The sequence below is a fragment of the Commensalibacter sp. M0355 genome (assembly GCF_016101365.1).
Classification (GTDB): Bacteria; Pseudomonadota; Alphaproteobacteria; order Acetobacterales; family Acetobacteraceae; genus Commensalibacter; species Commensalibacter melissae.
Genome location: NZ_JACFQQ010000002.1, coordinates 63,891 through 179,233, shown reverse-complemented (window position 1 = coordinate 179,233; position 115,343 = coordinate 63,891). Strand labels below are relative to the sequence as shown.

At 36.9% G+C, this 115,343-nt stretch carries 98 protein-coding genes and 6 tRNA genes (2 of these 104 cut by a window edge); 84 read left to right on the top strand and 20 right to left on the bottom strand.

Going from position 1 to position 115,343, the window contains the following annotated elements; translation table 11 throughout:
• Positions 1-45 carry the end of a glucan biosynthesis protein G gene (locus H3T44_RS04590; RefSeq protein ID WP_198196326.1) on the top strand. The gene continues 1,512 nt to the left of window position 1, outside the view, so only the last 45 of its 1,557 coding nucleotides appear in the window; the start codon falls outside the window, past its left edge; the stop codon is at positions 43-45.
• A 220-nt stretch (positions 46-265) separates the two neighbouring features.
• The gene (mdoH, locus tag H3T44_RS04585; RefSeq protein ID WP_198196324.1) at positions 266-2,470 is read left to right on the top strand and encodes a glucans biosynthesis glucosyltransferase MdoH; all 2,205 of its coding nucleotides are present in this window, start codon (positions 266-268) and stop codon (positions 2,468-2,470) included.
• A 188-nt stretch (positions 2,471-2,658) separates the two neighbouring features.
• Here mdoH and H3T44_RS04580 read toward each other — a convergent pair whose 3' ends face one another.
• Both H3T44_RS04580 and serB read right to left on the bottom strand, forming a co-directional pair.
• Entirely contained in the window at positions 2,659-3,924 is a 1,266-nt protein-coding gene (locus tag H3T44_RS04580) for a DNA adenine methylase (RefSeq protein WP_155569111.1), read from the bottom strand.
• Positions 3,925-4,038: 114 nt separating this feature from the next.
• A complete protein-coding gene (serB, locus tag H3T44_RS04575) occupies positions 4,039-4,932 on the bottom strand; it encodes a phosphoserine phosphatase SerB (RefSeq protein ID WP_155571816.1) in 894 nt (297 codons plus the stop codon).
• 195 nt (positions 4,933-5,127) lie between these two features.
• On the opposite strand from serB, the gene miaA reads away from it, so the two are divergent.
• From miaA to ilvC, 4 genes are all read left to right on the top strand, one after another.
• The gene (gene miaA, locus H3T44_RS04570) at positions 5,128-6,144 is read left to right on the top strand and encodes a tRNA (adenosine(37)-N6)-dimethylallyltransferase MiaA (protein WP_198196322.1); all 1,017 of its coding nucleotides are present in this window, start codon (positions 5,128-5,130) and stop codon (positions 6,142-6,144) included.
• Positions 6,145-6,256: 112 nt separating this feature from the next.
• On the top strand, positions 6,257-8,035 hold the full coding sequence (gene ilvB / locus H3T44_RS04565; protein ID WP_198196320.1) for a biosynthetic-type acetolactate synthase large subunit: 1,779 nt from the start codon (positions 6,257-6,259) through the stop codon (positions 8,033-8,035).
• 41 nt (positions 8,036-8,076) lie between these two features.
• Positions 8,077-8,631, top strand: a complete 555-nt coding sequence (gene ilvN / locus H3T44_RS04560; RefSeq protein WP_110439014.1) for an acetolactate synthase small subunit — start codon at positions 8,077-8,079, stop codon at positions 8,629-8,631.
• Between the two features lie 26 nt (positions 8,632-8,657).
• Positions 8,658-9,677, top strand: a complete 1,020-nt coding sequence (ilvC, locus tag H3T44_RS04555; protein ID WP_198196318.1) for a ketol-acid reductoisomerase — start codon at positions 8,658-8,660, stop codon at positions 9,675-9,677.
• 78 nt (positions 9,678-9,755) lie between these two features.
• On the opposite strand, the gene H3T44_RS04550 is transcribed toward ilvC, so the two are convergent.
• On the bottom strand, positions 9,756-11,504 hold the full coding sequence (locus tag H3T44_RS04550; protein ID WP_198196316.1) for a tetratricopeptide repeat protein: 1,749 nt from the start codon (positions 11,502-11,504) through the stop codon (positions 9,756-9,758).
• 199 nt (positions 11,505-11,703) lie between these two features.
• Between H3T44_RS04550 and H3T44_RS04545 the strand changes: the two genes are divergently transcribed.
• Positions 11,704-12,153: an aldo/keto reductase gene (locus H3T44_RS04545; RefSeq protein ID WP_370552725.1), complete on the top strand. Its 450-nt coding sequence runs from the start codon at positions 11,704-11,706 to the stop codon at positions 12,151-12,153.
• An 83-nt stretch (positions 12,154-12,236) separates the two neighbouring features.
• On the top strand, positions 12,237-12,428 hold the full coding sequence (locus H3T44_RS09090; RefSeq protein WP_196424228.1) for a hypothetical protein: 192 nt from the start codon (positions 12,237-12,239) through the stop codon (positions 12,426-12,428).
• On the opposite strand, the gene H3T44_RS04540 is transcribed toward H3T44_RS09090, so the two are convergent.
• Positions 12,425-13,357 (bottom strand): DMT family transporter, encoded by a 933-nt coding sequence (locus tag H3T44_RS04540; RefSeq protein ID WP_110438864.1) that lies wholly within the window; start codon positions 13,355-13,357, stop codon positions 12,425-12,427. The genes H3T44_RS09090 and H3T44_RS04540 overlap by 4 nt on opposite strands.
• A 274-nt stretch (positions 13,358-13,631) precedes the next feature.
• On the opposite strand from H3T44_RS04540, the gene rpmI reads away from it, so the two are divergent.
• The 9 genes from rpmI to H3T44_RS04495 all read left to right on the top strand — a co-directional run bounded on the left by rpmI (position 13,632) and on the right by H3T44_RS04495 (position 23,096).
• Positions 13,632-13,838 carry a 50S ribosomal protein L35 gene (gene rpmI, locus H3T44_RS04535; RefSeq protein WP_110438865.1) on the top strand — a complete coding sequence of 69 codons (207 nt, stop codon included), beginning with the start codon at positions 13,632-13,634 and terminating at the stop codon, positions 13,836-13,838.
• A gap of 15 nt (positions 13,839-13,853) precedes the next feature.
• Positions 13,854-14,210, top strand: coding sequence for a 50S ribosomal protein L20 (gene rplT / locus H3T44_RS04530; RefSeq protein ID WP_110438866.1), 357 nt, complete (start codon positions 13,854-13,856; stop codon positions 14,208-14,210).
• A gap of 88 nt (positions 14,211-14,298) precedes the next feature.
• The gene (gene pheS / locus H3T44_RS04525) at positions 14,299-15,366 is read left to right on the top strand and encodes a phenylalanine--tRNA ligase subunit alpha (RefSeq protein WP_198196313.1); all 1,068 of its coding nucleotides are present in this window, start codon (positions 14,299-14,301) and stop codon (positions 15,364-15,366) included.
• A gap of 3 nt (positions 15,367-15,369) precedes the next feature.
• A complete protein-coding gene (pheT, locus tag H3T44_RS04520; protein ID WP_198196312.1) occupies positions 15,370-17,829 on the top strand; it encodes a phenylalanine--tRNA ligase subunit beta in 2,460 nt (819 codons plus the stop codon).
• Positions 17,830-17,944: 115 nt separating this feature from the next.
• Positions 17,945-18,844 (top strand): DMT family transporter, encoded by a 900-nt coding sequence (locus H3T44_RS04515; protein WP_198196311.1) that lies wholly within the window; start codon positions 17,945-17,947, stop codon positions 18,842-18,844.
• A gap of 81 nt (positions 18,845-18,925) precedes the next feature.
• A complete protein-coding gene (gene lepA, locus H3T44_RS04510; protein ID WP_198196310.1) occupies positions 18,926-20,731 on the top strand; it encodes a translation elongation factor 4 in 1,806 nt (601 codons plus the stop codon).
• 87 nt (positions 20,732-20,818) lie between these two features.
• Entirely contained in the window at positions 20,819-21,463 is a 645-nt protein-coding gene (locus H3T44_RS09230) for a DUF2726 domain-containing protein (protein WP_408869242.1), read from the top strand.
• 249 nt (positions 21,464-21,712) lie between these two features.
• Positions 21,713-21,803 (top strand) — tRNA-Ser (locus H3T44_RS04500).
• Positions 21,804-22,484: 681 nt separating this feature from the next.
• Positions 22,485-23,096, top strand: coding sequence for a hypothetical protein (locus H3T44_RS04495; RefSeq protein WP_198196309.1), 612 nt, complete (start codon positions 22,485-22,487; stop codon positions 23,094-23,096).
• 613 nt (positions 23,097-23,709) lie between these two features.
• Here H3T44_RS04495 and H3T44_RS04490 read toward each other — a convergent pair.
• The gene (locus H3T44_RS04490) at positions 23,710-24,138 is read right to left on the bottom strand and encodes a hypothetical protein (RefSeq protein ID WP_198196308.1); all 429 of its coding nucleotides are present in this window, start codon (positions 24,136-24,138) and stop codon (positions 23,710-23,712) included.
• Positions 24,139-24,591: 453 nt separating this feature from the next.
• Between H3T44_RS04490 and H3T44_RS04485 the strand changes: the two genes are divergently transcribed.
• From H3T44_RS04485 to H3T44_RS04455, 7 genes are all read left to right on the top strand, one after another.
• Positions 24,592-25,959 carry a glycerophosphodiester phosphodiesterase family protein gene (locus tag H3T44_RS04485; RefSeq protein WP_198196307.1) on the top strand — a complete coding sequence of 456 codons (1,368 nt, stop codon included), beginning with the start codon at positions 24,592-24,594 and terminating at the stop codon, positions 25,957-25,959.
• Positions 25,960-25,973: 14 nt separating this feature from the next.
• A complete protein-coding gene (locus H3T44_RS04480) occupies positions 25,974-26,804 on the top strand; it encodes a hypothetical protein (protein ID WP_198196305.1) in 831 nt (276 codons plus the stop codon).
• Positions 26,805-28,100: 1,296 nt separating this feature from the next.
• Positions 28,101-28,619, top strand: coding sequence for a hypothetical protein (locus H3T44_RS04475; protein WP_198196303.1), 519 nt, complete (start codon positions 28,101-28,103; stop codon positions 28,617-28,619).
• A gap of 561 nt (positions 28,620-29,180) precedes the next feature.
• Positions 29,181-30,383 carry a DNA (cytosine-5-)-methyltransferase gene (gene dcm, locus H3T44_RS04470; RefSeq protein WP_198196300.1) on the top strand — a complete coding sequence of 401 codons (1,203 nt, stop codon included), beginning with the start codon at positions 29,181-29,183 and terminating at the stop codon, positions 30,381-30,383.
• 58 nt (positions 30,384-30,441) lie between these two features.
• Positions 30,442-30,855 (top strand): very short patch repair endonuclease, encoded by a 414-nt coding sequence (locus H3T44_RS04465; RefSeq protein WP_232347513.1) that lies wholly within the window; start codon positions 30,442-30,444, stop codon positions 30,853-30,855.
• A complete protein-coding gene (locus H3T44_RS09140) occupies positions 30,856-31,095 on the top strand; it encodes an EcoRII N-terminal effector-binding domain-containing protein (RefSeq protein WP_198196296.1) in 240 nt (79 codons plus the stop codon).
• The gene (locus H3T44_RS04455) at positions 31,059-32,075 is read left to right on the top strand and encodes a type II restriction endonuclease (RefSeq protein WP_255552114.1); all 1,017 of its coding nucleotides are present in this window, start codon (positions 31,059-31,061) and stop codon (positions 32,073-32,075) included. Before H3T44_RS09140 ends, H3T44_RS04455 begins: the two co-directional genes overlap by 37 nt.
• Positions 32,076-32,249: 174 nt before the next feature.
• Here the strand turns inward: H3T44_RS04455 and H3T44_RS04450 are convergent, their stop codons facing one another.
• The 4 genes from H3T44_RS04450 to H3T44_RS04435 all read right to left on the bottom strand — a co-directional run bounded on the left by H3T44_RS04450 (position 32,250) and on the right by H3T44_RS04435 (position 36,902).
• Positions 32,250-33,515, bottom strand: a complete 1,266-nt coding sequence (locus H3T44_RS04450) for a Y-family DNA polymerase (protein ID WP_198196292.1) — start codon at positions 33,513-33,515, stop codon at positions 32,250-32,252.
• Between the two features lie 28 nt (positions 33,516-33,543).
• Positions 33,544-33,993: a LexA family transcriptional regulator gene (locus tag H3T44_RS04445; RefSeq protein ID WP_198196290.1), complete on the bottom strand. Its 450-nt coding sequence runs from the start codon at positions 33,991-33,993 to the stop codon at positions 33,544-33,546.
• A 1,436-nt stretch (positions 33,994-35,429) separates the two neighbouring features.
• Positions 35,430-36,032: a restriction endonuclease gene (locus tag H3T44_RS04440; protein WP_198196288.1), complete on the bottom strand. Its 603-nt coding sequence runs from the start codon at positions 36,030-36,032 to the stop codon at positions 35,430-35,432.
• A gap of 783 nt (positions 36,033-36,815) precedes the next feature.
• Positions 36,816-36,902: transfer RNA gene (locus tag H3T44_RS04435), tRNA-Leu, on the bottom strand.
• A gap of 127 nt (positions 36,903-37,029) precedes the next feature.
• Here H3T44_RS04435 and H3T44_RS04430 point away from each other — a divergent pair.
• The 7 genes from H3T44_RS04430 to H3T44_RS04400 all read left to right on the top strand — a co-directional run bounded on the left by H3T44_RS04430 (position 37,030) and on the right by H3T44_RS04400 (position 50,965).
• On the top strand, positions 37,030-37,992 hold the full coding sequence (locus H3T44_RS04430; RefSeq protein ID WP_198196286.1) for a complex I NDUFA9 subunit family protein: 963 nt from the start codon (positions 37,030-37,032) through the stop codon (positions 37,990-37,992).
• 100 nt (positions 37,993-38,092) lie between these two features.
• Positions 38,093-39,526, top strand: a complete 1,434-nt coding sequence (locus H3T44_RS04425; protein ID WP_155565313.1) for an NAD(P)-dependent oxidoreductase — start codon at positions 38,093-38,095, stop codon at positions 39,524-39,526.
• A 47-nt stretch (positions 39,527-39,573) separates the two neighbouring features.
• Positions 39,574-44,094 (top strand): glutamate synthase large subunit, encoded by a 4,521-nt coding sequence (gene gltB / locus H3T44_RS04420; RefSeq protein WP_198196284.1) that lies wholly within the window; start codon positions 39,574-39,576, stop codon positions 44,092-44,094.
• A 265-nt stretch (positions 44,095-44,359) separates the two neighbouring features.
• Positions 44,360-46,999, top strand: coding sequence for a cation:proton antiporter (locus tag H3T44_RS04415; protein ID WP_198196282.1), 2,640 nt, complete (start codon positions 44,360-44,362; stop codon positions 46,997-46,999).
• Positions 47,000-47,047: 48 nt separating this feature from the next.
• Positions 47,048-47,512 carry a (2Fe-2S)-binding protein gene (locus H3T44_RS04410; protein ID WP_110438888.1) on the top strand — a complete coding sequence of 155 codons (465 nt, stop codon included), beginning with the start codon at positions 47,048-47,050 and terminating at the stop codon, positions 47,510-47,512.
• Positions 47,502-49,667, top strand: a complete 2,166-nt coding sequence (locus tag H3T44_RS04405; protein ID WP_198196280.1) for a xanthine dehydrogenase family protein molybdopterin-binding subunit — start codon at positions 47,502-47,504, stop codon at positions 49,665-49,667. The genes H3T44_RS04410 and H3T44_RS04405 overlap by 11 nt, the downstream gene beginning before the upstream one ends.
• A gap of 8 nt (positions 49,668-49,675) precedes the next feature.
• A complete protein-coding gene (locus H3T44_RS04400) occupies positions 49,676-50,965 on the top strand; it encodes a cytochrome c (RefSeq protein ID WP_198196278.1) in 1,290 nt (429 codons plus the stop codon).
• A gap of 18 nt (positions 50,966-50,983) precedes the next feature.
• Here H3T44_RS04400 and lpxB read toward each other — a convergent pair whose 3' ends face one another.
• Both lpxB and hisI read right to left on the bottom strand, forming a co-directional pair.
• Positions 50,984-52,153, bottom strand: coding sequence for a lipid-A-disaccharide synthase (lpxB, locus tag H3T44_RS04395; RefSeq protein ID WP_198196277.1), 1,170 nt, complete (start codon positions 52,151-52,153; stop codon positions 50,984-50,986).
• Positions 52,153-52,560 carry a phosphoribosyl-AMP cyclohydrolase gene (gene hisI, locus H3T44_RS04390; RefSeq protein ID WP_198193272.1) on the bottom strand — a complete coding sequence of 136 codons (408 nt, stop codon included), beginning with the start codon at positions 52,558-52,560 and terminating at the stop codon, positions 52,153-52,155. The genes lpxB and hisI overlap by 1 nt, the downstream gene beginning before the upstream one ends.
• A 171-nt stretch (positions 52,561-52,731) precedes the next feature.
• On the opposite strand from hisI, the gene H3T44_RS04385 reads away from it, so the two are divergent.
• The 17 genes from H3T44_RS04385 (at position 52,732) to leuB (ending at position 69,757) form a co-directional block, all read left to right on the top strand.
• Positions 52,732-53,670: a glycosyltransferase family 9 protein gene (locus tag H3T44_RS04385; protein ID WP_198196275.1), complete on the top strand. Its 939-nt coding sequence runs from the start codon at positions 52,732-52,734 to the stop codon at positions 53,668-53,670.
• Between the two features lie 29 nt (positions 53,671-53,699).
• On the top strand, positions 53,700-54,740 hold the full coding sequence (locus H3T44_RS04380) for a glycosyltransferase (protein WP_198196273.1): 1,041 nt from the start codon (positions 53,700-53,702) through the stop codon (positions 54,738-54,740).
• Complete coding sequence (gene asnB / locus H3T44_RS04375; protein ID WP_198196271.1) at positions 54,740-56,518, top strand: asparagine synthase (glutamine-hydrolyzing); 1,779 nt, start codon at positions 54,740-54,742, stop codon at positions 56,516-56,518. Before H3T44_RS04380 ends, asnB begins: the two co-directional genes overlap by 1 nt.
• A 15-nt stretch (positions 56,519-56,533) precedes the next feature.
• Positions 56,534-57,853 carry a dihydroorotase gene (locus H3T44_RS04370; RefSeq protein WP_198196269.1) on the top strand — a complete coding sequence of 440 codons (1,320 nt, stop codon included), beginning with the start codon at positions 56,534-56,536 and terminating at the stop codon, positions 57,851-57,853.
• A 42-nt stretch (positions 57,854-57,895) separates the two neighbouring features.
• Complete coding sequence (locus H3T44_RS04365; protein WP_155565324.1) at positions 57,896-58,273, top strand: hypothetical protein; 378 nt, start codon at positions 57,896-57,898, stop codon at positions 58,271-58,273.
• Between the two features lie 50 nt (positions 58,274-58,323).
• A complete protein-coding gene (locus H3T44_RS04360; protein WP_198196267.1) occupies positions 58,324-59,007 on the top strand; it encodes a tetratricopeptide repeat protein in 684 nt (227 codons plus the stop codon).
• Positions 59,008-59,009: 2 nt separating this feature from the next.
• Positions 59,010-60,386 (top strand): PQQ-binding-like beta-propeller repeat protein, encoded by a 1,377-nt coding sequence (locus H3T44_RS04355; RefSeq protein WP_198196265.1) that lies wholly within the window; start codon positions 59,010-59,012, stop codon positions 60,384-60,386.
• 18 nt (positions 60,387-60,404) lie between these two features.
• Positions 60,405-61,781, top strand: a complete 1,377-nt coding sequence (gene der / locus H3T44_RS04350; protein ID WP_232347532.1) for a ribosome biogenesis GTPase Der — start codon at positions 60,405-60,407, stop codon at positions 61,779-61,781.
• A gap of 145 nt (positions 61,782-61,926) precedes the next feature.
• The gene (locus tag H3T44_RS04345; protein ID WP_198196261.1) at positions 61,927-62,478 is read left to right on the top strand and encodes a Spy/CpxP family protein refolding chaperone; all 552 of its coding nucleotides are present in this window, start codon (positions 61,927-61,929) and stop codon (positions 62,476-62,478) included.
• 197 nt (positions 62,479-62,675) lie between these two features.
• Positions 62,676-64,064, top strand: a complete 1,389-nt coding sequence (gene ffh, locus H3T44_RS04340; RefSeq protein ID WP_198196259.1) for a signal recognition particle protein — start codon at positions 62,676-62,678, stop codon at positions 64,062-64,064.
• A gap of 40 nt (positions 64,065-64,104) precedes the next feature.
• The gene (gene rpsP, locus H3T44_RS04335; protein WP_198196257.1) at positions 64,105-64,464 is read left to right on the top strand and encodes a 30S ribosomal protein S16; all 360 of its coding nucleotides are present in this window, start codon (positions 64,105-64,107) and stop codon (positions 64,462-64,464) included.
• Positions 64,465-64,495: 31 nt separating this feature from the next.
• A complete protein-coding gene (gene rimM / locus H3T44_RS04330) occupies positions 64,496-65,053 on the top strand; it encodes a ribosome maturation factor RimM (protein WP_198196255.1) in 558 nt (185 codons plus the stop codon).
• Positions 65,037-65,750, top strand: coding sequence for a tRNA (guanosine(37)-N1)-methyltransferase TrmD (gene trmD, locus H3T44_RS04325; protein ID WP_198196535.1), 714 nt, complete (start codon positions 65,037-65,039; stop codon positions 65,748-65,750). Before rimM ends, trmD begins: the two co-directional genes overlap by 17 nt.
• Before the next feature lie 27 nt (positions 65,751-65,777).
• The gene (gene rplS / locus H3T44_RS04320; RefSeq protein WP_110438906.1) at positions 65,778-66,164 is read left to right on the top strand and encodes a 50S ribosomal protein L19; all 387 of its coding nucleotides are present in this window, start codon (positions 65,778-65,780) and stop codon (positions 66,162-66,164) included.
• A 127-nt stretch (positions 66,165-66,291) separates the two neighbouring features.
• Positions 66,292-67,695, top strand: coding sequence for a 3-isopropylmalate dehydratase large subunit (leuC, locus tag H3T44_RS04315; protein ID WP_198196253.1), 1,404 nt, complete (start codon positions 66,292-66,294; stop codon positions 67,693-67,695).
• Positions 67,695-68,330, top strand: coding sequence for a 3-isopropylmalate dehydratase small subunit (leuD, locus tag H3T44_RS04310; protein WP_155569147.1), 636 nt, complete (start codon positions 67,695-67,697; stop codon positions 68,328-68,330). The genes leuC and leuD overlap by 1 nt, the downstream gene beginning before the upstream one ends.
• Before the next feature lie 317 nt (positions 68,331-68,647).
• The gene (gene leuB / locus H3T44_RS04305; protein ID WP_198196252.1) at positions 68,648-69,757 is read left to right on the top strand and encodes a 3-isopropylmalate dehydrogenase; all 1,110 of its coding nucleotides are present in this window, start codon (positions 68,648-68,650) and stop codon (positions 69,755-69,757) included.
• 295 nt (positions 69,758-70,052) lie between these two features.
• Here leuB and rpsU read toward each other — a convergent pair whose 3' ends face one another.
• Positions 70,053-70,256: a 30S ribosomal protein S21 gene (rpsU, locus tag H3T44_RS04300; RefSeq protein WP_198196251.1), complete on the bottom strand. Its 204-nt coding sequence runs from the start codon at positions 70,254-70,256 to the stop codon at positions 70,053-70,055.
• A gap of 164 nt (positions 70,257-70,420) precedes the next feature.
• On the opposite strand from rpsU, the gene H3T44_RS04295 reads away from it, so the two are divergent.
• From H3T44_RS04295 to H3T44_RS09185, 3 genes are read left to right on the top strand one after another with little or no spacing between them, the layout of a single operon-like run.
• Positions 70,421-70,969 carry a MarR family winged helix-turn-helix transcriptional regulator gene (locus tag H3T44_RS04295; RefSeq protein WP_162988571.1) on the top strand — a complete coding sequence of 183 codons (549 nt, stop codon included), beginning with the start codon at positions 70,421-70,423 and terminating at the stop codon, positions 70,967-70,969.
• Positions 70,956-71,678, top strand: coding sequence for a response regulator transcription factor (locus H3T44_RS04290; RefSeq protein ID WP_110438910.1), 723 nt, complete (start codon positions 70,956-70,958; stop codon positions 71,676-71,678). The genes H3T44_RS04295 and H3T44_RS04290 overlap by 14 nt, the downstream gene beginning before the upstream one ends.
• A gap of 29 nt (positions 71,679-71,707) precedes the next feature.
• Entirely contained in the window at positions 71,708-73,108 is a 1,401-nt protein-coding gene (locus H3T44_RS09185) for an ATP-binding protein (protein WP_155568005.1), read from the top strand.
• 2 nt (positions 73,109-73,110) lie between these two features.
• Here H3T44_RS09185 and H3T44_RS04280 read toward each other — a convergent pair whose 3' ends face one another.
• Entirely contained in the window at positions 73,111-73,737 is a 627-nt protein-coding gene (locus H3T44_RS04280) for an outer membrane protein assembly factor BamE (RefSeq protein ID WP_155568006.1), read from the bottom strand.
• Between the two features lie 105 nt (positions 73,738-73,842).
• Between H3T44_RS04280 and H3T44_RS04275 the strand changes: the two genes are divergently transcribed.
• From H3T44_RS04275 to H3T44_RS04245, 7 genes are all read left to right on the top strand, one after another.
• Positions 73,843-74,373 carry a DUF177 domain-containing protein gene (locus tag H3T44_RS04275; protein WP_198196250.1) on the top strand — a complete coding sequence of 177 codons (531 nt, stop codon included), beginning with the start codon at positions 73,843-73,845 and terminating at the stop codon, positions 74,371-74,373.
• Between the two features lie 229 nt (positions 74,374-74,602).
• Positions 74,603-74,806, top strand: a complete 204-nt coding sequence (gene rpmF, locus H3T44_RS04270) for a 50S ribosomal protein L32 (RefSeq protein ID WP_155565337.1) — start codon at positions 74,603-74,605, stop codon at positions 74,804-74,806.
• Between the two features lie 80 nt (positions 74,807-74,886).
• The gene (gene plsX, locus H3T44_RS04265) at positions 74,887-75,927 is read left to right on the top strand and encodes a phosphate acyltransferase PlsX (RefSeq protein ID WP_198196249.1); all 1,041 of its coding nucleotides are present in this window, start codon (positions 74,887-74,889) and stop codon (positions 75,925-75,927) included.
• A gap of 35 nt (positions 75,928-75,962) precedes the next feature.
• Positions 75,963-76,928 (top strand): beta-ketoacyl-ACP synthase III, encoded by a 966-nt coding sequence (locus H3T44_RS04260; protein WP_198196248.1) that lies wholly within the window; start codon positions 75,963-75,965, stop codon positions 76,926-76,928.
• A gap of 112 nt (positions 76,929-77,040) precedes the next feature.
• The gene (locus tag H3T44_RS04255; protein WP_198196247.1) at positions 77,041-77,346 is read left to right on the top strand and encodes an integration host factor subunit alpha; all 306 of its coding nucleotides are present in this window, start codon (positions 77,041-77,043) and stop codon (positions 77,344-77,346) included.
• Between the two features lie 11 nt (positions 77,347-77,357).
• Entirely contained in the window at positions 77,358-77,912 is a 555-nt protein-coding gene (locus tag H3T44_RS04250) for a MerR family transcriptional regulator (RefSeq protein WP_198196245.1), read from the top strand.
• Positions 77,913-77,963: 51 nt separating this feature from the next.
• Positions 77,964-78,037: transfer RNA gene (locus H3T44_RS04245), tRNA-Pro, on the top strand.
• A gap of 6 nt (positions 78,038-78,043) precedes the next feature.
• Here H3T44_RS04245 and H3T44_RS04240 read toward each other — a convergent pair.
• Positions 78,044-79,150, bottom strand: a complete 1,107-nt coding sequence (locus H3T44_RS04240; protein WP_198184922.1) for an AI-2E family transporter — start codon at positions 79,148-79,150, stop codon at positions 78,044-78,046.
• Between the two features lie 22 nt (positions 79,151-79,172).
• Complete coding sequence (locus H3T44_RS04235) at positions 79,173-81,266, bottom strand: S9 family peptidase (protein WP_198196243.1); 2,094 nt, start codon at positions 81,264-81,266, stop codon at positions 79,173-79,175.
• 160 nt (positions 81,267-81,426) lie between these two features.
• On the opposite strand from H3T44_RS04235, the gene glf reads away from it, so the two are divergent.
• Positions 81,427-82,581, top strand: coding sequence for a UDP-galactopyranose mutase (gene glf / locus H3T44_RS04230; protein ID WP_198196241.1), 1,155 nt, complete (start codon positions 81,427-81,429; stop codon positions 82,579-82,581).
• A gap of 322 nt (positions 82,582-82,903) precedes the next feature.
• Entirely contained in the window at positions 82,904-83,782 is an 879-nt protein-coding gene (gene purU, locus H3T44_RS04225) for a formyltetrahydrofolate deformylase (protein WP_198196239.1), read from the top strand.
• On the opposite strand, the gene H3T44_RS04220 is transcribed toward purU, so the two are convergent.
• The gene (locus H3T44_RS04220; RefSeq protein ID WP_198196237.1) at positions 83,783-84,631 is read right to left on the bottom strand and encodes an NUDIX hydrolase family protein; all 849 of its coding nucleotides are present in this window, start codon (positions 84,629-84,631) and stop codon (positions 83,783-83,785) included.
• A 125-nt stretch (positions 84,632-84,756) separates the two neighbouring features.
• Between H3T44_RS04220 and H3T44_RS04215 the strand changes: the two genes are divergently transcribed.
• From H3T44_RS04215 to fusA, 3 genes are all read left to right on the top strand, one after another.
• A complete protein-coding gene (locus H3T44_RS04215; RefSeq protein ID WP_198196235.1) occupies positions 84,757-86,580 on the top strand; it encodes an ABC transporter ATP-binding protein/permease in 1,824 nt (607 codons plus the stop codon).
• A 149-nt stretch (positions 86,581-86,729) separates the two neighbouring features.
• On the top strand, positions 86,730-87,032 hold the full coding sequence (gene rpmB, locus H3T44_RS04210; protein WP_110438924.1) for a 50S ribosomal protein L28: 303 nt from the start codon (positions 86,730-86,732) through the stop codon (positions 87,030-87,032).
• A 156-nt stretch (positions 87,033-87,188) separates the two neighbouring features.
• Complete coding sequence (fusA, locus tag H3T44_RS04205; RefSeq protein WP_122124265.1) at positions 87,189-89,276, top strand: elongation factor G; 2,088 nt, start codon at positions 87,189-87,191, stop codon at positions 89,274-89,276.
• A gap of 876 nt (positions 89,277-90,152) precedes the next feature.
• On the opposite strand, the gene H3T44_RS04200 is transcribed toward fusA, so the two are convergent.
• Both H3T44_RS04200 and H3T44_RS04195 read right to left on the bottom strand, forming a co-directional pair.
• Complete coding sequence (locus H3T44_RS04200) at positions 90,153-90,419, bottom strand: GlsB/YeaQ/YmgE family stress response membrane protein (RefSeq protein WP_110438926.1); 267 nt, start codon at positions 90,417-90,419, stop codon at positions 90,153-90,155.
• Positions 90,420-90,503: 84 nt separating this feature from the next.
• Entirely contained in the window at positions 90,504-93,329 is a 2,826-nt protein-coding gene (locus H3T44_RS04195; protein WP_198196233.1) for a phosphoenolpyruvate carboxylase, read from the bottom strand.
• 126 nt (positions 93,330-93,455) lie between these two features.
• On the opposite strand from H3T44_RS04195, the gene H3T44_RS04190 reads away from it, so the two are divergent.
• The 7 genes from H3T44_RS04190 (at position 93,456) to H3T44_RS04160 (ending at position 100,572) form a co-directional block, all read left to right on the top strand.
• The gene (locus tag H3T44_RS04190) at positions 93,456-94,739 is read left to right on the top strand and encodes a DUF445 domain-containing protein (protein ID WP_198196231.1); all 1,284 of its coding nucleotides are present in this window, start codon (positions 93,456-93,458) and stop codon (positions 94,737-94,739) included.
• A gap of 100 nt (positions 94,740-94,839) precedes the next feature.
• A complete protein-coding gene (locus H3T44_RS04185) occupies positions 94,840-95,262 on the top strand; it encodes an Rrf2 family transcriptional regulator (RefSeq protein WP_122123485.1) in 423 nt (140 codons plus the stop codon).
• Between the two features lie 38 nt (positions 95,263-95,300).
• Positions 95,301-96,788: a Fe-S cluster assembly protein SufB gene (sufB, locus tag H3T44_RS04180; RefSeq protein WP_198196229.1), complete on the top strand. Its 1,488-nt coding sequence runs from the start codon at positions 95,301-95,303 to the stop codon at positions 96,786-96,788.
• An 8-nt stretch (positions 96,789-96,796) separates the two neighbouring features.
• A complete protein-coding gene (sufC, locus tag H3T44_RS04175) occupies positions 96,797-97,579 on the top strand; it encodes a Fe-S cluster assembly ATPase SufC (RefSeq protein WP_110438931.1) in 783 nt (260 codons plus the stop codon).
• On the top strand, positions 97,572-98,828 hold the full coding sequence (gene sufD, locus H3T44_RS04170; protein ID WP_198196228.1) for a Fe-S cluster assembly protein SufD: 1,257 nt from the start codon (positions 97,572-97,574) through the stop codon (positions 98,826-98,828). Before sufC ends, sufD begins: the two co-directional genes overlap by 8 nt.
• A gap of 12 nt (positions 98,829-98,840) precedes the next feature.
• A complete protein-coding gene (locus H3T44_RS04165) occupies positions 98,841-100,088 on the top strand; it encodes an aminotransferase class V-fold PLP-dependent enzyme (RefSeq protein ID WP_198196226.1) in 1,248 nt (415 codons plus the stop codon).
• Between the two features lie 43 nt (positions 100,089-100,131).
• Positions 100,132-100,572, top strand: a complete 441-nt coding sequence (locus tag H3T44_RS04160) for an SUF system Fe-S cluster assembly protein (protein WP_155565353.1) — start codon at positions 100,132-100,134, stop codon at positions 100,570-100,572.
• 66 nt (positions 100,573-100,638) lie between these two features.
• Here H3T44_RS04160 and H3T44_RS04155 read toward each other — a convergent pair whose 3' ends face one another.
• Together H3T44_RS04155 and H3T44_RS04150 are read right to left on the bottom strand one after the other, a co-directional pair.
• Complete coding sequence (locus tag H3T44_RS04155) at positions 100,639-102,054, bottom strand: DEAD/DEAH box helicase (RefSeq protein WP_232347511.1); 1,416 nt, start codon at positions 102,052-102,054, stop codon at positions 100,639-100,641.
• Positions 102,055-102,177: 123 nt separating this feature from the next.
• The gene (locus tag H3T44_RS04150; RefSeq protein WP_198196222.1) at positions 102,178-102,621 is read right to left on the bottom strand and encodes a hypothetical protein; all 444 of its coding nucleotides are present in this window, start codon (positions 102,619-102,621) and stop codon (positions 102,178-102,180) included.
• 191 nt (positions 102,622-102,812) lie between these two features.
• Here H3T44_RS04150 and H3T44_RS04145 point away from each other — a divergent pair, with 191 nt between their 5' ends.
• The 14 genes from H3T44_RS04145 to H3T44_RS04080 all read left to right on the top strand — a co-directional run.
• Positions 102,813-104,246 carry an NAD(P)H-hydrate dehydratase gene (locus tag H3T44_RS04145; protein WP_198196220.1) on the top strand — a complete coding sequence of 478 codons (1,434 nt, stop codon included), beginning with the start codon at positions 102,813-102,815 and terminating at the stop codon, positions 104,244-104,246.
• A gap of 86 nt (positions 104,247-104,332) precedes the next feature.
• Positions 104,333-104,417 (top strand) — tRNA-Leu (locus tag H3T44_RS04140).
• A 131-nt stretch (positions 104,418-104,548) separates the two neighbouring features.
• On the top strand, positions 104,549-105,880 hold the full coding sequence (tig, locus tag H3T44_RS04135) for a trigger factor (protein WP_198196219.1): 1,332 nt from the start codon (positions 104,549-104,551) through the stop codon (positions 105,878-105,880).
• 156 nt (positions 105,881-106,036) lie between these two features.
• Positions 106,037-106,681: an ATP-dependent Clp protease proteolytic subunit gene (locus H3T44_RS04130; RefSeq protein WP_198196218.1), complete on the top strand. Its 645-nt coding sequence runs from the start codon at positions 106,037-106,039 to the stop codon at positions 106,679-106,681.
• Between the two features lie 117 nt (positions 106,682-106,798).
• Positions 106,799-108,061: an ATP-dependent Clp protease ATP-binding subunit ClpX gene (gene clpX / locus H3T44_RS04125; RefSeq protein ID WP_198196217.1), complete on the top strand. Its 1,263-nt coding sequence runs from the start codon at positions 106,799-106,801 to the stop codon at positions 108,059-108,061.
• 382 nt (positions 108,062-108,443) lie between these two features.
• Positions 108,444-110,819, top strand: coding sequence for an endopeptidase La (gene lon, locus H3T44_RS04120; protein ID WP_232342149.1), 2,376 nt, complete (start codon positions 108,444-108,446; stop codon positions 110,817-110,819).
• A gap of 166 nt (positions 110,820-110,985) precedes the next feature.
• Positions 110,986-111,273: an HU family DNA-binding protein gene (locus H3T44_RS04115; RefSeq protein WP_110438938.1), complete on the top strand. Its 288-nt coding sequence runs from the start codon at positions 110,986-110,988 to the stop codon at positions 111,271-111,273.
• Positions 111,274-111,362: 89 nt separating this feature from the next.
• Positions 111,363-111,438: transfer RNA gene (locus H3T44_RS04110), tRNA-Val, on the top strand.
• Positions 111,439-111,510: 72 nt separating this feature from the next.
• Positions 111,511-111,588: transfer RNA gene (locus tag H3T44_RS04105), tRNA-Asp, on the top strand.
• Between the two features lie 207 nt (positions 111,589-111,795).
• The gene (gene ndhC / locus H3T44_RS04100; RefSeq protein ID WP_122123496.1) at positions 111,796-112,161 is read left to right on the top strand and encodes an NADH-quinone oxidoreductase subunit A; all 366 of its coding nucleotides are present in this window, start codon (positions 111,796-111,798) and stop codon (positions 112,159-112,161) included.
• 38 nt (positions 112,162-112,199) lie between these two features.
• On the top strand, positions 112,200-112,775 hold the full coding sequence (locus tag H3T44_RS04095) for an NADH-quinone oxidoreductase subunit B family protein (protein WP_155565358.1): 576 nt from the start codon (positions 112,200-112,202) through the stop codon (positions 112,773-112,775).
• On the top strand, positions 112,768-113,436 hold the full coding sequence (locus H3T44_RS04090; RefSeq protein ID WP_370552723.1) for an NADH-quinone oxidoreductase subunit C: 669 nt from the start codon (positions 112,768-112,770) through the stop codon (positions 113,434-113,436). Before H3T44_RS04095 ends, H3T44_RS04090 begins: the two co-directional genes overlap by 8 nt.
• 24 nt (positions 113,437-113,460) lie before the next feature.
• Positions 113,461-114,711 carry an NADH-quinone oxidoreductase subunit D gene (locus H3T44_RS04085; protein WP_198196216.1) on the top strand — a complete coding sequence of 417 codons (1,251 nt, stop codon included), beginning with the start codon at positions 113,461-113,463 and terminating at the stop codon, positions 114,709-114,711.
• A 6-nt stretch (positions 114,712-114,717) separates the two neighbouring features.
• Positions 114,718-115,343 carry the 5' portion of an NAD(P)H-dependent oxidoreductase subunit E gene (locus tag H3T44_RS04080; protein ID WP_198196215.1) on the top strand. It continues 10 nt past the right edge of the window, so only the first 626 of its 636 coding nucleotides appear in the window; the start codon lies at positions 114,718-114,720; the stop codon falls past the right edge of the window.

Sequence of the window (115,343 nt, the reverse complement as noted above, 5' to 3'; positions counted from 1 at the left end):
GATCAACCAATTTCCGAACAATGGACCTATCGTTGGACACCGTAATATATTTGTGAAATTTATTGTTTAATAACCCAAGCATGAAAAGCTTGGGATTTTTTTAGGTAGGTATAAGAAACGGTTATTATTTTCAAAAATCATTTATCCATGTATGAGTAAATTGATTTTATAATCAACTTCTTGGATGCATTTGTTTCCAGTCTATTGAAATATTTATATTTGTAAGTTAGGCTTCGGGTATTTTAAATGGGAGAAAAAAATACTTATGGTTGAATTAAAGGTCAATAATCATTGTCATCTGCAAAATGATTTGAATGAAATCAAATTCCAGGACTTAACAGCTGACAAATTTGAATTTGCTGCCCTTCCTCCAGAATCTCCTATTGAAATGCCTGTGCAAAATTTATTTTCAAGGCCAAATATTCATAATCGATCTAAAAGAATGAAAACTGAACCAAAGACAATTTTCTTTAGAAGATTGTTTGTTTTTTTATTATCTTTTTTATTAACGGCGTACGCCTCCTACGAAATGAATCTAGTGTTTAACAGCACAGGCATGAATTCCCTTGGCGTTATTATTCTGATTATTTTTACAGTATTGTTTTTATGGATTGCCTTTTCTTTTGTTTCATCACTTGGAGGATTTTTTGAGCAATTGAAACAAAAGGGAGGTCTTTCGCTAAATATCGATCCCAAAGCACAAATTCCTAATTTGCGTAATAAGACAGCAGTGCTAATGCCTACCTACAACGAGGATCCACATCGTGTTTTGGCTGGTTTGAAAGCAATCTTTAACAGTCTTCAAGCGACTGGTCAGGGTGATCACTTTGATTATTTCATTTTATCGGACACTACCGATCCGGATGTATGGGTTGAGGAAGAGGCAATTTATTTACGCCTGATTGAAGAAACAAAGGGTCTAAATAAGATTTTTTATCGACGTCGTTTTGAAAATACCGATCGTAAGGCTGGAAATTTGGGGGAATGGGTTCGACGTTTTGGTGGGGCCTATGAACATATGTTGACTCTTGATGCGGATAGCTTGATGGAAGGGGACACGATAGTAAGAATCTGTGCGGCCATGGAAGAAAACCCAGAAGTTGGATTGATTCAAACTTTACCGGTTATTGTCAATGGCACAACGTTGTTTGCGCGGTTGCAACAATTTGCCGGACGGGTTTATGGTCCTACTATCGCTTATGGTTTAGCATGGTGGCACGGGTCAGAAAGTAATTATTGGGGACATAATGCGATCATACGGATCAAGGCTTTTGCCGAGCAGGCTGGATTGCCCCATCTTCCGGCAGTGAGAAAACCTTTTGGTGGCATGATCATGAGTCATGATTTTGTTGAGGCGGCTTTGATGAGAAGGGGGAGATGGGCCATTCATATGGTTCCTGCATTACAGGGTTCCTATGAGGAAAGTCCGCCTTCCTTGACTGATATTGCTATCCGTGATCGTCGTTGGTGTCAGGGGAATTTGCAGCATGCCATGATAATTCCAACAAAAAAGTTGAGCTGGATAAGTCGTATACATATGATAACAGGTATTGGAGCGTATGTAATGTCACCATTGTGGCTGTTATTTTTGCTTGCGGGTATTCTGGTATCACTACAGGCTTTATTCATGAAACCGGAATATTTCAGTACAACGGATCGCGTATTATTTCCTCATTGGCCCCAGGTTGATCCAGTTCAGGCTGAATATGTTTTTATTTTAACTATGCTTGTTTTGTTGGCCCCTAAATTTTTAGCGTGGATTGCCCTTTTGGCCAATCCTTTTTTAAGAAAAGGATGCGGTGGAGAAATCAAGGCTTTGTTCTCCATTGTTATTGAAACGCTTGTTGGTGGATTGATTGCACCTGTTGCGATGTTGATTCAAACCGCGGCGGTAGCGTCAATATTGTTGGGATATGATTCAGGATGGAATGCCCAACGTAGAGATGTCGGTTATATTCCTTTAAAAGATGTTATTCGGGATTATTGGCCACATACAGTTATTGGTATTTTAATGGGTGCAGCTGCCTGGGCAGTTTCTTTTTCTTTATTTTTATGGATGACACCTGTATTGCTGGGATTATTATTGGCAATTCCTCTAGTATGGATGACTTCAAGTCAGAAAATCGGAATTTTATGTCGCAAATTGGGTTTGCTAATCATTCCTGAAGAAGTTAATCCGCCAAATATTTTGCGACTTGATAAAAAAGAAAAAGAAAAAATTGCGAATTTGGAAGTTAAAAATGCCTTTCACAATTTAGATAACAGTAAGCTAATTCAATTTCATTTGGCTCAGCTCCCTCAGGAACGGAATAAAGGGGAAGCTATTAATGCAAATGAATTGGTAAGTATTGTTAAAATTGAGGAGGCAGACAATCGTCAGCAACTTTTGGAGAATTTAACAAAAGCGGAAAAATCGGCTGTACTAGCTTGTAAAAAAGCTCTCATCAAATTTTTTAAAGTGCCATTATAAAACTATAAAAAATGAGATAAAATCTTTAGAGATTGTCTTACTTCTATGCTAGGAAGTAAGACTTAAAATAAATTATATAATTTTTTATAGTTTTTCATTTTTAAAAATTAATTCAGAATGTAATTTGTTGAACAATCAACGATTTAGTTAAATAGATTAGATAATGATTATTATTTAATATTCGTTTTTCAAAAACAATAAATGGTTTTGTTTTTATCTCTATTGTTCGATAAACGCATGTTTTTTTCCAATTCAAAAATTTTTTCTGTCAGAATTTCACTGGATTGATTTGTTTTTTTTCCTTTTTTGGTTAGAATTACAAACTCTACGTTATTGGCTTTATGAGAATAACGCTGGCTGCTGACACGATAACGTTTATAAATTTTTGCAAAAATTGATACACGGCCAATTGTACAGTTTTGGCGTATCATTTCCTCCAAAGGTATAAAACCATCTGTACTATAGCTAGTCATTATCCATTGTGTAGGTAGAGTCTGAAGAAGTGTATTATAAGCATCACTTGCCTGTTTGCGAATGGTATAAGCACTTTTTCGGTCTTTTCTCCAATCCTTACGAATTGCAGATTTATCCCGGCAGGAAATTTTGTTGGATATATTAGGCTTGTCCCACAAGGTAATACTGTTCAGGACATGATAATTGGATCCGTATGGATGCTGGTTATAGGGTGGATCTAAATAGGCAATTGAGTAATCGGGTAAATTCATATTTTGTAATTTTTCAGCAAGAAGTTGCGCATCCATTTGAAAAATTAAATTTTCCTGATGATTGTTAAAAAATTGTATAGGTTGTAGCTTTAAATCTCCCGCAATACGATAAAGGGCGGTTTTTGTTTGTCCGCCCCATCCCTTATGAAAGCCTTTGAAAACGCCACTTGTATTTGCATGATAACACGCACAATAAAGTAGTGGAGCAAGCAGGCAGGCAAATTGAATTTCGCTAAGTTTATCTTTTTGTTCCCATTCGAATATTTTTTCACGTATTGCATCAATTTTTAAACCGTTTTTTCGCATGTAAAAAAGCCGGTCTTTGGATAAATCATATTGGTCATCATTTTCAGGACATAAATGAGAGGTTACCCAATTCTGTATCGGTGGCAGATTATTTAGATACAGCAAAATATCTTCGTAGGATTGTTCATTGAAGAATTTGGGAGAAGATTGTATCTGTATTGAAGCAATATTGAGGATTCGGCTATAAGGTTCCCAATCATTGGAAAATACGCGATAGCCTATTTTTTTTGCAAGGCGGCTGACTACGCCGCTGCCTGAAAATAAATCTATAAACAATCCATTTTTTGGCGAACCTTTAGTTTTAGACATACCAAGATGAATTAAATCCAATAATTTTCGTTTATTCCCTATATAGGGTATAAGTTGATTAAATAAAAAGTTATCAGTTTGATAAGCTGAATGTTTTTCTTTATTCCACTGCATTTAGTATATTAAACTTGTATGGTTTACTTGTCACGATCATGAAGGAAGAGAAATACAAAATTATCATAGAGTAAATTTGATCAAAAATTTGTTTTGTATGGAAAATGTTACATTTTATAATGACGTAAATTCATTACGTTTGTAACCTTGAACGAATAAAGCGGATAGTAACGAGGTATGCTGAATTTTATTTATAATTTTTTCAGCAACAATCGGTTTGGGATAAAAACCGATACCTAATCCTGCAGAACTCAACATGGGCAGGTCGTTGGCACCATCGCCAATTGCCATTGTTTCATCATTGGACAAGGAAAGTTCTTTTGTAAGGCGTTGAAGATGATTCAATTTAGCTTCTTTTCCAAGAATTGGAGGAATAACCTTTCCATCAAGCATATTATTCTGAAAACTTAATTGATTTGCATGATTTTCATCAAATTGACAAATCTGGCTTACTTTTTCGGTAAAATAGGTGAATCCTCCGGAAATTAAAGCTGTATGCGCATAATGGTTTTTCATTGTAGCTACAAGAATTTTTGCCCCTTCATTGAGTTTTGTTTTATTCCAGGTTTTTTCCAAAAAATTTATAGAAACGTTTTTCAGCAGGGCGATTCTTTCTTTTAGGGCTGTTTCAAAATCAAGCTCACCATTCATGGCACGTTCGGTTATTGCAGAAATGCGATCGCCAATTCCTGCTTCGGCAGCTAGGTCATCAAGTGTTTCATTTTTCACGATAGTACTGTCCATATCAGCTATTAAAAGCCTTTTTTTTCTGTGCGTGGAACAGGTTATAAAAAAATCTGCCTCATCAATATCCAGCGATTTTTTTATATCTTGATAAAGTGCCAGAGCTCCGGTTAGATTATTAATGGAAGCTGGAGCGATAAAATCTATCGCTTCTTCATGAGAAAGCCATTGATAATTCAGATATGAGAATTTCTGTCTAACTCGATCTATAATTGATTGATTAAGCAATGAGGGTGGTGTTACCAAAGTAAAAATAAAGGACATAAAATTATCCGTGATAAGATTGGGGCTTTAACATAATGAATTCAGATCAATTTGATTTTGGTTAACTTTTAATGATATTTCTCATAAAAACAAGAACTTCTGAAATTTAATTATATAAAGCGGTTTTCAGGGAATTGTTTTATAACTAATTAGTGATTCAATTATTATGAATAAACCAAAACATGGATTATGCTTATGGAACAGGCGGTGCTTCAATCACGGTCTTTAAATAATGAATTGCGGCAGGGGAAAAAAAATTGGGCGGTTATTGTTGCCGGTCCAACATGTTCAGGTAAATCTTTCCTCGCTTTACAGCTTGCACAAAGTTTAAATGGATCAATTATCAATGCGGATGCAATGCAATGTTATGCTGATTTACGTATCATAACCGCTCGTCCCTCTTTTGAGGATGAAAAACGAGTTCCACATTATTTATATGGGGTGTTGCCTTGGTATGAAACGGGTAATGTTGGTTGGTGGCGACAACAGGCACTTAATCAGTTGCAGAAAATATGGGAAAATCACAAATTGCCTGTATTATGTGGTGGAACAGGCATGTATTTTCATTCCTTAATTCATGGTATTGCCACGATACCTGAACCGGATCCGTCAATAAGGAAACAGGCACGTCAGTTAGTCAATGATGGAAAACTAGCGGATTTATATAATGAATTGGCCAAAGAAGATCCTGAATCGGTCGAGGAATTAAAATCTAATGATTCTCAAAGAATTGCTCGAGCATGGGAAGTCTGGAAATCAAGTGGGAAAGGATTGAGATATTGGCAAAAACATGCGCATTTACCTGGTGCAGATTGTAATTTTATTGTTATTCGCCTTGCACCTGAGCGTTCTGTTTTACGTCAAGCCGTAGCTAATCGTTTTGGATTGATGATTGATGAAGGTGCACTGGAAGAGGTTAAACTTTATGCGGAAAAAAAACCGTCTTTGTCATGTCCTTTGTCCAGAGCTCATGGAGTTCCAGAGTTCATGGCTTATCTTAATAACAGGATTTCTATTAAAGAGGCCGTTGAACAGGCTGTAAAGAATACGCAACGATACATTAAGCGTCAGGAAACATGGTTTTCACATCGAATTTTGGCGCCAGTGCAGCAAACTTGTATTTTTAATTCAAGAATAGACAAAAATACGCAATATTTGCAAAGAATTATTAAAAAATCTGAACTTTTTATTAATAGTTTTATTGACGAATAATCATTTATTGATTAGGGTAATTTCAATAATAATTTATAAGATAAGATTAAACTGCAAATCATTTTATTTGGTTTAAATTTATAATTCTATTAATACCAAGGATTAATTGAAAATGACAGAGGCTATGCAAAAGAACGGTAATAATGCTCTTAAAGAAAAAAAAAATTATGATATGACTGGAGCAGAAGTTCTTTTACAGGTACTCGTTGATCAGGGTGTGGATATTATTTTTGGATATCCGGGTGGGGCTGTTCTGCCCATTTATGATGTTTTATTCAAGCAAAAGAAAATTCGCCATATTCTAACACGCCATGAACAGGCTGCCGTGCATGCCGCTGAAGCCTATGCCCGTTCAACGGGAAAGGTAGGTGTTGTTTTGGTTACCAGTGGACCGGGCGCAACTAATACCGTTACTGGGTTGGTGGATGCCTTAATGGACTCCGTTCCCATTGTTTGTATCAGTGGACAGGTCTTCAGAAGTTTGATTGGTAATGACGCTTTTCAAGAAGCGGACACGGTTGGGATTACTAGGGCCGCGACTAAATTTAATTATCTGGTTAAGGATACGGAAAAATTGGCTCAGAAATTGCATGAGGCATTTTATATAGCCAAAACAGGTAGGCCCGGACCTGTTCTTGTCGATATTCCAAAAGATGTCACTTTAGAAAAAGCACCCTATATTAAGAAAAACAAAGTCGAACCTTATCCATCTTATAGACCGGTTACTGAACCCGATGAAAATCAGGTTGTAAAAGCGGTAGATGCAATGAAAAAGGCAAAGCGTCCCTTATTCTATATAGGAGGTGGGGTTATTAATGCTGGAAAAAAGGCATGTGAATCGTTAAAGAGATTGGTTAATTTAACCGATTTTCCGTGTACTGCTACGTTAATGGGTCTTGGTGCATTTCCTGGTTCAGACAAGCATTTTCTCGGCATGTTAGGAATGCATGGAACTTATGAAGCAAATATGGCCACCCATGATTGTGATGTCTTGATTGCTTTGGGTGCGCGATTTGATGACCGTGTTACAGGCAGTGTAAAACATTTCTCACCGAATTCCATTAAAATACATGCTGATATTGACCCTTCTCAAATTAACAAGATTGTAATTGTTGACATACCTATTGTCGGGGACGTGGCCAAAACGATCGAGTTGATGATCAAGCTATGGGACAAAAGGGAAGATCAGAAAAAAGATTTGAAAAACTGGTGGAAACAAATTGAAGCATGGCAGTCAATAGAGTGCCTGAAATATGATCAGGATAAATCAAAGGGCAGTATTGTAAAGCCCCAGCATGCCATTCGTTCGCTTTACAAAGCAGTTAAAAAAAGAAAAAAAGAGGCATATGTAACAACAGAAGTCGGTCAGCACCAAATGTGGGCAGCTCAATATTATGTTTTTGATCAGCCTAATCATTTCATGACATCTGGTGGATTGGGAACCATGGGGTATGGATTACCGGCTTCTGTAGGAACACAAATTGCGCATCCCGAGGATCTTGTTATAGATATTGCAGGCGAGGCCTCTACCATGATGAACATTCAGGAACTGGCCACAATCAAACAATATCGTCTGCCAGTGAAGATTTTTATCTTGAATAACCATTATATGGGTATGGTGCGACAGTGGCAGGAATTGGTTCATGGTGGACGCTATTCTGAAAGTTACAGTGAAAGTCTGCCTGATTTCGTCAAATTGGCGGAAAGTTTTGGCATTAAGGGATTGAGAATAGAAACGATTGATGACTTGGATAATGTCATTGATGTAATGCTTGATGAGCCGGGACCAGTGTTGGTTGATGTTTGTGTTCAGCAAGAGGAAAATTGTTTTCCAATGATTCCAGCGGGTGCACCCCACAATCAGATGATATTGGGACCAAATAAAAAATAAGGCTTGGCATTTTTTATTTTATTTTAATGTTGGGAATAAAAATGGGCAATCAACGTAATAATGTATCGTTATCGGAAGTCATCGAAGATAAAGATAATTTTGTTAAAGCTGTTTTTTCTTTGATTGTTGAAAATGAAAGTGGTGTTCTGTCCCGTGTTATAGGTCTGTTGTCGGGACGCGGGTATAATATTGAAAGTCTTACTGTCGCGCCTGTAAATAAGGATGAAAAGAAATCCAGAATCAATATTCTGACTTCTGGTACTCCCATGGTGATTGATCAAATCAAAGAGCAGTTAAGTAGGCAGGTTCCTGTCTATCATGTTGTTAATTTATGTGAACAGAGTTCATATGTTGCACGCGAATTAGCATTAATTAAGGTTGTTTCCAAAGGAAATGAAAGAACAGAAGCGTTAAATTTGGCTGGTGCATTCCGGGCACAGGTTGTTGATGCAAGTATTGATTCCCTTGTGTTTGAACTGACTGGTAAAACTGAAAAAATAAATGCTTTTGTGGATTTATTACGTCCATTGGGTTTGGTAGAATTGTCCAGAACAGGTATTGCCGCCATTGGACGTGGTTGTCATACAATTTATTAAATTGAAAATTTGTAAGGATTATTAAGATGCGTGTTTATTATGATCGTGACGCAGATGTTAATTTGATCAAGAACAAAAAAGTTGCCGTATTGGGCTATGGCAGCCAGGGTCATGCCCATGCAAACAATATGAAAGATAGTGGGGTAAAAGATATTGTAATTGGTCTTCGTCCAGGATCCAAGAGTGCACAAAAAGCAGAAGCGGCTGGTTTAAAGGTTATGAGTGTGGCAAATGCTGCCGCCTGGGCTGATGTTGTTATGATTTTGACTCCAGATGAAGCGCAAGGGGATTTATATCGTGAAGAACTGGAAAAAAATCTTAAGCAAGGAGCCGCAATTGCCTTTGCACATGGTTTAGCCATTCATTTCAAGATTATTGAACCTCGTCCTGATCTGGATGTTTTCATGATTGCTCCAAAAGGTCCAGGCCACACTGTTCGTTCAGAATATCAGCGTGGTGGAGGGGTTCCATGTTTGGTTGCCGTTCACCAGAATCCTTCAGGCAATGCCCTAGAGATTGCGCTTTCTTATGCTGCCGCAATAGGTGGTGGCCGTTCTGGCGTTATTGAAACAACCTTTCGTGAGGAATGTGAAACAGATCTTTTTGGTGAACAAGCGGTATTATGTGGTGGATTGGTAGACTTGATCCGAAATGGGTTTGAAACGCTTGTTGAAGCAGGCTATGCACCTGAAATGGCATATTTTGAGTGTCTTCATGAGGTTAAGTTGATTGTTGACCTTATTTATGAAGGAGGGTTTGCCAATATGAACTATTCAATTTCAAATACAGCGGAATATGGAGAATATGTTTCAGGTCCTCGGGTTATTACAGAAGAATCTCGTAACGCCATGCGGAATATTTTAAAGGATATACAGGATGGAACCTTTGTTAATAAATTTATGACTGATAATAAGGTTGGACAAATAAGTTTAAAAGCACGTCGCCAGCAATTGAACAATCATCCAATTGAACAGGTTGGTGGAAAATTACGTGAAATGATGCCATGGATTACAAAAAACCGTTTGGTTGATAAAAGTAAAAACTAGTTTTTTAAATTTTTTCGTTTTAAAAAGGGCTATGACTTAATAAAAAATCATAGCTTTTTTTGTGCAAAAAATAGAAAATTACCAGCTTATTGAACGATCCAGCTGTTTGTTCAAGGCATTAGTTTTATCAAGGATATTAGCAATGAATTGATCTTTTTCACTCGCTTTGAAATAATTGAAAATATCCTGTATTGTATTGAGTGCTGTATATCCCCGGTTATTCTTAAACAACTTTTCAGCATGGTCATACATACCCTGCGCAATTAGTCGTTTGATATTGATATTTTGATCGTCAATATAAAAATTAATCAGTTGATCATATGTTTGTTTAATTTCAATACCTTTATGTAACATAATTTGAAGCTTTGCTTTTTTTAAAATTGCATCGGCACCATTATAGCGGGTTTTTGGATTATTTTTATGATGGGCAACAGCTATAAATTCTGTATAAGTTGTAAGAGCCTGATCATATTGCTGTAAGTTGATTTGAAGTTCAGCCTTGGTTAGATAGGCATTGCTGATTTCATAATATAATTTTTCGTCTTGAGTATCCTTATAAAGTTTTATTACGTCGGTTAAATATTGCAAGGCGAATTTGCTCTGTTTCTGTTTTTCCAAAATAATGCTTTTATTGATATATGCCTTGATAATTATGTCATTCAGGTCATTTTGTTCTGAATCATGAACTGATTTATATTTGTTCAAGATCTGGTCGTAGACAGAAGAGGCCTGGTTCAAGCGGTTAAGATCAGTGAGGATATTGGCTTTGGTAAGCAGTGCCATAGCGACGATCTTCCTGATTTTTGGGTTGGTGAATTGTGAAAAATCATCATGAATTTGGTTGCATAGAACCAACGCTGTATCTGTATCATGTTTACTGTTTAAAATCTGCGTTTTACCTAACAGGGCAATGGATTTGTAATATGGTAAATCTTCATCTTTGTTTGTAGAGGCATTGATTTTTGCCAGAATTTCATCATAGGTTTTTAATGCGGCGTTTTGTGGATCATTGCCAAATAAATCTTTTTGATTTTCAGGAATGTGAACTACGCGATGAAGTATTTCGGCTCGATATAACAAATTTTGCAAAAGAAATTTTTTGATCTGAGGATTGGGATCATCATGATATAACCGAATAAATGCATTGCTGTTATAAAGTGCTATTCCCCATTCTTTACGGTCAAGACGGTTTTTGGTTCTGGCCATAATGGATCGGGCAGTGATTAACCGAAGGGTTGGATCTTTGTCTTTGACAAATTTTTCTACAATTGATGAATGGATGTTGAGGGCTGTATCATGATGCCCAGTTTCGTTCAGAATTACAGTTTCATTATACATAACCTGAGCAATCATGCGCTTAATATCAATTTTCTGATCAGATCCATATGTGGAAACCAAATATGAAAAGGCTAGCATGGCTTCATCATATTGTTTTTGTTGAAGTAAGAGGTTACCTTGGTTAAACCGCGCTTTTGCTACATCATACCGTATTTTTTTATTGTTGCTGCCCATGTAGAGGTTGCTGAGTTGTTCATAGGTAATGATGGCTCCTTCAATATCATGAAGATTGGTAAGGATTTCGGCTTTTTTTAATAAACCCTTGGCTACAATTTTCTGAATTGTCTTATTGTGACGATTACCGTAATATTCTGACAGAAAACTAAAATCCCCCATAGCCTGTAATGGTTTGTTATTTTTCAGATATAAATATCCAGATTGCAAGGCTGCATCTGCGTGATTTTCGCTTTGCACTTCATAGCGATAATATATTCCAATACCAACACAGGTTAAGAAAATGAAAGCATATAAAATTATTTTTTTACGCATGAATATTACTTTACCCTTAATTTAGAATATTTGGGGATAATTCTGACTATTTTATCGTTTTTTTTGAATAATTACACTTTATTTAAAAATAAAATATTTTTCACTCGACAATGAAAATTCTATTTTTTGTTAGGATTAACAATTATACCATAATTGTAATCTATTTATAAGATGAATAGCTAGAAATTCATAACATATTGTGTTTAATTATATATTATTTAATTTTCAGGAAAGAACATATGAAAAAAAGAATTTGGGCAAAACAGGATTGCAAATTGATATTATAGATCTTTATCAATCGAATTGGATGGATGAAAATATAGCTTATAAAGAAACGCTTTTTGCCTATGAACAACTTTTGAAAGAAGGAAAGATCCGTGCCATAGGTGTATCAAATCCCAATTTGAAACAATTGTCAAATTTCGATACAGGTTGTTCACAAAGCAGTAATTATCAATATATCAAACATTACAATCTAAATCTTTACGACAATCCGCAATTTGATGATACATTACGTAATTTTGTGATCAGAAAAAATATTGGGGTAATTATTTATTATAGTCTTAATTCAGGATTTTTAATGGGGAAATATCGAAATTATGAAGATATGATCACAGTGCGAGAAATGACAAGATTGCCACATACATGAATGATCAGGGCATGCGGATTTTAAAAAACTTTAGATAAGATTTCAGTCAATCATCATGTTAATCAGGCATTTATAGCTTTGGCATGGTCGCACGCACAAAAAGAAGTTGCCGGCCTCTATTGCAAGTGCGACAAGTATCAAGTCAACTAAAGGATTTAATTAATTTTTTAATGTTAAATCTATTACTTGCTGAATTATCTGACCTGGATCAGGCAAGTATGAAACAGTGGCAATTAAATGGTTCAAGAGATTTTCAGACTTGGATTTTACCCTAAACCTTTTTAACTGCTAAAATAATAATCATGCTGATAATACAGGCAGTTCCTAGCCAGTCTATTAAGGTAAATTTCACATTTAAAAGGAAAACAGAGAAAAAAACAGCTGATAACGGTTCCACCGTTGCTAAAATGCTACCTTTTGTGCTGCCCAATAATTTTATTCCTATAAGATAGAAAAGAAAACCAAACATTCCTCCGCCAAAAATGACTATCATCAGTTCAATCCAGTTAACAACATTTAGATTTACTTCTAGATGCCAGAAAGGGTAGAAAAAATTGAGAATGATCCCGCCGATTAACATACCCCATCCCGCAATGGTTGAGGTATTATATTTTTGGAGAAGGGGGATTGGATATAATGTATAAATTACCGAACTAAGAATACTGATACCACCGTATAACAAAGCTTTTGGGGGAAGGGTGATTTCATAAATCGAACCGTTTGTAATGATACAGAATGTTCCTGTAATTGCTAAGATAATGGATAGGATAACATATAAAGAGGGAGGTTTTCTCAAATAGATAGTCAATATGACTGCAATGACGATTGGATATAAATATTGCAATATTGTTGCTGTTGCCGCATTGGAATATTTAACGGTTAAAAAGTAGCAGAGTTGTGAAACAAGAATGCCAAAAATTGAAAAATTCACCAGGTAGATAATGTCTTTTCTGTTTTTTAAGGGAAGAAAAATATTTTTCCCGTATTTGCGATAACAAAGTCCTAACAGGATTGTTCCAGGTAACCACATGCGTATCGCGATCATCCAGGCTGTATCAATATGAACGGTTTGCAAAAGATATTGTCCGATTACACCACTTAATCCCCATAGGCAGCCAGCAAGGATGGCAAAAAACATTCCTTTTGTTTGATCAGAGAATTTGAAACGGTATGGGGATTTATCCGGGGAAATTGTATTGTTCATGTTTGAATACTTCATGAAAATATTTAAGTGAATTAAATTCACTATTAAAAATATTTGGATGACTCAATAAATGGCTAAATGCTTATTTAATAAACTTTTTTGAAAAATAAAGTTTAATTTTGGTGAGATTGGTAGATTTTTCTTGAGCTTAACTTAAATAGTGTTTATATAACACACTACGTTTATGGGTTGGGCTTGGAAAATGGGCTGCCCTTCTTATGACGTAAGTTTCGATGTTAGCAATAACGTATCCAGAATTTTTAAGGAGTATGAAATGCCCAAGATCAAGACCAAGTCATCGGTCAAGAAAAGATTTAAGATCACGGCAACAGGTAAGGTGCTGGCTGGTCCAGGTAACAAACGTCACGGTTTGATTAATCGTACCCAAAAAGCAAAACGTAGCAATCGTGGGACACAGGTATTGGAACCACAGGATGGTCGTACAATTAAACAATGGGCCCCGTACGGTCTGCCACGCTAAGGAGTACAAAGAACTATGGCAAGAGTTAAAAGAGGTGTTACCACACACGCCCGTCATAAAAAGGTATTGGATCAATCCAAGGGTTTTCGCGGTCGTTCGTCAACCAATTATCGCATTGCGCTTGAACGTTTGGAAAAATCTTTACAATATGCATATCGTGATCGCCGCGTTAAAAAACGAGATTTCCGTTCATTGTGGATTCAACGTATCAATGCCGCTGTTCGTGAACATGGATTGACCTATAGCCGTTTTATCAATGGTCTGAATAAGGCTGGTATCGAGCTGGATCGTAAAGTGTTATCTGCAATTGCTTATGATGATGCAGCAACCTTTGCAGAAATCGTTAAAAAGGTTCAGGCTGCACTTGCTTAACTTTTTATGAGATTAATCTGTTCATGAAAATGAATGGAATAGAGAGGGTTGTCTGATGACAGCCCTTTTTTGTTTATTGAGGGGTTAGATGGATAAGGATCTTGAAATCATAAAGCAGGAAACGCTTCATGCTTTAGATCAGGCACAGGATTTGCGTGCATGGGACAGTGTTCGGGTATCAGCGTTGGGGAAATCAGCCCCGTTGGTACAGAAATTGAAAGAATTGGGAAAGGTTGAACCTGAATTACGTAAAGAGCGTGGTCGTGTTTTAAATGAATTAAGAAATGAGCTGACCAAAGCAATTGAAATACGTAAGGCCATTCTTGAGGAAAAAGCGTTAAATGAAAAATTGAATGCGGAGGCAGTTGATGTCTCAATGCCTGTTTCTGTTGTAAAAGGTACATTGCATCCCTTGCAACGAACAATTGAAGAAATTGTTGCCATTTTTGCGGCAATGAACTTCAGGGTTGCAGAAGGGCCTAATATCGATACGGATTGGTTTAATTTTTCTGCGTTGAACATTGATGAAAACCATCCCGCGCGTGCTGATCATGATACGTTCTATCTCCCCTCCAAATCTACAGATGAACAGCAACTATTATTAAGGACTCAGACTTCAACAGTACAAATTCGCACGCTTTTGGAACAGGAACCTCCCATACGCATCATTGCACCAGGTCGTACCTATCGTGCAGATCATGACGCAACTCATTCACCGATGTTTCATCAGTGCGAGGGTATGGTTGTAGAGAAAAATATCACTTTGGGTCATTTAAAGGGATGTCTTGTAGATTTTCTTAGAGCTTTTTTTGGAATACCAAATTTACCCGTTCGTTTTCGTTCGTCCTATTTTCCGTTTACTGAACCTTCCATGGAAATCGATATCGGCTGGAACCGCAAAACTGGAGAATTGGGTGGTGGTTCGGATTGGCTTGAAATTCTCGGCGCAGGGATGATGCATCCACGTGTATTGGCAAATTGCGGTGTTGATCCTCGTGAATGGCAAGCTTTCGCTTTTGGTGTCGGTATCGAACGTCTGACGATGTTAAAATATGGAATTGCTGATTTGCGGTCATTTTATGAAGGTGATGTACGTTGGCTGCGTTATTACGGGTTTTCCCCTTTCAAATCCCCAAGCATTCATGAAGGGATATAGGAAATGAAATTTACACTGTCTTGGCTTCATGATCATTTGGATACAAATAGATCTCTTGAAGATATATGTGCAGCCTTGAATAAAATCGGTTTGGAAGTGGAAGGGGTCGAGGATCCTGGTAAAACACTGGCACCTTTTAGGACAGCCAAAATTATTTCTGCCGAACAGCATCCCAATGCTGACCGTCTTCGTGTTTGTCATGTTGATGCTGGTAAAGGATTTGAAAATATTCAGATTGTTTGTGGTGCACCCAATGCCTGTGCTGGGCTAATAACGGTTTTGGCACCTGTTGGTACCTATGTGCCTGGAAGTGATATTACAATCAAAGCGGGTAAAATCCGTGGAGAGCAAAGTAATGGCATGATGTGTTCTTCCCGTGAATTAAATCTGGGAGATGATCATGATGGTATTATGGAATTGCCAGTTGATACTCCAATAGGTGTATCTTATGCAGAATATGCCCAGTTGAATGATCCAGTCATTGAAATTGCTATCACTCCAAATCGTGGTGACGCATTATCAATAAGAAATATAGCCCGAGATTTGTCTGTCGCCGGTATGGGAACACTGAAACCACTGAAGGTTCCAAAAATACAAGCGCAATTTTCATCAGCTTTGAGTTGGAATAACCAATATGAAGACGCCTGTCCCTGGATTCTGGGCAGAACAATTCGAAATGTTAAAAATGGTCCAAGTCCCGAATGGTTACAGAAACGCTTAAGAGCTGTTGGAATAAGACCAATTTCATGTTTGGTTGATATAACCAATTATTTTGCCTTTGATCTTGGGCGTCCATTGCATGTTTATGATCTGGACAGGATTGCAGGCAAGCAGCTAACAATATGTCGTGGCAATGGTGAAAAAATCCTGGCCTTGGATGAGAAAGAATATCAAGTCACTGACAAAGATTGTGTCATGATTGATGAAGCCGGTGTTCAATCCTTGGCAGGATTGATGGGTGGTGAAAAAACAGGTGTCAGTGAGAATACAACAGATATCTTTCTTGAATGCGCTCTTTTCGATCCTGCCTTGATTGCCTTGAGTGGTCGACGTCATATGATCGTGACTGATGCGCGACAGAGGTTTGAACGGGGCGTTGATCAGGCTTTGTTACCAGATGCGATCGAATTGGCTACGCAAATGATTATCAAATTGTGTGGGGGGCAGGCAAGCGATGTGGTTCATGCAGGTCAAGAACCCAAATGGCAGCGTACAGCAACCTTGCATTATAATCGTTTGAAAGATTATGGTGGATTGACAGTATCGGAAAATAGGGTTTCGGAAATACTGACCAATCTTGGTTTTGTGATTGCAGAAAAAAATTCGGAATGGATAAGGGTTGATGTACCTTCATGGCGTAATGATATCGCAATGCCCATCAAAATGGCCTATAATTCCAAGTTGGATGTGGTAAAAAAAGACAAACTGCTTGATTCTGTAAGAGCCTTGGAGGGTGAAGCAGATTTGGTGGAAGAAATATTGCGCATAGAGGGATTGGATAAAATTCCCGCCTGTTCCATGCCTTTGATTCAGCCCGTTCCTTCACCTGCATTGACAACAGATCAGGAGCGTTCTATTCTTTGTTCCCGTTTGCTTGCTGCACAAGGTTTGATCGAAACAGTAAATTTTTCATTTGTAGATCATGAAATTGCTGCACGATTGGGGGAAGCGCCTGAATCTTTACGTTTAATGAATCCAATTTCAAATGATATGGATCAATTACGGCCGACCCCTCTGGCTTCGATCCTGCCTGTTATGCAGCGTAACATAGCACGGGGTATTGGTGATATTGGACTTTTCGAAACTGGGCCTGCCTTTACACGAAATCAGGAACGCCTTATTGCAGCCGGTGCACGGTACGGACATATGCAACGTCAATATGATGGTAAGGCACCAAAAGTTACTTTATGGGATGTAAAAAAGGATGTTTTAACGGTTCTCGATGGACTGGGCATATCAATTGATTCTTTAAAAACGGTTGGTGAAACACCGAATTATTATCATCCCGGACGTTCTGGCCGGTTGAGTTTGGGGCCAAAAAATATATTGGCTTATTTTGGTGAGTTGCATCCTTCTTTGGTAAAAGAATTTGGTTTTGATCAGGCTCCCATGATTTTTGAAATTATGCTTGATACAGTAATTCCAAAGAAGATTACCAGGAAAAAGGCACCTGTACTTTCAATCTTTCAACCCTTAAAGCGTGATTTTGCCTTTGTTTTAAAAGACGGGATCCCTGTCGAGCAGCTTTTACAGGTCGTTAAACAGGCTGATCGCAAATATATAAATTCGGTTGAATTGTTTGATGTTTATAGAGGAGATAAAGTTCAGGCAGATCATAAATCCGTCGCTGTTCAGGTAACTATCCAGCCAAATGACCGAACATTGAAAGATGAGGAAATAGAGGCAATCTCCCAAAAAATCATCAAGGAAGTTGCACGTTTGCTTGGTGGAAATTTAAGATAAATTTAGTCTGTTTGTATTAAAGCCCATGTAAGAAGCCGTTACATGGGCTTTTTAAATTCCGCGATATATTTATATATTTACTATTTCACTTTTAATTTTGTCTGGTCTAAATATTATGCCTGTGACGAATAAATCCTTGGGGAATTTTTCTTTTAATCTGTTTGCGACCCTGTCAGGACTTTTGACGATTTTATTATGGTCAAGTCTGGCCATTATGACAACTTTTGTAGCCTCAATACCCCGATTTGAGCTTCTATGGTTTGGTTTCGGCTTGTCTTTTGTTATTGGAACACTGATTCTGGTCCTGACGGGACGTTTAAATGAAATGAAACAGCCATTAAAACCCTGGATCACCGGATTTAGTGGAATTTTCTTTTTTCATTTGTTCTATTTTTTAGGATTGGCTTTTGCACCGCCAGCGCAGGTAACCTTGATGTCATATCTATGGCCAACAATGCTGGTTGTTTGCAGCGCTTTTTTAAGTAGGCGACAGTTTCATATAGCATATTTGATTGGCGTTCTGATGGGATTGGCCGGGACTGTTTTTTTAATGTATGGAGGAAAAAATACAGTAATTACCCCGTGGGTTTTATCAGGGTATTTTCTTGGTTTTTTATGTGCCATCGTATGGACAATCTATTCATTGGTTAATAGAAAATATGTAAATGTTCCAGCTGGCATGCTGATTGGTGTTTGCGGTGGAATTTCATTGGTAGCCATGCTGATTCATTTCAGTATTGAACCAACAGTCATCCCATCCCTGAAAGAAATGATAATCTTGATCTATATGGGTTGCGGTCCGATGGGAATTGCCTTTCTTGCCTGGGATTATGCCTCAAAAAATGCTAATATGTCGTTATTGGGAAGCATGGCCTATTTGGCACCTTTACTATCCATGGTATGGCTGGTGGTGGCCGGTAAGGCTCCAGCAACATTTGGATTGGGAATGGCTGTTATTTTAATTGTGGGGGGAGCAATAGTTGCAACTTACCCTTTAAAACATGTAAAAGAATAGCAATCTTTGTAAAAAATCTATAGATATATAACTAAAGTTAAATTTGATTTATTGAGACAGTCTTATTGATATTGGTGCACCATGACAGATACGCCTTTGGAATCTATTCGTAATTTTTCTATTATCGCTCATATTGATCATGGGAAATCCACCCTTGCTGATCGTCTTATCCAGGCATGTGGTGCATTGACGCAAAGGGAAATGCATGCCCAGGTTTTGGATAATATGGATATTGAGCGTGAACGTGGCATTACGATCAAGGCGCAAACTGTAAGACTGCATTATAAGGCAAAAGATGGAAAGACCTATATCCTTAATTTAATGGATACACCTGGTCATGTGGATTTTGCCTATGAAGTAAGCCGTTCTCTTGCCGCTTGTGAAGGATCGTTGCTGGTCGTTGATGCATCTCAGGGGGTAGAGGCGCAAACCCTGGCGAATGTGTATCAGGCCATTGATGCAAACCATGAGATTGTTCCAGTTTTAAACAAGGTTGATTTACCAGCTGCGGATGTTGAAAAAACCAAGGAACAGATTGAGGAAATCATAGGCATTCCGGCAGATGATGCCATTGGCGTCTCGGCAAAAACAGGTTTGAATATTGATGCGGTTTTAGAAGCATTGGTGACCCGTCTACCTTCTCCCAAAGGGGATTTGGAGGCACCTTTGCAAGCTTTGTTGGTGGATAGTTGGTATGATACTTACCTTGGCGTCATTATTTTAGTGCGTATTAAAGAAGGTCGCCTTAAAAAGGGGATGCGTATTCGCATGATGTCAAACAACAGAACATATCATGTTGAACAGGTGGGTGTTTTCACGCCCCATATGCGCGAGGTTGAATCTCTGGGTGCTGGAGAGCTGGGTTTTATCAATGCCGCGATTAAAACCGTGGCAGATTGTCATGTGGGTGATACGATTACCGATGATCGCCGACCTGCGACCGAACCTTTGGCTGGATTTAAGCCATCAATTCCCGTTGTTTGGTGTGGATTATATCCAATGGATGCCGATGACTTTGAAAAGCTGAGAGAAAGCCTAGGTAAATTGCAGCTTAATGATTCATCATTTCATTATGAACCAGAAACTTCCGCTGCGTTGGGATTTGGTTTCCGCTGTGGATTTCTGGGATTGTTACATCTTGAAATTATACAGGAACGGTTAAGTCGAGAATTTGATCTTAACCTGATAGCTACAGCACCCTCGGTTGTTTATCATTTATACAAACGGGATGGGACGATTGAGGATCTTCATAATCCTGCTGACATGCCTGATCCCACCCTGATTGAAAAAATAGAGGAACCATGGATAAAAGCATCCATTATGGTTCCTGATGAATATCTGGGAGCTGTATTGGGTTTATGTACAGAACGCCGTGGTCAACAGATTGACCTGACATATGTTGGGGCAAGGGCAATGGTTGTTTATCGCCTGCCGTTAAATGAGGTTGTCTTTGATTTCTATGATCGCCTCAAGTCCGCGACACGGGGATATGCCAGTTTTGACTATCATATGGATGGCTATGAAGAAAGTGATTTGGTTCGAATTAGCATTTTGGTAAATCAGGAACCTGTTGATGCCTTGGCCTTTGTTGCTCACCGTTCCGTAGCGGAATCACGCGGACGGGCAATCTGTGCCAAATTGAAAGACTTAATTCCGCGTCAATTGTTCAAGATTGCCATCCAGGCAGCAATAGGGGGACGTGTCATAGCGCGTGAAACCATTGGAGCCCTATCAAAGGATGTTACTGCCAAATGTTATGGAGGTGACATTTCTCGAAAACGTAAACTGCTTGAAAAACAAAAAGAAGGTAAAAAACGTATGCGACAATTTGGTAAAGTTGAGATTCCTCAATCAGCCTTTTTAGCAGCATTGAAAATTGACCGATAATTTTTGATACAAGATTTTCATTATTACTCTGACCTATTTGATTTTTTGAGAAATATCAAATAGGTTTTTTATTGTTGATTTGTCTGAATGCTAGCGTTTCTTTTAATTTGTACTTTAATCTATTTTTCTGTTTTTTTTTATTTTTTGGGTAAAAATCAAGTTCCTTTAAAAAAAGGGTTTACATTTCTTTCCAGTCGTAAAAATAAAAATCATACTAATTATAAAAATTGTAAACATGAATTATTTTCCGCTGACGATTTTATTTATAAACGATATGCAGAACAAAACACTAACATTAACCGATGTAATCTATATCCTGTAATCCCCGTTAATTTCGAATCCATTTTCATATTTAATTGTCTGCAAATGTGGTTGATCGATAAGAGATTGCATTGGTATATAGGTTTTGAAGTGTCAATGGGGGCATTCATCAAGACTGATTCTTCCTTGCCCCAGGAAATTCAAGATCAAGCTTTTTGGGCCTATAATAATAAACGTGTTGATTTTTTACTGGTTAATTGCTTCGGAACACCCAAATTGGTAATTGAATATCATGGTTCTGGTCATAACCTTTCAAGGGATGCAGAAGACCGAATGAAAATCAAACGGGCTATTTTATACAAAACAGCCATTCCTTTGCTTGAAATTAGTTATACGATGTCTAAAAATGAGATTATTTATTGGTTAAATCAGTTTTACAAGGAACATATCAAAAGTGATGAGAGGGGTTGAAATCGAACCTACAGTTAAAAATTTATAAAGTTTTTTAAAACCATATTGAATTCAATATAAAAGATCAGTTTAATATTTAAATATATGAAAATTATATATGAATCATTTTTTGAAATTTATTTTAATCTTTTTTGTTAAATGGTTTAATTTCAGTTTTAAAGTTTTTCAGAAATTATCTTTGTTTTTTATGAAATTTTTCTTGCCTAATATGAAAAAATTGTTATCTTTCATTTTTAGTTAACCTTTTACGGAGAGATGGCCGAGTGGCTTAAGGCGCACGCTTGGAAAGCGTGTGTACGTGAATAGCGTACCGTGGGTTCGAATCCCACTTTCTCCGCCATTAAATAAAACATTATCCCACATCACTTCATATTTTCCGCAGAAAATCAGCATTTTTAAGTAAATTACCAAACATTATCCCATATTATAAAACATTTGAACGCATTTAATCTTGGGGTATATGATTTTTCATCTTGGGCTATATCAATGTTACGGATAAGGCCATAAAAACAGTTAAATATCAGGAACAGAGTAAAAACAAACTTTATGAATGTGGTTTATACCTGATTATAATAAAAGCAAATTCCAAAATATGGCGTTTTAAATACACTTTCGCAAAAAAGTGAAATGCTAACATTTGATTCTTATGCTTAAATACCATTAGCAGATATGTGAGAAGCAAAATATGGTTAAAGCTATCGATTTTGGAATTGCTAATTTACATCAAAAATTTTTTCAATCTATACAGCAAAAAAAATGTTTTAAAAATATTTTTATGAACAGTGGATTTAAATAAATATAAGTATTTGAATCTTATATATATAATCTTTAATGTAATATTATTTAATTCTAAAGTTAAAATTAATGTAGTATGAAAACTTCTAAAAGTGGTAATATATAGGGGAAAAATGACTGATAAGAAAATAATATTCGTGAGCCATATCTCTAAAGAAAAAGAATTGGCAATAAGTGGCTTGAAACAGTCAGTAACAATCTAGAAAAGTGCATTTTCATTATTGTTTTGTGTAGTCAAGAAAGCATTAAAAAACCATGGATAAATTTTGAATGTGGAGCTGGATGGACGCGAAAAATACCAATTATACCTATCTGTCACTCTAATTTAACAGTTGCCAACTTGCCCATTCCATTAAATCTATTGCAAGGATTTGATATACAAAAACAAGGTAAATTAACAGAATTAATATCCAGAATAGCGAAAGAAATAAATATAGATACACCAAAATTTGATGAACCATCCATATTAAAAGAAATAGAAAAATTTGAAAAAAATTATCAGATAAATTCTAACATAAAAAAAGAACTAAAGGAGATAGAAGAAAACAATCCATCTTTTTATGAAGACCTAAAAGTTTCATTCGTTAATGGTCAAATTAATTCATCGAATTGTAATACTTTTTTTAAAATTACTCAATCATCATTTGAGGATATTAAACAAAGTCTAAAAAATTTACAAAAAAATCAACTTTTAGAATTTCAATTTAAATCTGATGGAGCATTAGTTCTTTCAAGTAAAGTATCAGGATTAATGGGAACACTTCGTTTAAATTTTAAAGATTTTTTTAACATTTACAAACAATATTTAACTTCAAATCCTACAATATCATCCCTCTAGACTGTTTTTGTTCTTTTTCTTCGTTTTCATGAGCCTATTTTGAATCTTTACTATAAATTTTTCGATCATTCTAGATAATAAAAATTCTGAAGAAATCTCAAAAAATATAAAGATCAATTTTCATATTGCATTGGAGAAAATTATGCTCACTCTGATTTTATGGAGAAAGTGCAATGGAATGAAATAATAAAATTGACAATTTTAACACTACATGTTAAATTATTATTTATAATGGACTATTTGTAATTTTTTATTACAAAGCGGTGGCTTATTTCAGTTAAATTTAAAAATATATCAGATTTTTAATAGGGATGGGATAGTTGTATTTTTCGCAGAATCCATGTATCGAAGGTAATTCGCTAGTGCGTTTCATCGGTAGTTGTTAAGATTTTTTGGAATATATACATTCTTTATAAATTAATTATTTGTTGAGAAATTGAGGAATTTTAAGGGTGTAAACCTGATAAATTTTAGTTTCTAGGTAAAATTTAAAAAATACCGATCAAGCTGCTGTTTTTATATTTATAGGTTATACCTAGATTCCTTTAGATTTCATCATGGTTATATTTGAATGGCAGCTGATTAATTTCACATATAATGGCAATGATTAGTATTAGTGCAGCTTCAAGGATTGCTGGGACTTGCAGTTTTTTGTCACCACGATTTTGAGTGAGAGATTCGAAAATCGTGGTGAGAATGTATTATCAGAACTCATCTTGGCAAGACGTACTGAAATATAATTTGTTGAAGTTCCAAAGTGTGTTGACCTATTAATTGACAGCTGATGAAGTATACGATGATTGTATAGGGCTTGAAATTGTTGCTTGAATACGTAATTAAGAACGATTGTCAATTTTTCATACTGTGATTTATGAGGATCCTGACATCCAGCTTTATGGTCAGATCCTTTTTGACATTTCCAGAATGTATGAAAACTTAAATATTTTCTGTTTCTTATCCTAAAAGGAACGAGTGTAGGAATGGGTGAAGATAGCAAACCATTTACAGTTAATTTACCAACAAGTTTTATTGGAAGGTTCAAATATGTTTTGAAACAAGTAAGCAGTAATAAATCTTCTGTTATTGCCGCAAATGATTGTCAACAATAATTAATTAACTTTTTGTATTTATCAATTAGAATACAGTTTTTGACAAATTATGTTGATATTATGATTTGGTATTGGCGATTACTTTTGCAAATGTTCCAGATGAAAAAGATTTATTCCTATTAATTTAAAAACAATGGAACAGATGGAAGGTTTCAGGATTATTAAGAATCTGTTCAAAAAATATCTATAAAAATCAAGTTGTTTCTGCATTAAATGAAGATAAAGATCATGTATTATCCACTTTTATTCATATTTAATGAAGCAACGTTGTCAAAAATATAAAACAAACAATGTCGCCATAATATTATGGGTATGGGCATTGTTTTATAATATCAATTTAATAAAAACCGTTCTTGTGAACGGTTTTTTTTATTAAGGATAAATAGATGAATAATTATTTAATTAATAATAATGAACCAAAAATTTTACCGGAGAATGAACCTTTATGTAAATCGCAAAAAAATAATATTATTGAACAAAATGATCGTGAAATATTTGAGTTGCCAGGTGGATGTCTTGGCAATACCGAATTAAGATTGTTATGCAAGGGACCTACAGAAAAGAAATTCTACAGTTTTTCTGTAAAGAACCGTATGTTGGCTGATGACAAGATTGCTTCTGTGAAGGTCGGTCCTGCCAGTGACAGCAATGTCACGGCTAACAAATACACATTTCAGGATCAGACTTTCACGGTTCGCCTGAGTGGCGGGAAATTAAACCGGAATGTACCAATTCGTTGTGAAATAACGACAGAACAGGAGGAAACGATTAATTTTGTCTGTATTCTTCCAATTCGTGCGGAGGGTGTGCTGTATGAGAATAATGACGGTCTTGTCGTCATTATGGGGGCTACAGGTCCAAAAGGGGAAAAAGGTGATAATAATTTAAACGATGAAACAACAGATTTACATGTTAAATCAATCAATTCCTCAGCTCTCGTTCCAACAAAAGCCGCCCCTTCAGCCTCACTTTTTTCAATAGTAAATAAGGTATATGAAACACGTTCATTTAATCTGCCAAACAGACCAATTGAAATTACAATGCATAGAGGCGGGAAAGCAAGAATTATAGAAAATACAATATATAATGCTGTAAATTCTTATCGTGCCCATCAAGAGATATCCTTTGAATTTGATATTCAGTCAACAGCTACGGATGGAAAGTTCATTATATGGCATGACAATCAAACCGACAGACTGCTTGATCATAGTTTGGAATTGCGAACATCAACCTATGAAGATTTGAAATCTTTACGTTTTACTGGCTTAAAAAATACACCTTATTATGATGTTGTCAAATTAAGTTCACTGGATGAATGGTGTCAGTTTATAGCAAAAGTCAATCGTCCATTTTATCCTGAAATCAAGAGATTTGAAACCATAGATCAAGTTACACAAATTGTAAAAACTATTCAATCTTATGGGTTAAGTCATCTGGCGACTTTTGAAAATGGTGCCTATTCAGTATTGGAACATGTCCGCTCTTTAGATTCAAAATGTCGTGTAGGGTATATACAATTTGGTGAAGACAACAATATAGATTCAGCTATTAAAAAAATGCAAACCTTGGGAAACGGGGTTTTGTTATGGCAAATTGACACTGTTTCGCAAGATCCCTCAATTATACAAAAATGCATTGATGCCGATGTTGGATTAAGTGTTTGGACTGCTGCTGATGATCGTGAATTTTTAAAGGCACTTACAGCTGGAGCAACTTCTGTAACTTGCAATAATTATCCTGTTCAAGCATTTTAAATAAGGGGTTGAAAATGAAAGATATTATAATAGCGGGTCGTGAACTGTCACAATTTCCAATAAAAATAAATGGAACATCAACAATTGACAAGAATAGTGATGGAACATGGACATTTAAATCAACAGATACGAACAGTAATGCTTATGGATATTATAATGTTCCCGCGATATTTGGTGAAACGGTTAGTCTTACAGTAACGGCAGTATCTTTGGAAGAAGCTGATGATAATCAAAAATATCCTTCGATTGCCGTACGTTGGATATCAGCTAACGGAGTATGGAAACAATCATCAGAAAATTATGTAAATTCAACAATGGTTGGAGTATATACGGCTGAGTTGACCATCAATGAACCTGTCGATCCAGGTGATATCATTCAAGTTTCATTTGGTCATTTCCGTCCGTCCATGGCATCCGGAAAATTTTTTGATGCACAAGTCAATATATCAAATAGTATGTATCCAGTTGCAAGAAAAATGTTTGCCTCGACATTGACAATCGAAGCGAGTAAAGCCGGTGAATTGCCAGATTTTTCTTATAAAACCCAATTCCAACAGTTAAATTTGAATATGATAAAATGGGATGATAACAGCACCTTAATATTGCAGGATGATCAGCTGAAAGTGGCAAATGCAGAAAATAATCTTTGGTACGTTAATCCGAAAATATTGATGTCCTTACCAGAACTTAGTGATTATTTTACAGTCAATGTTTTTCATGGAATGTATGATTGGACCGGTGGAAGTTTTAAGTTGACTTTTGCAGATACAAAAACTGGAAAATTAATTGATTTTAAAACCGATGCCACAAAAAAATTGGTAATACAATATGAAATAAATATATGATGGTGCACTTGATTATTAATCAAAATGGATAAAGGATGCATTGGAGATTATTTATAGGAGTAATATATAATGCATCTTGTTAAAGAAATTTTTCAAAATTTTCATAAATATAGAATTTTACTGCATTATAATTGTGGTGCTCTTGGAGGGTAATAATTATTCAGAATTATGTCAAAACAGCATCCAAGGGTTAAACTTGGACCAGTGGCAGTTTAAATATTATATGTAGCTTGAATATTTTTATTTATTACGTATTAATAATAATATTAGTTTAAGAAACTAATATTGATGGATAAATTCGTTTTATTGTTATAAAATATCACATAATGTTGTAATGACATTCAATGTTATTTACTGTCAGTAAAATTATACCTATCCAAATTATTAATTTAATTCATTTTTAAATAAAGATGTGGATTTATGGTACATTATGCAGTTTCAGTTGAGAATGAATTTTTCTGTCTCGCAAAAGATGAAGATAAGCCAATTATAAATATGCAATTGCAGAAATTGCCTTACATTGCATATAATTGGAGTTTAGCTTTACTAAATAAACTTTTAATTTCTGAATAGCCTAAAGTTTGGCAATATGGTCTTGTTTATACATATATGATGTTTTAAATATCTTTAATGCTGATTTAATTGATGATTATATTTAAGATAACAAATAATTTATATTTTTAATTCCTTCACGTGTATGGGTAACATTTTGTAAGTTTCCTTTTAGAATTTTATCAGAAAAAGGAGCGTCATTATTTGATTGTATATTGATGTTGTATTTTGAAATAATGGTTTGTAAAAGTTTGTTTATGGTGCCTCTTTTTTTGGTCTTCATTTAAATCAGATTTGAAAATCTTGTTAATTTATCCTATTAGGAACTGATTATTCCGTAAAAGTTGCCGCCTTGCATCAAGCTTATGTTTGGTTTTTAAAATAGATGAAGAAATTTCTTTTCTTTTGGTCAAGGTAAAATTCTTTATTCAAATATGGTCTTTCATGACAGCTATGTGATTGTCAGGATTTGGCGAAAAACTCTTGATGTGTCAAGAAAACGGTTTAAAGGAAAGCAAACCTAAATTATTGAATAAAGTCTTAAACTTTTATATGAATAAATTAGGTTATGAAAAAAATGAATTAGCCAAAGTAATACAATGCAATATCGACGACCTAGATCAATTGATAAGGTTGAATTCATATAATTAAAATTATTGTTTTACAACAGTAAAACTTCAGTCACCCACCCATTGCGGTGGGTTTTTTATTATCCACTTCTCATTTTAAAAAAGAAAAATCATCATGACCAAAATCACAGGTGGAATTTATCTGAACCATTTGAAACATGAGGTGATAACACCAGCTCTGAACTATATAAATCTTGGTGGACAGAGGGCGATCAATCAGGTAACGGGAACTTTTCTGGTGGAGGGATATGCATGCAACTATACATATCTCAGGCAGCTTGGCAAGGGGCCCGCGTTGGGGCCATGTCAGATGGAGCCCGTTACCTATAATGATATATGGGACAATTATCTCAACAATGCGAGAAGACAACCGCTAAGAAGTCTTTTAATGCATATCGCGGGTGATTTTAACCTGGACAACAGGGGAATACCGAAACCAGAGACATTGACAGGAAACCTTTTCTTTGCCGCGGCCATGTGCCGCGTTTTCTATATCCGGATCAGGGAGATACTGCCAGATTCCAGGAATGCAACAGCGATGGCCCAGTATCACAAGAAGTACTACAATACGGCGTTGGGAAAGGCGGATTGGCAAAAGAATATCGACCGTTTCCAGCAGGCCATTGATTGTTAGGATTTATATGTTTTATTATTCAAAATAATAAGCATTTATAGGCTATTAAAATATATTTAAAATAAAAAAAACAAGCTTTTTCATTTCGGGGTATAATGTGGGGTATAAATAAGATAAAAATATTAAATTTATTTTATTTTATTTATCAATTTGTTACTAGTTTAGTTCGTTATATACTTTCTCCGCCATTCAATAAATTATTCTGTATAAATTACATTTCCCAAAAATATTAAGTTTTTTTTTGTAACTTTATGATGTTTTAATATTATGAAAAAATTATCAGTTAATAAAAAAGAAATTTATATCTTTTTTTTATTTGTCAACCTTGTCATATTAATGGGTAGTTCTTAAGGATTATTAAAAAAAACAAATAAATTTTTTAAAATTTACAATATATTATCAATGTTCTGCTTAGTATAAGACTTGGTGATGTTATCATGGTTATTGATGTTATTTTTGCGGTAGTCAGGGTTTTGCAGGAAAGTTATTGACGCTTTTATTTTTGAATATTTTATGACATAATGTCAATATTATTTCCAAATAAAATAATGTTGGATTAAAATGTTACGTACAGAATTCGCACAATTACGAGAACAGGCTGGGATTTCCATTAAAGATTTGGCTAATGAGGCAGGTTTTACACAAAGAACATTATATAGATGGGAAAAGGGTGAAGCCGTTCCGCGTAAGGCTGTTATGACATTATTACAAAACAAGATAACCATTGCGGGAAATGGGCAATGCAAATTCAGGTTCATTGATCTGTTTGCGGGCATAGGGGGGTTGAGACGTGGATTTGACCGGATTGGCGGTCAATGTGTGTTTACAAGCGAATGGAATATGTATTCGCAAAAAACCTATAGGGCCAATTACGCATGCAATCATGAAATTGCGGGTGACATAACCAAAATAAGTGAGCGGGATATACCTCATCACGATATCCTGCTGGCGGGTTTTCCATGTCAGCCATTTTCAATTGCCGGCGTGTCAAAAAAAATATCCCTGGGATTGAAGCACGGGTTTGCATGTGAGACACAGGGCAACCTGTTTTTCGATGTCGCGCGTATTATCAGATATCATCGTCCCAGATGTTTCCTGTTGGAGAATGTGAAAAATCTTGTCAGTCATGACAGGGGAAGAACCTTTTCAATCATTCGCAATGTGTTGGAACATGAGCTTGGGTATTGCCTGCACTGGCGTATCATTGATGGAAAAGGGTTTGTTCCCCAGCATCGTGAGCGTATTTTTATCGTCGGGTTTCTGGATAAAAACGATTTCAGTTTTGACACATTATCCTTGCCCGATCCGTTGTCAGGGCCTCGCCTCTCGGCAATCCTGCACCCTGAAAACGGTAGTGAAAAACCGGAAAGCCACTATACCGTGGGGGAAAAAGCCTCTGTTTCCGAAAAATACACGTTATCCGACAAATTATGGAAATATCTGCAAAACTATGCTGACAAGCACAAAAAGGCGGGAAACGGTTTTGGTTTTGGACTGTGCGATCATGACAGTGTGGCCAGAACATTGTCGGCACGCTATTACAAGGACGGATCTGAAATCCTTGTCTCACAGGGATGCGATAAAAACCCGAGACGGTTGACCCCGAGAGAATGTGCGCGGCTGATGGGGTTTGACAGGCCTGGGCAGTCAGATTTTAAAATTCCCGTTTCGGATACCCAGGCATACAGGCAATTCGGAAATGCGGTCGTGGTTCCTGTTGTTGAGGCTGTTGCCAGTCATATACTTCCCCATTTGCAAAATTGACAAGTGTTTCATTATTAAAATGATCGATATTGTTGATCAGAAAACTAGAAGTAGAATAATGTCGTGTATTCGTTGTAAAAATACAGCTCCTGAAATGTTTATACGCAGAATATTGCATTCACGAGGTTATCGTTACAGGTTGCATGATCATAAACTGCCCGGCAAGCCAGATATGGTTTTTCGAAAATATAATGCTGTAATTTTTATTCATGGCTGTTTTTGGCATGGGCATGACTGCCATTTGTTTAGGATGCCTTCATCAAGAGTGGAATTCTGGAAAAATAAGATAGAGACAAATAAGAAAAGGGATATGAATGCTATTTGTAATCTTAGGGAACTTGGTTGGAGGTCGATGATTATATGGGAGTGTGCCATTAAGGGGAAAAAAAAGGTTTCTGTAGAAGACCTGATGTCTATTACCGATTACTGGTTTCGTAAATGTAATGATAATATGCAAGTTAGAGGAAAGTAAATGGCCTCATTAAATGAACTTTCTTATTGGCTGAATGAACAGAGAAGAATGGATAGGGTCTGGTATGTAAAACGTCTTTCAGCCAATGATACTTTGGCATCAGGATCTCATCAGGCTGGTCCTTACATGCCTAAAAAGCTGCTTATGGATCTTTTTCCATCATTGCAATATAGTGGTAAAAAAATCCAAGGGTTACATTCGAACTGCGACTTGACAGTTGTCATGATATCAGGGATGTAACGGCAATATGGTATAATAACAAATGGCATGATGGTGGAACTCGAGATGAAGTGCGTATAACAAACTGGGGAGGTCAGCATTCGGCTTTGCTTGAACCTGAAAATACGGGTTCTTTGGTCATTTTTTCTTTTCAAAGACAACAGGGACGGGATGTTTCTCTTTGTAATGTGTGGGTGTGTGATCATGTAACAGAGGAAGATTTGATTGAAAATCTTATAGGAGTTATTATTCCCGGGAAACATATTATTCGATCCTGGGATAGGAATTGCTTTGAAGAAAAGAACAAAACCAATTTTTGTTGCTTGTCACCAGAGAATATACCAGAAGATTGGAGAAATAACTTTCCGACAACTATAGATATTTTTAAAAAAGTAATTGAGTTAATACCTGATATTGGTGATACTATCGATGAGCGTCTTATTAGACGTAGAAATTGTGAATTTGAGCTTTTTAGAAATATTGAAAAAAATATAGAGTTTTCTTTTATTCAGCAGGGATTTAGTACGATTGACGCATTTCTTGAAACAGCAAAAAAAATTTTGCAAAGAAGAAAAGCACGGTCAGGTCGTTCGTTAGAGCTTCATCTTAGAGAGATTTTTTTAGAAGAGAAATTAAAGGAAGGGTTAAATTTTTCATATCAACCAGAGACGGAAAATGGTAAAAGACCAGATTTTGTTTTTCCATGTGAAAATGCCTATAAAAATCAACATTTTTTATCAAAACAATTGAGAATGCTGGCTGTTAAAACAACATGTAAGGATAGATGGAGACAAATATTAAATGAAGCGGATCGTATTCCAGTTAAACATTTGTTCACATTGCAAGAAGGGGTTTCGGTAAATCAGTTTCAGGAAATGTGTGAATCAAATGTTAGATTGGTGGTGCCAAAACCTTTAATAAATAAATATCCTTTGGAAATTCAAGGACATCTTCAAACCCTAGAATCTTTTGTGGGAGATGTGCGTTTATTGTCCAATTAATATAGATGCGAAAATTTATCGTGATAGTTTTCTGGTAAACTTATATCTTTTAAAGATAACTTATCAAAAGCGGGTGTAATTTATATATTGTGATTGCCATCTTCTCCGTTATTTAATAAATTTTTCAAGATAGAATAATAATTATTCTCAGAATCAATTTACCCGATAAGAATTTTAAATTCGTAATTTCAATATTTCATCCCATCGTGTTGTATAGCGTTGGCTCAACTGTTCCCGTTTAAGGTGCCATCTTGCCTTTTTTCTCTGTCCACCTATGAGAATCGTATGAGATCCCATTTGTTGATTAATCCTGTCGATCACTTGCATAAGACTATTATTGCGCTTGATTGATTGGTCATTTTGGATATGGGTGAAAAAATCAAGCTGTCTTTGATTTTTATGGATGATATCCAAAAGCATTATGCCTGCTTTATGATAATGGTATTCAGCCCTGAAAATTTTACGAAGCCCTTTTTGAGCAGCCCTGATGATTTCTCGGCTATCATCTGTAGGATATGGCATGGATATGGCAAAGGAAGGGTTGTATTGTAATGATTGATCGTGAAAACGGTTGGTTCTTAAAAAAACCAGAACAGCATGGGTAATGGAATGCTGTTTTCTTAATTTTTCGGCAGCTCGGCAGGTATGCAAGCGAATGGCTTCCTCAATATCAAACAGGTTGTTGGTACTTTGACCAAAACTTCGAGAAGCGACTATATTTTTTTTTGGTGTATGAAAATCTGTCAGTTCAATACAGGAAATTCCTCTTAATTCTAGAACAGTACGTTCCAAAACAACTGAAAAATGCTGTTGCATAAATTTGGGGCTGCAATTTTTTAATTGCCAGGCATTTTCAATACCCATTGCGATCAGTTTGGCATTTAAGCGACGGCCGATGCCCCATATTTCAGAAATTGGTAAATTTTCAAGAACATGTCTAAAATCAGGACCATGAATATCTAAACAGAAAACACCTTCATGTTTTTTATCTTTTTTAGCGATATGGTTGGCTATTTTTGCAAGAGTTTTGGTGGTTGACAGACCAATGGAAACAGGGATTCCAGTGTTTTTCTTAATGATTTTTTGAACATGGCGACAATAATTATTGGTTTTCTGATCCCCATTCAAATGAATAAATGCTTCGTCAATAGAATAAAGCTCAACATGATAAAAATAATTCTGAACTGTTTCAAAGACACGTTGGCTCATATCACCATAAAGTTCGTAATTGGAACTTAATAAAGTGATTTTCTCTTGTAAATCCGAAGGAATTTTAAATGCCGGCATTCCCATGGGGATGAAAGGTTTAAGCTCGTTAGAGCGGGCAACAACACATCCATCGTTATTTGAAAGAATACCAACCGGACGATTTTCCAATTTTGGATTAAAAACACGTTCACATGAAACGTAAAAATTATTACAGTCAATTAATCCAATCATTATTTTATTTATTATGGTTGAACAGTTTTTAACGATTGCGGTTTCTGAAAGAATGGATTGTATGAATGACCACTCCCCAGATCATGGTTTCTTTATCCTTGATTTCTATAGGGGGGTAATTAGGGTTGCCAGATTTCAAATAAGGGATATTGTTTTTAATTGCCAAAGCTTTACAGGTTAACTCTCCATCAACAGAAACAATGACAATATCACCCTGACGGGGATCTAGCGATCGGTCAACTACCAAAAGATCATGATCGAAAATACCGTAATTAATCATGGAATCTCCAGAAACCCGTATGTAATAAGTTGCAGAAGGATGATCAACCAAATGTTCTGTGAGCTCCAGTTTCCCTTCAAGATAGTCATCTGCAGGAGAGGGGAAACCCGCTTTCACCAGCATTTCAATGTGAGGTAAAAAATATCTGCGTGTGTCAGGATGGACAGGGTGAATGGAAACTATTTCTGTCTCAACCATAATTTGATCTCCATAAATAATTTTTTGGCTGACTATAAAAGTTAATTTTCTATTAATCAATGAAAGAATAAAAATTTTTATAGTTATTTGAATGACTTATTTGGCTTTGTTATCAAGTTTGAGATATGGGATCATTTAGGATAAACGGATTAATTATTTAATAGTAAGAATGAATTTTAAAGTTCGAAAAACTACAATTTAGATATTGGGTAATTATGACCGATATAAATCGTTAAAGTTAATGAATATATTTATTTATACCATGAATTATATATATAAATCAGATGGTTATCTTTTGAGATTGGAGTGTATTCAGTAATTGATTTTAGTTTTTATTAGGTTAAATTATGAAATTTAGATTTATACAGACAATTTTTATGAGTATATAATTATAATCTTGTTATATCGCTTAATATATGTTGCGGGTTCTTAAATGAAACTTATCATCGATATGACGAAATCATTATTAAAAAACGAATGATAACATATCGTTAGCTGTATCTTAATTGAAAATCAATGACCAATATTAAGCTTCAGATGGATCAATTGTAAATTGTCCATTAATCAGGTTTGTTCCAGATAGACAATCTATGTTTACATCGGGACAGCAAATATTACAGCTTGATGGTGATATGGAAAAATTCCCATTGGTGCGAATATACATGATGTTAATGGATATTATGGGAAATTAGTAATTTTGCCTGATTAAATTACGACACCAAAAATTATGGAACATCAAATAATTAGGTCATTTTTCCGCTTCTTATTCTTTCACTGTACCATGTATGTTAGGTGAATTTAAAAGGTGATATAAATTATCATTATGTTTGTGTAGTGGCCAATCACTGGAAAAATTTATATTATCATATTTTTAACTAAAAGTAATAATGTTGAAACAAATGGTAATAAAGATGGTAAATAATCCTAATATTAGTAAATTGAAAATGAAGAAATTTTTTCTTTGAAGATGCGGTAAAACATTACTAAACATAATGTTTAGAATTATAGCCACCCTACGGGGTGGTTTTTTTATTAATGTATTTATATATTCAAAAAATCAATTATTTATTTTATTATATATATATTTAATGAATTAGTTTAAATATTAAAATAATATTTTTTAAATGCAAAAAAATTATTAATTTTTAAAATTGAAAACCAATATGTAATGATATATAATAAATACATTTAAAAAGCCGAAAAACAGAATGAGAACAAAAGGTGCTTAAACAAGTTTTCAATTCTATTTTCCGGAAGCGAAATATATTATACGGAATGATATGAAGATATTCAATACTTAATTATTAAAAAATTAACTGTTTTTTTATATTTTAATTATAAAATTATTAAAAAGCATTGAAATTCAAATAAAAATTGAACTAATAAATTTTTGTTGATTTGTATAAAAATCAAAATGATTTTGATTTTGTTTTCAGCTACAGTTTTTTGGCAAATTGTTGCAATAGTTCATGATGCAATAGGGCAACTTGAACTGAACTTGCCAATTGTCGGGCTGAAACAGTATAAGAAGCATTGGAAACAACGGCGGCATAATCAGCGTGATAAAATTCTTTTGCCGATAAAACTTCTTGCACTGCTTTGTTGCCAACCGGTTTGGTATACAATTTGCATTGTAAAATTAATGTCTTGTTGTTTTTATAGGCAATGACATCGGCTCCCTGATCGCCACTAGCGTTTGTCACCTTAGCATCCCACCCAATCTGTTGCAGTAAATTTGCACAAAATGCTTCATATTCCAGAGGTTTTAGATAATTGACGTTATTAACATTTTGTTTTTTTTCTAAATTTGTTTGTTCAACAATTGTATGAATATGTTTGACTAGTTGTTTTTTGATTGATGGTAATAAATCAACAAGATTTTTTTTTGTCAGACGCGGACGAATTCTAGTCTTAATAAATCGTTGTATTTCTTTGAACCATCTATCTTCGATAATGGAGCCATAATCATCTTTATAACAAAGTTGTTCTTTTTTAAGTGTTAATATTTTCCGATGACGTTTTATTTCATTGATTGCCAATTTCATAGCTCTTTTTTTACGGTAAAAGCTTGTAAATTTCAGGAATGAATTTCTAAGTGTAAATTTCTTGTGGATAGTAAATATAGTTATAAAAACAATAATAGATATGCAAATACAATGATATGGATATGTAAATATTAATTTTTTAAAATTATTTAAAATAAAAAAAGTTGTATTATTTGTATAAGAATTTTTTTCCTCGGAAATAATTTTCAAAGCCGTATTGAATATCGATGTTGTTCCTTGTAAGGAAAGTTCAATAGTTTGATTGGGAAATGTAATGTATGCGTTTTTTTTTGTAATAATTTCTTTTGCAAATATATTGCTTTGATCCTTATTCAATGAGGTTTCATATATGAATGGATGTGTATTTTGCTTTTTTTTTAAATAGTAAGAGTGATGATCGGTTTTGAAAACAATTGAGGGTTGCTTATTAAATTGATTATCGAATTGAATAAGGGCTAGCTTGATCAATATGGGTTGATTGATCTTTAAATTGATAAAAAAATTAAATTTTTTTTCTTTTTTTTTAATAATTATTTGATTGTTGGTTACAGATTCTATTTGCCAATTATTGGTTGCAGCTTGTGATGCAAAAGGATAAAAAAGATAAAAACTGAAAAATAATAAGTTAAAAGCAAATTTAGGTAGCATAAACAAATGAATAGGGGTTTCGTGAGATATTTTTTTAATAATTTATGAGAAAATTGACAAAGATTTATATTATTTTATACAATTCAGTAGTGCCAAATATCATTTTACATGATTAGTTTATCATTTTTATGGTGCCCAAAAGAAGACTCGAACTTCCACAGCCTTGCGGCTACAGGTACCTGAAACCTGCGCGTCTACCAATTCCGCCATTTGGGCTCTTAAATATATTGATACTTCTTACTGATGTTCTTATAGTTGGTCAATGGAATTTTTGATTTTTTTAATTTTTCAAATGAGAATAAACACTATTCGATAAATTTGATTATGAAGCTGGGAAAGTTTAATGCGTAAAATAGCAACGATTATTGGTGGTAATGGATTAATTGAAAATTACCTTGTTGAGCGGTTGGTTAAGCAGGGATACGTGATAAGATTGGCAGTACCTTTTCCTGCACATACGAGAGAACAGAAAATATTTGGTAATGTTGGACAGGTTACCCCATTGTTTTGTTCATTTGATCAAGAAAATACTATTGTTCGATCCATTGAAGGTGCAAGTGTCGTTATTAATCTGGCAGAAGCTTTTGTTGGAAAAAGCAAGGGTAATCTTGAAAAAATAAATGTAAAAATCGCTGAAAAAATAGCAAAAATTGCAAGTGCAGCAGGTGTCAAAAATTTATTGCATTTTTCTGCTTTGGGTGCTGATTCCACTAGTCCCTCCTCATATCTGGTCAGCAAGAAAAAGGGGGAGGAAACCGTATTGAAAACATATCCTTCTTCAACGATTGTAAGGGTTGGAATCAGTTTTGGTCCAGAAGATCAGTTTTTGAATAAGTTAGGATTTCTATCAACTTTTTTCCCTATTATGCCAGTTTATAATGTTAATACACGTTTACAACCTGTCTATGCAGGGGACATTGCTGATGCTGTTATTAAGATTGTTGAAAATGAAGAAAATAATGGGGAAATTTACGAGTTGGCAGGTCCTGAAATACTTACTAATCGTGAGTTGATTTCCAAGGTTTTAAAAATAGTTCATCGAAAAAATGATGTAAGCGGGTTATGTCCAGGTTTTATAAAATTAATGGCTTATTTTCTAGAATATATGCCAGGTTCCTTAATGACCGCACGATTGGTTAATTTAATGAAATATGATTCTGTTGCTGGTCACAAGGGTAAAAATTTTGAATCTCTACGTATTGTTCCATCTTCAATTGAAATGATCGCTCCCGCTTATCTATATTGTTACAGGCCTGCTTGCGACTTTGAAGAATTAAAAAAATTACAAAAAGAAGCCTATATTTGAAAAAAAGTTATAAAAGGTCAATAGTACTGTCTTTTTATTAAAAACGGAATAGGATAGAAAGTTTAGGTGTAATCTGCCTTAAATATTAAGGAATTTAATTATGCCTAACCTAATGCTTAAATTTGTTAATTTAGATCAGCAGCAGCCTGAAAAACGTAATGCTGTTGAACGCAAACATGATTTTAACGAGATTTATCGACGCTTTTCAGAGGAACAAGCCAGAATTCAGGCCAGTCGCTGTTCACAATGTGGTATTCCATTTTGTACAACGAAATGTCCATTATCAAATTATATTCCTGATTGGTTGAAACTTACGGCTGAAAATCGTTTGGCAGAAGCTTATGCACTTTCAACTGCAACCAACAGTTTTCCTGAAATCTGTGGGCGCATTTGTCCACAAGATCGTTTGTGTGAAGGCAGTTGCGTAATTGAGGAGGATTACAAAAGTGTTACAATTGGAGCGGTAGAAGCATTTATAACCGATCATGCATTTGATCAGAATTGGGTCACACCTATTATGCCTTTGGAAGAACTATCGCAATCTGTGGGAATTATTGGTGCCGGACCTTGCGGTTTGGCTGCAGCGGTTGTTTTACGAAAAAAAGGATATCAAGTCCATGTATATGATCGCTATGATCGGGCTGGTGGTTTAATGGCTTATGGTATACCTACCTTTAAACTTGAAAAAAATATTGTAACTCGTCGTCAGGAATGGTTAGAGAAATCAAATGTGATTTTCCATTTCAATACAAGTGTCTCAGATAAAACAGCTGAGTATTCCATCGCTTTTGAGGATCTAAGAAATAAACATGATGCGGTATTGATTTCAACGGGAGTTTATAAAAAGAAAGAAGTAAGCCTTTTTGGTTCAAATCTTAATGGAATTGTGCAGGCACTGGATTATCTGATTGATTCTCAAACGCAAAATAACGATAAAAATGAAATGAATGCAAAGGGTAAAAGAGTTGTCGTTATTGGCGGTGGTGATACTGCCATGGATTGCTTAAGAACTGCAATTCGTCAGGGGGCGACCTCGGTTCAATGTTTGTATCGTCGAGATAGGGCAAATATGCCTGGCTCTATGCGAGAGGTAAAAAATGCAGAAGAAGAAGGTGTGGAATTCATTTGGCAGGCAGCTCCAGATGCTTTTGTAGGTGAAGAAAAAGTGGAGGCAATTCGCGCATTAAGAACCGAATTGGGTTTGCCAGATGCTGGTGGTAGACAAAAAATCAGAATTATACCTAACAGTCATTTCACCCTGCAAGCGGATATGGTTATCAAAGCACTTGGATTTGATCCTGAACCATTGACCACCCTGTGGGATAACGACCAATTGGATACAAATGAATCTGGTACCATAAAATTGAATCATCATAGTCGTATGACTTCCTTACCTGGCGTTTTTGCAGGCGGCGATATTGTACGCGGGGCAAGTCTTGTTGTATGGGCTGTCAAGGATGGGCAGGATGTGGCGGAAAAAATTGCCCATTGGCTTGAACAACAAAATAATAAACAGAATGTTTCTGCTGCTTGAAAACAGATATCCAGAATTGAATGGATTCATTACGGTAGGTTAAGAAAATGAATAATTATTCCTTTGTTGAACAAAGAAAAAAGAATGAAGCGATCCTAAAAGATGTTTATTCCACCGAACAAGAACATGATGCTTGTGGTGTAGGATTTGTTGTGGCTCTTGATGGTCAAAAACGCCGAGATGTGGTTGAGGCCGGTTTGGCAGCTTTAAAAGCCTTATGGCATCGTGGCGCTGTTGATGCTGATGGGAAAACAGGAGATGGTGCCGGTATTCATGTTGAAATACCACAGGATTTTTTCTTGCAATCCATTCGTAGTGGTCATCATGCGGTAAAACAGGGGCAGCTGGCTGTAGGAATGATCTTTCTTCCTAAAAATGATTTGGCAAGTCAGGAGCGCTGTCGACAAATTATCGAAACCGAAATTATGGGGTTTGGCTATTCAATTTATGGTTGGCGTCAGGTGCCAATTGATACGAACTGTATCGGTGAAAAAGCGAATGCCACACGTCCTGATATTGAACAGATTCTTGTCATCAATACACATCACCATTCAGAGGATGTTTTTGAACGCAATCTTTATATTATTCGACGGAAAATAGAGAAAAAGGCTGTTGAAAGTCATGTTGATCTTTATATTTGTTCAATGTCCTGCCGTTCGATAATTTATAAGGGCATGTTTTTGGCGGAAAATCTGTCCGATTTTTATCCGGATCTGTTGGATGAACGATTTGTCAGCCGTTTTGTGATTTACCATCAACGTTATTCAACCAATACTTTTCCGACATGGAAACTTGCGCAGCCGTTTAGACGCATTGCCCACAATGGTGAGATAAATACATTATCAGGTAATATAAACTGGATGAAAAGTCACGAAACAAGACTTTCCCATCCGGATTTGGATGCCTATATGACAGATTTGAAACCGGTCATTCAATTCAATGGATCTGATACCGCGGCGTTGGACAATGTATTTGAGCTATTAACGTTTGCGGGTAGGGATGCCCCTACGGTAAAGGCCTTGATGATTCCACCGGCCCTGGGATTGCTGCAGGATATTACCCAGGATGTGAAAGATATGTACAGCTATTCCAACGCGGTAATGGAACCTTGGGATGGACCTGCCGCTTTATGTGGAACCGATGGTAAATGGATTATTGCCGGATTGGATAGAAACGGGTTACGTCCTTTACGTTATACGATAACAGCTAATGATTTGATGATTTTGGGATCAGAAACAGGAATGGTGCATATTCCTGAAGACCAAATTCTTGAAAAAGGCAGATTAGGACCAGGAGAAACAATAGGTTTTGATATGGATAATTGTCTTTTTTATCGCCCTGAAGATATAACACAGCTTCTAGTTAAACGTCATAATTATAGTGATTGGATTACGAATACGCAGCAGATTACTTCCATAGTAAAAGATCAGGATAATGAGCCTGTCTTATTCGCAGAGGATGAATTACGTAAAAGACAGCTTGCTGTTGGAATGAGTATTGAAGACCTTGAAACAGTATTGCAGCCTATGGTTGAAAATTCTGCGGAAGCGATTGGTTCAATGGGCGATGATACTCCCTTGGCGGTACTTAGTGAGTATTATAGAGGATTATCGCATTATTTCCGTCAACGTTTCAGCCAGGTTACCAATCCACCGATTGATAGTCTACGAGAAACCCAAGTCATGACGTTGAGCACTCGTTTGGGAAATTTGGGTAATATCTTGGATCAGTCTTCCGAACAGTGTCAGTTATTACGTCTAAGCAGTCCGGTTTTGACGAGCAGTGAATTTATAGCATTGAAACAATATTGCGGTAAAACCGGGTGCAGTATTGATTGTAACTATAAGGTCAATGATGGTGAAAAAGGGCTTCGTCAAGCATTGGCAAGAATTTGCAGTGAAGCTGAAGAAGCTGTTCGATGTGGGTGTACACATATATTCCTTAGTGATGACAAGCAAGATAGGGATTATGCCAATATTCCAATGATTTTGGCAACGGCTGCCGTACATACTCATCTTGTTCGTCAATCCCTGAGAACCTTCACTTCTGTTAACGTGCAGGCGGCAGATTGTCTTGATGTGCACTCTATTGCGGTTTTAATCGGGGTTGGAGCTACGACAGTCAATGCTTATCTTGCTCAGGAATGTATAGCGGATCGTCATAAAAAAGGGCTTTTTGGAAATATTACATTAAGACAGGCTGTTCAAAACTATTGTAAAGCCGTAGATAAAGGCTTGTTGAAAATTATGTCCAAGATGGGAATTTCTGTGGTTTCTTCTTATCGAGGTGGATATAATTTTGAAGCGATTGGCCTGTCCCGGGCATTGGTTGCTGAATTTTTTCCGGGAATGTCTTCCAGAATTTCAGGGATAGGTTTATCAGGAATTGCACAAAATATAAAAAAGTCCCATCAATTGGCTTGGGATCCCAATGTGAAATTGTTGCCGATCGGTGGGTTTTACAAATGGCGTCAACAAGGTGAGAAACATGCTTTAAGCAGTTCTGTCATTAAACTGATTCAGCAGGCTGTGGAAAAAGACAGTTGGCCATTGTACCAACAATATGTCCATGAAATTCACAGACAACCTCCAATGGCTCTAAGGGATTTATTCGATTTTCAATCGACAAATAAACCGGTCCCTGTTGAATCGGTTGAGAATATTACAAAATTGAGAAAAAGATTGATTTCCCCCGGAATTTCTCTCGGTGCGTTAAGCCCCGAAGCACATGAAACTCTTGCGATTGCCATGAACCGGATTGGAGCCCGTTCAGATTCCGGGGAGGGAGGAGAAGACGCGGTTCGGTACAAACCCCGTGAAAATGGGGATAATGCATCGTCGGCAATTAAACAGGTTGCATCTGGAAGATTTGGGGTAACCGCTGAGTATTTGAATAATTGTCGTGAAATTGAAATCAAGATTGCCCAAGGTGCAAAACCGGGTGAGGGTGGACAATTACCAGGATTTAAGGTTACGGAATTAATTGGTCGTCTTAGACATGCCGTCCCAGGAGTTACTTTAATTTCTCCGCCTCCTCATCATGATATATATTCGATCGAAGATTTGGCGCAACTTATTTATGACCTCAAACAAATTAATCCAGAGGCAACTGTGGGTGTTAAGCTGGTTGCGGCTTCAGGAATTGGAACAATTGCTGCCGGTGTAGCTAAAGCCAAGGCTGATACAATATTGATTTCAGGTCATAATGGCGGAACGGGTGCCTCTCCATTGACTTCCATTAAATATGGTGGAATTCCTTGGGAAATGGGGTTGGCGGAAGCGCATCAGGTGTTGATGTTAAATGGTTTGCGTGACCGGGTGGTTTTACGTGTTGATGGTGGTATCAAGACTGGTCGGGATGTTGTTATTGCTGCCATGCTAGGAGCGGAGGAATTCGGTATTGGTACACTCAGTCTTATAGCAATGGGTTGTATCATGGTTCGTCAATGTCATTCTAATACCTGCCCCGTTGGGGTTTGTACCCAGGATGAAAAATTGCGTGCAAACTTTGTTCAGGATGGGGCTGAACGTGTGATCAATCTGTTTTCTTTCATTGCTGAAGATGTAAGAAACATTCTCGCCACACTTGGATTTACATCTTTGACAGACATAATCGGGCGAACAGATCTGTTACGTCAGGTTTTACGTGGTGCATCTTATCTGGATGATTTGGATCTGAATCCATTATTGGCACGAGTGGATCCGGGGATGCATGCTGGTTATTGTGTTCGTGAAGGGCGTAATGAGGTGCCTGAAACATTGGATGCACAAATGATTGTTGATGCTCAGCCATTATTCGAACATGGTGAAAAAATGCAATTGCGATATAATGTTTATAATACATATCGAGCAATTGGAACAAAAATTTCATCAATGATAACCCGTCGGTTTGGTATGAAAGGATTGGCGCCGGATCATCTGACTGTTCGTCTTAATGGATCAGCAGGCCAATCGTTGGGTGCGTTTGCAGTTCAGGGCTTGAAGCTTGAGGTTTTTGGGGATTCCAATGATTATGTCGGGAAAGGGTTGTCAGGAGCCACCATTATTGTGCGTCCTGTACCAGAAACAAAACTTGTTTCAAATCATAATGTGATTGTTGGTAATACAGTCTTATATGGTGCAACGGCCGGATATCTATTTGCGGCCGGAAAGGCAGGTGAGCGTTTTGCGGTTCGCAATTCGGGTGCCACGGCTGTGGTTGAGGGATGCGGTGCCAATGGATGTGAATATATGACTGGGGGAACAGTGATCATTCTGGGTGAAATAGGTCCTAATTTCGGGGCCGGTTTCACAGGTGGAATGGCCTTTGTCTACGATCCCCACCAACAGTTTGAACGTCGTGTCAATGCGTCAACTTTGCGATGGCAGCGTGTGATTGATAAAAAATGGGAAGACAAGATCAAAAACCTTATTGAAAAGCATATTGAAGAAACAAAAAGCCGATATGCTGCGCATCTTTTACATGAATGGCAGAATACAATAAAACATTTTTGGCATATTGTTCCCACAGAATATGCTCGAGTTATAAATTTTGAATTTAATGAAGATATTTTAAAAGAAACTGCATAATTTAGAACGATATTACATCAAATTATGGATGGGCGATAGGATCAATTTCATAAAAATTTATCCTATTTTCAAAGATTTTATCATTTTATTTTAATGAAAATATGTTAATTATAATGCAGTAAAGCTTTCATAACGGTCTAAGATGAATTCTATATTTTTTTACGAGGAATTTTTTTAGTTATATTGACTTAAGTTGATATCCCATCCGTATTAGGCTTGATATATAAAATAATTCTAATTTTGTTTATAGCGGAGAGACATCAATATGCCAGTTACAGGCCTGGCCACTGTTTTATTAGCGACAGCTATATTATTGGTCATTGTAAGCGCCGTTCAGCCGTTGGCAAAACGGCTGGAATTATCTGAAACTGTAATACTGGCTATTGTTGGGGTTGTTCTTGGTGGAACAGCTGATTTGATTTTACACAGCTCCCACATACATGTTTTTGATACAGCCGCTGAAATATTACTTGATTTTCCAATAAACAGCGAAGGTTTTTTGTTAATATTCCTGCCCATATTGGTTTTTCAGGCGGCATTGGCTATTGATGTGCGTCGTTTGGCCCATGAAATCGGCACGGTTCTTTTATTGGCCATTGTTGCGGTCATTGTCTCTACTGCCACTATAGGTCTGGCCTTATATCCTTTTTCGGGTATGCCTCTGACGGTTTGTCTGCTGGTTGGAGCGATCGTTGCAACGACGGATCCCTCTGCTGTTGCAGGCATATTCAGAGAAATTGGGGCGGCAACTCGTCTTACCCGTTTGGTTGAAGGCGAAGCTTTATTGAATGATGCTGCAGCAATTTCCATTTTTTCGACTTTGGTTGCCGCTATTATTGCGCATAAAGAGGTACATTTATTTAGTTCAGCTCTAGCAATTTTTCTTTCTTTTGTCGGGGCATTGATTGCAGGATTTTTCTTTGCACGTTGCGCTTTGTGGATGATTGTAAGTTTGGGTTCAAATACAGGTCGATCTGCGGAAATTACTTTAACGGTTGCCTTACCATATATTTCCTATATTGTCTGTGATGACTTGTTGCATTGTTCCGGTGTTGTGGCAGCGGCAGCGGCAGGATTGACCTTATCCGCTTATGGTCCCTCGACATTTAGACCTCAAACATGGCGATTTTTGAATGAGTTATGGCAACAAATAATATTTTGGGCAGGATCGCTATTATTTGTGTTGGCTTCTATGCTTGTCCCCCGTTTATTGATTGGTATGACAAAATGGGATTTTATTCTTATTTTATTGGCGACAATTGCCGGGTTGCTGGCACGTGCAATGGTTATTTTTGGGATGTTGCCTTTACTTGCAGCTACAAAACTTTCACTTCCAGTGCCGACGCCATTTAAAGCGACAATGGTATGGGGTGGATTAAGAGGTGCCATTACACTGGCCCTTGCATTGGCGGTAACAGAAAATGAATTGATACCAACACCGATTTCCCAGTTTGTAGGTATTGTTGCAACGGGTTTTGTATTGTTTACCTTATTGGTTAACGGAACAACATTAAGGGCGGTGGTAATTTATTTCCGGTTAAATGAACTTACACCCATTGACCAGGCTGTGCGCCACCAGATTCTAGGAATTGGATTGGGTAATGTTAAGGACAAGGCTCGTCGCGTGGCAAATGAATTTGGATTTTCAAATGTCATTACCAATTATACGCTTGAAGAGATTGACCGTCGTATTAATGAGGAAAGAGAAGCAAATAGTTTTGATACAATGTTGACTGATCGTCAACGTATTTCACTGGCTTTGATTACAATAGCTGCACAAGAGCGGTCAATTTTACTGGATCTTTTCCGTATGCAGGGTTTGCCACGAAGAGTGATGGAAACTCTTTTGCGTTCAGCGGAAGCTACGTTGGATGGTGCATGGACCGAGGGAAGGTATGGATACGTAAAAGCGATGCAGAAAAGATTGCATCCTCCTTTTCGATTTCGTGTTGCGCAATATATACATCGAAAATTGCATATCGATCGTCCCTTGATGTACTGCATGATGGAACGGTTTGAAATATTGCTGGTATCCCGATTTGTATCGATTTCCTTAACACGTTTTATGAAAAGGCGTATAGAGCCGACATTGGGTGTGCGAATTGCCGAAATTGTTTCAGAAGTTCTGGATAGGCAAAATCGTATGTTGGATGATGCGCTGGAAATTATGCGCATTCATTACCAGGGATATATTGAAGCTCTTGAATCAAGGTTTTTGAAATTGGTCACTCTCAGATTAGAAAGTGATGAATATAACAGTCTTTGGGCTGAGTCTTTGGTTAGTGATGAGCTTTATTCCGAATTGGAAAAAAATGTTGAAAAGCGTTTTGAACGTTATAATCGCCGCCTAAAATTCAATCTCAAAAGTGGATTGGAAGAGCGCGTGAAGGAATTGCCATGTTTACGCGGTGTGCCACAGGCTGTTTTATATGATATAAGTATGTCTATGTCGGTCTATTTTGTATTTCCGAGTGAAAAAATCCTTCATCGTAAACAGAAGGTTAAAAATGTCTATTTTGTCAGTAGCGGATTATTTGAAACACATTCTGCAAGTAAAAGTCTAACATATGGGATTGGTGATATTCTTGGTGCATCAGAACTTATTGCGGGTAAAAGAATTTATGCAAATTATCGTGCATTGAGGTTTGGATATTTATTGGTGATGCCAGCCGATGTATTTAAACGGTTAATTCAAGATTATCCGATTGTGGCCTATAATCTTTCAAAAATTGACGAGGCAAAAGATCGCCCCAATTCCCAGGATGACGATTTCATGATGTTGGGATATACACGACGTATAGCCAATAAGGAAAAACAGTTGATGTTGGGGTATGAGTCCAAGGAAATCAATAATTTAAAAAATGAGGGTAACATTGAAAATAATGATAAACAAAATAAAAACTGATAATTTATTCTTTTTGAATTAAAAATAGAACAGCAATCAGAACCAGATATGATTTCCATCACAGTTAATAAAAAGAAAATAGAACTGGATGTTCCATTAGATATGCCATTACTTTGGGTTTTGCGGGATATTGTTGGATTAACGGGTACGAAATATGGATGTGGTATTGGTTTATGCGGATCATGCACCGTTCATCTAGATGGTAAAGCTGTAAGATCTTGCTCCATTCCTGTTGGTGATATCGGGAATAGGGAGATAGTTACTATCGAGGGGGTTGGGGAAGACTCAATATTTCAAAAATTATTGGCGGCCTGGAAAGAGACGGAACCAACGCAGTGTGGTTATTGTCAACCTGGTCAGATTATGACGGCTTTAGCCTTGTTAAAAGAAAATGATAAACCTGATAAAAACGAGATTATAGAAGCTATGACAGGTCATATCTGTCGATGTGGAACATATCAACGTATTTATAAAGCTATTCAAATTGCTGCAGGTATAATGGATGAAGCATAAAAAAATTTCCCGTCGTGTTTTTTTGGGAAAAACGGGTGCTTTGCTTTTTGGGTTCATGTTACCTGTAGGGGTCAAGGCGCAAAATGATCAGTTAGAGAAAGATTCAGATTTTTCCGAGCGAAAAAACAAAAAACAACAATATTTAAATGCTTTCATAAAAATAAAAGCAAATAATGAAATCACTTTTTTTATACCCGATATTGAAATAGGGCAAGGGATTTTAACGGCTGCCTCAATGATTTTGGCCGAGGAATTGGATGTTGATTTAAAATCGGTTTCAGTTGAAACCAAAATGATTGAAAATGAACAAATAAAAAATATGAAACCAAATGAGGATTTAAATCTGACCTATGGTTCAGGTTCTGTTGCAAAAGATTGGTTCCCTCTCAGACAGGGTGCGGCCGAATTACGAATGATGCTTTTACAAACAGCAGCTGCGGAATTGAATATAGATAAAGGACGATGTCATACTGAAAATGGATATGTTATTTGCCCTGATAATCAAACATTCTCGTACGGAATGTTAATTTCAAAAATTATGACACTTGATATTCCAGAATCTGTTCAATTTAAAAATAGATTAGATTATAAAATTATTGGCAAACCACAACCAAGGATTGATACGGATAAAAAAATTAAAGGTCAGTCTGTTTATGGTATGGATATTAAACTTTCCGGGATGAAAACGGGTTATATTATCAGCTCCCCGATCGAAGGGGATCAAATCCACCAAATTGATGATAGACAGGCCAAAAATGTTCCTGGAATCCAGGATATTTTAAAAAATGAAAAATCAATATGTATTATTGCTGATAATTTTTGGCATGCCCTGAAAGCGGCTGAATGTCTCGTGGTAAAATGGCATGGTGATGAAAATATTCAACTGAATACATCAATGATTTATGAGAATTTAAAAAAGGGTATATCAAAACCCTCCACTATGCTTTTTCATAATAAAAATGCTTCAGTATCAGTTGAAATGGAAAATGAAAAAAAACTGTTTCAATGGGATTTTTTTCAGCCTATGCTTTTGCATGCGGCATTGGAACCTATAAATTGCACAATATATTTTTACGACAATCAATGTGAGTTATGGATAGGTTCCCAAGCTCCATCAGTGTTAAAGGAGCATATTGCTGAAAAATTTCATCTTTGTAAAGAAAATGTAATTCTTCATTATAATGAAATTGGCGGTAGCTTTGGTCGTAGATTGGACCAAAAATACATTCTTGATGCAGCTGAATTCGCACGACAGGTTTCATATCCGGTAAATTTTATATGGTCAAGGGAAGCCGACTTTCAAAATGATGCGTTACGTCCTCCATATTATGACCAGTTAAAGATAGGCGTAAATAACAAATTGGCGATTACCTCTGTTCATCATAAAATGATGACTTTTATTGACGATACAGACAAGAGGAATCCATCCAGTCCGAATTACCTTTTGGGGTTGGATACAATGCCTTATCATATTCATGACTATAAGTTTGAATATTCTGTATGTGACGCTCCGAAATTGAATTTCGGATCTGGAAAGGGTAGAGAGGCAACTCGTAATGTTTTTGTATTGGAAAACATGATTAACAATCTGGCATTATATACACGTATGGATCCGATCGAATACCGTAAAACTTTGGGTCTTGATGATCGTGCAAAAGCAGTTGTTGATTTGTTATTGCAAAATGTCGAATGGAATAAATTTCAATTTGGAGGCATTCGGCAAGGTTTCGCCATGGCACATGTATTTGGCAGTTATATCGCTCTAATTATAGAAGCTGAAATTACAACCAGTTCAGTCATTCTTATACATCGTGCTGATGTGGCGGTTGATTGTGGTCTTATTGTAAATCCAGAACAAGTTTGTGCGCAAATTGAGGGTTCAGTTGTTTTTGGATTAAGTGACGCCTTGTATGGCGAAGTGCAAATAGAAAACGGACAAATTAAACAGCGGAATTATAATCAATATCGAGTATTGAGAATGAATGATATGCCTAATGTCAAGGTTCATATGGTTAACAGTAATGAATCGCCGTCAGGGGTAGGTGAATTGGGAACAATAGTGGCAGCACCAGCACTGGGCCATGCCTTGGGATTGATTCAGGGTAAATTTTTTCATTCATTGCCTTTGGCGAAGCAGGTATTTCAGCATAAATAAGAATTTTCATGATTAAATTCATCAATTCCTTAATTTTTTTTAAGAAAAATTATCGTTTATTCATAATTTTATGTATCAATTTTTCCAGCTCATCATTTGGCATATTGATCGGTCAGGCAGCTGATGTGAAGAATGACCAAATGGATAAAGGAGAGTATCTTTTTCACGCATCAGGTTGTGAAAGTTGTCATACAGCTGATCATGGACCAAGACTAGCAGGGGGAAAACCTTTTTATATATCCAAACAGGGAACTGTTTATTCTTCAAATATTACCTCAGATGTGAAAACAGGAATTCAGCGTTATACAGATGATGAATTTATAAGTGCATTACAAAAAGGAATTGGTCATAAAGGAAAATATTTGTATCCCATAATGCCCTATACTGCCTATCGTGCCATGAGTCGTGATGAAATATTGGCAATCAGACGTTATCTTGAAAAACAACCTGCAATTGAAAATAAAGTTCCTGATAAAGAAATGGCTTTTCCCTACAATATGCGGTGGGCCATTCGTTTTTGGCAGATCATAAATTATACGGGCAAGCATTTTGAGTATAACAATCAGAAATCACAATCATGGAACCGGGGAAAATTTTTGACTGAAGGACCAGGTCATTGTTCATATTGTCATACTCCTGAAAATTGGTCCAATGGTCGCTTTGTTGTAAAAGATTATGCAGGGGGCGGTCATAAGGGATGGACAGCATATAATATTACCGCTGACGAGGATACGGGAATTGGTTCATGGAGTGACACTGATTTGGAAAAATATTTATCCCGGGGATATGTTTCAGGTCATGGAGCTGCATCCGGTCCTATGGCAGATGTTATAAATACGCAACTATCTTATTTAACACCCCAAGACATTCATGCAATTGTAATTTATCTACGTTCTTTACGTCCCATGGAAAAGCAACAAGGAGCAGCCAAGATATCTGTTGAAGAATTGGAGGTTACTGAACAAAGTCATAGTCATGGAAGCCATCTTTATTCTTCTGTTTGTTCAAATTGCCATCTGGAAAATGGTCAAGGAAGACAAGGGGAATATGAAAGCCTTTGGGGTTCGAGAACAGCAACGATAACGGGTGGAAATAATCTTGTTAAGGTTATTTTAGAAGGATCCATCCTTAAAGATCCTAAGCTGGGTAATTATATGATGTCTTCTTTCAAGGATGTTTTCAATGATCAGGATATTGCAGATATTGCCAATTATGTTATTTCCCATTTCGGGGGAAGAAACGGGCATGTAACCGCTGAACAGGTTAGAAAAGAAAGGGCACTGTTAAATAAAGAATAAATAGTGTAAATTAAAATATTATTCATTTTTATTCATTAATTCTAATATCTCTTTAGCTGCTTCATAAGAGGGTGGTTGATGATGTGGTGCTTTTAAAGCGTTTAGAATTTGAATAAAAGCTTCTTTTTGTTTTTGAACCATATTTTTATCATCTAAAAATTCGATAACCTTCTTAGCCAATTTTACGGGATTACAGTTTTCTTGCAAGAGTTCAGGTACAACCTCTTTTTGGGCTAGAAGATTAACCATTGCTACAAAAGGAACCTGAATCATGTGTCTGGCAATCATTGCCGTGATGGGATGGACCCTATAAGTTACGATCATGGGTATATGGGCCAATGCAAGTTCCAAGGTTGTAGTTCCGGATTTTGTCAGGGCAATTTGTGCTGCTGCATAGGCATTATATTTATCCTTTTTTTCATGAATAACCAGTGGTTTTACAGGCCAGTCTTCAATGATTTTTTCAACATAATGTCTGGCGAGCGGAGAGGTGGGTAACACGGCAATGAGTTCTGGTTTTGTTTGTTTTAATAAAATTAAAGTTTTTTTGAATACGGGCATAAGCTTCGGCAATTCTGACCGACGACTGCCAGGCATTAAAAGTAAAATCGGTTGAAGTGGATCTATATGATGTTCAAAGCGAAAATCATCGGCATTTGCAGGATGAATTTCTGTCTCGATAATGGGATTGCCAACAAATTGGGCTTTTATTCCATGTTTTAAAAAAAAATTTTTTTCGAAAGGAAAAAGGCAAAGAAGTTTTTCCCATAGTCCAGGAAATTTTTTTACTCTATTTTCATGCCATGCCCAAACCTGGGGCGCAACATAATGAACTCTAGGAATTGATAAAGATTGGACTTTTTTTAATAATCGTAAAGAAAAACCGGGACTATCAATTGTTACAATGATATCTGGATGAATTGTTTCAATATGTTTGACAGCTTGGTTAAGGCGTTTTGACAAGGTCCATATTTTGGGAAGGACTTCAACCAATCCCATCACGGCAAGATCATGCATGGGAAAAAGGATTTCCATTCCCTGTTCTTGCATTCTTGGCCCCCCAACACCTAAAAACTGCAGATCGGGGTTAATATGACGCAAAGCTTTAATTAGTTTTGCTCCCAATTCATCACCACTGGTTTCACCAGCCAAGATCCATATTATTGGCGGATTTTCTGATTTGTTCATTATTTATGTTTATTTTGATATAATTTTTCAGGATTAATCAGGGGACGGCTTATTTCATTGATAGATCCGTTTTGCCACGCATTATAGAAGCAACTTTTACGACCGGTATGGCATGCCACGCCTTTCTGATCGACAAAAAGCAGCAGTGTGTCGCCATCACAATCAAAAAGGAAATTCACCAATTTTTGTGTCTGACCTGAAGTCTCACCTTTATGCCATAATTTTTTACGGCTGCGAGAATAATAACAGACCTGACCAGTGGAAATAGTTTCAATAATTGCTTCCTGATTCATCCATGCCATCATTAAAACTTCCTTACTATCAAATTGTTGGGCAATAGCTGGAACCAGACCATCCTGATTGAATTTTATCTTGGCCAATAATTCATTGAAATTGGAACTGTGCATTATAATTTTTTTTCGTTGTTAAAACCATATTGTTAGAATACAGTTTGTTCATTGAGAATATCCATCTTAATTATCATTTAATTAATTAAATAATAAATAGTTTAGAACTAAACTGTTTTAAATTGCCAATTTATATATTATTTAATTTGGATTGAAAGAATAAGGGTTTGCATGACGGTATCTTCAATCAGGAAAATTCTGTTTATCACCTCTACCCGATTGGGAGACGCCGTAATTTCAACCGGAATACTTGATTATTTGTTACAAACCTATCCACAAGCAAAGTTTACAATTGCTTGCGGACCAGTGGCTGCTGGTCTTTTCGATGCAATGCCAAGGCGTGACAAGACATTGGTAATGAATAAATACCGTTTTGATTTTCATTGGTTATTATTATGGTCACAATGTGTGATGCAATCCTGGGATTTGGTGATTGACCTTCGTGGTTCAGGAATAGGCTATTTTTTAAGAACAAAAAAAAAATGCATTGTACATGGTGGAAGGATTAAGGAACATCGTGTGCGTTATTTGGCCAAGTCATTATCATTGTCCTATACACCTTTACCAGTAGTATGGATTGATGAAAAAAATAAAAAAATGGCTGCAGAAAAATTGCCTGCCGACCATTATATTGCCTTGGCACCAACTGCAAATTGGATTGGCAAGATTTGGCCAATCGAACGGTTTATTCAAGTGGCAAAAAAACTTTTGGTTTTTAATAAAAATTATGAATTCGTTCTTTTTTATGGGCCAGGAAGTCAAGAGTTTAATCTTGTGGATCCATTGAAAAGGAGCAGTTTGCCAGTTATAGATAGTGGTGGTCAAAATACTTTAACAGAAGTTGCCGCTTTATTATCACGTTGTAAAGGTTTTATAGGTAATGATTCAGGTTTGATGCATTTGGCCGCCGCTTGTCAAATTCCTGTACTTGGTTTGTTTGGACCAAGTAAATTGTCAGAATATGAGCCAGCCGGGAACTATGCCCAAGGATTGTCAGCGTCAGGTGGAAATGGAATGGCAAATATGGAAAACTTAACGGTTGATGAAGTTTATAATGCTTTTCAGAATCTTTTGGAAACCTATAATAAACAAGATAGACAAAATGATTAAAATGTAATTTAGGAATAAGTTTTGTAAATATGAGCAATCCATCAAATTTCCGTATTGCACACATTATGGCGGGAGCGGTTAATGGTGGGGCAGAATTGTTTTTCGAGCGATTATGTATTGCCCAGCATCTTCAAAAATTGTCTGTATTACCTATTATACGGAAAAATTCCGATCGTAAACGGAAATTTACCGAAGTTGGTTTATTCTCCCATGAATTACGATTCGGTGGGTTGTTGGATCTTTCAACGAAGTATGAACTAAAAAGAATTCTAAAGGATTTTTCACCAAGAGTAGCGGTGGCTTGGATGAATAGGGCGGCCTCTTTTATGCCAAGGGGTGATTGGATAAATGTGGGACGTTTAGGCGGGTTTTATGATTTAAAATATTACAGGCAATGTGATCATCTGGTTGGTAATACCAAAGGAATTGTAGAATGGATCAAAAACCAAGGATGGCCGGAAAATCGTGTTCATCATGTTCCCAATTTTGCAAGAACATTTCTCGATGCATGTGCAAGGCGTCCCTCTTATATTCCCAATAACGCACCGTTTTTACTGGCGTTGGGTAGACTGCATGTTAATAAAGGATTTGATATCCTTATAAAGGCGATGCCTAATCTTGCAAATACCCATTTGCTTATAGCTGGGGAAGGTGAGGAGCGTCAGAAGCTTGAAAATTTGGCAAGATTCTTAAAGGTTCAAGATCGTGTCCATATGCCGGGTTGGATTGGGGATATATCAGGTATTATCCAGGCTTGCGATATTCTGGTTTGCTCCTCTCGTCATGAACCTTTGGGTAATATAGTTCTAGAAGGTTTTTCCGCGACTAAACCGGTAGTCGCGTTGGCTGCGCAAGGACCTGTTGAATTGATAGACAATGGGAAAAATGGTCTCCTAACCCCTCTGGAAGATGAAACAGCCTTATCAAAGGCTATCGCGTCCTTGACAAATGATGCGGCATTATCTCAAAGAATTGCAATTGCAGGACGTCAAAAATTCGAAAGGGAATTTAGTCAGGCGACTGTTTTACAAAAATGGTATGAATTTTTAACGAGAATTGAGAAAATCTGATGTGCGGAATAGCAGGAATTGCCTTGAAAGATGGCCACAGCATTTCTGAACATCAAAAAAAGATCTTATTGGAGGCTTTGCATCACCGGGGTCCTGATGGAAACGGATCATGGGAAAATAGTCATGTTGTTTTGTTGCATTCGCGTCTTTCCATTATTGATATAGAAGGGGGAAAACAACCTCTATCCAATGACAGTCAACAAGTTTTGATTGCAAATGGTGAAATATATAACAGTCCCGAATTACGCCATCTTTTTAAGAATTATATTTTTAAAACGGGAAGCGATTGTGAGGTAATCCTTCCCTTATGGCAGAAATTTCATGCCGATTATGTGAATTCCCTACGTGGCATGTATGGAGTTGCCATGGTTGACATAGATGAAAAAACGCTTGTTTTAAGCCGTGATCCCTTTGGTATAAAACCTTTATACTATGCTAGTGTAGAACAGGGTGTTGTATTTGCTTCTGAAGCGCAAGCAATTATCAAGGCAGGTTTTGTTAGGCATGATGATATAAATCAGTCTGCAGTCGATACATTGTTGCAATTGCAATTCATACCGGGCTATAAAACAATCTATAATAATATTTATCGGATTTTACCTGGTGAAACCCTGATAATCCGAAATGGTGAAATTATTCATCGGCAAACACAGTCTTGTTTTCCAAAAACAAGGTCTATGATTACAGATGAGAAAAAAGCTTTAAATCAGCTTGATAGTCTTTTGGAAGATTCGATTCGTATTCATGAACGTTCTGATGTGCCATTCGGACTTTTTCTATCAAGTGGTGTCGATAGCTCAATTATATTGAAAATGATGCAGCGTCTGGGACGAATTAATCGTCTTCATGCCTGGACAGCCCGTTTTGAGATAAATAATGATTCTGGCTATGTTAAGGATGAAGCATTACAGGCGGCATTATTGGCAAGGGAAATAGGTATTCAACATCATTGCGTCACCATAAATCAGCAGGATGTTTTCAGACATTTACCTAAAATTATTGCTTGTATGGATGATCCTGTTGCCGATTATGCAATTATCCCAACATGGTTTCTTGCAAATGAGGCCAGATCCATAGTTAAGGTTATTTTATCTGGTGAGGGTGGTGATGAATTATTTGCAGGTTATGGACGATATCGTAAAGCAGCAAAATCTGTTTGGCTAGGCGGTAAAAGACTTTATCGCAAGGGTATTTTTGAACGAGACAATTTTTTCCTTCATTCCGTTTCCAGCGGATGGCAAGATTATTTCAGATTACAATATAAATTGCAGGATAAAAATGATTCACGCCTAAAAAATGCTCAAAAAATTGATATGAATGATTGGTTACCCAATGATCTTCTAATCAAGCTTGATCGTTGTCTCATGGCTCATTCTATTGAGGGAAGAGTCCCATTTCTGGATAAAAAAATTGCAGCATTCGCCTTCAATCTTGAAGATCATTTGAAAATAAGAAATGGCCAAGGGAAATGGATATTACGCAAATGGCTTGAATGGCAGTTTCCTCTAGCACAACCTTTTGCCAAAAAATCTGGATTTAGTGTTCCAATTGGTTTGTGGATCGAACAGCACGCCAATAAATTGGCCCAGGCGGTTTTTAGTCAGACAGATATTGGTAACAAAATTTCCTTATCAAATGTGAGATCTTTATTTGAAAAGGCATCTGGACGCAAGGAACGATTTATGGCTTGGAATATTCTATTTTATGCAATATGGCATCAGGTGCATATTGTTGGGAAAAATCCGCTGGGAAATGTTTTAGAAGTTTTAATGGATTGATAAAGGATTTTGCTTGTGCATTACGATCTGATAATTAAAAATGGTAATTGTGTTTTACCATGGGGACAATATGAAACCGGTATTGGTGTAATCAAAGGGCGTATTCAATCCCTGTCTGTTCAATCAAGTGATGCTGCCGAAAAGATTATTGATGCGAAGGGTCTTTATGTTCTTCCAGGTTTGATGGATTGTCATGTGCATTTTCGCGAACCGGGAAATGATATGGTTGAAACAATTGAAACCGGGACAAAAGCGGCAGCGATGGGTGGATTGACCACTGTTTTTGATATGCCCAATACAAATCCTCCCACAGCGGATAAGGAAATGATCATATGGAAACAAGAAAGGGCAAGGGAGACAAGCTGGGTTAATTTTGGATTTTACGTTGGTGCCACAAGGGAAAATACGCAAAACCTATCCAAGCTCGAAACGATGAGAGGGGTGTGTGGTATCAAGGTTTACGCCGGCTCTTCAACCGGTTCCTTAATGGTGGAAGATGATGAAAGTCTTGAAAATATCATGCGGTATGGTCATCGCCGAGTATGTTATCATGCCGAGGATGAATATCGTTTACAGACTAGGAAAAAGTTATTCTGTGAGGGTATGCCTTACGAAAATCATCGTTTGTGGCGTGATGAAGAATGTGCATTTCTTGGAACACGACGTATCATAAAATTAGCCCGTAAAACAGGTCGACCCGCGCATATCTTGCATACAACGACCCAGGAAGAACTTGAATGGTTGGTTGATTATAAAGATATCGCAACCGTTGAAGTGCTAGGAAATCATCTAACCCAAATCGCACCGGAATGTTATGAACGGTTAGGAGGTTTGGCGGTGATGAATCCTCCTATCCGTGATAAAAGACACTATGATGCGTGCTGGAGAGGGATTGAGAATGGTGTGGTTGATATCGTTTCCTCGGATCATGCGCCCCATGATCCAGAAGTCAAGGCAAAACCATGGCTATGCTGTCCATCAGGAATGCTGGGTGTACAGACTCTCGTGCCACTCATGTTGAATCATGTAAATGAGGGACGATTATCGCTTGGTCGTTTGGTCGATTTAATGGCATCTAATCCGGCAAGAATATATGGCATGCCTACAAAAGGACGAATTCAGGTCGGTTATGATGCGGATTTCACCCTGGTTGATATGAAAACAAATCGTCGTATCACCAATGACTGGATCGTTTCACCTGCAGGTTGGACACCTTATGATCAAATGGAAGTGACAGGATGGCCTGTTGCAACAATCGTAAAAGGTAAAATCGTGATGCAGGATAATGAAATTTGTGGGAAACCTGACGGAGATTTGGTAGATTTTCTACCATGAGTCTGCATCATATCTAACTTTATCATCGAAAGGAAATATCCGATGAAAAAATTCATTTTGACCGCTATGATTGGATTTTCTCCAATACCCGGCGTGGCTGCTTTTGCACAGGACTGGACTGCATCCTGTGGCAATGAACCCAAGTCACCAGTGATAAACGTAAGCAATGTTACCAAATACAATGCCAGTGTTGAGCAGTTTAATAATTATAACAAGGCTGTTCATGTGTATTATGCATGTATTTCAAAACAGGCGCATGCAAAACAGGTTGCCATTAGCCAAAAAGCAAAAAATGAAATGGAATCGATCCAAAAAGTTAGCGCTGAAATGAATGCTAGAATTACTGCCAATCTTACTAAAATGCGTGCCACGATTGTCGATGGAAGTAAAAAATTAAAAAATGCAACAGGTGGAAAATAAAAAAACTGCCAAATTCAAGTCATAATAAACGCACAAAGGAGAAACTGTAAGTGTCAGAAGACCTGTTTAAAGAAATAGATGAAGAATTACGGACAGAAAAACTGCATTATTTCATGAGACGTTATGCTAAATTGGCAATAGTTGTTATTATTGCTGTTCTGGCCGTATTTGGTCTTTTACAGTTTAATCATTGGCAAAAGCATAAGAAAATTGTAAATGCATCAAATTCTTATATGCAGGTCATGCAAAAAACAGTACAGTTATCTCCTCAATCCAAAGATGATAAGATGGTTGACCAGATCATTGGTGAATTTAATCATATATCCAATCATTCTCCCCAATCTATACGGGCATTGGCACAATTAAAACAAGCATCATTACTACTGGATCAGGGAAAGCTTAAAGAGGCATCCGCAATTTGGGAAGCATTGAGATTTGATAAAACTGCATCGCCTGATTTTCGTAATCTGGCTAATTTATTGTGGATTGAAAACCATCTTGATAATGTAGATTCAGGTGAATTACATAATCGTATCAGAGAATTGTTGGATCACAAGACTCCCTGGTATGCTTTGGCACGAGAGTGTGAGGCGATTTTGGATCTTAAAACTGGTAAAGTTATAGAGGCGAAACAGGTTTTTGGACGTTTATCTACGGATATGAATGCCAGTCCAGAACTACGGAAAAGGGCAAATGTGATGTTGCAGGTTATTGCAGCGAATAAAAGGGTTTAACGATGCAAGATATTCTACCTATAAAAAAGAAATTTTCACGTCGATCGATTCTTGCGACAACCGCAACTGGAATGGCCTTGGCAGCTTGCGGGCATAAGGATAATAAACCTGTTATTATTGGTAAACGAATAGACGTTTTTAGTACTGGTGCCGGACTGATGGTCGATCATAGTGATAAAACTCCAATCACTATTCCAGCACCTGTTATTGACGAGAAATGGATGCTTGAGGGAAGAACGGCTGATCATGCCTCAATTCACAGTGCGATGGGTGGCGTGCGTAGAATGTGGAGTTGCAGTATCGGATCAGGAAATTCCGAACCAAGCCCTTTATCCTATATTGCGCTGGGATCAAAAGGCCAAGGCATCATCAATACAACTCCGGTTATAGATGGCAATCATTTTTTCACAATGGATGCTGTGGGTAAGGTAACTGCGTTTGATTGGCAATCACGTAAGTTGCTATGGCGGCTAAATCCCAAAAAGAAAAAGTCAAGATCAAGTAATTTGGGAGGTGGTATTGGATTAACCGAGGATGCTTTATATATTGTGGATGGCGTGGCCGAAACTTTGAGGGTGGATCGGGAAACGGGAAAGGTTGTATGGCGTGTGGATGTTGGTACACCTGGTCGTTCCGCACCAACAATCGTAAACCAGTTATTGTTTTTTGGCACCATTGATGGACGGTTATTTTGTTTGGATACAAAAACGGGAAATCAGTTATGGTCCTATAGTACAGGCAGTGTTCAAACAAAATTATTTGGTCAGCCAGCACCAGCCTATTCAGAAGGCATTCTTGTCGCAGGCTTTGGATCAGGAGATTTGATTGCGTTGCGGGCAAATACCGGGGAGCAGATTTGGACTGATACGCTGGGTCGAAATGGCCGTAATGCTTTTGTGGATTTTGCGGCAATCAGTGCGCTTCCTGTAATTGCTGATGGTACGGTATATGCTATAAGTATCGGCTCAATCTTGGTGGCACTGGATTTAAGGTCTGGTCGACGTATTTGGGAACGTGAAGTTTCAGGTCAAAATTCAATGGTTGTTATTGGCGATTGGTTATTTGTTCTTTCCCTTGATCAGCAACTGGCTTGTCTTGACCGTGTAACGGGTCGGGTTCGTTGGGTCACTCAACTGAGACGTTTCAAGAATATGGAAAAATATAAAGATCCCATTGCTTGGTATGGTCCTGTATTGGCAGGCGGACAACTTATCTGTATCAGTGATTTTAACGATATTGGACTGGTAACCTTCAATCCGGCATCAGGTAAAATAACCAATATTGTTAAAACAGGTATAACACCCGCTCTAGCTCCGGTGGTTGTAAATGAGCGTTTGCTGATCCTGGGGCAAGATGGTAAATTAACTGCTTTTGGTTAGGAAATAAAATACGTGACATTGGCTAAACACAAATTGCCTGTTATTGTGATCGCGGGTCGTCCTAATGTCGGTAAATCGACATTATTCAATCGGCTGGCGGGAAGACGCTTTGCAATTGTAAGCGATCATCCGGGGGTGACACGAGATCGGAAATCAGTTGACATTCTTCTAAACGATCGCCCCGTTACCTTAATTGATACGGCTGGATGGGAAGAGGATGATCCCGAAACTGTTCATGGTCGTATGCGTATATCCTCCGAACGGGCGGTTGATATGGCAGATGTGATTCTTTTTTGTGTTGATGCCAGAATGGGTGTAACACCTGTTGATGAACATTTTGCTCAATGGTTGAGAAAACAGGGGCGTAAAATTCTTTTGGTTGTGAATAAGGCCGAAGGTCATTCCGGAAATGTAGCCGCCTTGGAAATGTATAAATTTGGTTTGGGGGAACCCATTCCTGTTTCTGCAGAGCATGGTGAAGGTATCATGGATCTTGTAGACCGGATTGAGGTGGAGCTTCCAATTGAACAGTTCCAGGATAATTCGGCATTAAATATATCATTGGAAAACTCTGAAGATAAACCATTGAGATTGGCAATTGTGGGACGTCCCAATGCCGGCAAATCAACTTTGATCAATCAATTGATAGGGGAGCAGCGTGTAATCACCGGGCCGGAAGCTGGATTAACGCGGGATTCAATTTCAGTATCCTTTCATGATGAAAAAGGGGAAATTGAATTGGTTGATACCGCCGGATTGAGGAGAAAAGCCAGAATTGATGAGACACTTGAAAAAATGTCTGTCTCTGCCAGTATTGAAGCCCTTAAAATGGCCGAAGTGGTTGTATTGGTTATTGATGCTGAATTGGGTATTCATGAACAGGATTTACAAATTGCCCGTCTAATTGAAAGAGAAGGACGCTGTTGCGTTATTGCGCTTAATAAGTGGGATATTTTAAAGGATAGGGTGGCTACCCGCCAGACTATAAGAGATAGAATTGAGATGTCGCTTTCACAAATGCATGGCATTCCTATCATTGCTTTTTCAGCTCTTACAGGTCGAGGGGTTCATAAATTAATACCCGCGGTTCGAAAAGCCTATGATGTTTGGAACAAACGTATTCCGACAGGGGAATTGAACCGTTGGTTTGAAGAGGCTATTTTGAGGCATGCCCCTCCCATGATTGATGGACGCAGATTAAAATTACGTTACATCACGCAAGCCAAGGCCCGACCACCAACCTTCATATTATTTGGAACTAGAACTTCAAAACTTCCCCTGGATTATCAGAGATATTTGATGAACGGTTTGCGTGAAATTTTTGATATGCCTGGAACGCCAATCCGTTTGCAATTCAGAGATAGCAAGAATCCATATATTCATGAAAAACAATGAAACTCAAAAAACACAATTTTAAAATTATTTTGTAATAAATATAAAAAATCTTCATACTTTTGCCTAAAACTTTGATAAAATTGAACTAAGTGATAAAAGAGTCCAAACCTTTTATTGCTTTTCAATAAAGAAAGGATGGCTTTTTATGTTTAATAAGAAAATGTTAACTTCTTTGGTTGTTGCCGGCGGTCTAAGCCTTGGCAGTATGGTATCCGCAATGGCCCAACCTGTTGGAATGGCACCTCCACCTCCACCTCCCGGTGGCATATTTGGGCCTGCGGTTGGTCCATTGGGATACATGTTCGAAAATCTTAATCTTAGCGCCGAACAACAGGCAAAAGCCAAGGTAATCGTCGATAGTGCTCGATTAAAGGAAGAAACCACTCGTCAGCAAGTTGAGGCTGTACATAGAGATATGGCAAATGCTTTATTGGCACCTGGTAAAGTAACAAAAGGAAATCTTGATCCATTTGTGGATAAATTGGAAAAACTTCACAGAGAAACTGCTGAAAATCATACCAAGACATTACTTGCCCTTCGTAACATTTTGACGCCAGACCAGTTGGTTCAGTTAAAAGCGCGTATTATCAAGATGAAGGATATTCATGGTCAAATGCAGTTATTGCGTGGACAGATGCGTCAAACAGCAACAAATGGAACCGCAGCACCAATGGTTGCTCCTAACCAAGTTCAATAATAATCAATAATTAGCTGAAGCTTTTTATAAGAAGCATGGTGACAGATAGAATTGAACAACATGCTTCTTATTAAACGATTATTCAATTGACAACCAATTAAAAATCAGGTTAATTCTATTTTCTAGATTAAGAAACGTTACCTCACGAAGGCTCGTGCAGTAACGCGCTATTTATTGTGTAAATGTAAGGAAAAAACGTGTTTAACCGTTTATCTGGTAAACTTTCTGGCGTATTTGACGGACTTTCGAAACGGGGGGCATTGTCTCAGGAAGACGTTAATGAGGCCATGCGTGAGATCCGTTTGGCAATGCTTGATGCCGACGTTGCTTTGCCTGTCGTCAAGGAATTTGTTAAAAAGGTTCAGGAAAAATCTGTTGGTCAGGAAGTCTTGCACAATATTTCACCTGGTCAGGCAATTGCCAAAATTGTAAATGATGCATTGATTGATGCATTGGGTGGATCAGGTGCTGTACCTCTTGTATTGAATGCTGCGCCACCTGTTCCTTATTTGATGGTGGGTTTGCAAGGATCTGGTAAAACCACGACTTCGGCAAAGATTGCATATTTCCTAAATCGTCGTGAACGCAAGAAAATATTGCTTGCCAGTTTGGATACCTATCGTCCTGCCGCCCAATTGCAATTGCAGCAATTGGCCAATCAGATACGCGTAACTGCATTACCAATTATCGAGGGACAAAATCCATTGCAAATTGCCAAACGGGCCATGGAGATCGGTCGTTTAGAGGGATATGATATTGTTATCCTGGATACAGCTGGACGTTTGGCGATTGATGATGTTTTGATGCAGGAGGTTCAAAATATCAGAGATGCGGTTCAGCCTGTTGAAACCCTTCTTGTCGTTGATGCTATGACAGGGCAAGATGCGGTTAACACAGCCAAGCATTTCAATGAGAAAGTTGGGATTACGGGTGTTGTTATGACCCGTATGGATGGGGATGCACGAGGTGGTGCCGCATTATCAATGCGGGCAATTACTGGCGCCCCAATCAAGCTGGTTGGTATGGGTGAAAAGGTTGATGCATTACAGGAATTCTATCCCGAACGTGTCGCCAGCCGTATTCTGGGATTGGGAGATATAGCGGGGCTGGTTGAAAAAGCTTCTGAAACTCTCGATACAGAGGAAAATGAACGTCTTGCCAAGAAGATGCTCAAGGGAAAATTTGATTTGAATGATTATTCGACTCAAATTTCACAGATAAATAAAATGGGATCAATTTCCAACATTATGGACATGATCCCAGGTATGGGAAAAGTTAAAGAAAAACTTGGCAATAAAGAGATAGACACCTCGATTCTTAAACGTCATCAGGCCATTATTTCATCAATGACTAAGGCCGAACGCAAAAAGCCTGATATTATTAAGGCATCTCGTAAAAAAAGGATTGCGGCAGGATCGGGGACAACAGTTCAGGAAGTCAATCGGTTGTTAAAACAATATGATCAGATGGCTTCCATGATGAAGCGGTTTAACAAGCTGGGCGTTAAAGGTTTAATGCGACAGGGGTTATCTGCTCTTTTACCTAAAGGAATGACGCCTCCACCTGGTGGTGGGATGATGCGTTAGTTTCTTTCATTAATGGCTAGAATCTGGAGAAAAAGAATCAATGAGCCTTAAAATCCGTTTATCCCGTTCAGGGTCAAAAAAACGTCCATACTATCACATAGTTATTGCTGATAGCCGTTCACCTCGGGATGGACGTTTTATTGAAAAAGTGGGTTCTTATAATCCCATGCTTCCTTCCGATCATGCTGAAAGAGTTCGTTTGTTTAATGAACGGATTAGTTATTGGTTGACAAAAGGGGTACAGGCAACCGATCGTGTTGCACGTTTTTTGGCAAATGCTGGTTTGGCGGAAAAATTTGTCTATAACGAACAGCCTCAGAAGTCTGCGCCGAAGAAAAAGGCCCAGGAACGTGCTGAAGCCGCAGCTAAGAAAAAAGAAGAAGCTGAAGCTGAGGCTTAATTGTTGATTATTGAATAAGGTTGCCCCTTTGATGAAAAGACAGTTGGTTCATGTTGCAACGATCGGGAAACCCCATGGCGTTAACGGGCTGGTAAGGGTTTATTCGTATCTGGAAAAGGCAACAGATCTACAAAATTACAAGGAACTGATTGATAATCATGGGGAGCGCTGGTCTTTAATCTGGAAAAATGAACCAATTGCCATCCTTTATGATGGAAATAAAAATCCTGTTGATTCCAGAACAAATGCCGAACATCTGACAAACCGTAAGTTATACGTAACAAGAGATTCTTTTTCAGATTTGGAAGAAGAGGAATTCTATTTGGTAGATTTAATTGGTTTGCAGGCTCGTGTTCAGAAAATCAATCAGCAAAAGGAAGCGTTTGGTATCATTGATCATGTCCATGATTATGGTGCGGGTACCAGTCTTGAAATCAAACTGGATTCTAAAGAAATCATTATTGTTCCTTTTACAAAGCAATGTGTACCGGTAATTGATCTTGAAGCGGGATGGGTAAAAATCTGTTTACCTCATTTTATTGAGGTTTCACCTAATGAAGGTAATAAGGGAAATGTGTTGGCAGATTGAATTGTTGACTTTATTTCCTGAGATGTTTCCCGGCTTTTTGGAATTTTCCCTGGCGGGCAAAGCATTAAAAGAGGAAAAATGGACTTTGAAAACGCATGATTTGCGTCAGTTTGGTCATGGCAAACATAAGGCTGTTGATGATACGCCGTTTGGTGGTGGGGCAGGAATGGTTATTCGAGTGGATATACTTGATGCTGCCTTACAGGCTACTTTACCGCAGGATGATCGTCCAGTTGTTTATTTTTCGCCGCGAGGACGTGTATTGCAACAAAAAGATATTCTGCGGTTTGTATCAGGGAGTGGTTTATATTGTATTTGTGGTCGCTATGAGGGGATTGATGATCGGATATTTCAAAAATATTCAATAGAGGAGATTTCTATTGGAGACTACATTCTTTCTGGTGGTGAGCCTGCCGCACTTGTTTTAATGGATGCCTGCATACGTCTGTTACCTGGTGTTATGGGATCTGATACCAGTGGGGAAGAAGAAAGTTTTTCTGAAGGTCTTTTGGAATATCCGCATTATACGAAACCTGCCAAGTGGCAGGGATATGACGTGCCCGAGATTTTACTTTCAGGACATCATGGGGAAATTGCTGCATGGCGTCAAGAACAGGCTGAAATGGTGACCAGAATGCGCAGACCAGATTTGTGGGACAGTTACCAGCGTAACAGTAACCTTAAAAATAATGACTGAATTTATATATTGTTAAAGGAAAAGATGATGGATATTATTCAAAAATATGAGGTTGACGAAATTGCTCGTTTAACAGCAGATCGTGCCATTCCTGAATTTTTCCCTGGGGATACAGTACGAGTTGATGTTCGTGTTGTTGAAGGGGAACGTAAACGTGTTCAGGCTTATGAGGGTGTCGTAATTGCACGTTCAAATAAGGGACTAAATAGTAATTTTACCGTTCGTAAAATTTCAAATGGTGAAGGAGTGGAACGTGTATTTCCTCTTTATTCTCCAACAATTTCTGCGATTACGGTTGTCCGTCATGGTCATGTTCGTCGTGCAAAACTATATTATTTGCGTGGTCGTAGCGGTAAGTCAGCCCGTATTGCAGAACGTAATCGCGATGTTAATAAAAAAACAGAATCTGTTTAACAGGTTGAACTGATTTTTTATTTTATATTCTGATAATTTATAAAAATTATCAGAATAAATTATTTTAGTTTCTTGATATTTTGGATATATAAACTTATTGAATATAAAATTTTAAAAGGATAAAAAAATGAAAGCTCGTACTTTGTTTGATAAGTTGTGGGATAGTCACGTGGTAAAACAACTTCCAAATGGTACGGCACTCCTTTATATTGACCGTCACTTAATTCATGAGGTTACTAGCCCGCAGGCATTTGAAGGGTTACGGTTGGCTGGACGTAAAATTCACAGTCCGGAAGCGATGATGGCAGTTATTGATCACAATGTTCCCACAACAGATCGGGATAAACCGATGGAGGAAGGAGAAAGTCGTCATCAGATAGAAGTTTTAGAGAAAAATGTTAGGGAATTCGGTGTCCCATTCATTCCATTAAAATCTGCCCGTCAGGGGATCGTCCATGTTGTTGGACCCGAGGAAGGGATAACATTACCAGGTATGACTATTGTTTGTGGTGACAGTCATACTTCTACCCATGGTGCATTTGGTTCGCTTGCTTTTGGTATCGGAACTTCGGAAGTTGAACATGTGATGGCAACCCAAACTTTGCTACAAAAACCAGCCAAAAATTTTAAGATTAATATTGAAGGTAAATTAAAACCAGGTGTAAGTGCGAAAGATATTATTCTTGCTGTTATAGGAAGAATTGGTACAGCTGGTGGAACAGAACATGTAATAGAATTTACTGGTTCAGCGGTAAGAAATCTTGATATGGCGGGGCGGATGACCTTGTGCAACATGGCTATTGAAGCTGGTGCCAGAGCCGGGATCATAGCACCTGATGAAGTTACTTTTGAGTATATTAAGGGGCGTCCATTTGCACCAAAAGGGAAAAATTTTGATGACGCTGTAGCTTACTGGAAAAGTTTGGCTTCTGATAATGGGGCGTATTATGATAAAGTTGTTAATATAGACGTCAACAATCTTGATCCTATGGTAACATGGGGAACTAGTCCAGAAGATGTGATATCTATTAAAGATAAAGTGCCAGATCCAGAAAAATTGAGGGATGAATCTCAACGTAAAAGAAAAAAACGCATGTTGAACTATATGGATTTGAAAGTTGGTCAACCGATTGCCGGTACAAAAATTGACGCTGTTTTTATAGGCTCTTGTACAAATAGTCGTATAGAAGATTTTCGAGCTGCGGCATATATTCTTAAAGGGCATAAAATTGCAGATCATGTCTGGGGACTGGCTGTACCCGGGTCTGGATTAATTAAGAAACAAGCTGAATCCGAAGGATTGGATAAAATATTCAAAGAGGCAGGTTTTGAATGGCGTGAAGCTGGTTGTTCCATGTGTTTGGCAATGAATCCAGATCGTTTGGAACCAGGACAAAGGTGTGCCTCCACTTCCAATCGTAATTTTGAAGGTCGTCAAGGTCCTGGCAGTAGAACACATTTAGTATCTCCAGCCATGGCTGCCGCTGCTGCAATCAAAGGTGAATTAACGGATGTAAGGGATATGATGTGATGGAAAAATTTGACAGTTTGACAGCAATTGCGGCTCCATTACCCGAAGAAAATATTGATACTGATAAAATAATACCGGCTCGTTTTCTCAAAACGACCAAAAGAAGTGGTTTGGGTAAATTCGCTTTCTATTCTTGGCGTTATGATGATAATGGAAATGAACGAAATGATTTTATACTTAATCGTGACCCGTATCGTCAGGCGAAAATTTTAATCAGTTATGAAAATTTTGGTTGTGGTTCGTCTAGGGAACACGCGCCTTGGGCTTTGCTTGATTTTGGAATACGATGTGTAATTGCACCTTCCTTTGCGGATATTTTTTTTAATAATGCATTTAAAAACGGAATATTGCCGATAAAGGTGTCCAGGGAAATTTGTGAACAATTGGTTGAGGATACCAAAATGGGAGCAAATGCTCGTATAACGGTTGATTTGGTACATCAAGAAATTATACGACCTGATGGTGAAAAAATTAAATTTGAAATTGACCCATTACGCCGTCAATTGCTTTTGGAAGGTTTGGATGATATTGGTCAAACCATGCAACATGTTGAATCAATTAAAAATTTTGAAAAAAACAGAAAGGAAAAGCAACCCTGGTTTCCTGAGATAATAATTGATGAACATAATATATAATTAATTCTATTCATAAATGGTTCATTTATTTAACTGAGCCATTTTTTATATTTAATTAATCACAAAACTAGGCATTAGTCTTTAGATTGAATTATTTTATAAGAAAAAATATTTGTCTAAAATTAATTATACAATTTTTTTTGCAAACTCATTCTTAATAATAAATACCAATGTATAAATCAGGTCAAAAATTATTTTTTCAAAATTAAAACTTTTTTAATTAGGTTATGTAATAGATAATTACATTTTCTTTGTTAAAACTAATAAAGTTAAAAAAAACAATATTTTTAATTATTTTTATTATTGCGAGAATTTTTATGACAAAAGAAAAAAAAATTTTGGTTTTGCCAGGGGACGGGATTGGTCCAGAAATCATGGAACAGGCTGTAAAAGTACTTGAGTGGGCAGATAAAAACTCGACGTTATCTTTCAAGCTTGAATATGAAGTGGTTGGAGGTGCATCCATAGATCAAAATGGAATACCATTAACTCAAAAGGTTATTGAAAAAGCAAAAAAAGCTGATGCGGTTCTTTTTGGAGCTGTTGGTGGACCGAAGTGGAATAATATTGATTTTAATAATCGACCTGAATTAGGGATTATTGGTTTACGTAAAGAACTTGGCTTATTTGCCAATTTACGTTCAGCGATTGTTTTTGATTCTCTGATTGAGGCCAGTTCAGTTAAACCTGAGATCATTAAGGGTTTGGATTTAATGATTGTTCGCGAAAGCACAGGAGGCGTTTATTTTGGTTCTCCCAGAGGAATTGAAACATTACCTGACGGAACCCGTAAGGGAATCAATACAGAAGTTTATACAAGTAAAGAAATCGAAAGAATTGCCCGTGTAGCTTTTGAGTTGGCTCGTCAACGCCAAAATTATGTTTGTTCTGTTGATAAATGTAATGTGATGGAAAGCGGTCTTTTATGGAAGGAAGTGGTGACAGAGATTCACCAAAAAGAGTATCCAGATGTCAATTTATCTCATATGTTAGCAGATAATTGTGCAATGCAATTGGTCCGTCAACCCTCACAATTTGATGTTATTCTGACCAGCAATCTTTTTGGGGATATTCTGTCAGATTTGGCTGCAATGCTGACGGGAAGTTTGGGTATGTTGCCTTCAGCCACACTAGGGGAGAAACAGTCAAATGGGGTTATTCCAGCATTGTATGAACCAATTCATGGCAGTGCTCCAGACATAGCTGGACAAGGAAAAGCCAACCCCTTGGCACAAATTCTTTCTTTGGCGATGATGTTGAAATATTCATTTAATGAACAACAAAATTCACGGAAAATCGTAAATGCATGTAAATTAATATTAAACCAAAATTATCGTACACCGGATATTATGAGTATGGGAAAAAAAGAGGTAAACACGCAAGAGATGGGAAAACTTATTCTTGATCATTTAAATGGAAAAAATTAAAAATATTGAATATAAAGTTTTTAACATAACTTTTGAAAAATTATTATTCATTGGATGAATAAGATCAATTACAACGATATGTAAGGTTATGTTCAGCATAGGAAATGCTGGTAATCAACATTATCAATATAATATTTTGGGCAAATTTAATTCGTATCTAATATTATTTGCTCAATTTAGATTAATGGATTTTTGGTGATAAGAACTGATATTGTAAAATGTAAATTTACTTTAGAATATATCTTATAAAAGAAATATCATTTAATTTCTTTTATAAGAATAAAACTTTTGTGGATTAAAAACCTTCACGTTCCAAACGTTTACGTTCCATTTTACGTGCACGTCTTACAGCTTCTGCAGCCTCACGGGCACGTTGCTCAGAGGGTTTTTCATAATGGCGACGAAGTTTCATTTCACGGAAAATTCCCTCGCGTTGCATTTTCTTTTTTAAAGCTTTCAAAGCTTGATCAACATTATTGTCTCTAACCAAAACCTGCACTTGGCCATCATCTCCTGTTAAAGTTAAAAGTTAAGTAGTAAGGTATATAGTGTATATCAATGTTTATAATTGTTATAAGTTTACCGCAAACATACTCTATTTTATTTAAAAAGAAAATAGATTATTATTGTCTCACGGTTTTCAATTTATATAAAGTTTTTTATTTGTCTCGTTCTATAAATTTTGATTTACCTTTATACAAAGCTGGTGAAGAGTTATTATTTCTGCATGAAGATAAAATTCGATTTATGCAGGATATATTTTTTTTTATCCATCATGAAGCCATGTCTATCGTTGAACCAATATTAGATGAATATAGAATTGGGTTGGCTCATTTTCGATTGATGCAATTTATCTGTCATTATCCTGGGATTTCGGTAGGTGAGCTATGTTCAATGCTTGGAATTACAAAACAAAGTTTGAATCGCGTATTAAGAGAGACGCTTGAACAAGATTTTGTCTATTTTCAGCAAACTCCAACAGATCGCAGGAAAAAAGTGTTATTCTTGACAAAAAAAGGGAAAAAACTAGAGGAGGAACTTTTTAGTCTTCAACGCAAGCAATTTGTTCGCGCTTTTAGAGAGGTTTCCAATAATACATATATAGAAGGATTCCAGCGTATATTATATGGTATGATCAGTAAAAAATCCAAAAAAATGCTAGAAAATCTTACCATTCGTAAAATCAAAGATAAAAATAATGTCGGAAAATAACAAATCACCAAACGAAAAAGATATTTTACATATTTTAGTTATCGATGATGATCCGCGTTTACGCCGGTTGTTACAGCGTTATTTAAGTGAAAATGGTTTCCGGATCAGTGGAGCGGAATCGGCATATGAGGCACGTCAAATGTTAAAGTTTTTGCAACCTGATGCATTGGTACTGGATGTTACAATGCCAGGTGAGGATGGTTTGCAATTGACACATTCCCTTCGGGAGGAAGGCAAGGATATGCCGATCATTCTTTTGACAGCCAGGGGAGAACCGGAAGATCGCATAGCTGGATTGGAAGCTGGTGCAGATGATTATTTGGGAAAACCTTTCGAACCCAAAGAGTTGTTGCTTCGGCTGAAAATTCAGTTTCGCCGATTGACGCAGCCCATTGCAGCGGAAAATATACGTTTAATTCGTCTTGGAAATATGGAGTTTGACCCTGTTCGAAATTTGTTATGCGATAAAAATGGCATTATTCATTTAACAGGAGGGGAGATAGCCTTGTTAAGGGTATTGGCGGCGCAACCTAATGAGATTTTATCCCGTGAGGAAATCGTTCAAAAAATTGGAATGGAGGAAATTGGTGAGCGTGCCGTTGATGTCCAAGTAACAAGGTTACGAAGACGTATTGAGACGGACCCTCGACAACCGCAATTTTTACATACCGTAAGGGGTAAAGGGTATGTTTTAAAACCTGGATATTGAAAAATTAATTAATAACAGAAAATATAATTGTGAAAAATTCATATACGAATTTAAAAATTCCAAATTATTTTATAAATCGTAAATTTATTGTTGAACGCACTGTACGACGAATTTTGCCGCGCTCTTTATTTAGTCGTTCACTTTTGATGATTTTAATTCCATTGATTGTTACGCAAACAATTTCACTGGAATTGTTTTATGGTAATTATCTTAGTACTGTTTCTCGTCGTTTGACAGATACTGTTGGCAGTGAGGTTGAGTTCATCGTCAATCAGTTTAACCAAACTAATTCGAGAATAAAATACAATCAGATTATTGAAGATGCACAAAAATATTTTCAATACTCGATTACCTGGCGCAAAGGTCAAATATTTCTTGGGAACTCAAGAAAAAAATCAAATATTATCGGGCCTGTTGATGAGCTTCTCAATCAAACCCTGACGGATCGACTTGATGAACGGTTTGTTGTTGACTGGTTCAGTGTAAAAGATCAGGTCAAGATATCCATAGAATTAAAACAAAGTGTAGTGGACATTCTAATACCCAAAAAAAAATTAACGGCTGGTAGTGTTTGGCTTTTTATTTTCTGGATTGTGGGAAGTGCCTTGGTTTTGTTTATAATGACTTCTGTTTTTGCATGGATACAGTTCAGGGCCATTCGAAGATTATCCAGATCTGTTGAAAAATTTGGTAAAGGGATTGATCCAGGTAATTTACATCCTGATGGTTCAAGAGAGCTAAGAAATGCAGCAATTGCCTTTAATGTCATGCGTGAAAGAATTTTAAGATATGTCAAACAACGTACTGTTATATTGGCAAGTGTTTCCCATGATTTGAGAACGCCTTTGACCCGATTAAGGCTCAGTTTAGCCATGCTCCCTCAAAAAGGAATGTTTAATGCTGAGGAACAGGTTCAGGATATCTTGGAAATGATTACCGACATTGAGGAAATGGAACAAATGATTTCTGCTTATCTTTCCTTTGCAAGGGGTGAAGGAACGGAAGAACCGATTTTAACAGATGTTTCTCAGTTAATTAAAGATTGTGTTGCAGCAGCATCTCGGGCTGATACACGATTTTTGTCAGTTGAAATTGATCATGACCTGCCAGATTTGATTATTAGACCTCATAGCATACGCCGAGTTTTTTCCAATATTTTAGATAATGCTAAAAGATATGGGGGGGATGTAAAACTAAGGGTTCATATGAAAGGAAAAGGAATACAGTTTATCATCGATGATGACGGTCCAGGAATAGAAATCGAAAGAAGGGAAAGTGTATTCACGCCATTTGAGACAGGTAATAGACAAAAAGGGACCGGATTGGGATTGTCTATTGCGAAAAATATAATTCAGGGACATGGTGGTGATATAAAATTAGAAACCAGCCCATTGGGAGGGCTGAGAGTAATCATATTTATACCCAGATAGTTTTATGGCAATGTATTTCCTGAGCTGCCAGGTCCACCCGTTGTAAGTGGATTGCTTGAGAAAGGACCACCGTTACTGTTCGGTCCGAAGGTACTTCCAAGTCCCATTGCACTTAGTGGAGAGTATTTGCCAATATTTCCTAATAATTGCTGGAAAAAATTAGTTTTTGTTCCAGGAGTTGGAGTTACCTCTGATACCATGCTGACATTTTTAGCGTCTCTTTTACCCAATTCTTGAATTTTTGTTAATGTCCCACTTTCATTAAAATATAAGGAGAGCACTTTTTGTTTTTTTATTCCTGGATAGGAAAGCGGGACAAGATGAGTCATCATCGATATGTAAATCCAGTTATTATTATTAAATGTCGCGTAGGTTGTAGGAGATCCCAAAATGTCGATAACATCTGATTTACTGGTACTGCCAACTTTTAATGCAGAAAGGTCATTTTTTTCAATTATTGTTCCTCTTGGCATTGGAGGGGGGGAGAGAACTGAGCAGGCGGAAAATAATAGGCTGCAAGAGATTAAGGAACCTAAAATAATATTCTTGCTTGTTTTTTGCTTAAATTGAGGACAGGATTTATCTTTAAGAAGGGATACAAGAGGTTTTTTGTTGAAGCTGGAAGGCATAATGAATACATGATCCTCAAGTTAAACGAAAAATTAATCTTATAATTAAAGAGGTATTGTAGTTTAAATTAAACTGCAACAAAAAAAAACATTAGAAAGAAAAAAATGAAAAGCTGTTGCGAGTTTTCAAAAAAAATATTTATCAATCAAATACAAAAAAAAGAATTCAGGATTACCATTGAAGCGGATAAATCAGAAAGAAAGGCTTTGGCTGAGCGGTTTTCAATTCCTGAAATTCTTTCTTTGTCATGTTTTTATAAATTGGCTTATTTTCATGGTGGTCATATAAGGGCGCAGGGAATACTGAAAAGCAGCATAATACAAAATTGTGTTGTTTCCCTAGAGGATTTTCCGGTTGATATCGAAGATGGATTTGAGTTGATTTTTATACCTTTGTCTCAAGTTTCAAGTGAACTGGAGGAGCTGGATGATCCAGATATCATTCCTTATGATAATGACTATATTGACATTGGAGAGGTGACTGCACAGCAACTGGCATTATTACTGGATCCTTATCCTCATAAGCCTAATGTTGAAAAAAAACTGATAATTAAAGAGAAAGATTTGGAAATACAAGGGATAAAACGTAAAAAGGACAGTCCATTTAAAATTTTGGAAAAATTGAAAAAGGGTTAAAAAATTGTTTTTTCATAATATATTTGTATATTAATATTCTTGTTATTTTAATCAATTAAAGTATATTGTTTTTCAAAAGTGTTAGGGAAACCTTGACACGTTTTTTCAAGCTTGCTTAAAAGCCGATATTCTGTTAGACAGGTTGCTTAAATTTGAATGTTCAATCATGTCGAATGAATTTTGGTTATACTGGTTAAATTATTAGATAAATTAGGATAGGAGGGATCCCATGGCTGTTCCAAAGAAGAAAACGTCACCATCACGTCGTGGAATGCGTCGTAGTCATCATGCTTTACGCACTGAGGCTTATGGTGAATGTGCAAATTGTGGTGAACTGAAACGTCCACATCATGTATGTAGCCACTGTGGCTATTATGATGGTCGTGAAGTCGTCGCTGCCGGAGATGCTTTGAAGACCGCAGTACATCAATAAGACTGGAAAGCGTATTATAAATACCGATAACAACATTTTGGTGTTAAGTTTAATGGTTTTTATAAATTGTAACTGTATTTATGACTGCAGAATCAGATATTCAAACGAAGCCTCAATATGATCTTGCGATTGATGCAATGGGGGGGGATCATGCCCCTGAAATTGTTATCAAGGGTCTTGAGATTACAGCCGTTAGACATCCAGAAGCAAAAATACTGTTAATCGGAGATAAAGAAAAATTGTCTCCGTTACTGAAAACATATTCCAAGGCAGCCAGAATATGCGATGTACAGCATACAGACATGGCTGTTCCAATGGAAATGAAACCTACTTCCGCTTTGAAATTGCGAAATTCATCGATGCGTCTTGCCATGCAAAGTGTTGCATCGCAACAAGCCAAAGGGGTTGTTTCTGCCGGAAACAGTGGTGCAATGTTAGCACTGGCGCAGGTTATCGTTAAAACGATGCCTGGTATTGCACGTCCGGCAATGGCTGCGATTACTCCAACAGCTAAGGGTGATATTGTAATGTTGGATTTGGGGGCGAATGTTTCCTGTGACAGTCGAAACTTGGTTGATTTTGCCATAATGGGTAACGCTTTTGCAAAAGCTGTGCTTGGTTTGCCTAAACCCACGATTGGACTTTTAAATGTTGGTTCAGAAGAATTGAAGGGTGATGATCGTCTTAGAAATGCAGCCGAAGTGTTGCGGAACAGTCCTTTGTCCGGACAATTTTATGGTTTTGTAGAGGGACATGATATAACGGCAGGTACAACAGATGTTGTTGTTACAGATGGATTCACTGGAAATATTGCCTTAAAAACAGGTGAGGGTGCCCTCAAACTCGTTTTTCACCTTTTAAAACAAGTTTACAGTTCTGGCTTGCGGGGAAGGTTGGGTTATCTGTTTGTTCGACCCGGATTGGAACGTATGCGCGAGTGGCTGGATCCCAAACGTTATAATGGGGCAATTTTCGTAGGTCTAAACGGGGTTGTTGTGAAATCTCATGGAGGTACGGATGAAGAAGGTTTTGCATATGCCGTGGATGTTGCGATGGATATGATCAGGCACGGATTTTATGAAGAAATCCTTACGGGTTTATCACAGGTAAATCCACAGTAATAGCGGTTATATTAAATTAAAGGGTTTCTATAGGAATGGTTTATCGTTCACAACTTGTTGGATTTGGTGGATATTTACCTAAGCGTATCTTAACAAATGATGATTTGACATTGATGGTAGATACATCTGATGAGTGGATTCGTGAACGTACAGGTATTCGCGAACGTCATATTGTCTCGGAAGGTGAGACATGTGTTTCCATGGCTGTTGAGGCCGCAAGGCAGGCAATTGAATATGCAGGGATGAGTGTGCAGGATATTGATGCAATTATTGTCGCGACTTGTACACCTGACAAAATATTTCCAAGCACTGCGGTTGAAATTCAAAAAGCGCTTGGAATAAAAAAGGCTTTTGGATTTGATGTTTCATCTGCCTGTGCTGGATTTGTATTCGGATTATCAGTTGCAGACAATTTTATTCGTTGTGGACAGGCACAAAATGTATTGCTGATAGGTAGTGAGGTGTATTCTCGAATTCTTGATTGGAAGGATAGAAGGACCTGCGTTTTGTTTGGTGATGGTGCGGGTGCTGTTGTTTTAAGTGCTGTTAACACGGAGACCGAAAGAGGAATTCTTGGATGCTATCTTCATACGGATGGTCAATATGCGGATTTATTATATGTGGAAGGCACACCAGCAAAATTTCAAGATCAATGCTTTTTACGTATGAAAGGACAGGAAGTTTTTCGTCATGCAATAACAAAACTATCCGAGGTTATTGAAGAAGCGCTAAATGATCACAATCTAATATATCGTGATATTGATTGGTTGGTTCCACATCAAGCAAATTTACGGATTATTTCACGTATGGGTGCAAAAATCAAATTACCCCCTGAAAGGGTGATTGTAACTGTTGATCGGCATGCCAACACGTCTGCGGCATCCATACCGTTGGCCTTGAATGAAGCAGTGAGAGATAATCGTATGAAAAAAGGTGATTTAATCGTAATTGAAGCAATAGGAGGCGGTTTAAGTTGGGGGTCTGCATTGGTAAGATTGTAAATATATTTTTAAAAAATTAATTTAAAAATAATACAGAATTTATTTGGTAACACTATTGAATGAATGGTGTTAGACTTGTCATTTCAGTAACGGATTGTAATTATTTTAGACTATGCAAACTTTAACTCGTGCAGGATTAATTGAAAAACTTTATAGTCATATTGGCTTTTCCCGTAGTGAATCAGCTCAATTGCTAGAAACGGTTTTGGAAAAAATCGTTGCAACCTTGGAAAAGGGTGATTCGGTTAAAATTAGTGGATTTGGTACTTTTTCTGTCCGAAGAAAAGGAAACAGAATTGGACGTAATCCTAAAACAGGTGTCGAGGTTGAAATTGAACCCAGATATGTTTTGAGTTTTCGCTCCAGTCAGAAATTGAAAAAAAATGTTAATGAGGGTATGATTAAAAAATCTTCTTGAAAGGATAAATAATGACCCAAGGTAACTCTGCTCAGATTATTAGTCAATCGAATGAAAAAGTAGATTCTGATTCAGAAGATAAAGGAGTTACCAAAAAGGAACCTGGGGCTTTCCGTACTATTAGTGAAGTGGCTGATGAAATTCATGTACCCCAACATGTTCTGCGTTTTTGGGAAACACGTTTTCCTCAGGTACAACCAATAAAACGAAGTGGTGGTCGTCGTTATTACCGTGTTGAAGATGTAACGCTTCTAAAGTATATATCTGAACTTTTATATATCCAAGGATATACGATAAAAGGTGTTCAGCGTCTTTTACAAGAAGAATTATTGAATAATAAAGTTTCGGATAATGAACAATTAAATTTTAAATCGGAATCTGATATATCGATAACAAATGAATCTCAATCCCCAAATGATGATCTGACAAATACAGCTGAAAATAATCAGCAAGATTTACGTAAGGAATTGGAAAAATTGAAAAATGAAAAATCAATGCTGATTGATTCATTAAAAAATGTTTTGGTTGAGTTGCAAGAATTAAGAAAAATAATAGCTGAGGCTTAATTTTATATTGATCCAAATAAAATTGACTGCTATATGGCTGTATAGATTTGACGGGCAGTAGCGCAGTCTGGTAGCGCATCAGTCTGGGGGACTGGGGGTCGTGGGTTCGAATCCCGCCTGCCCGATATTCGTTAATATTTTCTTTTTTCAGCTGTCCAATTATTCCATAACATAATTATGGCGGCCATTATCGCTGGACCGATAAATAAACCAATCATCCCCCAAGATTCCAGCCCTCCCAAAATACCGATTAATACCCATATAAATGGTAATTTTGTTGAGCCACCAATCAAAGCTGGTCTGATAAAATGATCTGCAATAAAAATAATGATGCAGCCAACAATCAGTATAGTTAAAGCGATCAAATAGGAAACTTGAAAAAAAGCGATAAACGCAACTATACCAATGGCAATCAGGGGGCAAAAGGGGATCATTGCAGCCAAGGCTGTCAATATGCCCAACAATGCCGCATGCGGTATATGCAGAAAATAGTATAGGGTTCCGAGAATGATACCCTGTCCTAGCCCGACCAGAACTAGTCCCGAAACTGTTCCATGAACTGATGAGATCATTTGTTGAGCAATTGTTTCCCCTTGTTTGCCAAACAATCGTCTCGAACCTGATTTGCATTGATGAATAATTGATTCTCCATCTTTAAAAATAAAAAATAAGGTTAAAATTGAAAAGAAAAACAGTAAACCTCTATGAAGGATTTGTGATCCTATTTTTTGTGTAACATATACTCCATGACTTAGATGCAAATTGGAAATTAGTGTCGAGGCAGAAGATGGATCTTCAAGGTTTTCTTTCCACCAGTGAATGATATTATTGTTTATAACTGGGATTTTATTAAGCCACTCGGGTGGTGGTAAACCCTCACGACTAATTTTAATGACCCAACTTATGCCTGTTTGCAAATCTTTTGTCGCTTCAAGTGCTATAAAACCCAGGGGAAGAAGAAAAACCAGGGTAATAAAACAGGAAAAAATAAAGGGTAGTATAAAATTAAATCGTTCATAGGGCCATTTTTGCTTGACAGTTTTGTAAAATGGCCAGCATGCTATGGCAAAGATAATTCCCCAAATCAGGGAAAACAAAAAGGCTTTAATGGTATATAGACCAAATAGTATCAATACGATACTTAAACAACTGTGAGCAATAGTTTGATTATGGATTTGCTCTGCCAGTGACAATTGGCGCGAAATTTTTCTATTAATTATATGATCATCTTGGGACACGTTAATTATTCCCCAATATCCGTTATAATTCTTTTTTGATAATGGAAATGACGAAGGCCTGAATGAAGGCGGCCTCTTTTAAGGCTGTATATCGACCTGCAGCTCCCCCGTGCCCTGAATCCATATTTATTTTCAAAAGCAAGGGATTGGACGATGTATTGTGATCTCTTAGTTTTGCAATCCATTTTGATGGTTCCCAATAGGTAACACGGGGATCAGTCAGGCCTCCCATTGCAAGTATGGCAGGATAGTCTTGTTCTTTTATATTATCATAAGGTGAATAACTGGCTATATATTGATATGCTTTTGAATCTTTGAGAGGATTGCCCCATTCTGGCCATTCTGGAGGTGTGAGTGGTAAAGTAATGTCTGACATTGTGTTTAATATGTCTACAAAAGGAACAACGGCAATGATTGCCGCAAAAAGATCAGGGCGTTCATTGGCTATATATCCCATTACCATACCGCCTGCTGATCTTCCGTCAGCAACGATTTTTTTTGGCTGTGTATAATTTTGTTCAACAAGATAATCGGCACAGCAAATAAAATCGGTAAAAGTGTTTATTTTGTTGAAGCGACGCCCCTCCAAAAACCAATTCCAACCTTTTTCTGATCCGCCACGAATATGGGCTATGGCATAAATCCACCCTTGTTCGATATAATTCAGTGCTGTTATGGAAAAAACAGGGTCAATGGCATATCCGTATGATCCGTAACCATAAAGAAGAGTTGGGTTTTTACCGTTTAATTCAATATCTTTACGATAGGTCAAGGTCATGGGAATTTTTTCACCGTCGTTTGCAATAGCCCATATCCTTTTTGATTTGTAAAGGCTTGAATTATAACCGCAAGGAATTTTCTGCTGTTTAATGATTTCTTTTTTACCAGTTGGAATATGAAAACGATTCCAGCAACGTGGAGTTGTAGGAGACTGATAACTGTATCGTAACAATTCTGTATCATATTCAAGCGTTTCATCCAAGGAAAGAAGGTATGCATCTTCATCACCTGAGATAATTTTATTTTCATCGTTTGTATTGGTGATGATTATTTTTGTATTAACCTCATGACGTTCCAATCTTATAAAATAATTTTTAAACGCCTTGAATTCCATTAGGTAAATATCAGGATTATGATTAATCCAATTTTGCCAAATTTTTTTTTCTATTTTATCCTGTATCAAATTATTCGGTATGGGCAATCGCATGAGTTTAAAATTGTATGCATTATCTTCATTTGTATAGATAATAAAATGATTGTTCCAATCTGTTATTTTGTAAAAAACACCTGTTCGTCTTTTTTTAAAACATATTGCTGCATATGTGGGATGTTGTCCCGATATGATCCAGACCTCGCTGGTATCATGATTATTGGCTGTTATATAAATCCACTGATTGGAAAGACTGCGCTCAATATTAATAAAAAAGCCTGAATCTTTCTCTTTATAAACTAGAGTATCTTGAGAAGTGGCTATATGATGTCTGTAAATTGCGGTAGGTCTGCCTTGATCATCGCGATAGACCCAAAATATATACTGACTGCATGGTGAAAAACAGTAAGATCCAGAACAGGGTGAAATAGATTGTGGTAATACATCTCCTGTTTCCAGATTTTTAATTTTTAAATGCCAAATTTCTGAGCCTTGGGTATCTTCAATATAGGCAAAGTATTTATGGTTAGGGCTGTGTGAAACCGAGCTTATTTTATAATAATCAATAGTACTTGCCTGAATATTTGGATCAATAAGCAATTGTTCTCCAAAATCATGAATTGATTTTCGATAAAAACTCTTATGCTCTTTTCCCTCTTCAAATCGTGAATAATATATCCAGCTACCGTCAGGTAGTTCAGGGCTGCTTTCTTTATCAGCCAATTTTGATTTCAAGGAAAGAAAAAGCTTGCTTTGCAACGGTTTAGTCTGCTGCATTATTTTATTAGCATAATTATTTTCCTGTTCAAGATATTGTTTTATCTCTTTTTTTAGTTTTGAAGGATTGGACAAGACTTCCTGCCAATTATCATCTTTTAACCAGGCATAAGGATCAGTTCTTGTAAATCCCAGTTGTTTTATGATTTTCTCTTTTTTTGGTGCTTTTGGCGGAAGAATTGATGACATAAGCTAGAACATTTCCCCATTTTTAAATAATTTGCATAAGAGACAAGACTATCATATTTTATCTGGATTAATGAAATAATTAATTATTAGAAAATTGATGGTTTCATATTGATAATGTAAATTCTGTATATTTTGATAAATAGTTTTGAAAGTAATTTGAATGTCAGAAAAAAAAGTTTTAATTGTTGGTGCCGGTTTTTCCGGTGCTGTGATTGGTCGTATTCTTGCAGAAAATGACTGGAATGTGCATATTATTGATGAACGATCCCATACTGCTGGAAACTCATACTCCGAACGGGACAAAGATACAGGAGTCATGGTACATATTTACGGTCCCCATATATTTCATACAGATAATGAAGACGTATGGAATTTTGTAAATAAATATTCAGAAATGATGCCCTATGTCAATCGTGTGAAGACCACAGTTAAGGGACAGGTTTTTTCATTACCGATTAATCTGCACACGATTAACCAATTTTTCCAGAAAGCATTATCTCCTGATCAAGCAAAAGAACTTATTGCCGAAAAAGGTGATAAGTCAATTAAAGAGCCTGAGACATTTGAAGAACAGGCTTTGAAATTTGTTGGTAAGGAATTATATGAAGCTTTTTTCAAGGGTTATACCCTTAAGCAATGGGGACTGCATCCCTCTGAATTGCCAGCATCTATCTTAAAGCGTTTACCTGTTCGTTTCAATTATGACGATAACTATTTCAGTCACAAATTTCAGGGAATACCAAAAAAGGGCTATACAGATTTGGTCGATAATATTCTTGATCATCCTGGAATTAAAATTTCTTTGAATACAGTTTTTAATAAAGAAAAATCAAAATATTATAAACATGTATTTTATAGTGGTCCATTGGATGGTTATTTCCATCATCAATATGGTCGTTTAGCATATCGCACCCTGGATTTCGAAAGATTCACATATCAGGGAGATTTTCAGGGAACGGCTGTAATGAATTATGGAGAGGAAAGCGTTCCATATACCCGTATAACAGAGCATAAATATTTTGCACCTTGGGAAAGTCATGAAGGCTCGGTTTGTTATAAAGAGTATAGCCGTTTATGTACAGAAAAAGATTTGCCTTACTATCCAATACGTCTTGTAGGTGAAATGAATCAGTTGGATCAATATATAGAATTGGCCGAAAAGGAACCTGATATTACATTTGTTGGACGACTGGGAACCTATCGTTATCTTGATATGGATGTAACCATTGCAGAAGCAATGAAAACAGCAAGATTATTTTTGAAATCCATTGATAATAATGAAAAAATGCCAGTATTTACAGTCAGTATGAAGTAATTCATATTCATATTGCCTAAATCTATCTAAAAAATAATCGCTATTTCAATGTTAAATCGACTTGCTTTAATTTTAGCGATTATAAATTATTCTAATCAAAAATATTTATGGTCAACGGCAATAGTTTATCAATTTTTTTATAATAATTCGTAATTTACGATATCTTTCGTTATTTATAAAATTTACGTAAAATTGTCTAGATTCATAATTTTTTAGAATTTAAAAAATTTTGAAGAATTCGCAACAGCTTTTGTTTGATTTTTTAAAGTGCTCTATATAGGTTCTTTTGAAGACATACATTAACTATATAGTTTTAAAATCGATGAGTGATTCAATAAAATCAAAACAAAATCAATATGTTTTAACACTTTCTTGCCCTGATAAACCAGGTATTGTTTCCGCAATTTCTACAGGATTATTTGAAGCTCAAGCCAATATTGTTGAGTCGCAGCAGCATGATGCTCTTTCGGGTTATTTTTTTATGCGTGTTGTGTTCACCCTAGAGAGCAATAAAAAAAATTATCAATGGTTATATTCCAGATTGGAGGCTATTGCTGCCCAATTTAAAATGACATGGTTCTTGCATGATCGAGAACGTAAAAAACGTGTGTTGTTGATGGTATCAAGATTTGATCATTGTCTGGTTGATCTTTTATATCGATGGAGAATAGGGGAACTGGCAATCGAACCCAGTGCAATTGTTGCAAATTATCCATATGAAGATTATGGTCATATTGATATGCAAGATGTACCATTTTATTATCTTCCTATTCTTAAGGATACCAAAAGGGAACAAGAAACGAAATTGTGGGATATTATTAAGGAAACCCGGACAGAGCTTGTTGTTCTTGCACGCTATATGCAAATTCTGTCTCCTGAAATGGTAAAAAAATTGGCGGGTCAATGTATAAATATACATCATTCCTTTTTACCCGGCTTTAAGGGTGCAAAAGCCTATCATCAGGCTTATGAACGAGGGGTTAAATTGATTGGTGCAACAGCACATTATGTAACCGAGGATCTTGATGAAGGTCCAATTATAGAACAGGACGTTGAACGGGTAAGTCACAATGACACCCCTCATGACCTTATCCGTAAAGGAAGGGATATTGAAAGACGAGTTCTGGCAAAAGCCGTGCGTTATCATATTGAAGACCGTGTTCTTTTAAATGGTTACAAAACCGTTGTATTTTCGGATTGATCAGGGAAATAATTTCCCTCTCAATCCAGTTTTTATGCGATGGGCATACTGAGAATTCTTTGCGATGATGCCCATGCGAATAAAAAGATCGATTAATACAAGATTGACATTAAATTTGAAATCATCTGTTTCGCACACTTGATGGTAAACATCTTCTAATTTTTTTAATTGGAAAGATTCAACCTCTCCATCATTGGGAACCGGTTGAAAATCTTCCGGCAACCATAGATCATAGCAATATAACACATCTCGCCTTAACCCTTCAGGTCTGATCATGCTATAAGTAATCAGTGATTTATATTCCGCATTTATCATGAGGGCGTTCGGAATGCTTGCTTCTTCACGTGCTTCTTTTTCTAGAGTGTTGTTATGGGTAAATCCTGCTGGTATACCTCCCGCGACGATATGATCCAGTTTTTCAGGATCAAGCCGTTTATACTTTGCCCGTTTCGCGATCCACAAATAAATTTGATTTCTTTTCTTAACCAAACCATTGAGATGAACTCCAGTTCCAATCAGTCCAAGATCAGGAATAACGGCACGATCAATTTTTCCAACCGGTTTAGCATATGGTGAGGGATAGACATCAAAAAGTTCATTCATGGAGTGAACCACATTATTTTCAATTAGTTGATTACCCAGCATCTCGATTGAATATGGTGCTGGTAAAGTACAAATATTATTTTCTTCCATAACAACATGATGTTTTTGGAGAGTATCCATAAATGAAGGTCGAACCCATCCTATGATCTGATTATGCGCCTTGAAAGGTAAAAAATCTTTTTGTAACTTGGCGGTGTTACATTTTTTTATATGACGAAATAAATTTTTAAATTCAACAGATTGCATTAAAAATCTCTTATATTGCTTTAATAGTTTTTTTATTTCAAAGTTATCTATTTTTGTATTTTTTCATTTTTAGGGTAAACACTTCATGTATATTGATAAAACAATTACAATCTTTTGAAAATAACATGTCACGATATTCCAAATTTTCCTATGTCGACAAAGAAAGCACTCGTTCTGGATGGTCAACTTTACTAGAGCTCTTGACCTATTTGTGGCCTCGTCAGCATATGACGTTGAAAATTCGCTTTATCTTTGCGATGTTTTTGATGATTGTTGCCAAAATCATAGCCTTGGGCGTTCCTTATCTTTATAGCAAGATTGTGGATTACTTTTCCCAGAATAATCATGAAATAATTTATGTGCCGATTTATCTTATTGTTGGATATGGATTGGTTAGGATTTTTTCCAGCTTATGTTCGGAATTGAAAGACACGGTTTTTGCGCCATTACGATTTCGGGTGATGCGTATAATAACCCTAAAATGCTTCGAGCATGTTCAAAGACTTTCACTAAAATTTCATTTAAATCGACGAACCGGAGCAATTACACGGGCTATTGAGCGGGGTGGTGAGGGAATTGAAACAATTTTGAGAGTGGGTATATTCAGTATCGTTCCAACAGTGATTGAAACCTTGATGGTTCTCGGTGTGATTGCTCATTTGTATAACGGATATTATACACTTGTTGTCTGTCTTGCAATATTAGCCTATTTTTTCTTTACGATTTGGTTTACATCTCGGCGTATCAAGATTCGTCGAAAAATGAATGAAATTAATAATGAAGCCAATAATCGTGCCTTGGACAGTTTGCTGAATTATGAAACTGTTAAATATTTTTGTAATGAAGCCCATGAAATAAGACGATATGATGAAGCATTGGCACATTATGAAAAAGCTTCCATTAAAACACAAATAACGCTCAATATCCTGAATTTTGGTCAATCTTTTATTATAGCCATTGCATTGACATTTATTATGTTAATGGCAGCACGTGACATTGTTAGTTATCATTTTACTGTCGGAAAATTTGTCTTGATTAACACCTATTTGATGCAGCTCTATCAGCCCTTGAATTTTCTTGGCAGTATCTATTCTAATTTGCGAAAATCAATTGTTGATTTGGAAAATATGTTTTCTCTTTTGGCACAGCCAATGGATATCAATAATCAAGAATGCGCCAAATCACTTCCAACTGAATTGGTGAATGCGGGGCCTGCCAAAATTGAATTTAAAGATGTTTTTTTTGGTTATGATCCCTCTCGGGAAATTTTGCATCATGTAAGCTTCCTGGCGGAACCAGCCCAGCAGATTGCCATTGTTGGACCAACAGGGGCTGGGAAATCAACAATTAGCCGTTTGCTGTTCCGTTTTTATGATGTTACAACTGGTGCTGTATTAATCGATAATGAGGATATACGGTCTTATAAACAGGATGATTTGAGAAAGGCCATTGGAGTTGTGCCTCAAGATACGGTTTTGTTTAATGATTCGATTGGTTACAATATTGCTTATGGTAAATTAGGAAGCTCACAAGCAGAAATTGAAAAAGCAGCAAGGCTGGCTCAAATCCATGATTTTATTGTTGGTTTGCCCAAGGGATATCATACTCAGGTGGGAGAAAGAGGCTTAAAACTTTCCGGTGGCGAAAAACAAAGGATAGCTATTGCAAGAACAATATTGAAAAATCCAAGGATTTTAATCCTGGATGAGGCAACAAGCGCGTTGGATAGTCAGACAGAAAAAGAAATACAGCAGGCTCTTTTCCGGGTTTCTCAGGGTAGAACCGTGATTACAATAGCTCATCGTTTATCAACAATTATTCATTCGGACATGATTTTGGTTATGATGGATGGGAAAATATGCGAACAGGGAACTCATGAATTCCTGCTTGCAAAAAATGGTTTTTATGCCAATATGTGGTCTATACAGAGTCAACATTCTGATAAATAGGTTAGAAATAGTGAAAATTTTTAATTTTGAGGTTTAAAATTTGGATTTTTACTTGACTATTTTGTGAATTTTAGTCATAGGGCTAAACTAAGTATTTTTTATTTGCCAAACATTAAGTCTTGGCTTTCACAATCCGAGGATGAAAACAAATGTCTCGCCGTTGCCAAATCACAGGCAAAGGTGTGTTGACAGGAAATAATGTCAGTCACGCCAATAACAAAAACCGTCGCCGTTTCCTGCCTAATCTGCAGGATTATTCCTTAAGGTCCGATATTTTGGGTCAACAAATACATTTACGCGTCACAACGCATGGTCTCCGTACCATTGAACATAATGGCGGTTTAGACAATTTCCTGCTAAATACACCGAATCGTAAGCTTACTGAAGAGGCTTTAGTGATTAAACGCCGTATTCTTCAGGCTCAGGAAAAAAAATCAGCAGTAGCTGCTTAAATTTTTAAAAAATTGATTATCTAGTAATTAAATAACTTCCTTGATTTAATCTTAAGGGAGTTATTTTGAGTTAAAAAAGGAAATTATTCTTTTAATCTTATGATTTGATGAATATATTTTCTGAATATTTTTCTATCGTTTGTGGAGGTTTTACTTTTGTCCGACCATTCTGATCTTTCTAAAATCCGTAATATAGGTATTACCGCGCATATCGATGCGGGTAAAACAACGACAACTGAACGTATTCTATATTATACAGGTGTCTCCCATAAGATTGGTGAGGTCCACGAAGGGAACACCACTACTGACTATATGGCACAGGAACGTGAAAGAGGGATTACCATTACTTCCGCTGCCGTTACCTGTGAATGGAACAAGCATCGTATCAATATTATTGATACTCCGGGCCATATTGACTTTAACATTGAAGTTAACCGTTCATTGCGCGTGCTTGATGGTGCGGTTTTCATTATCGAGGGTGTTGCTGGTGTCCAACCTCAGTCTGAAACGAATTGGCGTTTGGCTGACCGTTACAATGTCCCTCGCATTATTTTCATTAACAAGTTGGATCGTACAGGTGCAAATTTTGAATATGCTTTCAGCACTTTAAAAGATAAGCTGGATATTGTCGCTATCCCTTTACAGCTTCCGATTGGTGCGGAAGAAAATTTAAAGGGTGTTATCGACCTTGTTAATATGAATGCCATTGTATGGGAAGGTGATGATCTTGGTGCCAAATACAATATTGTTGAAATCCCTGCTGAATTAAAGGAAAAAGCAGAAGAGGCACGTCAAAATCTTCTGGACACCGTTTTGGCTGTTGATGATGCGGCTATGGAAGAATATTTTGAAAAAGGTGATGTTTCTGTTGAGGTTTTAAAGAAATGTATTAAAAAAGGTACCATTTCTGGAGAATTTCGTCCGGTTCTTTGCGGTTCTTCTTTCAAGAACAAAGGTGTTCAGCCTTTGTTGGATGCAATTGTTGATTACCTTCCTGCTCCTGACGATGTGGAAGGAATTCGTATTGCACCTCCTGAAGATGAAGAGGTTGATGAAAATAAATTACCAATCATTCCCGTTGATCCAAATGGCAAATTTGCCGGTTTGGCTTTCAAAATCATCAATGATAAATATGGTTCTCTAACTTTCGTGCGTGTTTATCGTGGTATCTTACGTTCTGGTGACACGGTTTTGAACACAACCCATGGTCATAAAGAGCGTATTGGACGTATTTTCCAAATGCACGCTGATAAACGTATAGAAATCAAAGAAGTGCATGCTGGTGATATTGCCGCTTTTGTTGGATTGAAGGATACGAAAACAGGGGATACTTTGGCAGATCCGGCAGATCCGGTTGTTTTGGAGCGCATGCAATTTCCAGTACCTGTTATCGATATTTCTGTCGAACCAAAAACCAAGGAAGCGGTTGAAAAAATGACCCTTGCGCTTCAGAAATTGGCGGCAGAAGATCCATCTCTACAGTTAAAGACGGATCAGGAAACGGGGCAAACAATTCTTTCAGGTATGGGTGAGTTGCATCTTGATATCATCATTGACCGTTTACGTCGTGAATATGGTGTTGATGCGAATATTGGCGCACCACAGGTTGCATATCGTGAAACCATTACTCAGTCTCATACAGAAACCTACACCCATAAAAAACAGTCTGGTGGTGCGGGTCAGTTTGCTGAAGTCAAAATTATTTTCGAACCTACCGAACGAAATGAAGGAATCATATTCGAAAATAAAATTGTTGGCGGTGCGGTTCCCAAGGAATATATTCCAGCTGTTGACAAGGGTATCAGAAACCAGGCATCTACCGGTGTATTAGCAGGATTTCCAACTGTAGACTTTAAATTTACGCTTGTTGATGGTAAATATCATGACGTTGACTCTTCTGCATTGGCGTTCGAGATTGCCGGTAAAGCCTGTTTCCGTGAAGGAATGAAAAAAGCTGGTCCTGTCATTCTTGAACCTATCATGGATGTCGAAATCACTACACCTAATGATCATGTTGGTGATGTTGTTGGTGACTTGAACCGTCGTCGCGGAATGATTCAAAGTCAAGAAACTTCTGGAAGCACTGTCATGGTTCGCGCTTTTGTTCCATTGAAAGAAATGTTTGGCTATATTTCTGATCTTCGTTCAATGACCAAAGGTCGTGCGTCCTTTACAATGCAATTCCATCATTATGATCCAGTTCCCCGTAATGTTGCGGATGAAATTATTAGTCAATCTGCCTAATTTTAAATAACAATTTGATACGATTTAAAGCAGCCTTTTTTATATAAAAGGCTGTTTTTTTGTGAAAATGTATGTGATTAAATAAATATTTTAGGTTTTATTTGTGTAATTTAAAAAATTATATCATAATTAATCTTTATCAAAAAATTTTGAAATTTTATGGGATTTATTAAAATAAATTTATCTTTTTTTAAATTAAGACATCAAAACTAGTGAAAATAAAGTTCAATTAGAACAGTAGATTTATTTTAATACGTTAAGGGTTGCAGGCGATAAGTCAATAAGGTGATTTATGGAAACCTCGTGTTACTATTATTACTTATTTTTCTAAAGTTTAAAATTATATTAATAAAGCTTTGGAGGTAAAGAACGTCAAGAGCGTTACCCTTTTGCCGTTATTGATGAAAATACAGGGAAAGTTTTGGGTACAACTAGTTTTTTTTGGAATTGCCCCTGATCTGCGACGTTTGGAAATTGGTTATACATGGTATGTAAAATCTTTTCAAAGAACTCATGTAAACATAAATTGTAAATATTTATTGCTAGAATATGCTTTTGAAAAATTACAAGCCAACACCGTCGTTTACGAACTGATATTTTTAATTTCAAAAGTCAAAGAGCAATTTAACCACTTGGTGCAAAAAAGGTGGAATTCTACGTGCACATATTCTTAGACAAGATGGTACTTTGTACGATACCATTATTTACACCATAATTTCAAGTGAATGAACAAACGTCAAAGTATATATATACGCTTTGTTAAATAAATTATATTAATGAATATTCACATATTAGAAGTATTATAAATTAGATAAAAATAAGTGAGAGGCAATATTGATATGAGAGTTAAATATTGCCTCATGTCAAATAATATTTTTAATAACTGGTATTCCCTTTATGTTCCATAATTTTTTTATAAATAAAAAGAATGATAACAGCTCCTACAATTGAAAATAATATTCCAGCTTTTTCTCCATCACGATAGAAGTGAAGAAGCTCTCCTAACCAAGTTGCCAAAGCGGAACCGGCAATTCCTAAAAGAACAGTGATAATAAATCCGCCCGGCTGTTTTCCAGGCATAAGTAATTTTGCAATACCACCAATAATAAACCCAACAATAATAGCGCCAATTAAAGAAAACATAAGTTACTCCCTTGAACAAAACTATCTTGTTGTATAGTTTAAACGATTTTTTACTAAAACAATAGATTTATTATTTTCTTTTATTTATCCGAATGCATGTAATCGATGAATGAGAGCGATTGAAATTTCCCTGACCAAATCGAAATTATATTGCATGGGTTTAAATATTTGACGGTCATCCATTGCATATGCACCTTCATTTCTTGGACCTTTTGGTTCATAAAAATATAGATCGGATACATGTTCAGATGCTTGTGGAAAGATATGATTGACGAGCATATGCAAAACCGAGGGTATTTCCAAACACAAGATTTTAATATCCAAATGTTCTCTGTTATAACCGTTAAATGGAGAGAAATATGGAATCTTGGTTGATAACATCCAGATTTTTTCAATTAATGCCAATCGGATAGCATGTAACAAGATTTCCTTATCATCCATGATTGGCGTATTTTTCCAAATTGACAGAAGAATAATATGATCTTTCTGTATGCGATGAAAAGTTGCCTGGGTACTCGACCAGCAATCCAGCCGTTGCAATCCGTTTGCCAGCGCCATATAGGATTCCTGTATCACAGGATTTTCTTCAGTTGCAGCCCGATCTAGCCAGATGCCGGGATCAAGCATATAGATTCCAGCTCTCAAGACAGATGCATCGGAGTGCTTAAGGGCATGAAAGGCAAAATCGAGGGATTGCCTGAACCGTTTGCTGTTTGTCAACATTTCTTCAAATGTATCGGGGTTGGCCGACATTGCGGTACCCAAACCTTGAAGTACATTAGCACACCAACCCAATTGTTGTAGAATTGCATTGTTAGGAATAGCACGCAATTCCCTTGGATGTTTTATGTAACTTCTTCCCGCTGCTGTATCATTTTGGCGAACTGCCGGTCTTGACCCCGTTTGATCAATGAGGGAGGGACCAAATGTGCTTAACAAGGTTCCATATCCCTTATCATTAATCAATTCATTCATGGATGCATTGATCGTTGAAAAAAAATCTGCATTAAAATCTTTTTCATCATAGATGGGATCATGTTCAACCTTATCAAAATCGTAGATATGCTCTGCTATGATACTGATTGTGGCATTGGCCAGCAATTGTGTGCCAAAAAGTAAATATCCGTCTCCACCTTGAAAGGCCGTTTCTTGTCTGCTTCGTATACCAAGTTTATGAAAATATTGCTCAGTAATTTTTGGGGAAAGATATTCCAGACGATCTTGCATGCTGAATGGATGACCACCACGACCGATACTTTCGCCATGTGTATCGAATAAAATAAGTTGAATATTTGATAATTGATATTTAGCCAAAAGTTTTGCAATTTTCTTGCGTAATTTTTCAATCTGATATGTGGCTGCAATTTGACCAATAAATCTGCCGGAATCAGAATACCCAAATTGCAGGCATAACTTGCCTGTTTTTTTCAAGTAATTGCGCCAATGCGGTGATCTCAGGGCTTGTTCAATAATCTTGTCGCCATGATTGAGGGCATAATCTGTTTCAAATAATGGCGAAATCTCGATATTTTTCTCAATCCCAAATAATCTTGCAAGCCAAAGGGCCATAAGTAATGTAAAACCGCTTTCTGTTTCCGCAATTAAAAAGCGAATAGGGGTTTTGCTATCAATATGTTTGAATATCTGGGTTAACAGCATCATTAATATGCTTGCCGAGGCCTTTTCAGTTAGCAAAGCACCGAAATCCACAGGAACAGGGTCAATTTTATCCAATGCTGTATTTATCGTATTAAAAAGTGTTCTTGTATGAGAAGGATTTTCAGGATTACTGGTTATCCCCAATCGTTGACGGGCCATATTATGAATTTGGGTGGAATTAAGTCTAACATGGGAATGTGAAAGACTTAAACCATGAGTGACAAAACCCGCCTTCGCGATCAATAAATCAATAATGAAATTATCATCAACATCGTTTATGGCTTGATCAAAAAGAGGAAGAAGCTGATCGGTTGAAAGAATTGATTCATGACGGTTTTCAATCAATATTCGGGAAAAATTTGAAAATTGATCAGGGTCAGGCTTTAAAGGACAGTTATGGATTTGATCCTTGACATGGTTTAGGGCAATTGCAATAGTATTTTTTAATTGGTCGACACCATTTGGGATGTTGTCTAATTGCTGATATAGACGTTCCAATTGTAATTTTTTCATCTGTAGGCGTATAAGTAAACTATCCCACCAGCCTATGTCGCTTCGGCCATCCGTATCATATCCTACCCAACTGCTCAGTAAAATTGGACTGGGTTTCAGATTAGTCCAATGGTCAGGCCAATATTCCTTTGCTGTCTCAAAAAGGGTATAATTGAACAGATCCAAAGCATTTCGTCCCCTAACAATAGCATTATTTGCAAGTTGAAGTTCCTCTTTCAAATCAGGGGGGGCAGATCGTCTGTGAGTGGTAAAAAAAGGAATATTTGTGTCATCATCTATAGGATGACTGGCCATATCTGCCAAGGCTGTGTAAACCGGATTGGCAAGGGAAAAAGTTGGATGTGCCGTAAAAATTGCGGCAAATTTGGTAGTTTCAACTAATTTCTTGAAATTTTCAAAACTTGCTTCCTTATTTTTTTCGTTTGCGTAATCGGATTGCTGGATTAATTTTTTTAAGACGGTTTCGATACGTTGCCGAATATTATCTTTAGTGGGATTGTAAAGGTATTTCTGCAGATGTTTGGCATGTGACAAAAAAGCGGAATCTCTTAATTTCTGGATTATTTCTTTGAGATTTTCTGTAGTAAGATCATTTGACTCTAATTTTTGGTTAATTTTCTGTGCTAAGGTCAGGACAGGATTTTCTGTTGGTTGGTGATCTTTTTTTGATCTCAATTGATTAGTTAACTGTAGCAGCTCATCAAGTATCTGGGAAGAGGAGTTCGTTGATTCCGTCATGATCCAAAATTATCCATTACTAGTTTCATATAAATAAATCTGTCTTAATATGATTAATTATTATAAAGAGAAATAAAAGGTATAAATTCACGATAACAATAATTACACGAAAAAATGTTGAAGGCGATGAATAAAGTTTCAAGTCCAGATGACCACGTAAAAATAATTTTCCTACGCTATCATCGATTGGCAACTATTTTGCTGTTAATCATGGGATGTATAACTTTATTAGGCTATTATCTGACGACTTATACAGGAATCAAACATAATTTCTGGGTTGAATTGATTTTGGCTGGTAGTCAGGCTGGATTTATCGGTGGATGTGCTGATTGGTTTGCGGTGACGGCATTATTTCGACATCCCATGGGTTTGCCCATTCCTCATACCGCAATTCTACCAAAACAAAAAAAACGTCTAGGATACGGGTTGGGATGGTTTATAGCTCAATATATTTTTACTGAGAAAGACATCACTCTGATTTTGAAAAAAATGGATCTTCCAAGTTTTTTGGGAAAATATTTGGATAAAACAGAGAATATTGAATATCTGAGCAGTATTTTGTTGAAATCTCTTCCTGATTTTCTTGATCGGATTGAAGATGGTCGGATCAGCAACTTAATAACAAAAATTATAAATCGTCTTTTGAGTGGAGAATCAATCTCACCTTTTATCGGTAGAATCATAAGAACAATGCTTGATATCGATCAGCATCAAGACATAATTTCATTCATTTTGGAAATTCTTAAGAAAACGCTTAAAGAAAAGGAATCAAGCCTCAGGGAAATGATTCATAGTCGAGTGGAAGAACAGGGTGGTCGTTTTCTGGGATGGATGATCGGTGATTCAATTGCGACAAAAGTTTTGGTTGCTGTTAATAAGGAAATGGATCGGATAGATCCACATAATGATGTTGTAAGAGAAAAAATCGGCCAGTGGATAAAGGATGAAATTGATAAAATTGAGAATGATCCTGAACGTGTCAAAAATATATCTGAAGCCTTTAGACAAATTGTAAATCATGAAAGTATACAGGAATGGCGTGAAAATCTTTGGAAAAAAATTAGAAAATTTATTCATGATGATGCCAGGAATGAGGAAGGATGGTTTAGGAATGTGATTATTGATTCAATTCATTATTTTTCTGAATTGCTACAAAAAGATCCCAAAATCAGAAAAAAAATAAACAAGGCGATATTGAAACTTATTTCAAGATCATTACCAAATTTTAAGGAGGGGTTGATCCGTTTTACTGAAACTGCTGTTTCACAATGGGACAGTCAAGCGTTGGTTGATCGACTTGAATGTCGAATAGGCAAGGATTTGCAATATATACGGATAAATGGTTCTATTGTAGGATTTTCAATCGGAATAATCTTTTTTTTATTTGTTAAACTGTTTTTTAATCCTTAAACTGTTGTATTATAAAAAAAATAAAAAAAACTTTTAAATCGATAAAAATGGACTTATATAGTCCTATATAATATGTTTTATTTGATCGAATTGATAAATTATGTTGAAACTATCCAAACTTATTGATTATGCAACGATTATTATCATAAGCCTTGATCAATATAAAACTGTTGTCTCTTCATCCACACTTGCTGAGAGAACACATATTCCTGAACCTACTGTTGCTAAGATACTGAAAATGCTAACCAAGGCTTCCTTGACAAAATCTTCGAGAGGACCGGGGAGTGGGTATTATCTATTGAATGAGCTTAGTGAAATTTCCCTTGCTACGGTTGTTAGAATTATTGAGGGACCCATTAAGTTGGTTGATTGTAAAAAGGATGATTGTCGTATTGAGAATGAAGAGTGTATTTTATATGGAAAATGGGAAGTATTGAATTATCAAATAAAAAATGTTTTTGAAACTTTAACTTTGGCGGATTTAAAAAAGAGTTCTGCTAGACTTGACTTAAATAAGAATTAACAAATTCAAGAAACGAACATTTAGAAACAGAGCATATTATGAATAAACATGTCCAAGATGAGGCCTTGTTGAAGCAGCTTAAGACAGATACCTACAAGTGGGGGTTCGAAACGGATATTGAAATGGATATCCTACCCAAGGGACTTGATGAAAATGTTATCCGTTCAATTTCTGCTCGCAAGAATGAGCCTGATTGGATGCTGGAATGGCGTTTGAAAGCCTATCGGATGTGGAAGACCATGGAGGCTCCAACATGGGGTAAGTTCAAACATCCTGAAATTGATTTCCAGGACTTGCATTATTATGCAGCTCCAAAAAAGAAAAAAGGACCAAAGTCTCTGGATGAGGTTGATCCCGAATTGTTAAAAACATATGCAAAATTGGGTATACCCTTAAGAGAACAGGAAATTTTGGCGGGGGTTGAAAAACCGGAAAATGGAGAGACTGTACCTGTTGCCATTGATGCAGTTTTTGATAGTGTCTCTGTTGCCACGACGTTTAAAGAAACTCTTGCGAAAGCGGGTGTGATTTTTTGTCCAATTTCAGAAGCTATACAATCTTATCCAGATTTGGTTAAAAAATATCTTGGTAGTGTGGTGCCACAGGGAGATAATTTTTATTCAGCCTTGAATTCCGCTGTTTTTACGGATGGTTCATTTGTATATGTTCCGAAAGGTGTGAAATGCCCTATGGAACTTTCAACCTATTTTCGTATAAATGCAAAAAATACCGGACAATTTGAACGTACGCTCATTATTGCTGATGATGCTTCTACAGTATCATATTTAGAGGGATGCACAGCTCCTCAACGGGATGAGAATCAATTGCATGCTGCTGTTGTAGAACTTGTGGCTATGAGTGAGGCTTTTATAAAATATTCCACAGTCCAAAACTGGTATCCGGGTGATAAAAATGGTAAGGGTGGAATTTACAATTTTGTTACCAAGCGTGGTGCTTGCCGTGGTGTACGGTCACGTATCTCATGGACACAGGTTGAAACCGGATCGGCAATTACCTGGAAATATCCTTCCTGCATTTTACAAGGGGAAGAATCAATCGGGGAATTTTATTCTGTAGCGGTAACAAATGGATATCAGCAGGCTGATACCGGTACAAAAATGATTCATATAGGAGCTAATTCACGTTCCACCATTTTGGCAAAAACCATTAGTGCAGGAAAATCTGACAGTACATATCGTGGATTGGTTAGGATGATGCCAAAAGCCCGAAACAGTCGCAATTTCACTGAATGTGACAGTTTACTGATCGGAAATAATTGCGGTGCACATACAGTTCCCTATATTGAAAGTAAAAATAGTTCCGCTAAAATTGAACATGAAGCGACAACTTCCAAGATTTCCGAAGAACAGTTATTTTACTGTCAACAGCGTGGATTAACCAAGGAAGCGGCAATCGGATTGATTGTGAACGGGTTTTGTAAAGATGTTTTAAAAGAGCTTCCAATGGAATTTGCTGTAGAAGCGCAACAGCTTTTACAGATAAGTCTTGAAGGAAGTGTGGGTTAGTTTAAACTATGAATATGTTATTAGAAATAAAAAATTTACATGCATCCGTTATTGATGACACTGTTGAAAATGGATCAAAGCAAATTTTGAAAGGTGTCAATTTATCAATTCCCGCTGGTGAAACTCATGTTATTATGGGACCTAACGGTTCTGGTAAGTCAACGCTTTCCTATGTCTTGTCTGGTCATCCCAGTTATAAAGTGACATCTGGTCAGGTATGGTTTAAAGGGGAGAATCTTCTGGAAATGTCTCCTGATGATAGAGCCGTGGCGGGATTGTTTCTTGCCTTTCAGTCTCCCGTGGAGCTGCCTGGGGTCAATAATGCCAATTTTTTACGTACAGCAACAAATTCCGTTCGTAAGGCGCGAGGACAGGAAGAACTTGACGCGGTGTCATTTCTTAAACTGGCCCGTCAGTTGGCAAAAAAGCTTTCATTTCCAACAGACATGCTTAAACGCAATGTAAATGTCGGTTTTTCTGGAGGTGAGAAAAAACGAAATGAGGTTCTGCAAATGTCCTTACTGCAACCATCTTTTGCAATATTGGATGAAACTGACAGTGGGTTAGATATTGACGCGCTGCGTATTGTCGCAGAAGGAGTTAATACTCTTCAATCTTCAGATTTTTCCTCTTTAATTATCACTCATCATCAGCGTTTATTGGATTATATCAAGCCTGATTATATCCATATTTTAGCAAGAGGTCGCATTATCCATACTGGAGGGGCTGATTTGTCACTTCAGCTTGAAAAAGAAGGTTACGGACGGTTTTTGGATGAAATTGATGAATAATGTCACCGCGATGAACAAGCGTGAAAATTGGTTGGAAATATTAAATAGGTTGTCTTTATCTGAATATTTACAAGACAAAAGAAATATTGTTGATAAATTGCTGACTCTTCAATTCCCGACACGTAAAACTGAAGCTTGGAAATATAGCGATTTGAAATGGTTGCAAAAAACAGATTTTTCGCGTGATTTTGTTATTGATGAAGCGTTTGTTCATAGGGCCTTAGAAGAAATATTAACCGTAGATTTGCAAAATTTACCTAGAATAATCACTTATAATGGTCAATATCTAGAGACTTTTTCAACAATTAGTCTTCATTCAAACGAATTTTCTTTAAACAAGAATCTCAAAAGTGGTTGGTCAATTCCGAACGATGATTTTTTGACGGCATTGAACAAAGTTGTTGAAAATCCCGTTTTACAATTTAATTGTAATAAAAATTTCAATGATCAGACAATTTTATGTATTAATCTAGGGAAAGCTGAAACAACTGAAAAACTGTTTTTTTCACCAAAGTATTCATTTTATATTGAGAAAGAAAATAAATGTTCTGTAATTGAAATAAATTATGGAAAAGGTGTTTATTTTGCAAATTCCGTTCATGAAATAGAACTGGGAAGAAAGTCTAAACTAAACTATACCATTATCAACCATACATTATCAGAAAGCTATAATTGTTCTAGTAATTATGTTAAATTGTCTGATCATGCATGTTATCAGCAATTTTTGTTAAATAAAGGTTCCAGATTTTCACGTTATGAACTGAATATTGATTTGGCCGGAGAATGGAGTAAGGCCGATTTTGATGCTGTCCAGATTTTGTCAGGTCAACAGCATGCCGATATTGCATCAAAAGTGGTTCATAGTGTTCCACATTGTCAATCCAATCAGAATGTTAAAAATATCCTGTCTGATAACAGTCATGGGGTTTATCAGGGCAAGGTGCTAGTCAATCATTTAGCCCAGAAAACGGATGCACAGCAGCAAAACCAGGCCCTATTATTGTCAGATAAAGCGGAAATAGATACTAAACCTGAGCTTGAAATCTATGCAGATGATGTTAAATGTTCCCATGGTGCAGCAATAGGGGCATTGGACCAAGAACAATTGTTTTTTTTAATGTCTCGTGGAATTTCTTATGAATTGGCCAGAGAAATGTTGATTAATGCATTTGTTAACGAGTCTATTGAAAAGATCGAAGATACCCTATTGCAGAATTTATTATATTATTACGTAACCGCCTCAACTTGAAAAGTGATTGCGATGTCTAACCCTGTCTATTCTTTTAATATTGAGCAAATTAGAAATGATTTTCCAATTTTAAAACAAAAAATTCACGGTAAAGATTTTGTATTTTTGGATAGTGGCGCATCAGCCCAAAAACCAATACAGGTAATTGAAGCGATGCAAAACGCCGCATATACGCAATATGCAAATGTGCATCGAGGCATTTATGCCATGAGTGAGGCTGTTACAGATCAATATGAATCAGTCCGAAAAAAAACTGCCGGTTTTTTAAATGCATTTACGTCCGATGAAGTGATTTTTACTAAAAATAGTACTGAAGCTATCAATCTTGTAGCCTTTTCCTATGGAGGTCTGATAAAAAAGGGGCAGGGTGTTTTAATAACTGAAATGGAGCATCATGCCAATCTTGTTCCCTGGCAAATGTTGCGTGACAGATTAGGGATCCATTTATACATTGCACCGATATTGGAAAATGGTGATATCGATATATTGGCATTTGAACAAATTTTAATTGAAAATGATATTGCATTGGTTGCTGTAACCCATATGTCCAATGTGTTGGGAACGATTAATCCAATCAAAATGCTGGCTGAAATGGCACACAAGAATGGTGCCAAAATTCTTGTTGATGGCAGTCAAGGAATTGTTCATCAATCGGTTAATGTTCAGGATCTTGATATAGATTTTTACACTTTTACAGGACACAAACTTTACGGTCCTACGGGTATTGGCATTTTATGGGGAAAAAAAGAATGTCTGGATCAAATGCCTCCCTTTATGGGAGGAGGGGACATGATTGAGAATGTGACTTTTGAACGGTCAACCTGGGCAAAAATTCCTACTAAATTTGAAGCCGGTACACAACCCATACTTGAGGTGATCGGTTTGGGGGCTGCAATAGATTATGTTTTATCTATCGGATATGATATTTTAATGCAGCATGATAAAAATCTGGTTGAATATGCGCTGATTAAAATGAGGAATATTCCTGGTTTATCTATATTGGGATCACCATCTGTAAGGGGAGGAGTAATCTCTTTTTCGATAAAGGATATTCATGCTTATGATATTGCAACCCTGTTGGATCAAAATGGTATCGCCATTCGTGCAGGTCAGCATTGTGCTGAACCGTTAGTGAAAAAATTTGGTTATACAAGCGTATCGCGGGCTAGTTTTGCAATTTATACAACTTTTGATGAGATCGATAAATTTGTGGATGGATTGAATATGATTATTGATTTTTTTCAAAGATCTAATCATTGATAAAGATTTTTTACCCATAATTATATGAATGGCAGAGTTTTTTATGGATAATGTTGATCAAAAAAGGTCAGATAATATTGGAAAAGCAGTATCTACATCTGAATCTGATGTTAATCAAGAAAATATCGAGGCTTGGAAACCTGAGGATAATTCAAACCCACAGATTAACAATCCTAAGGAAGAAATTGATGAAAATGCAATTATTGATGCTGTTTCAACAATTTATGATCCAGAAATTCCAGTTAATGTATATGACTTGGGATTAATTTACGCTATCGATTTACATGATGATGGAAAGGTGCAAGTTGAAATGACTTTAACAGCGCCCAATTGCCCCAGTGCGCAAGAATTACCCGTCATGGTTCAGCAAGCTATTGAAAAAGTTAAAGGGGTGACCGAAGTAAAGGTGGAAATTGTCTGGGACCCTCCCTGGGATCCTTCAAGAATGAGCGATGAAGCTCGACTAACCCTGAATATGTTCTGAAATTTATATCGGTTTAAATTTTAACTGAAGATAAATAATAATGTTATTTATCTTCAGTTTCTTTTTTTAAAGCTTACGAAACGGCGATAGCATAAAGGCAGGTACAAATTGTCCAAATCCAATAACAGGTGTATCGTTATCAATTAATGCATGTGTTAGGGGAATACGTGGAGCAACTTCAATCAAATTCTTATTATCCGCCTTTCTAGATTTGGTTTTTTGTTGACGAGAATTTTTATTTTTAACCAATTTCTTATCTGTTGAATTATCTGTTTCTTTAGAGGTATTCATAAAATCGTTAATATCAAGAACGGGAATGGTTTCATTTATAAGTTTTTCAATATTTACAATTAACTCTTTTTCCTCAAGTGTTGCAAGGCTATAAGCATAACCCGTTTTTTCCGCTCTTCCTGTTCTTCCAATTCGATGTACGTAATCTTCGGGTTGAAGAGGTATATCAAAGTTGAAAACGTGCGTTAGATTTTCAACATCTATCCCTCGTGCGGCAATATCAGAACAAACGAGGAACTGAATTTTTCCATTTTTAAAATCTTCCATCGTTTGGGTTCGATGATGTTGTGCGATATCACCATGAAGAGAGGCACTTTTGAAATCATGTTTCTTCAGGGAACGAGTTAAAATGTCAACATCTTTTTTTCTATTACAGAAAATTATCGCATTTTTTACATTTTTCTGCTGTAAAAGAGTGCGTAAAATTTTTCTTTTTTTGTTATCAGGAACGATGATAACTTTCGATTCAATAGTTGAGGCTACTGATGAAGGTGGTGAAATAGATATTTCAATTGGATCTACAAGAAAAGAATTTGTCAATCTTTTGATTTCTGGGGGCATCGTAGCTGACAAAAGCAGGGTTTGTTTTTGTTGGGGTAAATAGGAAACAATTTTTTCAATGTCTGGGATGAAACCCATATCGAGCATACGATCTGCCTCATCAATGACGAGTATCTGAATCTGATTGAGTAAAATTGCTCCCTGACCAAACAAATCAATCAATCGACCCGGTGTTGCAATAATAATATCGGTTCCACGTCGAAGATTTTCTTTCTGTTCAGACTGACTTTCGCCACCAACGAGTAAACTATGGGAAAATTTTACATATTTATTATATAGTTTCAGATTATCTGCAACCTGAAGTGCCAATTCACGAGTGGGTTCTAGAATTAAAGCGCGTGGCATTCTTGCACGTCCCTTGGACTGGGAAAGCATCTCGAGAATTGGTAATGTGAAAGAGACGGTTTTACCGGTACCGGTTCTGGCTATCCCAACGATATCTTTTTTTTGCAAAGCCATGGGAATGACAGCTGCCTGAATTTCCGTAGGCTTGTCAAATCCTATTTTATCAATGGCTGACAAAATTGAGGGAGACAATTTGAGTTGTTCAAAAGTCTCAATTTTTTCAATCTCAAGATTTGTAGATGTATTGTTGTCAATTAATTTGTTTTTTTGTATATGAGAAGGCAAAATAAAACTTACCATTAACACTTAAAAATAATAAAAATAGCTTATTCATTTATATAATAAGAATATTGTAATTAATCAATATACTTATTTTGTTGTGAAATAGAATAACTAATAATAATTTCATTAAAAATTTAATAATAAAATATCTATTATTCCCAAAAATATAATTAATTTGAAAATATTACAAATTTTATTATAAAGATCAGCCTTTGGTCGTATAGATCGGTTTGCTTTTTGATAGGCTGACGTAAAACTATATAGATGGAAAATTATCATTAGAATAGTGGTAATTATAGCTGCATAACCAGACCAGTTTACAGTTTTGTCAAAATAGTGGTGAATAAAAAGAATCAATTGACAAATCAGGATGGCAAAAGCGTTAAAACCATTAAGTTGATAAATTCTTTTCAGGTTTTGCAATAATACGGAAGATTTGAGTGTTTTATCAAGTAATCCCACTGATGATTGAACACTCAGACAATAAAAAAATATACTTCCGATCCATATGGAAAGAGCAATAGAGTTAATCGAAGTGATAATTCCCCAATAAAAATTCATATGAGCCATACTAATTCCCTAGATATTGTGGTTTCGATAGATTAAATCCGTCTTATCATTGACGTGATGATTGTTAAAATCATTCATGTCAAATAAAGGCAAAAAAAGCAATTTTTCTTTATAGTTTGTCATATTATAATAATTCGTAGTTATAATTATAAGTGATATACTTAATTCATCACATTGAAAGATATATCATTATGCAATTAAAAAATGAAAAAACTAATTTGCTTCTGATAAATCCAGAAGTAATGAATCAGGTTGACAAGATCGCAATGCAATATTTGCCTGTCTTAACTTTGATGGAAAATGCTGGATTAGCCGTTGCACGGGCAATTATGCAATTTTATAAACCTTGTAAAATACTTGTTTTATGCGGTCCTGGAAATAATGGAGGTGATGGATATGTCGTGGCACACATACTTGCCAATGAGGGATGGCCAGTTAAGGTTGCCTCTTTGAAATCTCCAGAAAAGGGAACTGATGCTTACAAGGCTTTTGTTCAATGGAATGGAGATAAAACTGATTTTAATATTCAATCTGTGAGGGATGCAGATTTAGTTGTGGATGCTGTTTTTGGTGCGGGATTATCTCGTGACATTGATGATCATATAAGTTCAGTGTTGAAAGCTGCAGATCATCTTGTTGCCATAGACATGCCCTCTGGTGTTGATGGCAAGACGGGTATAATTAGAGGTTATGCTCCCCACGCTGAATTGACCGTAACGTTTTGTAGAGCCAAAGCGGGACATTATCTTTTACCTGGACGAGAATATATAGGTAAACTTGTTATTGCAAATATAGGTATACCAGAAAATATATTGTCAGAGCTATCAATAAATACCTGGTTGAACGAACCGGGATTATGGGAACTTCCAATTGCAGACGTTGAAGATTATAAATATCATCGTGGCATTGTAAATGTTGTGGGAGGGGGAACGGTAACAGGAGCCGCTCGTTTATCAGCATTAGCAGCTTCTTCCTGCGGGGCTGGATTGGTGCATATCTTTGCCTTTGGTAGCCGTGATTTATATTTGTTAACTTCACCCTGTTTTATGGTTGATGAGGGTGACTTCACTGATACCTTACAGGATAAACGAAGAAAAGTCTGGGTATGCGGGCCTGGTCTGACAGAAGATGAGGTTAAAATATCCCTAACAAATTTAATCAAGACAAATAAAACGATTGTTGCCGATGCAAGCGCTTTGACAAAAGAAAATTTTGATTTGTTGAAACAATGTGCCGTTATTACGCCTCACATAGGTGAATTTAAACGGATATTTGGTGATTTTAAAGATTGCCGGATTGAAGCGGTTAAAAAGGCAGCTAGTATTCTTAATACAGTGGTCATTCTCAAAGGTCCGGATACATTAATAGCTTCTCCCGATGGCAGGGTAGCGGTCAATTGTCATGCAAATGCACGATTGGCGACAGCAGGATCTGGGGATGTACTAACGGGAGTCATCGCGACTTTGCTTGCGTGTGGTATGGAGGTATGGGAAGCGTCTTGTGCCGCGGTCTGGATTCATGGAGAGGCAGCTTTTTTACATAACAACTCTTGGCCTAATGCAATGGACTTAATTCACAATCTTGGCAAGGCGAGAGATAATGGTCGATATCACGTGGAAAAATGAAAATAAGAAAAATTGAGTTTTGTTAAAAAAATTGTTGCCCTGCGATAGATAGTGCGTTAAATAGAAAAACTTCAATGCACAGACGTGCGGATGTGGTGAAATTGGTAGACACGCTAGACTTAGAATCTAGTGGCGCAAGTCGTGGGGGTTCAAGTCCCTCCATCCGCACCAAAAACGTATGATGTTAATTCCATATGATTTTTGTGATCTGGCTGTTAAAGTGATATAAATTAATGTTAATTCTGAAACGCTCTATAATATTAGGGTAAAATTTAATTTAGACCGAGAGGATGGCCTGGCTGATGCAGGTTACTGAAACGCTTTCTGAAAGCTTAAAACGCGGCTTCAAAATCATTATTGAAGAAAAACAACTCGCTGAAACGAGAAATCAACGATTAACAAAACTTGGACACGAGATGAATATTCCTGGTTTCAGGCCGGGAAAAGTGCCATTAACGATTGTTGAGCAACGTTATGGAGAATCTGTTCAGAATGAGGTTGTCAATGAGGCGATTTCAAATGCAGTCAGAGATACATTGAGTGAAAGAGGTCTGCGACCTGCCCGTCAACCATCGGTCAATCTCAAAGAGGGTTATAAAAAGGGGGATGATCTGGAATTCACTTTTGAAGTTGAATTGATTCCAGACTTTGAAATTCCAGATCTTAAAGATATTCATTTGACTCGCTTAAAAGCCAAGCCAGATGAAAAATCGCTTAAATCTGCTTTTGACACAATTGCCCAACGGCAACGTGAATTTAAGGCTATTGATGAAAAGCGGCCTGCTAAATCCGGTGATGTTCTGTCTGTTGATTTTGTGGGTAAGGTTGAAGGCGTAGCTTTTGAGAATGGCACTGCAGAGAATGTTGATGTTGAAATTGGTGGTAAGGGGTTTATTCCGGGATTTGCAGAACAGATTGAAGGAATGACACCAGGAGAGGAAAAAGTAATAACGGTTACTTTCCCTGAAAACTATCAGGCTGCCAATTTGGCTGGCAAGGAGGCAACATTCGATATCAAGGCAAAAACCTTAAAAGAGGCTATTGTTCCTGAAGTGAACGATGAATTTGCAACCAAACTCGGATTTGAAAATTTAGATAAACTAAAAGAAGCTGTTGAAAAGCAAATTGTTGCTGAATATGATCAAATGTCCCGTTTGAGATTGAAACGTGATATTTTGGATGTGTTGGCTGGGAAAGTTAATTTTGAATTGCCTGAAGGATTGGTTGATACAGAATTCAAGCAAATTTGGCAGCGTATTGAAAATGACCGTAAAAATGATCTTCTTGATGAAGAAGACAAGAACAAAGACGAGGAAACTTTAAAGGCAGATTATCGCAAAATTGCAGAAAGACGTGTTCGCCTTGGATTGCTGGTTGTTGAAATTGGAAGAGTTAATTCGATAACAATTAATGAAGACGAACTTTTTCAGGCGATGCGGGACAAGGCAATGCGTTATCCGGGACAAGAAAAAGAAGTTATGGAATTTTTCCAGAAAAATCCGCAGGCTGTCGAATCTATTCGCGGTCCACTTTACGAGAATAAAGTTCTTGATTATATTACAGAGCTTGCCACGGTAGAGGATAAAGAGGTGAGTTCGGAAGAGCTCTCTAAGATGCCCACTGTTAAGATTTAGGAATTTCATAGATTTTGGTATTGGGAATGTCTGGAAATTTTTCCAGACATTCTTTTTTTGGAAAATTGAATTCTATCTTATTTTTGTTGTATTTATTTTCTTAAATTGAATAAATATACTATTATTTAATCAAACATAAATTTGGGAAGAAAATTAATGAGAGATTTCAAGTCTCTGGAAATATATGATAATACACTTGTTCCAATGGTTGTTGAACAAACGTCCAGAGGGGAACGTGCTTTTGATATTTATTCTCGTCTGCTTAAGGAAAGAATCATTTTTCTCACGGGTCCTGTATATGATCAAGTTGCATCTTTGATTTCTGCTCAGTTATTATATTTAGAAAGTGTAAATCCAAAAAAAGAAATTTCTTTCTATATCAACAGCCCTGGTGGTGTAGTATCGGCTGGTTTGGCAATTTATGATACGATGCAATATATACGTTGTCCTGTGAATACTGTCTGCATTGGTCAAGCTGCCTCAATGGGATCATTACTTTTATGTGGAGGTGAATCCAATAATCGATTTGCCTTGCCCAATGCGAGAATTATGGTTCATCAGCCTTCTGGTGGTGCGCAAGGTCAGGCAAGCGATATAGAAATTCAGGCCAAAGAAATATTGGAAATACGTAAAAAGCTTAACGAGATTTATAAATTGCATACCGGAAGAACACTAGAGGAAATTGAACAACGTCTTGAAAGAGACAGTTATATGTCACCTGAAGAGGCTAGGGATTTTGGTATAATTGATAAGGTAGTTCAAAATCGTAATGCAGATTTGTTAAAAGAAAGTGACAAATAGTCATAATATTATTATAAGATTTCTTTAAAAATTATCTTATTTAACTAAATAATTTATATAATGATATTTACTGGTTGGTATTTCTGACCCTGACTTTAATTGGGGGTGAAGGTTAAAATGACTGATAATAAAAAAGATTCAAAAAATGCATTATATTGCTCCTTTTGCGGGAAATCACAGCATGAGGTGCGTAAATTAATCGCAGGTCCAACCGTATTTATTTGCGATGAATGTGTCGAATTATGTATGGATATTGTGCGTGAAGAGAATAAAACGCAAATAGCAAAAAAACAAGGCAATCTACCCACTCCTAAAGAAATTTGTAAAATTTTGGATGATTATGTTATAGGACAGACAGACGCAAAAAAGGTTTTGTCCGTTGCTGTTCATAATCATTATAAACGGTTAAACCAGATCGATAAAGCTGGTGATGTGGAGATAGCTAAATCCAATATTCTGCTTATTGGACCAACCGGAACCGGTAAAACCTTGTTGGCCCAAACTCTTGCACGAATTCTGGATGTTCCTTTTACAATGGCAGATGCAACAACCCTGACCGAGGCAGGATATGTTGGTGAAGATGTCGAAAACATATTATTGAAATTGTTACAGGCTGCAGATTATAACGTGGAACGGGTGCAGCGGGGTATCGTTTACATTGATGAAATTGATAAAATTTCACGTAAATCCGATAATCCTTCAATTACAAGGGATGTAAGTGGCGAAGGTGTTCAGCAAGCTCTTCTTAAGATTATGGAAGGTACTGTTGCATCTGTTCCTCCTCAAGGAGGACGAAAACATCCGCAACAGGAATTCCTGCAAGTGGATACTACGAATATTCTCTTTATTTGTGGTGGTGCATTTGCAGGTTTGGATAAAATCATTAGTGATAGGAGTGTAGGGTACACGATTGGATTTGGTGCAGATGTAAATTCACAAGATCATAAAGAAGTTGGGAAATTGTTTCGACAGATGGAACCCGAAGATTTGATTAAATTCGGGTTAATTCCTGAATTTATTGGAAGATTGCCCGTAATCGCTACACTTGATGATCTTGATCAAAAAGCCTTGATGAAGATACTGACTGAGCCAAAAAATGCTCTAGTAAAACAATATCAAAAACTGTTTGAAATGGAGAACGTGAAATTGCAATTTACAGAAGAAGCTATTCAGGAAATTGCTAATAAGGCCATTGAACGACAGACAGGTGCGCGTGGGTTGCGTTCAATTCTGGAAGATATTCTTTTGTCGACAATGTATGAATTGCCAGATCTTAAAGGGGTAAGCAAAGTTGTCATTAATAAAGAGGTGATTAACCATAAAGAGGAACCGGTTTATGTTTATGAGGAGATATCCCCTCATAAAGAACAAACTGCATAAACACTTATTGTTTTATGGAAAAGACTCTTTTAAAAGGGTCTTTTTTATTATTATCAAAAAAGGTTGAGAAATATCTTATTTTTGATGTAAATTTTTTTTATATTAATTTATTATCTGTAATAAATCTTGATATTTAGGATTGTTTTTTACTCATAAAGGTTCAGAATAATTAATTCTGTTTATTACTTTAAAAAAAATTAATACACTGCATATATAATATTAAGATTGTAATCTTATAGAATGTGCCATCCTGGGCATTCTTACAGGATCGTCCATATAAGGAGGTCATAAATTTATGACAGAAAAGAAAATTGAATCCGAAATCTCTGAAGAAAAAGAGAAGGATGCCAATAAAGACCAAGAAATAAGACAGCCCAATATTATGGCTGTTCTACCGTTAAGGGATATTGTTGTATTTCCATATATGATTGTACCTTTATTTGTAGGGCGAGAAAAATCGGTCTGCGCTTTAGAGGAAGTTACAAAAAATCATTCAAAAATATTGCTTGTTTCCCAAAAAGATGCTTCAGTTGAAGATCCTACGGAAAAGGATGTTTATTCATTTGGAACAATTGCAACTATTTTACAGTTGTTAAAATTACCTGATGGAACAGTAAAGGTATTGGTAGAGGGTATTCAACGTGCCAAGGTCAAGAAATTTATTGATCATGAAGCTTTTTTTGAGGCAGAGGTTGAGCTTATTGAAGAAACGGAGAATGATGACAAGGAGATTAATGTCTTAAAAAGAACAATGACTAATCAGTTTGAGCAATATGTTAAACTGAACAAGTCAATCGCGCCTGAAGTTCTGGTAGCTGTCAATCAAATTGAAAATTCTTCCAAGGCTATAGATACAATTACAAGCCATCTTAATCTTAAAGTTTCTGAAAAACAGGAAATACTTGAAACGGTTGATTTGAAAAAACGCTTGGAAAAACTTCTTGAACATTTGGAAACAGAAGTTGGAGTATTGCAAGTTGAAAAGCGTATACGAAATCGTGTTAAAAAACAGATGGAGAAGACACAGCGCGAATATTATTTGAATGAGCAGTTAAAGGCTATTCAAAAAGAATTGGGCGAGGGCGAAGACGGTAAAGATGAGTTGACAGAATTAGAAGACAAGATAAAAAAACTTCGCTTAACCAAGGAAGCTCGTGACAAGGCATTATCTGATCTTAAAAAATTACGCGGGATGAGTCCGATGTCTGCAGAGGCAACCGTTGTACGTAATTATTTAGACTGGATTGTAGGTTTGCCTTGGAAAAAACGTTCCAAAATTTCCAAGAATCTAAAAAAAGCGGAGGAAATTTTAAACCACGATCATTATGGACTGGAAAAGGTAAAGGAAAGAATTCTTGAATATCTTGCTGTTCAAATCCGCTCTTCCAAACTTAAAGGTCCAATTTTATGCCTTGTTGGACCACCAGGTGTTGGTAAAACATCCCTTGCCCGTTCTATAGCCAAGGCAACGGGACGTGAATATGTTCGTATGTCCTTGGGGGGTGTACGCGATGAAGCCGAGATTCGTGGACATCGTCGAACATATATTGGTGCAATGCCCGGTAAAATTATTCAGGGAATGAAAAAGGCTGGGACTTCTAATCCTTTATTCTTACTGGACGAAATTGATAAACTTGGAGCAGACTGGCGCGGAGATCCAGCTTCCGCTCTTTTGGAAGTTCTTGATCCTGAACAGAATTCCACGTTTGTAGATCATTATCTAGAAGTCGATTATGATCTTTCTGATGTAATGTTCATTACAACGGCAAATAGTTTCAATATGCCACAACCTTTATTGGATCGTATGGAAATTATCCGCATTGCCGGTTATACAGAAGATGAGAAGGTTCAGATCGCCTGTCAGCATTTGATCAAGAAGGAGGGGGAATCTCATAGTCTTAAACCTACAGAATGGTCAATTGATGATGAGGTTTTGCGTGAACTTGTCCGCACATATACCCGTGAGGCAGGTGTACGTAATCTTGAACGAGAGATAGCGAAAATTGCTCGTAAAATTGTCAAGAAGATCGTTTCTGGAGAATGTGACCATGTAAAGATCACGTTGGATAATCTGGAGGATTATGTCGGGGTTAAACGGTATTTTTATGGTGAAAGTGAAGAACGCGATATTATAGGTGTCGTAACTGGACTTGCGTGGACAGAAGTAGGTGGTGACATTCTTCATATAGAAAGTGTTATGGTTCCAGGCAAGGGGCATATAAAGATAACCGGGAAGCTTGGCGAGGTAATGCAGGAAAGTGTATCTGCAGCCTTATCTTATGTAAAAAGTCGAGCTTTACAATTTGGAATACATCCTGACTTGTTTGAAAAGCATGATATACATGTTCATGTTCCTGAGGGTGCAACCCCAAAGGATGGACCATCTGCTGGTGTTGCGATGGCAACCAGTATTGTCAGCATTATGACAGGTATTCCTGTTCGTAAGGATATAGCCATGACAGGGGAAATCACTTTGCGGGGCAGGGTTTTACCTATAGGCGGTCTTAAGGAAAAATTGCTTGCTGCATTGCGTGCAGGAGTTAAGAAAGTTTTCATTCCTCAAGAAAATGAAAGGGATTTGGTGGAAATACCCGATAATGTCAAATCAAATCTGACAATTGTTCCGGTTAAAATGGTAGATGATGTTATTCATCAAGCATTGATTAGACCCTACGAATCTATTGAGCTAGAGGAAACCTCTGCACCAGTAATTGCGAAAAAAAGTAATGTTTCATCAAAAAAACAGCTGGCACATTAAATAATGTGGTGATATTGCAACCAAAAATAGAATAAATGTATTAAAATAACTATTGAAGTCCTTGAACGGTTGACGTTCTTGAAAAGTGCTTCAATAGTTTAAGATATGGATGTAATATCCATTAGCAGTTAAATTTAGTCTGTGATTATTATAGAAAGAAAAAAGAATGGAAAAACCTCTAAATAAACAAGAACTTGTTGCCGCTGTTGCTGAAAAAACAGAATTGTCAAAAGCTAAATCAGGTGAGGTTATTGATGCAGTATTGAGTACTATTGAAGAAACACTTGCAAAAAAACAAGAGGTTCGCCTTGTAGGTTTTGGCAGTTTCGTCACTGCTCATCGTAAAGCAGCCAAAGGGCGTAACCCACGTACAGGTGAAGAAATCAAGATTCCAGCATCTACTTCAGTACGTTTTAAACCTGGTAAATTGTTAAAAGAAGCTGTTAGTAAATAATTTTAAAAAAAAGTTCATTTTTTTTGAAAAAATGACTGGACAACACAACGGCTTCAGTGTTAAGAAGTCGTTGTTCCGGTAAACGGAGCGGGCGATTAGCTCAGTTGGTAGAGCATCTCGTTTACACCGAGAGGGTCGGCAGTTCGAGCCTGTCATCGCCCACCATAAATTAATGTTTTATTAAATATTAATATTGACAAAATATTAAAGAGCTTTTAGAAAAGCTTCATATAATGCGCGGGTGTAGCTCAGTTTGGTTAGAGCGCCGGCCTGTCACGCCGGAGGTCGCGGGTTCGAGCCCCGTCACTCGCGCCATTTAATTTATAGTATAATGGCACAATAATAGAAAATCACTAAAATTTTCATCAAAATAATTTGTTTCATCAAATTTATTAAAATAATCAATAAAAATCAATATATTTAATATTAACAGTGTAATTCTTTTTTTTCTTTGATATAAAGAATTGAGTTCATTTTTGATAAATGATTTAATTTTCTATAAAAAATTAAAGAGTATTAGCCATGCAGGCAATTTTAAACAGTTATTTACCCGTGTTAATATTTGGGATTATTTCTTTAATAATTGCGGTTGCAATGTTGGGTGCGGCATTATTTTGTGCAAAACAAAAACCATATGCTGAAAAGATAACGCCTTATGAGTGCGGATTTCCGGCATTTGAAAATGCACGTCATATGTTTGACGTGCGCTATTATTTGGTGGGAATATTATTCACGATATTTGATCTGGAAATGGTGTTTCTGTTTCCATGGGCTTTGACCCTGTCTAAAACTGGCATGTTCGGTTTTTTCTCTATGGTTGTATTTCTTTTAGTCCTGACCATAGGTTTCGCGTATGAATGGTGCAAAGGTGCACTGGAATGGGATTAAGTAAAAATAAGTCCATTGTCGGTTAAAACGAGTAGATAATGAATATAAAAATAACAAATAAATCTGATCCTGATCAGATTTACTGGAATCAAGAAACGTTACCTCCTGGATCTGAACAGGATGCAGTTATTAAAGGAATAACGGGGGCAATTTCAAATAAAGGTTTTGTTGTTGCCAAGCTTGACCAATTAATCAATTGGGGAAGAACTGGCAGTCTTTGGCCAATGACATTTGGGTTGGCTTGTTGTGCTGTTGAAATGATTCATGCCTATATGCCACGTTATGATTTGGATCGTATGGGGGTTGTTCCAATGGGATCGCCCAGACAGGCAGATGTCATGCTTGTGGCTGGTACGGTAACGAATAAAATGGCACCTGCTTTACGTCGATTATATGACCAGATGTCAGAACCAAGATGGGTTCTTTCAATGGGATCCTGTGCAAATGGTGGGGGATATTATCATTATTCCTATTCAGTCGTAAGGGGATGTGATCGTATTGTCCCTGTAGATGTTTATGTACCCGGGTGTCCGCCAACCGCTGAGGCATTGATTTATGGTATTATGTTGTTGAAAAAGAAAATTAAGCGTACAGGGACAATTCTTCGTGGTTAATTTTACAGAAAATTCAAAAAAAAGAACTTTAAGTCAAAAAGCAAATTTGCAGGCGATTGGCATGATGCTCATGTCTTCGTCAAATGGCGTTGCCAAGGCTGAGTTTGATCACGATGAACTAATCATATTGGTTAAACTCAACTGTTTGCTTGATGTGTTAATTCTGCTTAAAAATCATCCCATTTGCAAATTCGAACAATTGATGGATTTGTGCGGTGTTGATTATCCCTACCGTCAAAAAAGATTTGATGTTGTCTATAATCTTTTATCTGTAACATTGAATCAGCGTATTCGTATCATTGTTCATACAGATGAAAAAGAACCGGTTCCCTCCGTTCATCATTTATGGAAAAATGCAACGTGGTGGGAACGTGAATGTTATGACATGTTCGGTGTATTATTTTCCGGACAGCCTGATTTGAGGCGCATTTTGACGGATTACGGATTTGATGGACATCCTTTGCGAAAGGATTTCCCTGTTACAGGATATGTAGAAGTTAGATATGATGCTGATCAAAATAAAGTAATTTATGAACCGGTCCATTTGACACAGGAGATGCGGGACTTTGATTTTGACTCACCCTGGGAAGGTATTGTAACACTTCCTGGTGACGAAAAGATTCATGAGAAGCGTCAAAATATTAAACCGTATTCTATATAGGATTAAACGGTAAAAGGATATTTGATGAGTGAAATTATACAAGAAGGGGTAACCGATAAAACATCACAGGTGAAATCTGAAATTTCTCAGAATATATCTCATGTTTTATCAGGTGATGCGCACACGATTAATTTTGGTCCACAACATCCTTCTGCTCATGGTGTGTTGCGTGTTGTAATGGAGTTAGAGGGTGAGGTTGTTAAAAGGGCAACTCCGCATATTGGTTTATTACATCGTGGAACAGAAAAATTACTGGAGCACAAGGCTTATCATAAGGGACTGCCTTATTTTGATCGTTTGGATTATGCCTCTCCAATGAGCGAGGAACATGCCTATGTTCTTGCTACAGAAAAATTGTTGGGGATTGATGTTCCCGATCGTGCAAAATGGATAAGAGTTCTGTTTGCCGAAATAACCCGTATATTAAATCATTTACTGAACGTGACTGCCATGGGTCTCGATTGTGGGGCGATGACACCTGCATTGTGGGCTTATGAAGAGCGCGAAAAATTAATGGAATTTTATGAAGGTGTATCTGGCGCCCGCTTTCATGCGAATTATTTTAGGCATGGGGGTGTGGCTAAGGATATGCCCGCAGGTATGGAAGAGAAAATTGGAAAATGGGTTAGAGATTTTCCAAAATTAATTGATGATATTGAAGGATTGTTAACAGAAAACCGTATCTGGAAACAGCGAACTGTTGGAATTGGAATCTGTACAACTGAAGATGCATTGTCATGGGGATTTTCTGGTCCATGTTTGCGAGCATCGGGAGTTGCATGGGATTTGCGGCGATCCCAACCCTATGATAATTATGATAAAGTTGATTTTAAAATTCCTGTTGCTCGGCAAGGGGATTGTTATGATCGGTATTTGATTCGTGTTGTTGAAATGCGCGAGAGCGCCAAAATAATTGAGCAATGCCTAAGCAAGATAAAACCTGGTCCAATTAAGACTGAAGATAATAAAATCTCACCTCCAAAACGTAAAGATATGAAACATTCAATGGAGGCATTGATTCATCATTTCAAACTTTATAGTGAAGGATTTCATGTTCCTGCAGGCACAACCTATACTGCTGTTGAAAGTCCAAAAGGTGAATTTGGGGTATATCTTGTGGCGGATGGCGGAAGCAAACCTTATCGTTGTAAAATACGTCCGACAGGTTTTTCGCATCTTCAAGCATTGGATGAATTATCCCATCGATATATGTTGGCTGACATGGTTGCAATTATTGGTTCGTTGGATTTGGTTTTTGGTGAAGTGGATAGATAGGGTGTAATGTCAGAAAGTAAAATGAATATTGAGCCATCTGACTTCACTTTTGATAAAGAAAGTGAAATGCAGATAGAGAAGGTGCTTGCAAAATATCCGACAGGGAGAAAAGCAAGTGCTGTTATACCTTTATTATATATCGTTCAAGATCAGATGAAACGTTTGACCAAAAGTGCTTGGGTGCCAAAGGCGGCCATGGCTGCTGTTGCAAAACGTCTGGAAATTGCGCCTGTGAGGGTATTTGAAATTGCCACATTTTATACAATGTTTAACCTCGAACCTATAGGGCAATATCATTTGCAAGTTTGTGGAACAACACCATGCTGGTTGAGGGGATCGGATGAAGTGGTTGAAGCCTGTAAAAAAGCGACAGGCATCAGGGAATTTGGTCAAACCAGTGAAGATGGATTGTTCACGCTTTCCGAGGTTGAATGTTTGGGTGCCTGTGCAAATGCGCCTATTCTACAGGTTGATCATGATTATTATGAAGACATGAATGGTCCAAAAACCATTGAGTTAATTAATGCATTGAGAAGAGGGGAAAAACCGCCTCCAGGATCTGCATTAAATCGTTTGAATTCGGCTCCTTTGCGTCAAGATCATTCCTTATCAGATAATTCAAAGGCCAAAAA

Excerpts from the sequence above, each read along its gene's own strand:
- mdoH (WP_198196324.1), top strand. The coding sequence starts at position 266 with ATGGTTGAATTAAAGGTCAATAATCATTGTCATCTGCAAAATGATTTG.
- H3T44_RS04190 (WP_198196231.1), top strand. The coding sequence starts at position 93,456 with ATGAATAAAGTTTCAAGTCCAGATGACCACGTAAAAATAATTTTCCTA.
- tig (WP_198196219.1), top strand. The coding sequence starts at position 104,549 with ATGCAGGTTACTGAAACGCTTTCTGAAAGCTTAAAACGCGGCTTCAAA.
- H3T44_RS04480 (WP_198196305.1), top strand. The coding sequence starts at position 25,974 with ATGAAAGATATTATAATAGCGGGTCGTGAACTGTCACAATTTCCAATA.
- leuB (WP_198196252.1), top strand. The coding sequence starts at position 68,648 with ATGACAAAAGAAAAAAAAATTTTGGTTTTGCCAGGGGACGGGATTGGT.
- ndhC (WP_122123496.1), top strand. The coding sequence starts at position 111,796 with ATGCAGGCAATTTTAAACAGTTATTTACCCGTGTTAATATTTGGGATT.
- H3T44_RS04215 (WP_198196235.1), top strand. The coding sequence starts at position 84,757 with ATGTCACGATATTCCAAATTTTCCTATGTCGACAAAGAAAGCACTCGT.
- rplT (WP_110438866.1), top strand. The coding sequence starts at position 13,854 with ATGGCAAGAGTTAAAAGAGGTGTTACCACACACGCCCGTCATAAAAAG.
- H3T44_RS04425 (WP_155565313.1), top strand. The coding sequence starts at position 38,093 with ATGCCTAACCTAATGCTTAAATTTGTTAATTTAGATCAGCAGCAGCCT.
- purU (WP_198196239.1), top strand. The coding sequence starts at position 82,904 with ATGAGTGATTCAATAAAATCAAAACAAAATCAATATGTTTTAACACTT.
- asnB (WP_198196271.1), top strand. The coding sequence starts at position 54,740 with ATGTGCGGAATAGCAGGAATTGCCTTGAAAGATGGCCACAGCATTTCT.
- rpmI (WP_110438865.1), top strand. The coding sequence starts at position 13,632 with ATGCCCAAGATCAAGACCAAGTCATCGGTCAAGAAAAGATTTAAGATC.
- clpX (WP_198196217.1), top strand. The coding sequence starts at position 106,799 with ATGACTGATAATAAAAAAGATTCAAAAAATGCATTATATTGCTCCTTT.
- H3T44_RS04550 (WP_198196316.1), bottom strand. The coding sequence starts at position 11,504 with ATGCGTAAAAAAATAATTTTATATGCTTTCATTTTCTTAACCTGTGTT.
- serB (WP_155571816.1), bottom strand. The coding sequence starts at position 4,932 with ATGTCCTTTATTTTTACTTTGGTAACACCACCCTCATTGCTTAATCAA.
- H3T44_RS04160 (WP_155565353.1), top strand. The coding sequence starts at position 100,132 with ATGGATAATGTTGATCAAAAAAGGTCAGATAATATTGGAAAAGCAGTA.
- H3T44_RS04095 (WP_155565358.1), top strand. The coding sequence starts at position 112,200 with ATGAATATAAAAATAACAAATAAATCTGATCCTGATCAGATTTACTGG.
- H3T44_RS04260 (WP_198196248.1), top strand. The coding sequence starts at position 75,963 with ATGGTTTATCGTTCACAACTTGTTGGATTTGGTGGATATTTACCTAAG.
- H3T44_RS04415 (WP_198196282.1), top strand. The coding sequence starts at position 44,360 with ATGCCAGTTACAGGCCTGGCCACTGTTTTATTAGCGACAGCTATATTA.
- H3T44_RS04290 (WP_110438910.1), top strand. The coding sequence starts at position 70,956 with ATGTCGGAAAATAACAAATCACCAAACGAAAAAGATATTTTACATATT.
- H3T44_RS04150 (WP_198196222.1), bottom strand. The coding sequence starts at position 102,621 with ATGGCTCATATGAATTTTTATTGGGGAATTATCACTTCGATTAACTCT.
- H3T44_RS04410 (WP_110438888.1), top strand. The coding sequence starts at position 47,048 with ATGATTTCCATCACAGTTAATAAAAAGAAAATAGAACTGGATGTTCCA.
- H3T44_RS04465 (WP_232347513.1), top strand. The coding sequence starts at position 30,442 with ATGTCGTGTATTCGTTGTAAAAATACAGCTCCTGAAATGTTTATACGC.
- H3T44_RS04235 (WP_198196243.1), bottom strand. The coding sequence starts at position 81,266 with ATGTCATCAATTCTTCCGCCAAAAGCACCAAAAAAAGAGAAAATCATA.
- H3T44_RS04400 (WP_198196278.1), top strand. The coding sequence starts at position 49,676 with ATGATTAAATTCATCAATTCCTTAATTTTTTTTAAGAAAAATTATCGT.
- H3T44_RS04115 (WP_110438938.1), top strand. The coding sequence starts at position 110,986 with ATGGAAAAACCTCTAAATAAACAAGAACTTGTTGCCGCTGTTGCTGAA.
- ilvC (WP_198196318.1), top strand. The coding sequence starts at position 8,658 with ATGCGTGTTTATTATGATCGTGACGCAGATGTTAATTTGATCAAGAAC.
- H3T44_RS04365 (WP_155565324.1), top strand. The coding sequence starts at position 57,896 with ATGAAAAAATTCATTTTGACCGCTATGATTGGATTTTCTCCAATACCC.
- gltB (WP_198196284.1), top strand. The coding sequence starts at position 39,574 with ATGAATAATTATTCCTTTGTTGAACAAAGAAAAAAGAATGAAGCGATC.
- lepA (WP_198196310.1), top strand. The coding sequence starts at position 18,926 with ATGACAGATACGCCTTTGGAATCTATTCGTAATTTTTCTATTATCGCT.
- H3T44_RS04280 (WP_155568006.1), bottom strand. The coding sequence starts at position 73,737 with ATGCCTTCCAGCTTCAACAAAAAACCTCTTGTATCCCTTCTTAAAGAT.
- H3T44_RS04485 (WP_198196307.1), top strand. The coding sequence starts at position 24,592 with ATGAATAATTATTTAATTAATAATAATGAACCAAAAATTTTACCGGAG.
- H3T44_RS04385 (WP_198196275.1), top strand. The coding sequence starts at position 52,732 with ATGACGGTATCTTCAATCAGGAAAATTCTGTTTATCACCTCTACCCGA.
- H3T44_RS04405 (WP_198196280.1), top strand. The coding sequence starts at position 47,502 with ATGAAGCATAAAAAAATTTCCCGTCGTGTTTTTTTGGGAAAAACGGGT.
- H3T44_RS04185 (WP_122123485.1), top strand. The coding sequence starts at position 94,840 with ATGTTGAAACTATCCAAACTTATTGATTATGCAACGATTATTATCATA.
- H3T44_RS04355 (WP_198196265.1), top strand. The coding sequence starts at position 59,010 with ATGCAAGATATTCTACCTATAAAAAAGAAATTTTCACGTCGATCGATT.
- H3T44_RS04250 (WP_198196245.1), top strand. The coding sequence starts at position 77,358 with ATGACCCAAGGTAACTCTGCTCAGATTATTAGTCAATCGAATGAAAAA.
- rpmB (WP_110438924.1), top strand. The coding sequence starts at position 86,730 with ATGTCTCGCCGTTGCCAAATCACAGGCAAAGGTGTGTTGACAGGAAAT.
- ilvB (WP_198196320.1), top strand. The coding sequence starts at position 6,257 with ATGACAGAGGCTATGCAAAAGAACGGTAATAATGCTCTTAAAGAAAAA.
- H3T44_RS09090 (WP_196424228.1), top strand. The coding sequence starts at position 12,237 with ATGGTCGCACGCACAAAAAGAAGTTGCCGGCCTCTATTGCAAGTGCGA.
- H3T44_RS04540 (WP_110438864.1), bottom strand. The coding sequence starts at position 13,357 with ATGAACAATACAATTTCCCCGGATAAATCCCCATACCGTTTCAAATTC.
- lon (WP_232342149.1), top strand. The coding sequence starts at position 108,444 with ATGGCTGTTCTACCGTTAAGGGATATTGTTGTATTTCCATATATGATT.
- H3T44_RS04345 (WP_198196261.1), top strand. The coding sequence starts at position 61,927 with ATGTTTAATAAGAAAATGTTAACTTCTTTGGTTGTTGCCGGCGGTCTA.
- rpmF (WP_155565337.1), top strand. The coding sequence starts at position 74,603 with ATGGCTGTTCCAAAGAAGAAAACGTCACCATCACGTCGTGGAATGCGT.
- pheS (WP_198196313.1), top strand. The coding sequence starts at position 14,299 with ATGGATAAGGATCTTGAAATCATAAAGCAGGAAACGCTTCATGCTTTA.
- rpsP (WP_198196257.1), top strand. The coding sequence starts at position 64,105 with ATGAGCCTTAAAATCCGTTTATCCCGTTCAGGGTCAAAAAAACGTCCA.
- lpxB (WP_198196277.1), bottom strand. The coding sequence starts at position 52,153 with ATGAACAAATCAGAAAATCCGCCAATAATATGGATCTTGGCTGGTGAA.
- sufC (WP_110438931.1), top strand. The coding sequence starts at position 96,797 with ATGAATATGTTATTAGAAATAAAAAATTTACATGCATCCGTTATTGAT.
- leuC (WP_198196253.1), top strand. The coding sequence starts at position 66,292 with ATGAAAGCTCGTACTTTGTTTGATAAGTTGTGGGATAGTCACGTGGTA.
- leuD (WP_155569147.1), top strand. The coding sequence starts at position 67,695 with ATGGAAAAATTTGACAGTTTGACAGCAATTGCGGCTCCATTACCCGAA.
- H3T44_RS04200 (WP_110438926.1), bottom strand. The coding sequence starts at position 90,419 with ATGTTTTCTTTAATTGGCGCTATTATTGTTGGGTTTATTATTGGTGGT.
- ilvN (WP_110439014.1), top strand. The coding sequence starts at position 8,077 with ATGGGCAATCAACGTAATAATGTATCGTTATCGGAAGTCATCGAAGAT.
- rimM (WP_198196255.1), top strand. The coding sequence starts at position 64,496 with ATGAAAAGACAGTTGGTTCATGTTGCAACGATCGGGAAACCCCATGGC.
- H3T44_RS04450 (WP_198196292.1), bottom strand. The coding sequence starts at position 33,515 with ATGATTGGATTAATTGACTGTAATAATTTTTACGTTTCATGTGAACGT.
- glf (WP_198196241.1), top strand. The coding sequence starts at position 81,427 with ATGTCAGAAAAAAAAGTTTTAATTGTTGGTGCCGGTTTTTCCGGTGCT.
- hisI (WP_198193272.1), bottom strand. The coding sequence starts at position 52,560 with ATGCACAGTTCCAATTTCAATGAATTATTGGCCAAGATAAAATTCAAT.
- pheT (WP_198196312.1), top strand. The coding sequence starts at position 15,370 with ATGAAATTTACACTGTCTTGGCTTCATGATCATTTGGATACAAATAGA.
- H3T44_RS04445 (WP_198196290.1), bottom strand. The coding sequence starts at position 33,993 with ATGGTTGAGACAGAAATAGTTTCCATTCACCCTGTCCATCCTGACACA.
- H3T44_RS04475 (WP_198196303.1), top strand. The coding sequence starts at position 28,101 with ATGACCAAAATCACAGGTGGAATTTATCTGAACCATTTGAAACATGAG.
- dcm (WP_198196300.1), top strand. The coding sequence starts at position 29,181 with ATGTTACGTACAGAATTCGCACAATTACGAGAACAGGCTGGGATTTCC.
- H3T44_RS04220 (WP_198196237.1), bottom strand. The coding sequence starts at position 84,631 with ATGCAATCTGTTGAATTTAAAAATTTATTTCGTCATATAAAAAAATGT.
- H3T44_RS04085 (WP_198196216.1), top strand. The coding sequence starts at position 113,461 with ATGAGTGAAATTATACAAGAAGGGGTAACCGATAAAACATCACAGGTG.
- H3T44_RS04515 (WP_198196311.1), top strand. The coding sequence starts at position 17,945 with ATGCCTGTGACGAATAAATCCTTGGGGAATTTTTCTTTTAATCTGTTT.
- H3T44_RS04580 (WP_155569111.1), bottom strand. The coding sequence starts at position 3,924 with ATGCAGTGGAATAAAGAAAAACATTCAGCTTATCAAACTGATAACTTT.
- rplS (WP_110438906.1), top strand. The coding sequence starts at position 65,778 with ATGGATATTATTCAAAAATATGAGGTTGACGAAATTGCTCGTTTAACA.
- miaA (WP_198196322.1), top strand. The coding sequence starts at position 5,128 with ATGGAACAGGCGGTGCTTCAATCACGGTCTTTAAATAATGAATTGCGG.
- H3T44_RS04195 (WP_198196233.1), bottom strand. The coding sequence starts at position 93,329 with ATGACGGAATCAACGAACTCCTCTTCCCAGATACTTGATGAGCTGCTA.
- H3T44_RS04380 (WP_198196273.1), top strand. The coding sequence starts at position 53,700 with ATGAGCAATCCATCAAATTTCCGTATTGCACACATTATGGCGGGAGCG.
- H3T44_RS09140 (WP_198196296.1), top strand. The coding sequence starts at position 30,856 with ATGGCCTCATTAAATGAACTTTCTTATTGGCTGAATGAACAGAGAAGA.
- H3T44_RS04165 (WP_198196226.1), top strand. The coding sequence starts at position 98,841 with ATGTCTAACCCTGTCTATTCTTTTAATATTGAGCAAATTAGAAATGAT.
- sufB (WP_198196229.1), top strand. The coding sequence starts at position 95,301 with ATGAATAAACATGTCCAAGATGAGGCCTTGTTGAAGCAGCTTAAGACA.
- H3T44_RS04145 (WP_198196220.1), top strand. The coding sequence starts at position 102,813 with ATGCAATTAAAAAATGAAAAAACTAATTTGCTTCTGATAAATCCAGAA.
- H3T44_RS09230 (WP_408869242.1), top strand. The coding sequence starts at position 20,819 with ATGCTAGCGTTTCTTTTAATTTGTACTTTAATCTATTTTTCTGTTTTT.
- plsX (WP_198196249.1), top strand. The coding sequence starts at position 74,887 with ATGACTGCAGAATCAGATATTCAAACGAAGCCTCAATATGATCTTGCG.
- trmD (WP_198196535.1), top strand. The coding sequence starts at position 65,037 with ATGTGTTGGCAGATTGAATTGTTGACTTTATTTCCTGAGATGTTTCCC.
- H3T44_RS04130 (WP_198196218.1), top strand. The coding sequence starts at position 106,037 with ATGAGAGATTTCAAGTCTCTGGAAATATATGATAATACACTTGTTCCA.
- sufD (WP_198196228.1), top strand. The coding sequence starts at position 97,572 with ATGAATAATGTCACCGCGATGAACAAGCGTGAAAATTGGTTGGAAATA.
- H3T44_RS04255 (WP_198196247.1), top strand. The coding sequence starts at position 77,041 with ATGCAAACTTTAACTCGTGCAGGATTAATTGAAAAACTTTATAGTCAT.
- H3T44_RS04275 (WP_198196250.1), top strand. The coding sequence starts at position 73,843 with ATGAAAAGCTGTTGCGAGTTTTCAAAAAAAATATTTATCAATCAAATA.
- H3T44_RS04430 (WP_198196286.1), top strand. The coding sequence starts at position 37,030 with ATGCGTAAAATAGCAACGATTATTGGTGGTAATGGATTAATTGAAAAT.